Source organism: Snodgrassella sp. (assembly GCF_024103505.1).
In the GTDB taxonomy this organism is placed as follows: domain Bacteria; phylum Pseudomonadota; class Gammaproteobacteria; order Burkholderiales; family Neisseriaceae; genus Snodgrassella; species Snodgrassella communis.
This window is the reverse complement of sequence record NZ_JAGGIJ010000001.1, coordinates 410,897-526,239: the sequence shown is the minus strand read 5'-3', so window position 1 is coordinate 526,239 and position 115,343 is coordinate 410,897. Positions and strand designations below refer to the sequence as shown.

The following is a 115,343-nucleotide window of genomic DNA, read 5'->3' as shown; positions in this document are numbered from 1 at the left end:
AACAGTTGTTACAGTTGATGATTCATTCTTTATACAGTAATAAAGAGATTTTTTTGCGTGAGCTGATTTCCAATGCAGCAGATGCCTGCGATAAGTTACGCTTTGAGTCATTGAATGATGCTTCTTTGCTTGGGGATGATACGGAATTCAGAATTACTGTTACTGCGGATGCGGAGGCTAAAACGGTTACGGTATCGGATAATGGTATTGGTATGAATGAAGCAGATGTAATTGAACATCTGGGTACGATTGCCAAATCTGGTACGAAAGCATTTCTGGAAAAGCTGACTGGTGATGATAAGAAAGATGCCAATCTGATTGGTCAGTTTGGTGTGGGTTTTTATTCTGCATTCATTGTGGCAGATAGGGTAACTGTTGAAAGCCGCAAGGCTGGTGTGGCTGAAAATGAGGCGGTACGCTGGGTGAGTGCCGGTGATGGTGAGTTTACTGTTGAGCCCATCAGTAAGACTACGCGTGGTACAGATGTGATTCTGCATCTGAAAGAAGACGAAAAGGATTTGTTGTCTGACTGGACGTTACGCCGGATTGTGACGACATACAGTGATCATATTTCTGTGCCGATTTATATGAAAAAGGCACCGGAATATGATGAAGAAGGTAATGTAAAATCTTCAGATGAGCTGGAGGTGGTTAATCAGGCTCAGGCATTATGGCAACGACCGAAAAATGAGATTACTGCTGAGCAGTATCAGACTTTTTATCGTCATGTAGCGCATGATTATGATGATGCTCTGGCGTGGACGCATTTTCGTGTTGAAGGCCGGCATGAATATACGGGCTTGCTGTATGTGCCTAAACATGCGCCGTTTGATTTGTATGAACGTGAACAGAAACATGGGGTGCAGTTATATGTAAAACGTGTGTTCATTATGGACGATGCGAAAAAGCTGATGCCTTCCTACCTGCGTTTTATCCGTGGTGTAATTGACAGCAGTGATTTACCGCTGAATGTATCACGTGAAATTTTGCAGGAAAGCCGTGATCTGGATGCTATTCGTGCTGGTAGTGTGAAAAAGGTATTGTCTTTACTGGAAGATTTGAAGAAAAACCAGCCGGAGAAATACACTGAATTCTGGCAGGTATTTGGCAATACGCTGAAAGAGGGTATTGCTGAGGATTATAATAATAAAGATAAAATTGCTGGCTTATGCCGTTTTGCCTCTACGCATAATGATAGCAGCGAGCAGAATGTGACGCTGGCTGATTATATTGGTCGTATGAAAGAAGGGCAGGAAAAAATTTATTATATTACTGCCGATAGTTATGCTGCTGCCAAGAATAGCCCGCATCTGGAAATTTTCTTGAAAAAAGGTGTTGAGGTATTGCTGCTGACTGACCGTGTGGATGAATGGGTGGTAAACAGTCTGCCGGAATTTGATGGTAAGGCTTTGGTGAGTGTGGCCAAGGGTTCGCTTGATTTGGGTAATCTGGCTGATGAGGAAGAAAAAGCAGCACAGGCTAAAACTGAAGAAGACAATAAAGACTTGGTTGAGTTGATTAAGACTGCTCTGGGCGATAAAGTAGATGCTGTGCGTGCAACGGCTCGTCTGACTGAAAGCCCGGCCTGTCTGGTGGTTGGTGAGCATGATATGAGCCAGCATCTGGCGCGTATGCTGGAAGCTTCTGGCGCGGCCGGCCAGATTCCGCACACTAAGCCAACGCTGGAAATTAATCCGGAACATCCGCTGATTAAGAAAATTGCAGGGGAACAGGATGAAACCCAGCGCACTGAGCTGGCTGAACTGGTATATGATCAGGCGCTGCTGGCTGAAGGTGGCAAACTGGAAAATCCGGCTGCATTTGTGAAGCGCATGAATCATTTATTACTGACGTTAAACCAGTAAAGCTGTTTGTATGGTTTATAAAGGCTGTCTCGTCTGAGGCAGCTTTTTTATTGCTGTTTGAATAGTTGTTTTATTTGATGTGGTTTATGGCAATGTGGCATAAGGTAGATAGATTCAATTATTTATTTTGCTGTAATGATAATTTCTTTCCGATATGCTTTGTTTGACAAGAAAAAAATCAATACATTCAAAAATATAATTAGCAGTATGAGATTACATACTATTTTTATCGCTCAGATAGGTTAGTTCAACACGGGTTTATGGTTTCAGAAGCTGTTTTATAAAATAAAATGTAAAGAAATTTTTGATTAAATTATTTTAATATATTTATATTAATAAAATAGGTTAAAATAATAAATTGCGTTAAAAATTCGGATTCGATTTCTAAAATTATTATTTTTTGTTAAATATAATATTGGGATTTCTTTTTTAAGTTTTATATTAGAAGGTCATTTATGGATAACAGTACGGAAGAAAAATTTGATTTTGCCAATTGGGGGCTTAGTAAGACATGGCAGTTCAGATTCGAGTTTTTTGAAGAGAATGGTTTGCCAAAATTAAAACCAACTGCTCAATACAAAGAAAATTTTAAAAAATTACCGTTTTGGTCGCGCGTGAAGATAGGTGGGAATTTCTGGTCATTCTTTTTTGGTCCCTTATATTTCTTATGTCTAGGTATGTGGCGTAAAGCAATATCATTAACAATTTTGTTAGTTTTAACTGATCTGATTTTTTCAATATTCAATTTTTCTGATAGAGGAATAGGAATCATTAATGCACTTATTTGTGCACAGTTGGCTAATCCAGCCTATTATTTACATAGAGTAAAAAAATCCAAATCCTTTAATATATTTGAGGGATTATATTAATAGCTTGAGCAAGATATTACTGATAACGGCTATCTATCGTGTTCTTGGGAATGCGTTATTTAGCCGTTTTATTTATTGTCTATTTTGAAAAATATGATCGTTGCTGACGATATTTATGGAGAAATCAGGGGTTTATCCTAGCAGTTTTGTGCTGGCAGAATATGTAGTATAGGTGTAATTAGTTAATTAGATTATATAAGTTGTATAAAATAAATTATAGTATATCTTTTATGTTGTTGATTGAATTTATGGTTTAATTTCAGACAGTATTGCCCACTTCTAAATAAGCTGTATTTTATATTTGTTACCGTTTAATTCTGAATTAAATAGCAGCTTCATGGCTGTTACTATTGAAGCTGCTATTGTGGTGCGATTAAGCATGGGTTTATTTATTTGCCTGTGCTTTTTTATGATATGCCTGAATAATATACATCAGAATTAAAAACGCCAGAAAAGGAATGCCAAATAACAGGGTGGCATGGAATATTGGTGTAAACCAGGTGGTAATCATGATACTGATGATGGCAATCAGGCCGGCCAGAGTGATAAAGGGAAATCCTGGAACCCGGAATTTAAGGGTTTGTTGCTGCTGCCGCATGCGGATGCGAAAACACAGATGTGTCAGAAACACTGCGCCCCAGCTAAACAGGGCGCCGAACATGGACAGGGCGATCATGATGGGAAAGGCGGTTTCTGGGTTAAACACATAAACCAGCGCAGCCACGGCAATGCCGGCAGAAGACAAAGCTAGTGCATTGAGCGGTACGCCATTGTTTTTTACTTTGCCGAGTATTTGTGGTGCTTCGTTGGCACGTGACAGGCTGAACATCATGCGGGTAGCAATGTAAAGCATGCTGTTCATGGCTGAAAGTGCAGCCACGATGACAATAAAGTTAAGTATGCTGTCGGCAAAGGGGATGCCTACATTTTGCATTACGGTTACGAACGGGCTGGTACTGTTTTCTTCAATTAGTTCCTGCCAAGGTACCAGCATGACAATCAGGCTGAGGGCTAGCAGGTAGAATATCAGTAGTCGTGCCAGTGTGCCCTTGAATGCTGTTTTTACTGCCTGTTCGGGATTGGTGGCTTCGCCTGCGGCTATGGCAATCATTTCGATACCCAGATAACTGAATATGGAAATAATGACGCCGGTCCAGATACCAGAAAATCCATGCGGGGCAAAACCGCCGTTGAAAAGATTATGCTCAATCCTGCTGATACTGCCCTGTGACAGTAATACGCTGACAGCCAGCACGATGAATACCATAATGGCGAAAATCTTGATGGTGGAAAACCAGTATTCTACGGAACCGAATGCTTTGACACTATAAGCATTAACGCCAATCAGGCTACCGGAAAACAGAATAATCCATATCCATGAGTTTACTTGCGGAAACCAGAATTTCATGTATTCGGCAATGGCGGTGACTTCGGTACCTACAGCCAGTACGATACATGCCCAGTAGCTGTAACGTACCAGAAAGCCGGCCATTGGGTGCAGATAGAATTCTGCGTAGGCGCCAAAAGAACCAGAAGTAGGGTGTTGTACGGTCATTTCTGCCAGACAGCCCATCAACGCCAGTGCAATCAGCCCACCTAAGGCATAGCTGATTATGACGGCTGGGCCGGCAAAACCAATGGCAAATTTACTGCCCAGAAACAGTCCTGTACCAATTGCACCGCCAATGGCAATCATACTCATCTGGCTGGCAGACAGTTTTTTGTGTAACCCCGTTTCCCGCGACTGTATTCGCTCGAAATTACCCATCGTTTTTCCTTATGATGAGAAGCACAAGCCGAGCAGAATACTTATTCTCGGCTTGTTACCGTTTGAGTTAAAATGCAAATCAGGTTACTTGTCCGCGCGTATGAAACTGCGGTTGTGCCCATTCCTGATTGAGCAAAACCTGTTTCAGGTGCTGTACAGCATGCCAGATATCGACGTGGCTCAGGTATAGCGGGGTTACACCAAGACGGATAACTTCGGGTTCGCGGTAGTCACCTATCACGCCGCGGGCAATCAGTGCCTGCACTACGGCATAACCATGCGGATGGCGCAGGCTGACGTGGCTGCCACGCTGTGCATGTTCACGTGGGGTAATTAAGGTGAGGTCAAAGCCGGCACATTCCTGTTCAGTTAGCGCAATCAGTAAGTCGGTTAGTTGCAGGGATTTGCGTCGCAGGGCGTGCATATCGGTCTGTAAAAAGATATCTACACCGCTTTCGATCAGGCTCATGGAGACAATCGGCTGGGTGCCGCATAAATAGCGGCGTATATTGTCGGCAGGTGTGTAGTTTACGGCCATATCGAAAGGTTGTGCATGTCCCCACCAGCCGGAAAGAGGTTGACTGAATGCAGTCTGGTAGCGTTCATGTACCCATAACATGGCTGGTGCACCGGGGCCACCATTGAGGTATTTATAGGTACAGCCAATGGCAAAATCGCTGTTACTGCTATTTAAGTCAATGGGTACGGCACCAATTGAGTGACACAAGTCCCAGATGAGCAATGCGCCATAGGCGTGTACCAGTTCGTTGGTTGCCGCCATATCGTGCAGGTAGCCGGTGCGGTAGTTGACATGCGAAAGTACTACCACGGCGGTATGCTGGTTGATACTGGTAGCCAGATCAGCGGGTGAGTCGATTAAATGAAGCTGATAACCCTGATTAATCAGCGCCATAAAACCTTCAATCATGTAAATATCGGTAGGGAAAGAATCGCGTTCGGCAATAATAATTTTACGGGTATTATCATTATTCTGCTGAATATGTACCGCGGCAGCCAGCACTTTAAACAGGTTGAGGCTGGTGGTATCGGTAACCACTGTTTCGTTTTCCTGTGCTCCAATCAGCCGGCCGATTTTGTTGCCCAGCCGTACCGGTAAATCCCACCAGCCAGCTTTGTTCCAGCTGTTAATCAGGTCTGTGCCCCATTGCTGATTAATTACAGTCTGTGCGCGTTCGACTGCCTGTCTGGGTTTGGCACCCAGAGAGTTGCCATCCAGATAAATAACACCTTGCGGCAGTTCAAACTGGTTTTTTAGTGAAGCCAGGGTGTCGGCTGCATCCCATTGCTGACATTGTTCTAGTGTAATCATGTTACGCAGGTTAAATTTGGAAAATTAATAGTGTACAGAATAGTTGCGTGACATGGAGAATAAATTTTAAATTAATTTATCCGAATATTTACTTTAAACTAAATTTGTGAAGTCAGATGGGTAAGGTGTTAATGCTGTTATGATTGAAAGTGGTTGTTGGTTTTAGCCTGCTTTGCTCGTGTTTCGGCCAAATTTGAATGTCTGTGCCAGTATGCCCATAATCAGAATAATAGCTGCCAGCATGCTGGTGTAAATTACTTCATGTTTATAAGTTCCGTCAATAATCATGATGATGATGGAGGCGATAATCAGCCCGATAACTATATAGGTCAGCCAAGGAAAGCACCACATTTTGAATGTCAGTATCTGTCCCTGTCTTTCCAGTTTCTTGCGCATAAATAACTGTGAAAAGCTGATGGCCAGATAAACATACAAAGCAATGGTGCCGGTAGCTGTTAGCAGTACGTCGTAAATGTTCATTCTGGCACTGGCAGTTAGGTAAACAGCAAATAGGGTAAAGATACAGGAAATGAATACGCTGATTTGCGGGCTGCCATTATTCGAGGTATAGGCCATTATCCAGTGTGCATCGCCACGTTTGGCCAGTGAATACAATATACGTGAACAGGTATATAGGGCTGAGTTAAAGCAGCTTAATACTGATGTGAGTACGACAAAATTGACTATATGGCGTGCCTGTGGAATACCCAATGAGGTTAATACGACGCTATATGTGCCCCATGTAGGGTCGTTCAGGCGTGGGTCATTGTAAGGAATCAGGCAGACGGTGATAAAAATTGAACCGACATAAAACAGGATAATGCGCCAGACTACAGATTTGGTGGCTTTGCGGATTTCTGTTGCCGGATGGCTGGATTCTGCTGCGGCAACCGTTACGATTTCGACACCGATATAGGCGAACATTACGCCCAGTAAGGCGATGACGACCGAAGCTATTCCGTTGGGCATGAAGCCCTGATTGCTTAAGTGCGACCAGCCTTTGGCATCTGTCTGTCCCCAAGGCCATAAATGCATAATGGCCAGACTACCCACAATCAGAAACAGGACAATAGCTACCACTTTGATTAATGCAAACCAGAATTCAAATTCACCATAATTTTTGACATCCATCAGGTTGATAATGGCTAATGCTATTGTTACTGCCAGCATATAGCCCCAGATTGGGATCATCGGAAACCAGTTATTAAGAATTTGACCGGCTACATATGCTTCCCAGCCCATAAGTAGTGCCCAGAAATACCAGTATAACCAGCCGATGCTGAAACCTGCCCAGCGGCCGATAGCAATATCGGCATAGGTTGAGAAAGAACCGCTGTCCGGATGGGCGATGGCCATTTCACCAAGCATACGCATAATCAGCATGACCAGTATGCCGCCTGCGCCGTAAGCAAGAATAGCTGCCGGTCCGGCATGGTAGATTACTGGTCCGGAACCGATAAATAATGCACCACCAATGACGCCGGCAATGGATATCATGGCTAAATGGCGTGTTTTAAGTCCGTTTTTGAGTGCGGATGATGTACTCAATGTGTTCTCCTATTGTGGTAGTGAATGTCAGACTGGCAAACTGGTATGAACAGTAGGCAGTCCGCCACAAACTGTCCTGATTTATTGTAAGGCTTCAGGATTTTTTACCATTACAGGAACGAAGATAGCAGCACCCTGTGGTGATGCTGCTATCGTTTTAGAAGTTACTGGTTGATACCGGCCAACAGTACGTATTTGATTTCAAGATAATCTTCAATGCCATATTTGGAGCCTTCGCGTCCAAGGCCGGATTGTTTGACACCACCAAACGGGGCTGCTTCATTCGAAAGCAGGCCAGTATTAATGGCTACCATGCCATAGTCTAGATTTTCGCTGACACGCACAATCCTGCCGATGTCACGGCTATAGAAATAACTGGCCAGTCCGAATTCTGTATCATTTGCCCAGTTAATGACTTCTTCTTCTGTTTCAAAGCGGAATACTGGTGCCAGCGGGCCGAAAGTTTCTTCGCGGGCAACCTTCATCTGCTGAGTAACGTTTTTCAGCAAAGTAGGCTGAAAAAACAGTTCACCATGATGGTCTGCCGTTCCACCGGTAACGATTTCGGCTCCTTTACCAACGGCATCAGTGATATGTTCCTTAACCTTGCTGACTGCACTGGCATCAATCAGGGGGCCAACGGTTACACCCTGTTCCAGTCCATTGCCGATTTTCAGTTTGGCAATAGCCTGTGCCAGTTTGGTGACAAACTGGTCATATACTGCGCTTTGAACGTATAGGCGGTTGGCGCAGACACAGGTCTGGCCGGCATTGCGGAATTTGGAAATCATTGCTCCTTCAACGGCAGCATCGATATCAGCATCATTAAAGACAATAAACGGTGCGTTACCACCCAGCTCCATGGAAACTTTTTTTACCGTGCCGGCACATTGGGCTATCAGTTTTCGGCCTACTTCGGTGGAACCGGTGAAGCTGAATTTTTTAACCCGATCGTCTTCGGTTAATACCTTGCCGATTTCACTTGAGCTGCCGGTAACCACATTGACTACGCCGGCTGGTATACCGGCACGTTGTGCCAGCTCTGCGATGGCCAGTGCAGACAAAGGTGTTTGTGAGGCAGGACGAATAACGAAAGTACAGCCGGCAGCCAGAGCCGGTGCAATTTTGCGCGTAATCATGGCGTTCGGGAAATTCCACGGGGTAATTGCTGCACATACACCGATTGGCTGTTTGAGCACCATAATCCGCTTGTCATTAGCAGGAGCAGGGATGGTATCGCCGTAAATACGTTTGGCTTCTTCTGCATACCATTCCAGATAGGACGCACCATAGGCAATTTCACCTTTGGCCTCAGCCAGTGGCTTGCCCTGTTCTGAAGTCAGTATCATGCCCAGATCTTCCTGATGCTGCATCATCAGTTCAAACCAGCGGCGCAATAGATTACTTCGCTCCTTCGCTGATTTGGACTGCCATGGCTTCAGGGCAGCATGAGCTGCGGCTACGGCACGTTCTGCTTCTGCTTTACCCATTCGGGGCACATCGGCCAGATTGTCTCCGTTAGCCGGATTAATCACTGAAAGAACTGCGCCGTTGTCGGCGTTTACCCATTGACCATTTATATAGCACTGGGTCTTTAGTAGTGCAGGATCATGCAATTGCATAGATTTTCCCAAAGTAACTGAAACACACACAATAGGCTGCCAGTAAACCAGTCTGTACTGGAAGCCTGTAGATACCGGATATTATTGAGCCAGACGCAGGGCTGTTTCAAGTATAGCCAGTACTTCATCAAACACGTTGTCTTCGATGGTTAGCGGATACAGGTAGCCGGTTACATTGTAGTACTGGCCGCAGATGGAATCATCAAACCATTTTCCAGTTTGACACTGGCAGAAGATGTCTGTTTGATTCATCAACTCTTTCCACAAATGTAGGCAGGAGTAGGCAGGCATATTACGCATACCATCGGTATGATGCGCGTTGTAATAATATAATTAACTGGCGCAGATGAACCAGTCAATAGGGGTAATTGCATTATTCCGGCAAGTTACGGGATTAAATCTATACTGTCAATCCAACTAAATATTTTCTTGGCGTGGATATAAAAAATAGCACATTAATAGAATTAAATAATTTATAGACTGTAAATATTGAAATTATATTAAAAACGGCTACTGATAATTCATTCGATAGCTTAATTCATATAATTCATATACGTACATTTATATGTGCAGCTTGAGCTAAGGGTTATTTAAATCTTGATACTTGTATTGGCTTAACTTTATGAAAGTAATGGGTATCGCCGGTATTCAGGCTAAACCGCCCTGATTTAGCCTGAATACATACCAGATCAACATAGGCCGATACAAAAATGCTATGTGAGTGCAGCAACTTTTGACAGTTGTTCAGGAGCGCACCTTGATACGGGGAGATTTACCAATAAGCAGACAGAAAACAAAGGAAACCGAAATCATCGCCAGCGCAATCTCATATATTACATGATGGCCAAAATTGGCGGTAATTGCTCCCTGTAGCATACCCGCGAGAATAACGCTGCAAGACATGCAGTTATTAAACAGTGTAGAGGCAACACCAGGGCGTCCTGGCAGCAAATCCTGAAAGTAAATCAGGCCGATACTGGCCACGATACCGATAAAAAGACCATTGAACAATTGCAGGGCAATCAGCATCCTTTCGTTCTGGGTATAGATGATACCGATATAAAATATAATGCCGCAAATAACAGCAAAGCAAATCAGATTCTTGTTGCCAAACCGTGGCACAAGCATACTGGCTATCAGCATAGCCGGAATTTCAATCGCGGCAGCAATACCCATTAAATGGCCGGGCAAGGAGGGGGAACCGGGCAGAATACTGTCGATGTACAACGGCATATCAATTAAATACATCATATTGGCTGTACCCATGCTGATTGAGGCGATAAAAAGCAAAAGTACATTGCGGTTACTGAAAATTTTTTCTTTCTGCTCATGTTGTTTGCTGACAGGTGCAGGGCGTCTGATGGCTGGAAAAAACAGAAAAACAATCAGCAAGGCTACAAAAAACATTGCCGCAGCACTCAGATACATGACAGTAAAACCGTAATTTACTGCCAGTGCAAAGGATAATGGGGGGCCGATTACCCATGCCAGCGATAATTGAGCCCGTAAGATGCCATTGAATACCACAACATTGCGGCCAGTCTGGTCGGTATATTCACGTGCAGAGGCAAAAATCTGTGGCATGGCTGCCGAAGTGAGTGCAGAAAAAAAGATACCAACAGTAACCAGAATCAGATACTGGCGAGAGAAGGCAAATGTTATGCAGTTACCGATACCCATCAGGCAGCAAAATAAAATAATATTGCGCCGAATACCTTTATTATCTGAATACTGTGCCAGTAGAAAACTCACTACTATTCCGGCGATGGCATTTATTGAGTAAAACAAGCCTACCTGATATGGATTGACTTTAACATCTTCAGCCAGATAGCGACTGAGGGTAGGTGCCTGCAAAGCTCCGGCAATACCAATAATAAATGCAGCAACCAGAAAAGAGCCTAGAATAATATAAGTCTTTTGTTTAATAGCAATATTCTCTTCCACGTTTAATTTTCTATTCTGAAAATAAAGATTTATATTACATCTCATACAGACGAATGTCTAAAATTCTACCTGAGCGGGTGGCTGTATCAACACAATCAATATTAAATATTGTTAATCTGTTAACTAAGCTGCTATGCAATGTTAAATTTTTTTATTATCTGTCTGTTACGCATGTACCATTAGCCTGTAACTGAATGATAGTAAAATCAGTTGGCGGGTATAAATAGTGGCTTGGCCGTTTGAATAAACCATTTAAATCTTTATTGCGTACTATCTATGCCAATGGCTGATAATTAAGTATATAAAGTGAATAGATGTGCAGGATTAAACATTTTTAAATTGCCGAATAATCCCGCTCTGACAAAAGGTTCAAACTAATTGCTGCTGATGCAGTAAATTTTCAATCTGTTCTTTTTTCCAGTGATTGCTTGCGGCCAGCGTGAGAATAGCCAGCGCTGTTTCCAGATTGCATCTGCCACCATTAATGATACCGGCAGTGCGTAGCTCATGTCCTTGTGCATAAACCGCGGAGGCGCAACCCTGTAAAACTTGACTGATATTTAACACAGGTATGGATTGCTGGCTGATTTGTCTGATTGCAGCCAGAAAGCTGACATCAGTGGGCGTATTACCATTGCCATAACTTTGCAGAACCACACCATCGGGCGGGTTGTGGGTTAGGCTGGCGGTAATCATGTCAAGATTGGCACCCGGAGTAAGGATAAAACAGTGAATTCTGGCATACGGGCTGATGCAATAGCGTATTGGTGCAGCTGGGGAAGAGTTGGTAGGCAGATTAGTGTTGAACCAGCCGGTTGTGGCCGACCATTGTGCCAGTGTGCCAAATTGCGGGTTTGCAAATGCTTCTGCCTGCTCCGTACTGATTTTACTGCTGCCAATGGCTGGCCAGAGCTGGCCGTTGAAAGCAATCGCGGTCTGAGTAAAATCAGACAGGCTGAAAGCAGCCAGTGCAGTGTGCAGATTCAGTGGTGCATCACTATTAGCCGCAGCCAGCGGCAGCATGGCGCCGGTAAAGATGACAGGAATACCGAGGTGTGGCCGTGCCAGTGCAATGATATTGGCGCTGTAAGCCATGGTATCGGTGCCATGCAAGATAAGCAGACCATCATAATCAGCAGCCTTGCTGTCAATCCAGTTAAGCCACGTCTGCCAGTTGCTTAGGGTAATGGCTGAAGAATCGATTAATGGTTCGCTGATAAACCAGTCACATTGAAGCTGATGACTGTATTGCTGAAAGATAGGAGTGGCCAGACTGGCAAGGTTGGTTGCAGGCGCCAGACCGGCAGGAGTTTGCTGCATACCTATGGTGCCGCCGGTGTAGTAAACAGCCACATGTTTCGGAGTTGTCATGTATATATCGCGTTTCTGACAGTGGAAGTAGCAGATGCTAGCATAGCATGAACGGGTTTTGTTTAACCCAGCTTGCGCGTACAATAGCAGTTTTCTGTGTCCGAATGGTAATCATGATACGTACTCGTTTTGCTCCCAGTCCTACCGGTTTTCTGCATATTGGCGGTGTGCGCACAGCCTTGTTTTCATGGGCATTTGCACGTAAACAGCAGGGTAAATTTGTGCTACGGATTGAAGATACGGATCTGGAGCGCTCTACTGCGGAATCGGTACAGGCTATTCTGGATGGTATGCACTGGGTTGGTTTGGATTATGACGAAGGACCGTTTTACCAAACGCAACGCTTTGAACGCTATGCAAAAGTGCTAGATGAATTGTTGGCATCCGGCCATGCCTACTATGATTACACTAGTCGCGAAGAACTGGAAGCCATGCGAAAAGAAGCCGAAGCACGCGGTGAACATTTCTGGTACGACCGTCGCTGGCGCCCGGATGAAGGTAAAACGCTACCACCTGTACCGGAAGGGGTGCAGCCGGTGGTACGTTTTAAAATGCCGTTGACTGGTGAAACTGCATGGGATGATTTAGTTAAAGGGCATATTGCTATTGCTAATCAGGATCTGGATGATCTGATTATTGCGCGTGCCGATGGTACGCCTACCTATAATTTCTGTGTCGTAGTAGATGATTATGATATGGGTATCACACAGGTAATCCGCGGTGATGATCATGTTAATAATACGCCGAAACAGATTAATATTCTGCGTGCCATGGGCGCTACGCTGCCACAATATGCTCATTTGCCGATGATATTGAATGAAAAAGGCGCAAAAATGAGTAAGCGCCGTGATGCAGTGAGTGTGGTTGATTATGACAAACAGGGTATTTTACCAGAAGCACTGTTGAATTATCTGGCTCGGCTCGGTTGGGGGCATGGTGATGATGAATTCTTTACCATGGCACAATTTATTGAGTGGTTTGACTTAAAGGATGTCAGTCCCTCAGCCAGCCGTTTTGACCATGAGAAGTTGTTGTGGCTGAATGCACAGCATATTAAAGCCAGTGATAATACCCGTCTGGCTGCGCTGGTACACCCGCGTTTAGTACAGTCTGGCATCGAAGTTAATGAGCAGCCAGCTTTGGCCGATGTGGTGGCATTAGTTAAGGAACGCGCTCAGGATTTAAATCAGCTGGCCGAAGAATGCCGATATTTCTATGTGAAAGCCACTCCGAGTGAGAAAGAAGTAGCCAAACACTGGGATGCTGATGCGCCTGCACGTATGCAACGTTTTGCCACTGAGCTAGAACAACTGTCACAATGGGATGCAGAGAGTATTCATGCACTGTTTGCGCCATTCTGTGAAGCAGAAAATATTAAAATGGGTAAATTAGGTATGCCTTTACGACTGGCCGTATGTGGTACAGGTAAAACTCCTTCAATTGATCAAGTGCTGGCGTTACTGGGGCGTGAAGAAGTATTGCGCCGATTGCGCCAAGATTGAGTCTAATTTGCATTTGCACAGGCTGCTGGTATTGTGATTATTTGTCTGCGGACAAATATTGCAGTACCGGCAGCCTGTGTTATTTATTTTGTTGCTGCTCTGCCGGCCGTCTTTCAGGAAAAAATACTTCCTTTTAATGATTATTGTGTGTTTATGCTGGCATATGGCTAGTATGCTAAAAGATTAATTGATACCGGCAAGTTGTGGCTACGCTGTAGCTGTGGCACAATCTGCGCCGGTTTTGGATGAATATAAATGAATATAAAGGCAAATTTATCCCAACGTATTGTTGTTGGTATGTCCGGTGGTGTGGATTCATCGGTCACTGCTTGGCTGCTCAGACAGGGTGGTTATGATGTGCGCGGTGTTTTCATGCAAAACTGGGAAGACGATAACGATGACGAATATTGCTCCATCAAGCAGGATTCACTTGATGCGGTAGCTGTGGCCGACTTGATTGGCATGGATATCGATATTGTTAATTTTGCTGGTCAGTATAAAGACAATGTTTTTGCGTATTTTCTGCAGGAATATCAGGCTGGGCGCACACCTAATCCGGATGTACTGTGTAATGCTGAAATTAAATTCAAGTGTTTTCTGGAACATGCACTGGCCGGTGGCGCGGATTTGATTGCTACCGGACATTATGCGCGCAAGGATGTGCGTGATGGTGTGCATTATCTGCTCAAAGGGCTGGATCAGAATAAAGACCAGAGCTATTTTCTGTATCGTCTGCAACCCTATCAGTTGCAGCGTGCTTTGTTTCCACTGGGCGAACTGGAAAAATCTCAGGTACGTCTGCTGGCTGAACAGGCACAATTGCCGACAGCAAAGAAAAAAGACAGCACTGGTATCTGCTTCATTGGTGAGCGACCTTTCAGACAGTTTTTACAGCGTTATCTGCCTACCAATCCGGGCGCAATGGTAACGCCGGAAGGTAAAGTGGTAGGTGAACATGAAGGCCTGATGTATTACACCCTAGGACAGCGTAAAGGTTTGGGCATTGGTGGTGATGGCGAACCGTGGTTCGTAGCCGGTAAAAATCTGCCACGTAATGAGCTTGTGGTGGTACAGGGGCATGATCATCCACTGTTATTTAGCCACAGCCTGATTATGCATGATTTGAGTTTCACTACTTTGCAGCGACCGGCTGAGGGGCGATATGGAGTCAAGACTCGTTACCGGATGCCAGACGCACAGGCTACTTTGCGCTATCTGGATGATGATTGTGCTGAGCTGGTGTTTGATCAACCGCAGTGGGCAGTAACGCCCGGACAATCTGCGGTACTGTATGCTGGCGAGGTATGTCTGGGTGGTGGTATTATCAATGATACTGATAGCCACAGTATTTATAATAATTAGTTTAATTTCAACAGACTGTCTGGATACAGGCAGTCATCTTACAGGCAATAATGCTGAAGTTCTGATTTGATGTTTTCTTTAAAGTTGGTTTTGACTGAAATTTCCTTACTTCCTTTTAAATCAGACGTATTGTTGCAGAAGGATAAAAGATAATGGAAAAAATCTGGTTAAATAGTTATCAGGAAGGGGTGCGGGCAGAGGTGGATGTGCGTGCTTATTCGTCGATTATTGACGTGCTGCACTCCAGTGTAAAGAAGTTTGGTCCGCAGCCAAGTTTTTCCAATATGGGTACAACGCTTACTTATACGCAAACTGCTACTTATGTGAATCAGTTTACTTCTTATTTGCAGAATATACTCAAGCTGCAAAAAGGTGAACGGGTAGCAATTATGATGCCGAATGTGTTGCAATATCCGATTACCGTATTTGGTGTATTGCAGGCGGGTGGTGTTGTGGTGAATGTCAACCCGCTGTATACACCGCGTGAGTTGGCCCATCAACTGATTGATTCAGGTGCTACTGCCATTATCGTGCTGGAAAATTTTGCCCATACAGTGGCTGAAGTATTGGCACAAACAGCAGTTAAACAGGTAATTGTGGCCAGTATGGGTGAGATGCTTGGCTGGCTAAAGGGCAGTGTGGTGAATTTCATGCTGCGCAAAGTTAAAAAAATGGTGAAGCCTTTTCATCTTCCTCAGTCGATTACTTTTGCTCAGGCATTGGCGCTGGGGAAAAAGCAGCGTTTTACCCCAGTACCATTGGAACTGGAAGATTTGGCATTATTGCAGTATACCGGCGGTACAACTGGTGTTTCCAAGGGGGCAATGCTGACACATGGCAATATTGTGGCCAATATGCAGCAGGCATCGGAATGGATTAAAGCCAATCTGACACCGGGCGAGGAAGTGGTGGTAACGCCATTGCCGCTGTATCATATTTTTTCACTCACTGTGAATATTATGATTTTTGCCAATACTGGCTCCAAGAATATTCTGATTACCAATCCGCGTGATATCAATGCTTTGGTTAAAGTATTGAAAAAGAATCGGGTAACAGTAATGAGTGGTGTCAATACATTGTTTAATGCATTGATTCATAATGAGGAATTTAAAACAATTGACTTTGCATCATGGAAATTGGTTCTGGGCGGCGGGATGGCTACTCAGAAAGTAGTGGCGCAGGAGTGGAAAGCCATTACTGGTGTACCAATTATCGATGCCTATGGTCTGACTGAAGCCAGCCCGGGCGTGTGTGCTAATCCCTTAAATAATCCTGAATATACAGGTACGGCAGGTTTGCCAGTATCGAATACGGATATTGAAATCCGTGATGATAACGGTAAGGTGCTGGGTATTGGTGAAGTGGGTGAGTTATGGGTGCAGGGGCCGCAGGTGATGAAAGGCTACTGGAACCGGCCGGAGGAAACCGCTAAAGTACTGGATAGCCGTGGCTTTGTGGCTACGGGTGATATGGCTGAAATTGATGCCAAAGGCTATGTGCGTCTGGTTGACCGCAAGAAAGACATGATATTGGTATCAGGTTTCAATGTCTATCCGAATGAGGTGGAAGAAATAGTAGCCGCTATGCCCGAAGTATTGGAAGTAGCCTGTATTGGTATACCCAATGAGAAAAGTGGTGAGGCGATTAAATTATTTGTGGTTAAACGCGATCCCAATCTGACACGTGAACAGATTATTGCTTATTGTCGCCAGAATCTGACTGGTTATAAAGTGCCAAAAGATATTGAATTCTGCCCTGAATTGCCTAAATCTGCGGTAGGCAAGATTCTGCGTAAGGATTTACGCACCAACAAATAATTTTTCAGATACAGAAAAACGGTTACTGCCATTATGCAGTAACCGTTTTTGTTCTATCCGTGTGTATTATTTGCGGACAGGATAATAATATTTAGTTATGACTAAATACTGCTCGAATCTGATTTGTATTTTTCAGTAATGAAATAGGTAGTATATAAATATATTATAAAAAATAATTATATTTATAAGTATATAACTCAACCATTATTATGGTGTACAGGATTTTTGGTTAAATAATTTATTGTCAATATTTAAAATAGGAATGAATCCTGCGCAGATAAACTATGCAATTATCCCACTAAAAAGCTGTATGAGTTAGTATAGCCTATCCAAGTATTAAAACTAAGTTGGTTAAAGCAGAGAAATATAATCACAAACGAGTGAGTGCAACAATTTTTTGCGGCTTATGTTTAATTGATACAATCACAAACGATTACATTCATCCTTGGGTTATTAGCCCCCAGCGGAATTTAACAAATAACTACCCCTTAATTTTGTAATTTGAATATGTCTTGCCATTCCACAAATCAGGATATGATATTTATATAGAATGCGATGTTAGAAAATTACCGCTTCTTTGAGATACAGAAAATATAGGTGTATTTTCTGTTAATTCGCTTAGCTCTGGTTTTCGGTATGCGAATGGCTGGAAATTATCTTCTGACTTTGAGAAAATTTACGTTATTAAGGTGAAAGAAGCAGGGGAGTGAAACAAGAAATTTTTCTCCCATTTATTAAATTGATTAATTAGCTCGAACCAGTTCATGAAATTTTGAAATAATATTTTTAATCAATGAATTATATGTATATAAAATCTTAAAAAAGAGAAAATGAAACATTCTAAGAGTTTAAAATAAGTGAACTCTTTTTTTAATATCTTTTTTAGTCTCCTTTCCTCCTTTCTAGTCTCATCTTCTCTTTTTAAGAAAATGGTTATAGGATTATTTTAATTAGTTTGTTTGTGTACCAACTTAACTATTTAACCACTAAACAGCGTTTATAATTACGCGTAATAGGTACAATATTGGGAATTATTATTGGCGTACAATTAATCTTTTCACTCCCAAGTATAGAAGAATAGTTGCTCTTAATTGTGATTACAGGGTGATTATTTTTTTATTTAAGAATTGGCAATACGTTTATGTGATTGCATTTATTATGCTAACAGTATTTTTAATTTTAGTTTGTATGGTGAAAGTAGCTTTTTCACTTTGAAGACTTGGTCATTTATTACTGTTAATCGCGGAATCTAATCAATAATTGTTATTATGGTACATTCGCTAATATATTAAAAAAGAGAGTGTTATATACCCAAAATATAGATTGAGCCATATTTTTGTATATTGCCATCAATCCATGTTATAAAGTCACTAATCATCTGTGACAACGGTAATTTATATTGGGAAAAATTTTTTGTCATTTCTTGTAAATCATCATCATCAAAAATAAATTTAAAATCAAATAAATCATGTTTAAGCTCGTTTAGCTTTTGGGAGTGATCAACCTTATATTTGAGTTTAATTAACTCTGATTTTATAGAGAACCACTGTGCTTTATTCACTTCAGTTGTTCCCCAATGGCCATAGTTTTGATACTTGGATACATTGTTGTATATAATACCTTCAATAAAGCAAAATGCGCTTTCTGCCAGATATTTTGATGTTTCACTCCAAGCATTATCTTTGGTTGCTGGTATAGCGAACTCAAAAGTTAACCCAGGCAAGCCTTTTTCTAGTGACTGCAAAGTAAAATTAATCATAAATATACCATTATTACCAATAAATTTAAGGCACTATCAAATATCAATATAATATTTTTAGCGTACTATTGAGTTAACTCATCTTTAGTATAATTATATTGATTAAAACTAATTTGTTTTTCTGGTTTTAATATTTTTTAGTTCACCTAATTTGTAAAAAATTTATTTAACACTATTTTTTCTATCTTCTCGGCAGTTATCTAATGCTTTTGTGTTTTATTCGCTGTATTAACTCGATATTGTTGTTTTGCAATAATGCGGCGATAGAACCGCAGGCAGGTAATGATGTAATATTTAATCTGCGTGGGTAATAAACATATATCATACTAACTGCACCAGGGTAATTCTGTTCAGCATGGGCTGTTATTCAGAAGATGGCTATAAGAAGTTATGGCAATCAGGCAGGCTGGCTGGATAAATTCATGGCCAGAACGCTTTGTTTCTGGTTTTCACGAAAATCAGCTAGTTTTTGTGCCAGCTCGGGATTATCATTGGCTAGTAGTGAGATGGCAAACAGGGCAGCATTGGCTGCACCGGCTTCACCAATAGCGAATGTGGCTACAGGTACTCCTTTAGGCATTTGTACAATAGACAATAATGAATCTTCACCACGCAGATATTTGCTCGGAACAGGTACACCCAGTACTGGAACAGTGGTTTTGGCAGCAACCATGCCTGGCAGGTGAGCTGCGCCTCCGGCGCCGGCAATAATTGCTTTCAGGCCGCGTGCACGTGCATTTTCGGCATATTCAAACATTAAATCCGGAGTACGATGGGCGGAAACAACACGTATTTCATATGGAATGCTGAATTGTTGCAGAAATTGTTCAGCTTGCTGCATTACTGGATAATCGCTGTTACTACCCATAATGATGCCGATTAGTGGCGTGCTCATGTTATACCTTTACTGATAAACGGGTTATTTTTTTAACTGATGTCTGGCTTTGTTGGCTGCACTACTATTGGGATAACTGCTGATAATGCGCTGATAAGTGGTACGGGCAATATCCTGCTGTTGTAAATGTGCCTGACATTGTGCCACCAGATACAAGGCATTTGGGCTTTGGCTAGACTGCGGGAACAGGTTGACGAAACGTTTGCCAATATTGATAGCTGATTCGCAGTTGTTTAATCGGGCATGGTTTTGCAGGAGTAACCACATACGCTCCCGTGCCAGTGTATTGCCATTGCCACCACTATCAGCATTTTTAAGTAGCCGGATACTTTGTGCATAAAGTCCTGCATTATATAAACGGCGTGCTTCGCTGATATTGTCGCTGGTGGCTGGTGTTTTGGCTGAATTAACATTACTGCTGGGCGTACGTACATTCATATAGCGCGACAAGGTGGCCTGTTGCTGGCGAACATCGTTAATCTGATTTTGCAACCCGTTAATCTGAGTTTGTAGACTGGTCAGTTGTGCCTGAATCTGGCTGAGCTGGTTAGCAGTCTGGGTAATTTCTGGCGCTGGATCGTCTGAGGTAGGGGTAATGGTTGTGCCGGAGGTAGCAGGCATAGTGCTGCTACATGCGCTGATGGTTAAAATAGTGATCAGTACCAGACAGAAATGACGATAGTTTGAAAGTGGCATGTGGCGTTTTGCTCCTCTGGGTGATTATGATCATTTTTTCTGAATAAGTGTCAGACCATCACCCAGCGGTATGGTTAATGGACAGATGCGCTGATCGTGAATTAGCCCAGCGTTAAACTGACGCATGATGTGAACACTTTCAGATTCACTGCCAGTGGCTGTCTGAGCAACACGGCCATGCAGCAATACATTATCTATGGCGATAATGCCACCAGGGCGAACCAATTGCAGGCAACGTTCAAAATAATAGGGAGTAGGTGTTTTGTCTGCATCTATCAGGGCGATGTCGTAATGATTGGTCTGATTAGTGGCGATTAGTTTATCCAGTGTGATTAGCGCCGGTTGCAGGTGTAACTGTATTTTGTGGCTGACTTTAGCCAGTTGCCAATAGCGGCGAGCAATATCGGTATAGGTAACGTTAATGTCACAGGCTGTAATGTGTCCGTCATCAGGCAGCGCCAGCGCCATGGCGGTACTGCTGTAACCGGTAAAAACGCCGATTTCGAGATAATGACGCGCCTGAATCAGCTTGGCCAGCCACACCAGTAATTTTATCTGCTCCTGTGCCATGCTCATGGCACCCTTGCGGTGTTGTGCGGTTTCTGCACGCAGCTGTGCCAGCAAGGGTTCTTCTACAGGATTAATTCCGGCCAGATATTGCGCTAATGCGGGCGTACTCAGACAGGTGTGTTGACTCATAACTGTCCAGCCAGCGATTATTCTGTCAGATAGGTATAGCCTTTTTTCGGCAGTTTGGCAGCAGCAAAATTTGCTTCATCTTCTGGGTTGAGCTGGACATCCCATAACATGCCGCGATGTTTTAGCTGAGTTTGGGCTTCTTCGGGGTGTTTTGCCATAAATTCATTCAGGAATCGGGTAGTGTCAGACTGATAATTGTACATTTTGGTTTGTTCTTGCATATGTTATTCAGAAACGAGTGTAATATTATATACAAATTAGCGCCTACTGGTGTAGATACTGGCCTTATTGCACCAGTTTTGGCAGCGGGGAATGATAAGATATGAGCAGATTGGGTTATACTATGCCGTTTTATTGGTCGTGTTTGCTGCGGCACGCGAGTATTTTTTCATAAATTATTGTATTATTTATGCTAACAAATTGGTTACATAGGGTTTTGCCGCGAAAGAGTATTCGTGGTGGCAGAAAACGGGAAATACCCTTGGCTCAACACAATATTCAGGCAGATGAGCTTAGTTTTGCTGCGGAAAAAGTTATTACGCGCTTGCAGAAAGAAGGATATCAGGCCTATGTGGTGGGCGGTGCTGTGCGTGATTTGTTGCTAGGTGTGACACCTAAAGATTTTGATGTGGCGACTAATGCCACGCCTGAGCAGGTACGCAAGCTGTTCAGGCGCAGCCGCATTATTGGCCGGCGTTTTCCGATTGTACATGTTATGGTTGGTCCGGAAACGATAGAGGTAACAACTTTCCGGGGTGGTGTGGTCAATAGCCACAATGAGCTCGGCCGGATTATGAAAGATGCCAGTTTCGGTACCCTTGAGCAGGATGCAATGCGTCGCGATTTTACTGCTAATGCACTGTACTATGATCCCCAGCGTCAGGTTATTCTGGATTTTCATCATGGAATAGAAGATGTCCGTAACCGTCGTCTGGTAATGATTGGTAATTCACTGGAGCGCTATCAGGAAGATCCGGTACGGATGTTGCGTGCAGCACGACTATCAGGCAAACTTGGTTTTTCTGTCGATAAGCATACATCTAAGCCGATTGCCGAATGTGCGCAATTACTACAACGCGAACCACCAGCCCGGCTATTTGATGAAGTACTGAAGATTCTGTTTAGTGGCAATGCTCAGGCATGTCTGCGTCAAATGGCTGTTCTTGGGTTGAAAAATACTCACCCATTACTTGATGCACTGATGCCGGGTGGTGAAAGTGATGATAATATTGTCGCATTGGCTCTGCATAATACGGATGAACGTCTGCGGGCAGATAAATCAGTTTCGATGGGCTTTGTACTGGCTGCTGTGTTATGGCCTCATATCAGAGATGCATGGCAGCGCGAACAGGCCGCTGGCATGCGTACCAATGCGGCTATGAATGCGGCCATCGCTTCGGAACGACAATATGTGGATAAACGCTGGGGTGTGCCGCAGCGGTATAGTGTTACTATGCGTGAAATCTGGTCTTTACAGCCTCAGTTTGAAAATATGCGCGGGGCACGGCCTTACCGTTTACTTGGTCAGCCACGTTTTCGCGCTGCTTTTGATTTTATGTGTCTGCGTGCAACACTAGGCGAATTGCCGCAGGAAACCGTTCAATGGTGGCAGACTTTTCAGCATGGTTCAGATGCAGAGCGGGAACAGTTAATCTGTGCGGCCATGCAGATGGAAAAAACTTCAACAAGACAAAAACGATATCGTAACAGACGAAATAAGCAATCCAAGCAGGAGGAATTATGAATACAATGACAGCGGTTATTGCTTTAGGGGCAAATCTAAAAAATCCGCGCCAGCAGGTTGAGGCAGCCATGGCGGCTTTAAATCAGCTTGCAGGTGTTCGCGTTAAGGCAATTTCACCACTTTATAAGACTAAGCCGGTAGGGCTGACTGACCAGCCTGATTTTGTCAATGCAGTGGTATTGGTTCATACCACGCTGAGTGCTCCTGAATTGTTAAGCGCTTTGTTAAAGCTGGAAGAGCAGTTGGGTCGGGTACGCAATGTTCCCAATGGTCCGCGAGTTATTGATTTGGATCTGATTGATTACCATCATCAGATTTTTAATGATACTGATTTGGTTCTGCCTCATCCGCGTGCACATGAGCGTGCCTTTGTGATGACTCCGCTGGCTGCCATTGCTCCATATTATGTGATTGGTACACATGGCAGTGCTTCAACTCTGGCTGCGAAATTATTGAAAGCACAGCCGGATGCGGTGACGATTATTACTGATGGTCAGGACTAGGCAGGGAAAATATGGATTATCGCTACATTGTCGTAGAAGGCTCTATAGGCAGTGGTAAATCAGCTTTAAGCCGTCGTCTGGCGCAGTATTTTGATGCCTTACTACTGTCGGAAATACCGGAAAGCAATCCGTTTCTGGAAAAATTTTATCTCAATGCCACTAATCATGGTTTGGCCACCGAGATGCATTTTCTGATACGTCGTTGCGAAGCAATCAATGTAATTTATGCTGAAGATGAGCGCCGTTCACGGATAATTGCTGATTTTCTGCTGGAAAAAGACCAGATATACGTGCCGGTTATTTTGCGCGAAGATGAGCAGACTCTGTACTGGCAAGTCAAGCAGAAAGTGATGCCGAAATTTCCGGTACCCGATTTGGTGATTTATCTGGAAGCAGATGATGATTTGCTGGACAGGCGTCTGCATCAACGGGGTGATGGGTTAATAAATCTGTTTCCTGCGGGCTATCTACAACAGATTCATGCAGAATATCGCCGTTTCTTTCATTTATACCAGCATGCTCCTCTGTTAATTGCTAATACCAATGAGCTGGATTTTCTTGGTAATGACGATCATTTTGAACTGTTGTTAAATACTATTGCTAATATGCAGGGTAGTCGCAACTATTTGAATCTGAGTGAGTAGTTATATTATGAGGCATCTGATAAAGATGCTGTTAATATCTGCGGCTTGTTGTGAATTTGCAGGATGAGGCTGTTGTGAATTTGCTATTTTAATTGGCTATGCTTTTTTTAATATAAGTAAATAAATATCAATGATTCTATTCTGCTTATTTAGAAATTAGCGGAAATATTTTTCAGCTGATAGCGCTGTTAACTGTACTTTTCTCCCGGAAAGTACAGTTTTTATATGTTGGCTTGCACTATAGTGAGCTTTTAGCTGCAAATTCAGCAGTTAATAATACGGGGGAGGGATTCGGGAGGTCATACAGTGCTGTCGGTATCAGTTGCCAAATCTGATATTTGTGCGCAAATTAAATTAATTGTTAGCAATGATCTCTTGAGCTAAAGGATGGATAGTCGCTAGCAAAATATTTGTTAATCTGCTCTGGTAGATCGAGCGTCTGTGGTATTTTGCAGGTCATTAATACAGGCTGGATGCTATTTGCTTTAACTGATACCGATGTCTTTTGTTGATATTTTGACGATAGACAAATCGGCAGTAGCTGCCAGCAGTATCTTTCCAATGAACATAATTAACGGATTTAGCTGTATGCATACTATTCATACTTTAAGAAAAATGAAAGCGGCTGGCGAAAAAATTGCTATGCTTACCTGTTATGATGCCAGTTTTGCCCGCCTGATGAGTGATGCAGGTGTTGATGTGCTGCTGATTGGTGACTCGCTTGGCATGGCGGTACAAGGGCAAACTTCTACCATTCCGGTTAGTGTAGAGGATATTTGTTACCACACGGCTGCGGTGGCGCGTGGCAATCAGCAGGCGCTAATTGTGGCCGATTTGCCATTTGGTGCCTACCAGCAAAGTAAGGAACAGGCTTTTGCAGCAGCGGTGCGCCTGATGGTGGCTGGTGCACACATGGTTAAACTTGAAGGTGGCGCTTGGATAGCAGAAACCACGCAGTTTTTGCAGCAGCGCGGTATTCCGGTTTGTGCGCATATTGGGCTTACTCCGCAATCTGTGCATACGCTGGGCGGCTATAAGGTACAGGGTCGTGGTGAGGCCGCGGCACAATTGCTGGCAGATGCTCAGGCACATGCTCATGCAGGGGCGGATATGGTGCTGATGGAATGTGTACCAGTACAGCTGGCCGCGCAGGTTACTGCTACAGTAAGCTGTCCTACTATCGGTATTGGTGCTGGTGTGGATTGTGATGGGCAGGTACTGGTAATGCACGATATGCTGGGTATTTATCCGGGTAAAACAGCCAAATTTGTTAAAAACTTTATGCAGGGAAATGACACTATTCAGGCTGCAATCAGCACTTATGTAAATCAAGTAAAGGCAAAAGTGTTTCCGGGTATGGAGCACAGTTTTACTGACTGATTATTTTAGTTAAGATTGTGTTTCTGTTTGAAATAATTATCTGTTTGCCCGTCTTTGTCTTTACAAACGGGCAAATCAGATAGTATGCGGATATTTGCATAAACTTGTTTTTTTTGCAGAAAGTATATATAAGTTAATCCGTTGACTAATAGAAATATTTAGAGAGATACCTATGGCACTGGCCAAGCCTTACCCCCGTGCAATGACTATTGCCGGTTCTGATTCCAGTGGTGGTGCTGGTATTCAGGCGGATTTAAAAACTTTTGCTGCGCTTGGTGCATATGGTACCAGTGTCATTACGGCCATTACTGCGCAAAATACTTTTGGTGTACAGCAGGTGATGGTTGTCCCTCCGAATATGATTGAGGCACAATGTGCCGCGGTGATGTCGGATATTCGGATTGATGCGGTTAAAATCGGTATGCTCGCCGATGTTGAGAGTATTCATACTGTGGCGGAAGTCTTACAGCAGTATCATCTGCCTTTTACTGTATTGGATCCGGTGATGGTGGCCACATCTGGTTCTGCGTTGTCAATAGAAAATACTGTACAGGCGCTGAAACAACGGCTAATGCCACTGGCGGATGTTCTTACCCCCAATCTGTTTGAACTGTCTACATTAACGCATAGGCCGATTGCCACCAGCGATCAGGAAATGCTGGAACAAGGGCAGATATTGTTGGATGAAGGGTGTCAGGCCGTACTGGTAAAGGGAGGACACCGTAATGATTCTGAAGAGGCAACTGACTGGCTGCTGGAAGTAGGCTGCGAACCGGTATGTTTCAAAAGTTTACGGATTAAAACTTCTCATACACATGGTACTGGCTGCACTCTTTCCGCTGCAATAGCTGCTTTACGTCCCAAGCATGAGAATCTGGTTAATGCGGTGGCAGCAGCCAAAAGCTATGTGCATGGTGCGATTGATGCAGGCCAGCACTGGCATCTTGGTCATGGTTATGGTCCGTTAGCCCATTTCTGGCGCATAAAACGTGATTAATGGTTTCATCTATATGTTAAAATTGGCTACTTGACAACTAATCGGGGTAAGGCAGGAATTGTCCTTATTCAGACAGGGGGAGTGCTAATGCAGACATGGCATCAGGCAATTGGTGCAGAGAAACAGCAACCGTATTTTCAGCGTATTCTTGAGGTAGTACGAGCGGAAAGGTTAGCCGGTAAGATAATCTATCCGCCTGCTCAGGATGTGTTCAACGCATTTAAGGCAACTGAATTTGCTCAGGTTAAGGTGGTGATTCTTGGGCAGGATCCTTATCATGGTCCGCAGCAGGCACATGGTTTATCTTTTTCTGTACGGCAGGGTATTGCCATTCCACCTTCATTAGTGAATATCTATAAAGAGCTGGCGGATGATATCCCCGGTTTTCAGATTCCACAGCATGGCTATTTGCAGTATTGGGCAGAACAGGGTGTATTGTTACTCAATACTGTTTTAACTGTACGTGCGGGACAGGCTCATTCACATGCTGAGCTAGGCTGGGAAACTTTTACCGACCAAGTAATTGCAGTACTGAATGCTCAACGTGAGCATATTGTATTTATGCTGTGGGGCAGTCATGCTCAGAAAAAGGGTGCCATGATTGATCGGCACAAGCATCTGGTGTTATCGGCGCCACATCCATCGCCTTTATCGGCTTATCGGGGCTTTTTTGGCTGCAAACACTTTTCCAAAGCCAATGCATACTTGCAAGAGCACGGTATGAGCCCGATTGACTGGCAGCTATAAAGCATGCTGTTTACCGGCCAGCATATGGCAGCTACGCTTTTCAGGTAAATAACCTTGTTCTGCCTTGCTGGAAAGCATCATTAAAACCATGTTAAATCTAAACCCGCAACAACACGAAGCGATTCATTATCTTGCCGGGCCGCTATTAGTGCTGGCTGGTGCGGGTAGTGGCAAAACGCGCGTCATAACTGAAAAAATTGCCTACCTGATTACTCAGGCAAATTATCCGCCACAGCAGATTGCAGCCATCACTTTCACCAATAAAGCAGCACGGGAAATGCAGGAACGGGTGGGGCATTTACTGCGCAAACCGCAAACTCGAGGTTTGACTATATGTACCTTTCATTCACTGGGTATGCGCTTTCTGCGCGAAGAGGCAGCTGCGGCCGGATATAAGAAACAGTTTTCCATTCTGGATAGTGCCGACGCCGGCAAAATTATCAGCGAGTTACTGGGCAGTAGTGGCCGGGAAATGGTATTCAAAGCGCAACACCAGATTTCACTGTGGAAAAACAGTCTGCTCACACCTGAAGCAGTTATTCGACAGGCAGAAGACCCTTGGACGCATCAGATCGGGCAGTTATACGCTTCCTATCAGGATACTCTAACCAGTTATCAGGCTGTGGATTTTGATGATTTAATTCGTATACCGGTTGAGCTGTTACAAACAGACGCAGATATTCGCTATAAATGGCAATTACGTTTGCGTTATTTACTGGTCGATGAATGTCAGGATACCAATACCTGCCAGTATGCCTTAATGCGACTGCTTACCGGTGCAGAGGGTAAGTTCACGGCAGTAGGTGATGATGATCAGAGTATCTATGCGTGGCGTGGTGCCAATATGGAAAACCTGCGGCTGTTACAGCAGGATTATCCGGATTTGAAAATTATTAAGCTGGAGCAGAACTACCGTTCTACAGCACGCATATTGCGTGTTGCCAATCAGGTTATTGCACATAATCCCAAGCTGTTTGCTAAAACCTTGTGGAGTGAATATGGTCTTGGCGACATGATTGATGTGATTGCCTGTAAAAATGAAACCCATGAAGCTGATTTGGTAGTCAGCCGGATTGCCCATCAGAAGCTGGTTGGTGGCGATGCGGTGCATTACCGGGATTTTGCCATTCTGTACCGTGGTAATCATCAGGCAAGGGTATTTGAAGAGGCCTTGCGCAGCCGGCGCATCCCATACCGGCTTTCCGGCGGACAGAGTTTTTTTGATAAGGCCGAAATCAAGGATGTGCTTGCCTATGTGCGTTTGCTGGCCAATCCCGATGATGATCCGGCATTTTTACGCGCGGTGACAACACCGCGGCGAGGGGTGGGCGAGACCACGCTGGCCAAACTGAATAATTATGCCAAGGTGGCACAGTGCAGTCTGTTTGAAGCGGCACGCAGTATGGAGGCAATGGTAGAACTGTCGCCAAAAAGCCGCGAACCTTTACTGCAGTTTATGGCCATGCTGTCTGATTATCAGGCACGAGCCAGCACAGAATCTGCCGGTAGTCTGCTGCATAATCTGCTGGCTGATATCGCTTATGAAGCGCATCTGCTCAATACCGAAGAAGGGCGCGCAGGAGAAATCAAGTGGTGCAATGTTCGGGATTTACTTGGCTGGATAGGCAAAAAAGGTGAAGAAGACGGCAAAAATATCCTTGAAATAGCCCAGACGATTGCTCTGATGACATTGCTGGAGGGCAAAGAAGATGAAGATGCGGATATGGTAAGCATGTCAACACTGCATGCTTCTAAAGGACTGGAATACCCTCATGTATTTCTGGTGGGTTGTGAAGAAGGTGTTTTTCCTCATGCCGATAGTGTAGAAGAAGGCAATATTGATGAGGAACGCCGACTGATGTATGTGGGTATTACCCGGGCACGGCAAACCCTCACACTGACCCATTGCCATAAACGCAAACGTGCCGGCTCATGGGAGTTTCATGAACCCAGCCGTTTTATTGATGAGATGCCGGCTGAAGACATTCGTTTACTTGGACGCAAGGGCAGTGAACCTATTGTCAGCCAGTCAGAAGGAAAAAGTATTCTGGCCAGTATGATGGCACGGCTGGATAGTCTGCAATCCTGACGGTGCTTAGCTTACTGCTGTGGCATGTGGTGTTGTCAATTCCATGTTAAACTAGTCACTGTTTGCTGCCTGTGCAGTTTATTATGGAAAAATGTTATGAAAATCGCCAAAAACTCTGTTGTGATGCTGGATTATGAAATGTTTAATGCTGATAACCAGCTGATAGACAAAACTGAAGAACCGATTAGCTATTTGCATGGCGGTTATGACGGTATTTTTCCACTGGTGGAAGAGCAATTACATGACAAAGAAGTAGGCGATGTAGTCGATGTTACACTGGCACCGGATGATGCATTTGGTGAACAGGAAGAAGACCTGATTCGCATTGAACCGCTGGATGTTTTTCCGGTTGAAGTGGAAGTGGGCATGATGTTTGAAGCTGATGACCCGGAAACTGGTGAGGTAATGGTATACCGCATTACTGATGTGGCCGATGGTAAAGCAGTGGTGGACGGTAATCATCCATTGGCTGGCCAGCGTATTCGCTTTATCGCCACAGTGAAAGATATTCGTCCGGCTACTGCTGAAGAGCTGGAACATGGTCATGCACATGGTGCGCACGACCATCATCACTGATTACTGATATAGCCGTTTTGTGGCTATAACGCAGACATAAAGGGAATATTTGCTCAGAGCTGAATATTCCCTTTATTGTTATCTGTTAACTGGCACTGGCTGTGTTGTGCAGACAGACAGAAAATGATTGTATTTTGGCTGCCAGTTCACAGTACCAGAGACAGACGGTATGATATAACCATGCATTAATTTTCTTATTGATGGCATCATGACTCCCGCACAAATTCTCGCCACTGCCCGCCCATATTCACTGTTTCTAAGTCGTTTACTGGATAATCATCTGCTTGATACAGACAGACTTTATTCATGGCTGCAACGACCTCTAAAGTCAGAAGATTTTTACAGTTTTGCCGATTGGGCGCAATTACAGGTCAGTGAACATGAAGCCGAACTGGCACGGCAGTTACGTCTGCTGCGTCGTTATGTGATGGCACATATCATGGCGCGTGATTTGGCGCGCGTGAGTGATTTGGCTGAGGTCACCACCACCATTACCCATCTGGCTGATTTTGCCATCAATGTCGCCGAACAGTATGCACATGCATACTATGCAGACCTGTATGGCGAACCAATTGGCTACCATAGTGCTACGCCTCAGCGCCTCAGTGTCGTGGGTATGGGCAAAATGGGTGGTTATGAGCTGAATGTTTCTTCTGATATTGATTTGATTTTCGTTTTTCCCGAAGCCGGCGACACCAATGGCAAACGGCAAAAGAGTAATCAGGAGTTTTTTACCAAAATTGGTCAGAAAATCATCGCTCTGTTAAATGATATTACTGGCGATGGGCAGGTTTTCCGCGTTGATATGCGTTTGCGTCCAGATGGTGATGCCGGCGCACTGGTGATTAATGAAACGGCACTGGAACAGTATCTGATCCAGCACGGGCGGGAATGGGAGCGCTATGCATGGACAAAAGCGCGCCTGATTACGGGTCACCCGAATAATATAGCGGCACTGGTACGACCGTTTGTGTACCGTAAATATCTGGATTTTAATGCCTACGATGCCATGCGCAGCCTGCATCAGCAGATTCAGCGAGAAGTTACCCGTAAGGGCATGGCCGATAACATCAAACTTGGCGCTGGTGGCATCCGTGAAGTGGAATTTGTCGCACAGATTTTCCAGTTGATACGTGGCGGACAAGTACGCAGTCTGCAACTGAAAGGTACACAGGAAACGCTTCATACACTGCTACAGCAGGGTATGCTGCAACGGGATAATGTAGACACATTGTTGCAGGCATACCATTTTCTGCGTGATACCGAGCACCGGTTGCAATACTGGGATGACCAGCAAACTCAGATGCTGCCCACTGGTGCTGAACAACAGCAAATGCTGGCACAGAGTATGGATTATGCCAATTATGCTGATTATCTGGCTGCACTGAATCTGCATAGAGAGGCCGTAAACCAGATTTTTAATGCCATATTTATTGATCCAGACGATAAAGCCAAGCCGCAAAATCCGGATATGGTACGCGTATGGCAGGATGAAGGTGACTGCGAAGAAAAAACAGCTCTGCTGGCAACGTATGGATTTGATGCTAAAAATGTATTGCCACGTCTGCGACAGTTACATCATGGTAGCCAGTACCGACAGCTGTCACCCGCAGCGCAACAGCGTTTTGATGAAATGATACCAGCCGTGCTTAGTGTGGCAGCCAAATATCCCCAGCCCGACACCACTTTAACCCGCTTACTGGATTTTCTCGAAGCCATAGGACGGCGCAGCTCCTATCTGGCTTTTATGCATGAGCGCCCGGAAGCACTGGAAAAGCTGGCCGGGCTGATGAGCCAGAGTAGCTGGGTGGCTACCTATTTACAACAGCATCCGGTATTGCTGGATGAACTGCTCAGCAATGAATTAATGCGTATAGATACCGACTGGGCAGCACATGCACAGGAGCTGGTACGTTTACTTGATGACTGTCATGGGGATGTTGAAACACAAATGGATGTGCTGCGCCGGTTTCAGCATGCGTGGACTTTCCGTCTGGCCGTGCAGGATTTGGCCGGTTTGTGGACTGTGGAAGCATTATCTGACCAGCTTTCTGCTCTGGCCGATTTAATCATTCAAACCGCATTGGCAAGAGTGTGGGCGCAATTGCCGCGCCGGCACACCGATACTCCTCATTTTGCCGTGATTGGCTATGGTAAACTGGGTGGCAAAGAACTGGGCTATACTTCTGATCTGGATCTGGTTTATATTTTTGCCGATGACCATCCGGATGCTATCGATATCTATACCCGTCTGGCACGTCGGTTGACTAGCTGGCTTACCGTCCCCACTGGTGCCGGTATGCTCTACGATATTGATTTACGCCTGCGCCCGAACGGCGATTCAGGTTTTACTGTTACCCATATACAGGCATTTGAACGCTATCAACGTGAAAATGCATGGATATGGGAGCATCAGGCCTTAACCCGTGCACGTTTTATCGGTGGAGACAGCAGTGTGGGTACACGCTTTGATGCTGTGCGGAATGAAATTTTGTGCCGCCAGCGTAATATAGATGAGTTACGTGCCGAAATCATTGCCATGCGTGAAAAAATGTTTCCTACTCATCCTCCCGTAAACAGCAATGTGAAATATGCTCGCGGCGGTGTCGTGGATGTTGAGTTCATCGTGCAGTATCTGATACTGGCCTACGCACATCAGTATCCGCAATTATTACAGAATTACGGCAATATCGCTCTGCTCAGTATTGCAGCCGAACTAGGGCTGGTAGACAGCAGGCTGGCCGAAAGCAGTCGCATTGCTTACCGCTATTATCGTCAGCAGCAACATAATACCCGCCTGCGCGATGCTGTCACGCCCCCTGTAGACGCTACTTTACTGGCACATTATCAGGTAGTGAAGCAGCTATGGACGCAAGTGTTTGCAGCCGCGCCGGCCGAATGATTGCGTCCAGAAATCTGCTCAAACTATACCAGCAGAAATAAAATCCTTATTCCTCAGCACAATTACTCCATTGTACTGCTTGAAATAAACAAAGTAGACAGCGTACAATCAAAGACCACACTACCTTTTCAAACTGGTCTATCGTAGTGAACCAACTGATATTTGACTTTGATGATCGCAGCTATCCCGGATTTGATAAATTTCTTGGCCATACCAATGCAGAACTGATTTATGTGCTACAACAGCAGGCCGACCCGTTTATCTTTGTCTGGGGCGAGGCCGGCAGCGGTAAAAGCCACTTACTCAAAGCATGGGTGGCACAGGCACAATCGCGCGGGCTGAAAGCTGAATATGTTGATGCCGCCAGAGAGGGGCTTGGCTACTGGTTGTTTGACCTTGACTGCGTGGCCGTAGACCAGATTGAATTGCTCAGTGCCACCGAGCAGCAGCTACTGTTTTCTCTCTTCAACCATTTTCGTAACAGCCGCCACGGTAATTTACTTCTGAGCTCAGCTATTCCGCCTCAGCAGCTTATGATTCGTGAAGATTTACGTACGCGCATGGCCTTTTGTCTGGTGTACGAAATCAAGCCATTAAGCGATGAAGAAAAATTCAATGCACTGGTAGGCATGGCACATGCACGGCAGATACCTGTAGATGCCGAAGTTATCCGCTACCTGCTTGCTCACTGGCGACGCGATCTGGATAGCCTGCTGCTGATGCTCAATACCCTAAATGATTATTCACTGGCGCAGGGAAGGCGCATCACCCTCACATTATTGCGCCAGCTACTCAAACAACAGGAGCATGCATGAATCTGGCTATTTTTGACCTTGACCATACTCTGATTAACTGTGATTCGGATAATGAATGGCCGAAATATCTGCTGCAAAAAGGGTTGGTAGACAAAGCCTTTGTTGATATGAAAAACCATAAATTCTATCAGGATTACCTCAATGGCTGTCTGGATATAGATGAATTTCTACAATTTCAGCTCGCTCCTCTGGCACGTTTCAGCCGGGATGAGCTGGATGAGATGCATGCTGAATACATGCGTGATTTTATTGTGCCGCATATTTCTACTATGGCAAAATTGCTGATACGGGGACATCGTGAAGCCGGCGATGAAATGTTACTGTTATCTGCCACCAATGAATTTATTATCGCTCCGATTGCGAAAACATTTGGTATTCAGAATATTATCGGTGTACAGTTGGAAACGGATGCGGCAGGTAATTATACTGGCCGCTATATCGGTACGCCTAGTTTTAAAGAGGGCAAAGTTACCCGTCTGCATCAATGGCTGGCACAGCGCGGGCAGCAACTAAGCGATTTTGCTAAAGTTTATTTCTATAGTGATTCACACAACGATCTGCCTCTGCTGGAAGTGGTAACTGATCCGGTAGCCGTTAATCCTGATGAGAAACTGGCGCAATATGCGCATCTCCACGGCTGGCCGATACTCAATTTCATGTAAAGGATACAGCATGAGCGCAACAGAAAAAATGCAGATTGTCGATTATAGCGACCGCTATCATGCAGCTTTTCGGGATTTAAATGCAGCATGGATAGCCAAATACTTTGAAATGGAAGACAGCGATTATCAGCTACTGGATAATCCCAGACAGGCCATCATTGAAAAGGGTGGTTACATACGGGTTGCACTGGATAATGGAAAGCCCGTAGGTGTATGTGCGCTGGTAAAACTGGATGGTAACCCCTACGATTTTGAACTGGCCAAACTGGCTGTAGCACCAGAAGCTCAAGGCAAACACATTGGTACACAATTAATAGAGGATATGATAGCTAAAGCGCGAGAATTGGGAGCAAAAAAGCTGTATATAGAAAGCCATACCAGCCTGAAACCGGCCATTCATCTGTATCAGAAAGCTGGCTTTAAAGAAATCACTGGCCATTCCCCCACATTTAGCAGAGTGAATATCCAGATGGAGCTTATTCTGTAAAATTCGGAATATAACGGCGTATACAGTTGCGTATCATGCCTGTATGTGGCAAAAAAAGCCAGTGTATCTGTCAGCGAATACGCTGGCTGCTTTTTAGACTCAAAGCATTATTATTTTATGTTTTTTGCATGATGTGGGTTGATAGCATGTGCCTGTTGCCTGATTTCGGCTATACAGTAGCGCCATATTCCTGTCAGTGTATTTAAACTGCCAGAGAAATTCAGCATTTCTAGCATACTTATCGTAGCCATGCTACCCAGATTTTCACGTTCTATTAATAGCTTGCCCAGTATTTGCATTAGTTCCTGCAAAATATAATCTTCTTTTTCACAGCAGTATAGCAGCAGTGTACGCTCTTCTTGACTAATCAGCCTGGCTTTCTCTGCTACCGATAAATTTGGATTGCAAATAATGCCTACAGCCTGAGCATTGAGCAGAAGAGTGGCGGCACCATTTGCCAGTTGTGGTGATATTTAGTTATAGCATATTTCCTATTTCAGTATTGTTATTGAAAATAGCTATGCTAATTCATAATACATGGTAAGAGAGGCTTTATAACACAATTCTTTTAATAATAAATTACTTTGATTATTGCGATATCAGAAGATTGAAACTAAACATTCAGTTGTATATAACATAGCAATCATAGTGTTGGCATTTTAAATAAACTGTTTTAAAGTATTAACAATTGATGTTTTATGCAAACAATAAAGATATATGATTACTTTAGCTCAAGGCACTGTATTAAATAATAAGCAGATGTGCGAATTATTTCTCTGCTCTCCACAAGGTGGGATGCGTAAATCAAATAAAACAAACACATTAGTGCTCATTACTAATCATCTCGACTCTGTATATAATGATGTATGGGAAAATGATATTTTACATTACACTGGTATGGGGCAATCAGGTAACCAGTCTTTGGAATTTGCTCAAAACAAAACTTTAGCTAATATTGAGAAGAATGGTGTGCAAGTACACTATTTTGAAGTATTAAAAGAACATGAATATACATATATAGGTGAAATGCTCAAAGCAGGGGAGCCTTATATTGCTCAACAATTAGATGTGAGAAACCAATGGCGCCAAGTTTATATTTTTCCACTGCGATTGAAGCAAGGTGGCTTACCGGTTGAAATGATAAACCATCATGAAAATGATAGATTATCTGCATTAAAGCGCTTATCAGATAAAAGGCTAGTAGCTAAGATTCAACAACAAACGCTAGAATTTAAACAGGCTAATAAAATAACAGTGAGAACACCGCGCTATCGGCGCAGTATGGAGTTAGTAGAATATGTAAGGCGCCAAGCTCAAGGTTATTGTGACTTATGTGAACAGCCTGCACCCTTTGCTAATAAAGACCATCAACCTTATTTGGAATGTCATCATGTAATATGGCTATCGCAAAACGGCGCAGATTCGTTAGATAATATAGTAGCCTTATGTCCTAATTGCCATCGAAAGATGCATATTGTGCAAGATGAAAATGATATTAAGAAATTAATCGAAATTGCCCGCAATCGTCAGCGCTTATTAAGCACAAATTTCTAATTAGGGAAAAAATTTATTTATAGAATAAACAAGTAATATCTATCAACTAAATTATCAAAAAATATTTCAGGAAAAAACATTTATATATATTAATTTAACTTTCCCAATGTGTTGTTGACTAACATTAAGTGTTCAGCTTCTTATGGATGAATGTTGATAAATAATTAATTATTCAGCTTATTTCTTGCCGTTTAATTTAGTAAACGACAATACATAATTTTTATGTTTTACTCCTCTGCTTCTTTTACTCTGATAATGTCAGTTTTTTCAAAGCCAGCTCTATATTAAATATACAATCAACTAAATCACTTTTATGCGTACATGCAACAATTAATATAGGAGGTTTCACAACGCCAGATATCAATCTGACTTTAGTTGCTCCAGCAGTGATTTTAAGTTCGCCATATAATGGCTTTCCAATAATAGTATTGGGCAAACGATCACGACTAAAAGCAATCTTTTGTGCACATGCTGCTAAAAGAAATAATATGAATAAGAACATTATTTTTTATAATTGTTATAACATCCTCGTAAATACCAAATTATTTATATTGGCGGTTGTATATATAAATCTGTAATTTCTATTAATTGTTTGTGAATTAAGTCTGAGTTGGCTAATTTTCTGTTGTATTAAATTCTGTTATAGCACCAGTATGGCACGAAAATCGTTGATATTGGTGCGGGTGGGCGTGGTTAGCAGTAGCTGTTCTGTCGTGGCAAAGAAGTCGTAAGCACGGTGTTGCTGGAGCATGGTGGCGGCGCATAATCCGTTTTGTTGTGCTTTGAGCAGGCTGTCTGGGGTAAGCCATGCGCCGGCGTTGTCTTCACTGCCATCAATGCCGTCGGTATCAGCTGCAAGAGCGTAGATGTTATCAGCACCATTTAAGGCAATAGCCAGTGCCAGCAGAAATTCGCTGTTACGGCCGCCGCGTCCCTGTTGCTGATTCAAGGTAACGGTGGTTTCACCGCCACTAAGAATTAGCAGTGGCTTGCCGGTCTGGCGCTGATGACGCTGAAACAGGGCAATTCCGGCCATGACCTGAGCAACTTCCCGTGCTTCACCACCAATACGGTCGCCCAGATAAAGTACATCGATGTTTTGATTTTGTGCCCAATTTTGCGCGGCGCTGAAGGCCTGATGCGGGGTAATGATGATATGTGCGCTGCTATTGGGGAGTTTTTTAGGTGTTTCTGCTGCGGCTGTGTGCAGATAGGTGGCGACACTGGCGGGCAGGTTGAGCTGATACTGGTTTACGATACTTTCTATGTCGGCCAGTGTGGTTGGATCAGCTACTGCGGCGCCGGAACCGATGGTGCTGATATCGTCGCCGACTACATCGGATATGGCCAGTGTGGTGATGTGTGCTGGCGCAGCTGCTTCTGCCAGCCGGCCGCCCTTAATGCGCGACAGATGTTTGCGCAGGGTATTCATAGCTTCTATGGGAACACCGTGGCTGAGCAGCTGACGGTTGATGTTTTGTTTGTCGGCCAGTGTGATGCCCGCTACCGGCAGGGTGGTTAGGGCTGATGCTCCGCCTGATACCAGATAATATACCTGATCATCTGCATTTAACCCGCTTACAGCATTGAGTAAGGCCTGAGCGGCTGCCTGTCCGGCAGAATCCGGCAGGGGATGGCTGGCTTCCAGTACTTGGATTTGCTTTGTTGGGACACTATGGCCGTAACGGGTAACAACCACGCCGGATAGGGGTGGATAATCCTGTGGCCAGATTCTTTCCCATTCGGCAGCCATGGCTGCTGCTGCTTTGCCTGCGCCCACGACAATTACCCGGCCATGTGGTTTTTGTGCTGGCAGCCATGCGTTCATTTTATTAATCGGGCTGGCTTCTTGGATGGTGTAGTGAAACAGTTGCTGTAAAAAGCTGATGGCGTTGGCGTGGTTAAGCATGTGGTTTTCTCCTTTGACTATTTAACTGAGTTTTAGCCGGTTCGGTCGGTTGCAAATTTCATGGCCAGAAAGTCGATAAAGCTGCGTACTTTGGCACTGAGAAATTCACGGTTCATATAGGCGGCATACAGAGTAGGGCTTTCCCGATGGGCAATATGACTGATAGTCTGTAAGCGCTGTTGTTCGATATCTTCTTTTATCATCCACTCAGGCAGGTAGGCCAGTCCCATATGGTTGAGTGCCATCTGGTGTAATAGCAGGGCGCTGTTGCTGGTACAAGCAGGGATAAGAGGTAAGTCAAGATGGACATACTGTGGTAACAGGCCATAGTGCTGTTTCAAATCGGCCAAGGTATGCGGTATACCGTGCTGGTGCAGATATTGCGGGCTGGCTACCCATAAAAAATTAATTTTGGTAATGGGTTTGACAATCAGGTTTGGTTCAGGATTATTGGTAACACGCAAAGCCAGATCGATTCCTTCGGCCACTAAATCCGTACGCTGGCTGTCGAGATAGACGGACAGGGTCACATTTGGATATTGTTGCCGGTATTCAGCAATCAGTTCGCCGAAATGGCGTGAGGCACACCAGTTGGGAGCGGTAATTTTAAGCAAACCCTGTGGCTTAACTGTACCAGCCTGTGCCATGTGTTTGGCTTCGGAAAGTGTATCAAGCGCTTCTACACAACGATGATAGTATTCTTGTCCAGCTTCGGTAAGGCTGATGCGGCGGCTGGAGCGGTTGAGCAGTTTCGCCTGTATGCTTTTTTCCAGATGATGCAGGTGCTTGCTGGCCATTGCTGTGGAAATATCCATTAATTCAGCTGCTCTGGTAAAGCTGCCTAATTCTACTATATTACGGAAAACCCACATACTTTGTAAGGTGTCCATTCAGTTTCTTTACAGGAAATAATTATTCTATAAAAATGATATCGTTTCTCAGTGGTAAATTCAATACACTTGCGTTCGTTTTCTTTTTTATGGACAAAGAGAAGGAATTATCATGATTCATACGCAAAAAATTCATACTGAGGGTGCTGGCTATGCTTTAGGTTTATTACGGCTGGTTACGGCATTTTTGTATATCCAGCATGCCACGGCGAAATTCTGGCAATGGCCGCTATCGATGACTGACGGACATGGCGCAGTGCCGTTATTCTCGATGATGGGCGCGGCAGGTGTGTTGGAGTTAATGGGTGGTGTTTTATTGCTACTTGGTCTGTTTGTGCGGCCTACAGCTTTTATTTTATGCGGACAGATGGCGGTAGCATACCTGTTTATTCATATGCCGTCTGCCGGTATGCATACTTTGCTTATGCCACAATTGAATAAGGGTGAGATGGCGGTATTGTACTGCTTTATTTTCCTGTATCTGTCTGTGGCAGGTGGTGGTCGTTTGGCGGTGGATAACTGGCGAAAATAATTTTTTGATTAGTGTCAGTAATTGATTTTCTGCTGTATATAGGAGCAGGTATGTCGCTGACATTCCTGCTGGAACTGGGCTTTGGGACGGCAATATCAGCCAGATATGCGCAATGCTGATGAAGTTGTGCCAGCTTGGAAAACTGTCTGGTATTAATGATGGGTAATTACGCTGTGTTTACCAGTATTGTGATTTGATATTGATAAAATTAAAATAATTTTAAATTTATGCTGATTCTATTATCTATTGTACATGAGAATGCTTTGGTTGGATGTAATTCTTTAGGTTATATTGATGTTTTTTAGATAATAAATTAATTTTGGTTTTAATCTTAGATTAAAAAGTTGATAGGGATAAAAAACGAATGCATATGCGATTAGATTATTTTTGTGTATTTAGTGCTCTTTGTTATCCGCTATTTTGGTGAAAATTAATATGGATGATGTTGGTTTGTTGTCAATTATTGGTGCTGTTTTTGGTATCGATTGTGTTGATGATTATAAGTTTTATTATTTTTATCAATAAATGTGGCTGTAAATCTGTAACATTGTTGATATCTGTATTGATTGTTATAACAATTAAAATATGTCTGATGCTGGGTAAAATAATAAAATCAGATATGCAATATATGCAAAAAAGATTCTAAAGTTTTTAATTTATTCAGATGTTATAGGGAGTTAGGCGACCAATATGGATACTGATTATTTATTTATCTTTATTCAATGAATCAGCCCCAAGCAGATTAAACTAGATATAAAGTTTTCAGAGTGCTTGTGACCATGTTAGAAAATATTCTGGTTTTACACTCTGAAAACTCTGATGTGTGAAGTGAATTAATCAAAGCGGCGGGTATAACGGATCTCACCACCTGCTGATTCTGTTCCTATATGTACGATGCTTTGCAGGGCACGGCTCAATTGGTAGGTAATGCTGACTGTCTGCGTGGCACTTTCAATTCCGTACAGATAGCTGATATACAGGTTGTTGGTCAGATGTTTGCCGATGGTAATGGCCTGTTCTGCCGGGTTCATTTCACCGGTTTGGTTGTTGCGGGTTTGCTGGCTGGTAAAACCGATTTCGTCAAGCAGTCCAAGTTTGTCGTTCAGGCCTCCGGCCAGCCAGGCGCTGGCTGCGGCCGCAATGGCTGCTTCGTCGCCGGCACTGCCACTGCTGGGGCGATTCAGTATCAGCCATGACAGTTTGTCTTTTTCGCTCATGGCTTCGTTGGCTATGAGATTGATGCGCGGGCTGTCGAGACGTCCCAGTGCTTCAACGCCGGCACCTACTTGTGAATAGCGGCGTTTGGCGCGGATTTTCAGGTTGGGATTATCCATCGGCCCCACAAAGGAGATGGTGCTGCCGTGCTGAATCACCAGATACTGTCCGTAAGCTTTATACTGGCCGCGAACTACGTTTACGGTGCCGACAATCTGGATGGTGCCGCCGGGGTTGGCGGTGGCAGTTAGCTGGCCGCCAAGCAGGACGTCGATACCTTCGCCGCTGAAACGGAAAGCGTCATTCAAGTCTAAATCAAGGTTGAGACGGATTGGGGTAGCACGCTGTTGTTTGGTTGTTTTTTCGCGACCGAGTACGACAACGTCGTCGTCAAGTTGGGGCATACCGGATTTTTGCATACCAAAGAGACCGTTATCTACTTTGAGTTTGCCACTTAAAACGATGCCATGAGCAATGGTATAGAGTAGTTGGGTATCTCCGCTGAGGGTAAGGCGGCGGTTTATCTGATCAAAGATATTGTAGTGGTCAAGGTGGGCGGTAACGTTGATATCAGGTGTGAGTTTGGTCATATCAACAACGCCGTTGAGTTTGATGGTGCCATCGCGGCGAGCAAAGTTGAGACTATCTATCAGCCAGCGCCGTCCCTGAAAATGGCTTCTGAGGGTGCCATTCTCAAGGATGGTGCCGTTGGCCTGATCGCGGTAATAAAGATCGTTACCGGTGAGGCTGCCATTGAGCAATGGTTCATTCAGATGCCCGCTGATGGTGGCATCAGCATGCATACTACCTTTGAGCTGCATGCCGATGGGCAGCAGGTTGCGGGTGGAGCTGAGATCGGGGCTGTCAATTTTGATGTGCCCGCTGATGGGTGCGCTGCTGATTTTGCCATTGCTGTTTGGGGTAATAATCAGTACGGCATCGGTAGTGCCATAGCGAGTAAGGCCGTTCAGGTGGTTATTGATACGGCCATTCTGGAACTGGGTATCCAGCCGTGCGTTTTGTAAGCCAAGTTTTTGCTGGTGTTGGGGCAGGGTGATGTCGCCACCTTGCTGAAAGAGTTTCAAATAGCCCTGCATATTACGGCTATAGCTGAAATTCCAGTCGCCTCCAATGACCAGATTCTGTTCAACGGGCAATTCGATGATGTTGTGCAGTTCACGCAAAGCCAGATTGCTAGCAGATCCTCGGGTAGTCAGACCTTTGTCTTTATCCCAGTTGAGGTTGTTCAGGTTGAGGCTACCACCCAGTGCTGCCCAGCGTGCATTCTGCATGCTGATACGTTCGGTTCCGGCTTCAAGCTGGATGGGACTCAGCAGTTTCAGGTTGAGGGCACCGCTGATATCCAGTGCGTTAACCCGTCCACGCCATTGGTGGTTTTTATCCAGACCACCGTAAGAGTTGATGTTCAGTTGATAGGGTTTACCCTCAAGAGACAGGCTGCTGTTGCCCTGTAACTGGTGCTGGTTGCCACGACCGTTGATTTTGATATTGGTATTATTGATGACGGTGGGTTTGCTGCCATCGCTACTGGCAATGTTGATATGGTCGGCAGTCATATTAACCAGCAAAGGCTGATTGATGTCTGGGGAAGCGATGATTTTAAAATCTAGCTGATTGATGTTAAGTAGCTGGCCGATTTGTAGATTGCGCGCAGCACCACTTAGATTGGCTGTGATTTTTTTCGGTTCGCCGGCGATAAAGCCTTTGGTGTTAAGCAGGCCTTTCATGCCAAATCCGAATAGCCCCAGATTAGGTGCGTTAATGTCGAGATTAAGTTTATCGTTGGCTTTGCCGAAGCTGCCACGGGTGATAATCCGGTTCTGGCCGGCGTTGAGGTTGATGTTGGCCTGTTCCAGATGTTGGTTGCGATAACTGATGGTAGCTTTGCCTGAAAGTGCTGCACCGGAGAGTATGCTGTTATGCCATAGCATGTCTGCCTGAATCATGGGTTGTTGTGCCAGCTGGCCGTTGATGTTGATGTGGCCGTTAATGCTGCCAGTAGGAAAGCTGGTATTGATTTTGGCAGGATTAAAGTTGTTGCTGTTGATGCTAAGTTGTAATGCTTTGTTCTGATACAGTGCCAGACTGCCTTTGGCATTGAAGCTGCCACCACCGTTTGCTGTTAGATTTAGCTTGTCAAGCATCAGGGTTTGCTGATGCTTTTGTTCATCGGTAATAATCTGAATGGAGCCGTTGCTATTGCCTTTTTCGCTGGCCAGCTGCCATTGAGTGGTCAGACCATTAAAATTGCCGGAAACGCGTATATGCCCATTGAGTGAACCGGGCAGTGGTGTGGTTAGAACATCGTTGGCGTAGATGCGTAACAGTTCGCTGTCGATGTCGAGTTGTTTGGTTGTGCTGTCTACGCTGCCACGGGTAATGATTTGTCCCTGTTGCAGCAGACGCGTAGTCAAGGCTGGTAATATCAGTTTGCCATTATCGTCGATACTAATGTCACCATCGATGCTGCGAATGGGTAAACCAGTAGTTTTAGGGTCATTATAAGCACGGGGTTGTTCGTTACCGAATTTGATGTGGCCGGCTAGCTGTTTTTTGTTGGTATTAACTGGCGCCAGATCAAGATTGAGATTGAGGTCGGCAAAGGGCAGGCTCTTACTGAATGCAGCCGGATTAATGTGACGGCTTTGCAGGTTGAGGCTGACAATTTTGTGGTTTAGTTGCAAAGAATAAGGCTTGAGGACAGCATGGGTGCGAAAGTGGATATCGCCACCATCCAGACGAGCAAGGAGATCGGGTTGTTGCAGGCTGCCTTTGAAAAGAGCAGCGCTTTCAACTGCGGTTTTATCTAGGGTGCCATTACCATTAAGTTGTCCGCTCAGGGCAAACGGTGTCTGAGTAGCAATGGCTACTGAACCCTGAATATTTTGCCACGGGGTATTCAGTTCATTGAGGACAAGCTGGTGTTTATGATGATCATAGAGATAGCTGGCCTGACTGGCGAGTATTATGGGTGATTGATTTTTACCTAGGGTAAGGCCGTCAAGCTGTAGTTTATCAATATTAATCTGTAACGGCAGGCTGATGCTGCTGGGCAGGGTAGAAACAGGTTTGTGATTGGGTTGGGGGGCGCTGTGATTGATATAGTTAATTTTACCTATGTCCAATAGCTGTACATGGAAGCGTCGTTGCCATAGTTCGCGGTGATTCCAGTTGAGCTGAATTTTAGTGATGGATAAGTCAAAATCGCGGTGGCTGACGCGAATGTCGGTACCGGAAAAACCACGCCAGATGGTGCCCGTCAGCTTTTCTGTACTGATATGCACGCCAAACCATTTAGGTATGCTATGGACACTGAAACGCAGACCGGATTCGGTACCAGCCAGCCAGCATAATATGGCGATGATTATGATGAGTAAACCAAGCAGCGAATACAGGCTGGTTTTCAGCCAGTGTTTCCAGCGTGGCTTGCGTGGTGGTATTGGTGCAATAGTAGTGGCTGATGATTCGCCAGAATTAAGTGTGGTTTCAGTCATTAGAATTTGGTTCCTAAGCTGATAGACCAGCGCCATTTTTTATCATGATGGCCATAGGCAATGTCAAATGCAAATGGAGCGACAGGGCTGAACCAGCGTACACCAAGACCGCTGCCGTGACGCCACTGCATGTCACTGAAATTTTTTGAAACAGAACCGGCATCATGAAACAGTGCCAGTGCAAAATCTTTATATACGGGGATCTGGTATTCAGCACTGGCCACAGCCAATGTTCGATTGGGTAAAACCGAGTTATGTGAACTGTTGATACCGATGCTGTCCATTTCATAGCCGCGTACGCTGTTGGCACCACCGGCACGAAACATCAGGATGGAGGGCACATTGACTGTATCGCCGGTATGTACATAGCCAATTTGACTGCGTAATACCCAAGTACCGTATTTTTTGTTTTCCGGCGTGAAATAGTAGCCCCCACTGGCTGTCACCCGCTGCATGGATGCCGAAGCCAGCAGTTTGCCGATAGTGGTACCAATTTTTCCTTCCAGATAATAGCCATTTGCCGGACGTAGCTGGGTTTGAATATTCTGTCGTTTCCACGAGGCGGTAAGCATAGTAGCGTAGCTGTGTCCAAGCTCGGCGCCGTCTTCAATTTTGCTGCTTTCGGTGACGTATTCAATACCAATACGAGAGTCTATTCCGTTACGGTCGCGTACTTTCCAAATACCGCTGGACAAGGCGCGGCTTTGAAGATGTTGCACGGTAGAATAGGTATAGTTGAGATTGCTGGTCCAGTAGTGGCCACGATTGTTACGCGGCTGGCTCAGGCCGATGCCGAAAGTGGTCTCGTAGCGGTCGGTATCGAGCAGGGTAGAACCTACATAACCCTTATGAAAAATATTATAGTGATCATAGCCACCACGGAAACCAGGGCCGTTTTTGGTATCGTAGCGTAAACCAAAGGTAAGTTTCTGGCGCTTCATTTCGCTTACTTTTACTAACACCGGTACATGATCGTTTTCCATATGGTCAAAATCTGCGCTGACCACAGCGTTACCATAATGGCTATCCTGTTCCAGTGCCTGCTGATAGTCAAGCAATTTGTCCAAATCATAGGGTGAACCCGGGCTGAAGCTGGCCATGCCGGTAACAATGGAAGCAGGATAACGTTCAGTACCGCTAACCTGAATATCACCAAAATAAATCGGCTGTTTGCTGTCTACTGTTAGCGACAATTCGGCCTGATTTCTTTGCGGGTCGATGGTAGCACGGCTGGCACTGATGGTTGCCAGCGGGTACTTTTTACGTACTATGGCAGTCAGTACGGATGATTTACTTGCTGACCAGTTGCTCTGAGTAAATGGGTCGCCTACAGGCAGTACCCAGTTGTCAATGGCATTTTTGTAGTAATTGGTCAAATCGTCATCAGCTGTAACGTTACCGGTAAGGGAAACATCCACATTTTCGATATGACTGCGCGGGCCAGTAGTGATATGGATAATATAACCATTAGGCTGTTTTTCTACATTAACTATGGCATTGAAATAACCCTCAGTTTCAAGCATGGTTTGTGTCTGTCCGGGCGCTTCTTCGGCCAGAAAACTAAGCTGCTCGTCATCCAGATCTTCGATTAGCTGCTGTGTAATCAGCGGTAGATGGTTATTAATTAGTTTTTGCAGGGTTGAGTTGTCTACATCAATGGTGATGGGAACTCGTGGTGTTTTTGGTGGCTGCGGTTTATTCTCTTCACGAGATTCGTCGCCATGCAGCAATCTGTGCAGCAATCCGGTTTTTGGTGGAGGAATATCGTCATCTGCATCATCACCATCTGCTGGCAGACTGGCTGCCCATACCAAAGAGGTTAGGGAAGACAGTAACATGCTCAATAGCAGCCAGTGCAGGCGTTTCTGCGTGAAGTATACCAAGATTGACCCTGTATAGTTGTAAGGATGTTGCTTTTAAAAGGATAAAACGTATGTTTAGGTAGGTGTTACAAAAGTATTTTATTATTGTAGCGCGAAAATAGTTGCTAAACCTATACCTGAAACAGGGCTATTTACACAGTAGAGTAAAATATTTCTGCAAATTTGTATTAAAAAGTTTGATACGTTAAAGATTGAGGCTGTCAGGCTGGTTTGGACGCTGAGCTAGCAATTTTGTAGAATAGTGGTTTTATGGTGGTCTGGGCACTGATGTCCATGAGCCGAAAATTACTGAGGATTGATTGTGACCAAGATTATTCGTGTCGGCAATATTGAAGTAGCCAATCATTTGCCACTGGTGTTGTTTGGTGGCCTGAACGTACTGGAAAATCTGGATTTGACTTTGCGTACCTGCGCGCATTACGTTGATGTAACACGAAAACTGGGTATCCCGCTGGTGTTTAAGGCATCATTTGATAAGGCCAACCGTTCTTCAATTCACTCGTATCGTGGCGTGGGGCTGGAAGAGGGCATGAAGATTTTCGCTGCGGTAAAGCAGGAATTTGGTGTGCCGGTGATTACTGATGTCCATGAACCTTTTCAGGCCGCACCAGTGGCTGAAGTGGTTGATGTATTGCAGCTACCTGCATTTTTAGCCCGCCAGACTGATCTGGTAGTGGCACTGGCACAAACCGGTAAAGTGGTTAATATCAAGAAACCGCAATTTTTAAGCCCGCATCAGATGAAAAATATTGTTGAAAAGTTCTATGAAGCTGGTAATAAACAACTTATTCTGTGCGAACGCGGTAGTAACTTCGGTTACGACAATCTGGTGGTTGATATGCTGGGCTTTGGGGTAATGAAAAAAGTTTGTGCCGATTTGCCGATTATTTTCGACGTAACCCATGCGTTGCAGCAACGTCAGGCAGATGCTGCCGCTTCAGGCGGACGTCGCAGTCAGGTACTGGATTTGGCTCTGGCCGGTATGTCCACCCGACTGGCCGGTTTGTTTCTTGAGGCACATCCAGATCCAGATAAAGCTCGCTGTGATGGCCCCAGTGCGTTGCCATTAGCGATGCTCGAACCATTTCTGGCACAGGTTAAAGCAGTGGATGATTTAGTAAAAACCATGCCGGTACTGGATATTAACTAAAATATCTTTTTAATAAAAAAGCAGAGTTTGCAAACTCTGCTTTTTTTATTTGTCTGGTGGAGAACTGGCCAAATGGTTACTGCTCAACTGAACCGGAATTCTGATACAGAGTAAAAAGAGGTACATTCTCATCACGGATTTTTTTGCCACCGGGTAAATCCGTAAATTCGATAATAGCAGCGGCTTCCACGACTTCTGCACCTAGCTTGCGAATCAGTTTTACGCCTGCGGTCATGGTACCGCCCGTAGCTACCAAGTCATCGACCAGCAGGACACGGGTGCCGTGTTTTACAGCATCAGTATGCATTTCAATGGTAGCGTGCCCGTACTCCAGCTGATAACTTTCCGCAATGGTTGTAAAAGGCAGCTTACCTTTTTTACGGATAGGCACAAAACCAACATTCAGCTGATACGCTAGAGCAGCACCGATAATAAAACCACGTGCGTCTAGCCCGGCTACAACATCGATTTTCTGCCCCATATAACGGTAGACCATTAAATCCACCAGCAGGCGAAAGTACTGCGGGCTTTGTAATACCGGCGTAATGTCGTGAAATAAAATTCCTTCCTGTGGCCAGTTGGGAATTTTGCGAATTTTTGCAGCCATCGCGTCAATACCTATGACTTCTGGGTGAGTCTGCATTATAAATCCTTTAAAAATAAAGACTATATGCGAAAGTTATAAACGCAGGACGAGCGAAGTTATTTGCATATAGTGTATGCGAAAGGTGCGCATAATAGCACCTTTCCTGCTTTTCTACAGCCCATTATGAGGCAGAAAATGGTGGCTTTTGGTACAATTGCCATCATAATTTACACAAATCAACAGGTTGATAGCATGGTTAGCATGCCTGATCAAGTTCTTGTCACCAATCCCGCCTCACCATATGTCTGGTTAGACCAATATATAGCAGGCTTACCACCAGCCATAGCGACCATGTTGCGACAGGCACAGGTTTTAATGGATAGTAGCTATCCACAGGATGCGGTTACATTATGTGGCGAAAACCTCTATACGAATCTGATGATTGCCGCCAAAACAGTGGCGGATATGGATTTAATGGCGGATGCAGTAGCCGCCACCATGCTGTGCTGTCTGCCCAATTATGTGTCTGATTGGGAAGCCATTGTAAAAGAACAGTGTGGTGAAAGTGTAATGCAGCTGGTAGCTGGATTATATCAGGTACAGAAACTGACATACTTTGTCAGCATCAGCCCGCTGGCAACTCAGGAGGAACGTCAGCAGCAGGCTGAGGTAATGCGCCAGATGCTGCTGGCAATGGTTTCAGATATCAGGGTCGTATTGATTAAGCTGGCAAGGCGTACGCAGACCATGAATTATCTGAGCAAGGTCAACGATAAAGCATTGATAAAAGCAGTTGTCAAAGAAACCATGAGTGTGTTTGCACCTCTGGCCAATCGTCTGGGAGTATGGCAGCTGAAATGGCAACTTGAAGATTTAAGCTTTCGCTACCAGAATCCGGATGAATATAAAAGAATAGCACTCCTGTTAGATGAAAAACGCACAGAGCGACTGGATTATATCGAACATTTTGTCGAGACCATCAGGCAGCAGCTGAGCCGGCTGAATATGCACTTTGAAGTTGCGGGGCGGCCAAAGCATATTTATTCCATTTATCGCAAAATGGTAAAAAAGAAACTGAATTTTGATGGCCTGTACGATATCCGGGCTGTACGCATTCTCGTGGATACTGTAGCAGACTGTTATACCACACTGGGGATTGTGCACAGTTTGTGGCAGCCTATTCCGGGCGAATTTGATGATTATATTGCCCATCCCAAACCCAATGATTACCAAAGTCTGCATACAGTAGTGGTGGGGCCGGAAGATAAAGGAGTGGAAATTCAGATTCGTACCTTTGATATGCACCGGTATGCTGAATTCGGTGTGGCAGCTCATTGGCGCTATAAAGAGGGCGGCAAGGGCAATGAAGCCTACGAGCATAAAATCGCTTGGTTACGCCAGTTACTCGACTGGCGCGAAAATATTGCCGAAAACGGCAGTGACAGTGAAGATTTATCACGTGCTTTCCAGACAGAACTTTTTAACGATACCATTTACGTCCTGTCCCCGCATGGCAAAGTATTTTCCTTACCAGCTGGAGCCACGCCGATTGATTTTGCCTATGCTTTACACACCGATATCGGTAATCGCTGTCGTGGTGCCAAAGTAGATGGGCAGATTGTGCCTCTGTCCACGCCACTGGAAAATGGCCAGCGTGTAGAAATCATAACTGCACGCGAGGGTAAACCTTCAGTTAACTGGTTGCATGATGGCTGGGTGAAAAGCAATAAAGCCATCAGTAAAATTCGCGCTTATATACGTCAGCAGAACGGAGAATCGATACGCGAATCCGGTCGTACCGCATTGGAAAAACAACTGGTGAAGATGCAGGTACGGCCGAATATACATAAACTGGCTGAAGCGCTTGGTTTCAGTAATGTAGACGACTTGTATCTGGCCATGGGGCATGGAGAGATTTCCGGTCGCATGATTCAGAAAGCGGTCGATAACTTACTGGAAAAACCGGAAATACCGGTAACAGAAAATCATTTAGTCAAACGCAGTAAAATTACAAATAACTTTGGCGGTGTGCTGGTAGATGGTGAAGCAGGCTTACTCACTACACTGGCCAAATGCTGTAAACCAGCGTTTGGAGATAATATTACCGGATTTGTAACGCGTGGACGGGGTATTTCCATCCACCGCAGTAACTGTTCCTCTTTTCAGTATCTGGCGCATATTTCACCGGACAAAGTATTGCCAGCTTCTTGGGCCGATGAATCCGCCAATCAGGTTTTTGCTATTGATATCGAAATCCGTGCTCAGGATCGTAGTGGTCTGTTACGCGATATTTCTGAAGCACTGGCGCGTAATCGTCTTAACGTTACCGCCGTGCAAACCTTATCGCGAGACCTTGAAGCGCAACTGCGTTTTACTGTTGAAGTACATCAGGTAAATGACTTACCGCGCGTACTTAGTCAGCTAAGTGATGTAAAAGGTGTATTGGCTGTGACGCGATTATAGGATATGTTTTTTTATGTCAGGTAAAGTATCAATTTGTCTGAGAGAAAAACCATAAAAAAGCCACGCACGCAAAACAATACGTTCGTGGCAGCATACCTGAGTGTGCACTGAAACACGTTTACCTGTTTACTCAGTGTTTATGTGGCTGGAAAATATTTGTCCGCCAGAGCCTACAGACTAGCTATGGTTTTACAATCCAGAGTGCCAGCATAATTTTTTTGGATAAAAGTGGCGCTGAAAAGCACGGATTAAATTTGAGCTAGTACATAGACACTGGCTACAACTATACTGTGCAAATTGTAAAACCGGTTAATAGCACTTGCTGATATTTACTATAACCACTAAGTATATTATACGCTGATAAAATCACCCCGGTCTTTGCATGACTATAACGCAGACTAGTTAATTAAAAAGCGAAGTGATTTATAATATATGTATATAACATGAAAAAGAAAATAGCGTAATTCTGACAGATACTATATTGCTGATGCAAAATTATCAGTTTTACTAATAACAAATTTATTTTTTGTTACTTAGCTATCATCTGATTTTCACTCATTATAAATAAGTAGCTATCCCTATGCGTTGTTCAATAAGCGGTATTATTGTTAGTGGAGCGCAGGAAAAGGCATTTTATGGTTTTGGCAACAAAAAGAATAAATAAGCTTATACAGCAACAAAGCAAAAAGAAGAGTATCCATATATAAATAGCTGTAAGCATTGATTCTGGATTGAAACCAATATCGAATGAAACTAATAAATATCCACATCCATAAAAAAATGAGAAGAATACAAGTAAAAATAATGTTAATTGAATAAGTAATGCTTTGAAAGAAGGTGAATTATTATCGTTTGAGCGTGAAAAAATGGATTTAATGGTTTTATAGTTGACGATAGTTAAATATACAAAAAAGTTAATTAGCCCGCATATGCCCAAAAAAGCACACGAACCAGCCTGTTCACAGTTATCAAAGTAATACCAGCCAACGGTACCAAGTATAAATACAGCATAACTTACCAGTAAAATCACTAATTCTTTAATTAGTTTTCTAGTGCGTAAGTAATTTGCAATTTTTTCAAACATTTATTATTCTCTGTAAAATTAAGTATAGCGTATTATATTTATGTATGTATCTTAATGTAAAGCCGCATAGATTTTTTCAGCCAGAGCCAGACTAATGCCTTCAGTCTGGCTTAAATCATGCACGCTGGCGGCAACTACACCGCGTAAACCGCCAAAACGGGTCAATAATGCCTGCCGGCGTTTGCTGCCAATGCCCGGTATATCGTTTAGGGACGAAGTCACTCTGGCTTTGGCTCGTTTCTGGCGATGGCCGGTAATCGCAAAGCGGTGTGATTCATCGCGTACGGTTTGCAGTAGATGTAAAGCCGGATTATGTGGTTCTATCCGGATATTGCGCTGTTGATGTGGAATAATTAGCTCTTCCAAACCGGCTTTACGTTCCGGACCTTTGGCAATGCCCACTATTGGAATATGAATGCCCAGCTCCTGCCATACATCCAGTGCCATATGTACTTGTCCTTTACCGCCATCAATCAGTACCAAATCCGGCCATGTGCCAATACTTTCATCATTATCAGCCAGACGGCCATAGCGGCGGGTTAATACTTCACGCATAGCAGCATAATCATCGCCAGCTTTGGCTGTTGTAATATTGTAGCGGCGGTATTTGGCTGGCTGCATAGCCTCGTCTTCATATACCACGCACGAAGCAATGGTGGCTTCGCCCTGAGTATGGCTGATATCGAAACACTCAATGCGGTTCAGACTTTCAGCATCCATATCCAGCAATTGTGCCAGTGCTTCAATACGGTGTTGCTGACTATGCTGTTGCAGTCGGTGTTGTTCAATGGCCAGTTGTGCGTTGCGTTCTGCCATCTGCAACCAGATTCGCCGTTCCCCAACGGTATTATGCACAAACTGTATTTGTCTGCTGTTTTCTGCATTCAGCGCATCGCACAGGCTTTTAGGCAGCTGGAAGTTGCTGATAATAATATCTGGTTTGCTTTTACCCAGATAATGCTGGGCAACAAAAGCTTCTCCATAATGATTAAGTTTTTCAGTAACGCGATAGCGCGTATCCGGAAAAAAGTTCTTATCTCCAACGTGGCGGCCGCCACGAATACTTACCCAGTGAATACACACAATATCGTTTTCTTCTGTTAGAGCAAGAATATCGATATCGCTGTGGCGCGCATATTTGCTGTCAATAAATTGCTGCGATTGCATCAGTCCCAGAGCCTGTATCTGGTCGCGAATCTGTGCAGCGGTTTCAAAATTCAGTTGTTCAGCTGCTTGCTGCATCTTGGCATGTAATGAGGCCGTTAATTCGCTGGTTTTGCCCTGTAAAAAGCTTACTGCAGCTTTGACATCACTCTGATAATCTTCAACACTGATATGGCCGACACAGGGTCCGGAACAGCGTTTAATCTGGTACAGTAGACAAGCGCGGTCGCGGTGTTCAAATACACTGTCTTCACAGGTGCGCAGCCTGAATACTTTCTGGAGCGTCTGAATACTGTTGCGTACTGCATAGCCATTGGGATAAGGACCGAAATACTGATTGGGTTTTTTCAAGGTACCGCGATAATAGGCCATCTGCGCAAAGCGGTGGCCGCTGAGCATTAAATAGGGATAGCTTTTATCGTCTCGAAACAGGATATTGTATTTCGGTGACAGAGCCTTGATAAAATTGTTTTCCAGTATCAGTGCTTCTGTTTCTGAATGTGTTGCCGTGATTTCAATTCGTGCCACCTGCTTGACCATCAGCTGAATTCTGGGTGATAAATCTGTTTTTTGAAAATAACTGCTGACCCGGCGTTTCAGATTCACTGCTTTGCCAACATATAATACTTTGTCATTGGCATCCAGCATGCGATATACCCCTGGCACTAAAGGCAGATTTTTGAGAAACAGGGTTAAATTAAATTTGTTCTTGTCTGTAGGGCTAGATGGTGTGGCAACAGTATCGTTCATGATGGATGGTTGATCAGGTTAACAATTTTGCAGCCATAAAAAAAGTCCATAAGCTGCATACACAACTTATGGATGATGAGTGAAATAGTCAAGAGTAAAAAATTAATTACAATTAATGCGTACGTCTTCTTCATAACGTTGAATCAGGGCATCGCGATTATTGGTACGCAGACTGTCAGCCATTTTGCGGTTCATCTGTGCTGTTTTACAGGCGGCCTCACGGGTTTTCTTGTTTTGTGCCTCAATTTTTTTATTTTGCTCATCTCTCAGCTTATTCTGTTCTTCAATTTTGCGGTTAAGCTGTGCTTGTTGTTCGGCTAGGGAGTCAGAGCTGGCCTCAGCATTAGGCTTAGGTTTAGCCAGTGGAGTAGAGCTGTGGGTACGTACGTTGAAGCGCTGGGTTTTGGCTGGCGTGAGTTGAGTAGGTACATCTGAATATTCATTCACACCTTTGTGGTCACGCCAGGTGTATACCCCCGCCGCAGTTGCCATGATTGTGCTACCCGCCAGTGCTGCTGTCAGTGAAATTTTCAGTATTTTGTGACGCATATTTACTTTCCTTCGCGTTTGAAAATATATGTTTTGGCTATTATACGATAAAAAAAACGTCTGATTGTTAATTGGCAAGATTGTGTAAAGGTATATTTTGCCAGTGTGTCGTAATTTTGTTAAAATTGATCGCCAATTCTTCCATCTAATTCTCCTCATCCTTTAAAAAAAGAAGTCCTAAAATGCGTATAGTCGAAAAAGCTTACACTTTTGACGACGTGCTACTTGTACCTGCTCACTCTGAAGTACTACCGCGCGACGTTATTCTGAAAACCCCGCTTACCCGTCATATTCATCTAAATTTACCGCTGGTTTCAGCTGCGATGGATACAGTTACTGAAGCCAGACTGGCGATATCGATGGCACAGGAGGGTGGTATTGGTATTATTCACAAAAATATGAATATCGAACAGCAGGCACGTGCTGTTGCAAAAGTTAAACGGTATGAGAGTGGAGTAGTTAAGGATCCGGTAACCATTACTCCGGATACACTGATTGGTGATTTGATTGGACCGGGGCGTAAATATAAAGTATCCAGTCTGCCGGTGTTGGAAAATGGCAAGGTAGTTGGTCTGGTTACCAATCGCGATTTACGCTTTGAACGTAATCTGCAACAAAAAGTAGCCAGTATCATGACACCGCGAGAACGTCTGGTAACCGTTAATGAATCAACCAGCATCAATGATGCCCGTGAGTTGATGCATACGCATAAAATCGAACGGGTACTGGTGGTGAATGCTGAGTGGGAATTAAAAGGTTTGATTACCGTCAAGGATATTTTGAAAAATACCGCATTCCCGAATGCCAATAAAGACAGCGAAGGTCGTTTGCGCGTTGGTGCCGCCGTAGGTGTGGGACAGGATACTGATGAGCGCGTGGCAGCACTGGTACAGGCCGGTGTGGATGTATTGGTAGTGGATACCGCGCATGGACACAGTCAGGGCGTGATGGAGCGTGTTCGCTGGGTAAAACAGCATTACCCTGATGTGGACGTAATTGGTGGCAATATTGCCACAGCCGCAGCTGCTCGTGATCTGGTGGCTGCGGGAGCTGATGCTGTTAAAGTGGGTATTGGCCCAGGTTCTATCTGTACTACACGCATTATAGCAGGAGTGGGTGTACCGCAATTAACAGCGATTCATAATGTTGCTACTGAGCTCGCAGGTACTGGCGTGCCACTTATTGCTGATGGTGGTATCCGCTTTTCCGGTGATTTGGCCAAAGCATTAGCAGCAGGTGCTTCAGCAGTGATGCTGGGAGGTATGTTCGCCGGTACGGAAGAAGCACCTGGTGAAATTGAGCTGTATCAGGGGCGATCCTATAAGTCCTATCGCGGTATGGGGTCAATGGGTGCCATGAGTCAGGGCTCATCCGACCGCTATTTTCAGGATAATGTAGCCAGTGCCGATAAATATGTACCTGAAGGGATTGAGGGGCGTGTACCTTACAAAGGACCGATTAACCAGATTATTCATCAGCTGGTAGGCGGATTGCGTTCCAGCATGGGTTATCTTGGCTGCAAAACCATTCAGGATATGCACAGTAAGGCTGAATTTGTGGAAATTACTTCTGCGGGAATGAGTGAATCGCATGTACACGATGTGCAGATTACCAAAGAAGCACCCAATTACCACGTTCGCTAAATATTGTTGCAGATTCTGATATTAATATAAAAGGGCAGTCTGGGGGCTGCCCGGTAAAGAAAAAAATTCTTTTTGTTATTCAAATCTGTATTGCCAAAACAGAAAGGATTAGCTAAAATATATTGCTTTCATGGTAGCGTCAGATATCCCTATCCCTGCCATCATCAAGCACGTAGCTCACGCCATTTTGCGTGAAGTGGCGTGTTTTTTTTTGCCTGCAATTGGTAACAGGAAGCACAATTATTTACCGATAAAAACAGACTGTCGCCACGGCAATAGTCTACTTAAGTCCATAGGAATCAATCATGACTACAAACGCAATTTTAGTGTTGGCTGACGGTTCCGTATTTCATGGTGTCAGCATTGGTGCGACTGGGCAGGCAGTTGGAGAAGTAGTGTTCAACACCAGCATGACTGGCTATCAGGAAATTCTTACCGACCCATCTTATACACAGCAGATGGTTACTCTCACTTACCCGCATATAGGCAATACAGGCGTAAATAGTGAAGATACTGAGAGTAGTCAAGTTTATGCTGCTGGTTTGATAATTCGGGATTTGCCTTTATTACATAGTAATTTCCGCGCCAATGAAAGTCTGGCTCAATATTTGCAGCGCCATAAAACCGTGGCAATTGCCGATATTGACACACGCCGTCTTACCCGTCTGCTACGTGATAAAGGTGCACAGGCTGGCTGTATTCTGACAGGCGATAATGCCAGTGCAGAGCAGGCACTGACATTGGCACAAGCCTTTGGCAGTATGGCTGGTAAGGATTTGGCGCGAGAAGTAAGCTGTACAGAAAAGTATGAGTTTGCACAAGGTGAATGGAAGCTGGGGCAGGGCTATGTTCAACCACCAGCAGCTCAATACCATGTTGTTGCCTATGATTTCGGGGTAAAAACCAATATCCTGCGTATGCTTAGTGAGCGTGGCTGTCGTTTGACTGTTGTTCCAGCTGCTACGCCGGCGGCAGAAGTATTGGCAATGAATCCGGACGGCGTATTCTTGTCCAATGGTCCCGGCGACCCGCAACCTTGTTATTATGCTATTGCGGCTGTACAGGAAATTCTGGCACATAAACTGCCATTGTTTGGTATCTGTCTGGGGCATCAACTACTCGGTCTGGCCTTAGGAGCACAAACTCGCAAAATGCCTTTTGGTCATCATGGTGCCAATCATCCGGTACAAGATCTCGAAACTGGTCGAGTAGTGATTACCAGCCAGAATCATGGTTTTGAAGTAGATGCAGACACCTTGCCACAAAATGTGTGCATTACCCATAAATCACTGTTTGACGGCTCATTACAAGGCATCAGCATGACTACACAGCCGGCCTTTTCATTTCAAGGGCATCCTGAAGCCAATCCTGGGCCACACGATGTGTCCTATCTGTTTGACCGTTTTATCGAACATATGCGGGTTGCGCGTCAGGAATAATAGTCATTTTTTACCAACCAACCTCTAGAGAATAACAAAAATGTACAGGATTTCTTATGTTTGGTATTACTGATCTGGGAACATATATTATCGGTGCCATCGCCATCGTTTTATTGCCCGGACCCAATTCCATGTACTGTTTGGCCATAGCCGGCAAATATGGTGCTAGAGCGGCTTATTGTGCTGTGGCGGGTATAGTTCTGGGTGACAGCGTATTGATGCTACTTTCATCTTCTGGTGCAACATCAATTATAAAAACCATTCCTGTATTATTTTTATTGCTGAAATTGGTGGGAGGATTATATCTGTTTTATCTGGGCTGGCAGCTACTGCGTTCAGCGGCCAGACAATGGAGCAGAAGGCATCAGCAGGCAGCAGAAGCTTTCAGGCAATCGTTGAGTGAACCGAATAGTGCAGATAAACCACTTTCAGCGCATTATTTATTTCAGCGTGCGTTACTGTTAAGCCTGTTAAATCCAAAAGCCATACTGTTTTTCCTAGCTTTTTTTGTACAATTTGTTGATCCGCATTATCCACAGCCAGCATTCAGCTTCCTATTGCTGGCTATTATTTTGCAAATTTGCAGTTTAACCTATCTGAGTGTACTGATATTCAGTGGTATATCGCTGGTAAAGTGGTTTCGTCATTATCAGCGACTGGCTGCTGGTGCGGTAGCCACAGTCGGGTTAATGTTCATAGCGTTTGCAATGAAATTATGGACGGCAAGTATTGACTAAGTATTTCAATCACCGGTCAAAAACTTCTGCCGAGCCACTAAATTAAACAGATAACAATTAATAGAGGTTTCAATATGCCCAAGCGCACAGACTTAAAATCCATTCTTATTATTGGTGCCGGCCCCATCGTGATTGGTCAGGCGTGTGAGTTTGACTATTCCGGTGCTCAGGCATGCAAAGCATTACGTGAGGAAGGCTACAAAGTCATTCTAGTTAATTCCAATCCGGCTACCATCATGACTGATCCTGATATGGCCGACGTTACCTACATTGAGCCGATTATGTGGCAAACGGTAGCGAAAATCATTGAAAAAGAACGCCCTGATGCGATTTTACCAACCATGGGTGGGCAGACAGCACTCAACTGTGCTTTGGATCTAGCGCATAACGGTATCCTGAAAAAATATCAAGTAGAGCTGATTGGTGCATCACAAGACGCCATAGATAAAGCAGAAGATCGTGGCCGCTTTAAAGAAGCCATGAATAGAATCGGACTGCACACCCCAAAATCATTTATCTGTCACAGTATGGATCAGGCCTTGGAAGCACAGGCGCAGGTGGGCTTTCCGGCACTGATCCGCCCATCTTTTACCATGGGTGGCAGTGGTGGCGGGATTGCCTATAATAAAGATGAATTCATTACTATCTGTGAACGTGGCTTTGACGCCTCGCCCACACATGAACTACTTATCGAGCAATCCGTACTGGGCTGGAAAGAATATGAAATGGAAGTGGTGCGAGACCGTGCCGACAACTGTATCATCATCTGCTCCATTGAAAACTTCGATCCCTGTGGCGTGCATACCGGTGATTCCATTACCGTAGCACCCGCACAAACACTCACCGATAAAGAGTACCAGCTGATGCGCAATGCTTCATTGGCTGTATTGCGTGAAATTGGTGTCGATACCGGTGGTTCCAATGTTCAGTTTGCCATTAATCCGCAAAACGGCGAAATGATCGTCATTGAAATGAATCCGCGTGTCAGCCGTTCTTCTGCTCTGGCTTCTAAAGCCACCGGTTTCCCGATAGCCAAAATTGCCGCCAAACTGGCAGTAGGCTATACCCTGAATGAATTGCAGAACGACATTACCGGCGGCCGGACACCGGCTTCATTCGAACCATCAATTGACTATGTCGTTACCAAAGTACCACGTTTTGCCTTTGAAAAGTTTCCCACAGCCAATGATCGTCTGACCACACAGATGAAATCCGTTGGTGAAGTCATGGCTATCGGGCGAACATTTCAGGAATCCATCCATAAAGCCTTGCGCGGTCTGGAAATAGGCTTAAGTGGTTTTGATAGCCGCAGCGGTGACCGCGCAGTTATTCAACGCGAACTGGCCAACCCGGGGCCTGAACGCATTCTGTATGTAGCCGATGCCTTCCGTGCCGGATTCTCACTTACCGAAATTCAGCAGATTTGCGCAATTGACCCGTGGTTTCTGGCACAGATTGCCGATTTAGTGACAGAAGAACAGCAGCTGGTCGGTTGCAACCTGAATGAAATAGACTACAGCTGTATGCGTAGACTGAAACGCAAGGGTTTTGCAGATAAACGGCTGGCGCAACTACTGTGCACTGATGAAGCCAGCGTGCGCCAGCATCGCCATACCCTTAAGCTGCATCCGGTATACAAACGCGTAGATACCTGTGCGGCTGAATTTGCTACCGATACTGCCTATCTTTACTCCACTTACGAAGAAGAGTGCGAGGCAGAACCAAGCCAGCGCAGAAAAATCATGATTCTTGGCGGGGGGCCGAACCGTATCGGGCAGGGTATTGAGTTTGATTATTGCTGCGTACATGCTGCTCTAGCATTACGAGAATCCGGTTTTGAAACCATTATGGTTAACTGTAATCCAGAAACCGTATCCACAGACTATGATACTTCCGACCGGCTTTATTTCGAATCGCTTACATTGGAAGATGTACTTGAAATCTGTCATACCGAACAACCAGATGGTCTGATTGTACACTATGGTGGACAGACTCCTTTAAAACTGGCGAATGAACTGGTCGCCAATGGAATAAATATTATTGGAACATCTGCGGATGCCATCGATGCCGCAGAAGACCGCGAACGCTTTCAGCAGATTCTGCATACATTAGGCCTGCGCCAGCCGGAAAACCGCACAGCACGCACCGAGGCTGAAGCACTGCAACTGGCTGAAGAAGTTGGCTACCCGCTTGTGGTACGCCCATCTTACGTATTGGGTGGTCGCGCCATGCAGGTAGTGCATTCTGCTGCCGAATTACAAACCTATATGCGTGAAGCCGTGCAGGTATCCAACGACAGTCCAGTATTGCTGGATTACTTCCTCAGCCACGCCATTGAAATAGACGTAGACTGCGTTTGTGATGGTCAGCAGGTGGTGATTGGCGGCATCATGCAGCATGTAGAACAGGCCGGCGTACATAGTGGTGATTCAGCCTGCTCCATTCCGCCATATTCACTTAGTACCGCTGTTCAGAACGAAATCCGCCGCCAGACAGTGGCTATGGCCAGAGAATTGCAGGTTATCGGTCTGATGAATGTACAGTTTGCCGTACAGGATGACATAGTCTATGTACTTGAAGTCAATCCACGCGCTTCACGTACTGTGCCATTTGTTTCCAAGGCTACCAGCGTACCACTGGCTAAAATCGGCGCACGGGTAATGGCGGGTATATCACTGCAACAGCAGGGTTATAGCCACGAAGTGATTCCTGAATTTTTTGCTGTCAAAGAGGCCGTTTTCCCGTTTATCAAATTTCCCGGCGTAGATACCATACTCGGGCCAGAAATGCGTTCTACCGGCGAAGTAATGGGCGTAGGTGAAACATTTGCCGAAGCTTATTTAAAAGCACAGCTTGGCGCGGGAGAGCGCATTCCGGCGATTGGCAAAGTTTTTCTGGCCGTACGTGATGAAGATAAACCGCATGTAGTTCAAGTTGCCGCCAATTTCCAGTCACATGGTTATGGCCTGTGTTCCACACGCGGTACAGCAGCATATCTGGCACAGCACGGCATTAACGTGCAAGTAGTCAATAAAGTTACCGAAGGTCGCCCGCATATCGTAGACGCAATCAAAAATGGCGAAATTGCCTTAGTAGTGAACACCGTGAGCAGCGATGTGCAGTCAATAAAAGACAGCCACTCCATCCGCCGCAGTGCCTTGAATATGCGTATTCCATTATATACGACTATCGCCGGTGGTTTAGCTATGAGCGAAAGTGTAGGGCAGTTGTCTCATACTGAGGTATACAGCATTCAAAGTCTGCATCAACGTATTGAACGAATAACAGTTCAAGACTAAATTGCCTTTATATTGTAAGGCTACTAGCAGCGTTAATCGCAGTTAGTAGCCTTTTACCAATTAAAAAACGACATGCACAATCAACCATATTCAAGATTATTTACACTAAAATAATGCTATTTTCATGGTTGGTTTTGTCGATATCAGTAGGTATAGAGCTTTTTTCATTACCGCTGTTAGTGCAATAATATTATTCGTCACACTAGCCCAAAGCCTTTAAATGGCAATTTGACAGGCAGATTTAGTAAATTTATGATTTATTAGATAGCTCCCACATATCTTACTAAACTGATATTCACTACTGATATCCGAATAAATATACTTAATAGTAGCAGGTTAAAACATCGTTCCGCAGAATCCATGCTGAGCAAAATTGACATTGAGCCGAATCAATATCAGCTTATCGTTCCCACGAAAAAATCATCAATTCTGCCAAATAACCATTCTCTGCCCATTGCTTTGTCTTACCTTCAAGCAAACAAGCAAAGGCAGATGTTTTGTACTACATATAACATTTTGCCTGAATAGTTTTTTGTTATGGTGCTTTATTTGCTTACTGTCTTTATTTATCTACAATGGACTTTTCAACTTCAACCGAATGTTTAAGTCCTTAGCTAATGGTTTCATCGCGTACAGTATAAATGGCGGACTGGCTGAGTATAAAAGGGTTAGCCAATACAGTGGCACGTTTTGCTTTATCGTGAATCGATAAATCTCTTGTCAATCACTGAGCTTCAAATTAGTTTTTATGTATATTCAAAACATTATTGCCTCAAATTACCGTCAGCAATGCGCCAATTCCAGCATAACAATCATAACCTGCTTATTTTTTAAGCAGTGAAAAATATATCATAAAAATCAGAACTATATTGTAGTTATCCCCAAATTTTACCTAAAGTTTTGCGCTGGATTTTGTGTACAGGTGGATAAGTCAGCAATAATTGCTTATATTATTTTGATATGAAAAATAAATGAGCTTGCCAGCCTTAGTTGTGCCTGCCACAATAGCTATTCAATTTTCTCAAAATAAATTTACATTGTATGAAATGTCCCTTTTGCCAGCATCATAATACACAAGTGATTGATACGCGTCTGAGCGAAGGTAATAACAGTATTCGTCGTCGCCGTCGCTGTATGGGTTGTGACAGCCGTTTTAGTACACTGGAAGTAGTGGAAATGCGAATGCCACTAATAATCAAGCGTACAGGAGAAAAGGTATTGTTTGATCCGGCCAAGCTGTATACCAGCATTAGCAGGGCATTGCATAAACGGCCTATGGATCGGGAAAGTATTGAAAATGCGGTAGCCGAGATTGAGACCCGCCTGTACCACATGGGGGTCAAAGAAGTACCCAGTCAAATGATTGGGGACATGGTTCTCAATTTACTGGCTAAACTGGATGAAGTTGCTTATGTGCGTTTTGCCTCAGTGTATAAAAGTTTTCATGATGTCTCAGAATTTACCCAACTGATTGCATCATTACAAAGGCCAGATTAAAGCTATTTATATTGTTAAGTTATTTGGGAACAGTACGCTGCATTAGTCGCTAATTCTTGTTATACTTTGTAACTATTATGCCTTGTCATCGAAAGCTTGAATACATCATGTTGAAATCTCGTTTATGGTCGTTTGTAATACTCGCTTTGTTAGGTTTATCTGCATGTACACAAAAGGAAACTTCTGTGACGATGGATGCTAGTGATACTCAGACTGCAAGTGGCACAGCGTCCGCAGTGGCTACATCTACCCAGACGCTAACCAGTAAGGATGATCAGCTGAGTATTGTGGTAGATGGAGATTTTACGGATGTAATGGGTAGCGCATCAGAATGGGTAGATCAGGCTCAGATTAATAACCTCACTTTATTGCAGCATGATAACGGCAGTAATATTACTCTTGCAGTTAATAATTTAGGTGCGATAAAAATTAAGGCAGATGAGTATTTCAAAAATTTGGCTGATAGCCTGAAAAACAACAAAGATATCAGCAATGTCAAAGTAGGCATTGCAACCGAAAACCGCATGAACTATCGTTTCAGTCATCAGCAAAACGGCACTTTATTACATGAAAGCTGTGTTGCTCTGGTTGGTAGTAATAATCTTTATTCAGTTTGTGCCAGCAGTGATAGTGCCGGCGATGATGCACTTGGGGCTACATTGAAAACCATTAATGTACAGAACAGTTAAAATGAGCTTTTCTGAGCTTGATAAAAAATTCATGCAAACCGCTCTTGAGCTAGCTTGGCAAGGGCGGTTTTCTACCAGCCCAAATCCGCGGGTAGGCTGTGTGATTACGCGTGGCGAGCAAATTGTCGGTGAAGGATTTCATGTACAGGCAGGGCAAGCACATGCCGAAATACATGCATTACAGCAGGCTGGGCAGCTGGCACAGGATGCTACCGCATATGTCACTTTAGAACCTTGCAGCCATACCGGGCGGACAGGCCCGTGTGCACAGGCTCTGATTGATGCTCATATCAAGCGCGTAGTTGTAGGCATGAGAGATCCCAATCCCTTAGTAAAAGGTAATGGATTAAATATATTGCGACAAGCAGGTATACAGGTTGACTGTGGTTTGTATACACAGCAGGCACGTGAACTGAATCCGGGCTTCTTATCCAGAGTAGAAAGACACAGACCTTATATCAGGTTGAAAATCGCTGCCAGTCTCGACAGCAAAACAGCATTGAGTAATGGTGAAAGCCAGTGGATAACCGGTGAGGCTGCGCGTAATGATGTGCAGACATTACGGGCTGAAAGCTGTGCCGTATTAACCGGTATCAATACCATACAGGCAGATAATCCACGGTTGAATGTACGGCGGTTTTCCGCATTGCGGCAACCACTGCGTATCATCCTGGATAGCAAGCTGCGCATCACCCCAGCTTATCAAGTGATTCAGGATGTGAATAGTCCTACTTTAATTATTACCACAGTTAGCGACAAAGTTAAAAAAACTGTTTTCGATCCTTACCCGCATGTTTCCATTCTAACTGTGCCGGCCAATCAGCATGGCCAGATTGATTTGCAAAAATTATGGCCGGTTTTGGCTCAACGCGATATTGGACTGATACTGGTTGAAGCAGGTTCCATCCTGAATTCTGCGTTACTTGCTGCCAATGCCGTAGATGAAATAGTTTATTATCAGGCGCCAAAAATTCTTGGTGCAGCAGCACGCAATGCCATTGAGTTAGCAGAAAATCCACAGGCATTATCAGATTCTGAATGGCAGACAGTAGCTGTAGAGGTTTTAGGTCAGGATTGTCGCTGGTCATTACGTCATCAACAAAGCACAGTCTGGTTAACAGGAATGTTGGAATAACGTTTGTAACAGAGCTATTTATTCAAACAACCTCAATTTTATATACAAAACAGTGCTGAAAATAAACTATCCTTGTGTAACAATAAGCTTATTGTTTGAGCACTGTATTTATGTAACATCATAAATGTTAGTATCATTGTGATTATTCTATTGGTATTTTAAAACAAAGGCTTTACCATGCGTATTTTATTAACGGGTTCAAAAGGTCAGGTAGGTAGTTGCTTAAGAGACAGATTGCCTGAAAATTGGGAATTGATTGCCAGTGACTCGCAGACACTGAATATTACTGATGCACATAATGTGCACAACATGGTAAAAACTTTTGAACCGGATGTAATTATAAACGCAGCAGGTTACACCAAAGTTGATGCCGCAGAAACCGATAAAGCCAAAGCTTTCGCAGTGAATGCAACAGGAACTTTGAATCTGGCTCAAGCGGCTCGGGCAATTGGTGCACGCCTGATTCATCTGTCTACCGAGCAAGTATTTGATGGCCATCATCATATCATTTTGACAGAAAATATGGCTCCTAATCCATTGAATGTATACGGACACAGTAAGCTGGCAGGGGAGTTACTGGCTTTAAACGCGCACGTAGATACCGCTGTTATTCGTACCTCATGGGTATACAGTGAACATGGACACAATTTTGTCAAAATCATGTTACAAAAAGGATTGGAAACATCCACTATTCGCGTAGTCGACGATCAGATAGGCTGCCCCACCTATGCGGGAGATTTGGCTGAAGCCATTATTCGTCTTGCTGCATTAACTAATCCAGCACGCGGAATAATGCATTTTGCCGGTAGCCAGCAAATGAGTTGGGCAGATTTTGCCCAGCGTATTTTTGCTGAGGCTGCTGAAATTGATGAGCGTTACAAACAGGTTAAAGTAGAGCGGATTGCTACTGCTGATTACCAGTCAGCAGCCACACGACCAGAATTTGGTATTCTGGATAGTCGTACCATACAAAATATACTTCCCGAACCCGTAGCCGATACACCTTTAGCGCACATAATTGCTAAACTACTGGCTTAAGACAATGCACAAAAAAAGCGGGTTACAAAGTAACCCGCTTTTTCATACCTGATAGCATTACTTTTGTGTACGCATATCATGATGCTCAATAACAAAACCAGCGTTCCGATAGGTACGAAAACGCTGCCGTGCAGCTGCTATATCATCCAGATCAGTACTCACAAGCTCCAATACCCGTTCTGGTATGTGCGGAGCATCACACCAATAAACATTTGCCAGATTAATCACCACATAATCCTTCAGCATGGTAGGTAAATCTGAACCATAAGCCAGTAACACTAATGGCTCGGTAACAGGCTGCGGTTGCTGAGGTGACCAGATTTCATGCGGAATAAAACTGGTGGCCTGAAACGACCATAGAGCATGATCCAACTGATTTACACGGCTTTCGTCTTCTAACCAGATCAGAACACTTGCCCCACTTTTATATACCTTTTGAGTCAGCCGGCAAGTAAAAGAGACTGGATCAGTAATATGAGTATAAAAAGTAATAGTGGCCATAATGCCTCAAGCTTAGGCTTGCCGGATCAGATATTCAAGCAGCAACGGCACAGGGCGACCTGTAGCACCTTTATTATTGCCTGAATGCCATGCCGTACCAGCAATATCCAGATGAGCCCAAGGATAGGCCTCGGTAAAACAGGATAAAAATGCCGCAGCAGTAATTGTTCCGGCAGGACGTCCGCCTATATTCTGCAAATCTGCAAAATTGGATTTTAGCTGCTCCTTGTACTCATCAAATAAAGGCAATTGCCATGCTTTATCATTAATATTGGCTGCTGCCTGCAATATCTGATCAATGACTGACTGATTATTGCCCAGTACAGCTTGCGCAACATGACCCAGCGCAATAATACAGGCTCCAGTTAACGTGGCCACATCAATTACCGCCTTGGGCTGGAAGCGTTCAGCATAGGTAAGAGCATCGCATAAAATTAGCCTGCCTTCTGCATCGGTATTCAGAACCTCAATATTTAAGCCATTCATAGCTTTAACAATATCTCCCGGTTTGACTGCATGACCAGAAGGCATATTCTCACAGGTAGGAACGATAGCAACCAGATTCAGCGGTAGCTTAAGCTTGGCAGCTGCTGCAAAAGTACCAATAACAGCAGCAGCACCACACATATCAAATTTCATTTCATCCATCGCAGCACCCGGCTTAAGGGAGATGCCGCCAGAATCAAAAGTAATACCTTTGCCTACAAGAACCACCGGCTTATCTTCAGCATTAGAAGCACCACGATATTGCAGTTCAACAAGATAAGCACCAGCAGAACTGCCTTGTGCAACAGCCAGCAAAGCATTCATACCCATTTCCTGAATATCGGCTGTAGACATAATTCGTGCGCTTGCACCCACATCAGCGGCAATCTGAGCTGCAGAAGAAGCCAGATAATCCGGGGTGCACAGATTACCGGGTGCATTGCTCAGATCTTTGCAGATATTCATACCATAAACTATGGCCTCGCCTTTGTTCAGGGATGCATTCACAGCATGAACAGTGTAGTAATTAATCTGTTCAAGTAGTGTAGGTTTAGGATCACTTTTAAACGTATCAAAACAATAACCAGCTTCACCTACTGCAATCGTAAATGCCAGTACCCATTGCTGTGCCAATACTTCAGGCAATAAACTCAAATCCACATTCACCCGAGTTTGTTCTTTGGCCCAGCTGGCTGCCGTTGCTGCCAATTTCTGTATACTGGCATAGTCTTCTTTTTCAATACACACTACAGCCATAGCCTGTACCTGATCCTGCTCAACTGTATTAGCAGCAATAAAATCTTTTTGTTGCTGTTGTAACTGAGACAGTAAAGTACCTGCTACAGAATTGTCGTGTTTACTGTTTGCAGTACAGACAAAAAGTAAAGAACTGTTTCTTTGCGGCTGCAATTGTTCGGCTTTTATGCTAAATTCCATCTTTTCCTCTCCCATTATAAGGGCGTTGTATATATTCTGGACTAATCATGCGTTAAGCTGATCCGGATGCCCCTATTGTAACGCAGGCTGTCACCAAAATACGGATAGTCGCATATGTGTTTATTATTTTATGATTTATCAACGCCAATTTATTAAAGAATTATCATGGGCTGCCGTGGGCATTTTCATGATTTTGCTGGTAGTGCTAGTGGCCACGCAAGCAATCAATCTGCTGGGCAGGGCAGCCAGCGGTCGCGTAGCTATTGATGCAGTAACCGCATTAGTTGGGTTCTGGACAATTGGTCTGACGCCTGTGTTATTGATTTTAACTGCCTATATTAGCATTATTACCGTACTTACCCGATACTGGCGTGATAGCGAAATGGTTATCTGGCTGTCCAGTGGCTTATCACTAAGAAACTGGATATTCCCCTTAATGAAATTCGCACTTCCATTTGCTATTCTGGTGGCCGTGGTATCCATGTTAGTTCAGCCGTGGGCAGAGTTGCGTAGCCGTGAATTTGCAGAACTGCTGAAACAGAAACAGGAAATGTCATTGCTGGAACCGGGTGTATTTCGAGAAATAGGCAAAAGCCATCCACGGGTTTATTTTATCGAATCATTTGACCCTGATAGTGGCCATGCCAGCAACCTGTTTGTACGAGAAAAAGAAAAAAATGGTAAAGACAGTACGATTTTCGCCAAACGTGGCGAGTTCAAACAGGACGGAGAAAAGCGTATTCTGACTCTGGAAGATGGATTTCGCTATTACGGAAAGCCCGGACAGGCAGACTATCAACGAGCTTCATTTCACAAAATGACTTTAGTCATCAGCGTTAATACAATGATAGTCGACCCAAAACAAAATCGGCATACCATTCCTACCGCTGCACTGTTTGCCAGCGATGACGCTATTTACAAAGCAGAGTTGATGTGGCGTTTATCATTACCAATAAGCGTAATTATACTGGCTTTGCTGGCGTTACCACTATCTTATTATAATCCACGCACTGGCCATACCTATAATATTCTGATTGCGATAGCCGTGTTTTTAATTTACCAGAATGGACTGACCTTTTTACGGGATATGGTTGAAAATAGTCGTATTCCACTTTGGCTTGGTATATTGCCGATGCATCTGATGATGTTTATGGTGTTTTTATTTCTATTGCGTTGGCGCGATCTTCCATCGGCTTCTTTTAAAGCAGCATTTACATCATTATTGAGAGGTCGTTCCTGATGCGTTTGCTTAATCGTTATGTAATTAGCCAACTGTCGATTTGCACTTTGTATGCATTACTGGTACTGATAAGCCTATACAGCTTCTTTGACATCATGGGCGAAATCAGCCATGTGGGTGACGGGCGTTACACAGCAAGTAAAATGCTGTATTACGTCTTATTGCTGATTCCTACTCATGCCTATGAGCTTATGCCACTGGCTGTATTGGTAGGTGCGTTAGTATGCCTAAACCAGATGGCCAGCCACAGTGAATTTACCGTAATCAGAACATCTGGTATTCGCCTGTCAAGTATCATTAGCATGATGTTACAGTTTGGCTTACTGTTTGCCATTATTGCTGCGTTACTAGGTGAATATGTCGTACCTAAAATTGGCCCTTATGCAGAACAGTATCAATTGCATGCCCGTCAGAATAGCATTAGTGCCGGAGATAGCGGTATATGGTTAAAGCAGGGGCAGGATATCGTGAATGTAGCTGAAATGTTACCCGACGGCAGCTTAAAAAACATCAGCATATATCGCCATGATGAACAGTTCCGCTTAATGGAAACTTTACATGCTTCCAGTGCCAATGTTGATACACATACTCAGCAAGGTAAGAAATCAAAATGGCATCTACATCAGGTAGAGCAGACACTTCTTCAGGAGCATCAGATGACAGTAACGCATCTGGAAAATCTGGATTGGCGCATGTCCATCAATCATCAGCTTCTGAATATATTATTGGTAGCGCCAGAACAAATGTCCATTATGGCACTATCGACTTATACTAAGCATTTGAAAAATAATCACCAGCAAACGACCCGTTACGAGCTGGCGTGGTGGCGTAAAATTGCCTATCCCTTGGCCTGTATCGTTATGGCACTGGTAGCCTTGGCTTTTACACCGCAGCAAAACCGGCATGGCAATATGGGCTTGAAACTTTTTTATGGAATTTGTTTAGGACTACTATTCCATTTTTCAGGACGCTTGTTTGGATTTACCAGCCAGCTATATAAGATACCAACACCGATTGCCGCATTTCTGCCTACAATATTATTTTTATGTCTGGCTATATACCTGATTAGACGGCAAGAAAAGCGATGATATACAGTTAGTTGAAATCAATATTTTCTAAATTAATCAGACACGATTACAATAGTCACTCATGTGCAAAATAGTTTAATGACTACAACTTCTCAATAGAATATCAATAAACGATAGCTAGTAAGAAGCTCTGTTTCAAAAAATTTGCATCACATATAGACCTGTTGCGTAGATTTAAAAACAAATTGATATCACCACTGGAGCGGACTCAGAATCAGCTAATCAGATTTATATCCACCATATTGTGCAAATAGCGAAAATGGATAACAGCGTTGGCGAATTTGAAATTTTTGTTTTATTTATAAATGAAAATAAAAATTACTGCCAACATTAAAACAATCCGTCAATTACACCGCACTATTAATAATCAGAATTTTTGGTACCCGACACACAATTCAATCATAGATAATTTAAAATTCAGTTAAACAAATTATATTCTATCAAATATTATTTATTCTTATACCATAAGAATAAATAAAGCAAATTAAAAATTGTATACGCATATAATAAAGTAAATATAATTTAAATCAGCAGCTAAGCATTTCTTACGACATAACTATGCCAAAGCATATATTTGATTAACTTTCAAAAAAATACTTATGATATATATTAAGTATTTTAGATTAAATCTATTTAAATCATTAATATATAATCTATATCTATGAATTAAATAAACTACTTTAGAGCTTACCAACACATAAACACAAAATCACGCATATATCATTATATTAGCAATACGTACAAAATAACTGATACAGCCGGTATAAATATAAATCATTAATAGAGTAACTTATGCAATTTTTTCTGTTCACCAGACTGAGTTAAAGTACCGGCACTTTGCAGTAGCTGGATATAAGAAGTGATATAGCCATATTGAGCTTCAGCTAACTTCTGTTCTGCATCCGCTTTAGCCTGTATTGCTTGTAATTCGTCCAGATTACTGCGTATACCTACTTTACGGCCTAACTGCGTAGCCTGTAATTTTACCGTATTGGCCTTCAATAACTGCCGCTGTGCCTGAATCTGATACAGATTGCCTAATGTAGTTTGATATGCCTGATCAATATTCAGTTCAATTTTACGTTCAGTAGCCGTTAATAAGAATTTATTTTGTTGTTCTCTGGCTGCTGCTTCTTTAATCTTACTGTGAATCAGCCCACCACTAAATATAGGTGCTGAAAGCTGAATGGTTATGATACCGCCTTTACTGCGAGTACCATGATCCATACCATAAAACTGTTGAATCTGATGATTATCCTGATAGCCGCCATTAAGCGTTAATTTGGGCCAGTTTTCAGCTTTAGCAGCAATATAAGCCTGTTTGGCATTGTCCAATGCCAACTTTTGCTGTTGCCACTCAGGATTATTGTTCTGTGCCAGAGTTATCCAGTCTGATTTACTTGATTTACCCAGTAAATCGCCAAAGTCAGTATTTTTCAAATGCTTAATTTTCTTCGGATCCAGTCCCGTAATATTAGCCAGATTATTTTGTGCTACCAGCAGATCAGTCATCGCACTGACTTTTTTTGCTCGGGCAGCTTCATAGCCTGCTTGCGCTTCATTAGTATCGACAATCGTAGCTGCTCCCTTTTTAAATAAGGCCAATGATTGCCTGATTTGCATTGCATAGGCTTCTTTTTCTTTTTCAATAGAAACCAGCTTATCTTCAACCAGTAATACCTGAAAATAAGCCTTGGCTACTTTAAACAGTAGATCTTCCTTTACATTTTCCAGCTGCCAGTCAGCAATATCAGCCGTAATTTTACCTTGCTGGTATTGTGCCCATTTAGTTTTATCAAACAACGCCTGACTTGCCTGAACATTCCAGCCATGCGTCTGAGTAGTACTAGACAAAGAAGAGGGCTGTTTCTGATAAATATAACTAGTATTTACCTGTGGCAATAAAGCAGCTCGTGTTTGTACCAATTGCTGTTTTTGAGCATCCCGTTCACTTTGGGCTGCTGCATATTCTGCTGAATAGCTTAATGCAGCCTGCCAGGCATCAAACAAATCGAAAGCCAGTGCCCTTGCAGAGACAATAACGCAACCAATAAAAATACAAACGGTTTGCCAAGTACCAATACGAATATATTTTTGCATCAACGTTCTCGCATACTTTCATCAACTTTAGTTTGTAGCGGGCTTAATAAATAAGTGATAACGCGACGCTTACCAGTTTTAATCTCAGCAGTTACATTCATACCCGCTGTTAAATTTACCTTTTTGCCATCTATCATAAGATAATTTTTGTCCATAGCAATGGTTGCGGCAAAGACCAGTCCCAGTTTTTCATCTTCAATCGCATCAAAGCTGACATGCTTTACCTTACCAGTTAAATATCCATAACGCGTATAAGGGAAAGACTCAATTTTAATAACTGCATCTTGGCCAGTCCTAATAAAACCAATATCTTTATTGGGTACCAATGCCTCAATTTCCATCTGATCCTGATCAGGTACAATTACCATAATCTGTTGAGCAGCAGTCACAACTCCACCTACAGTATGCGTGGCAAGCTGTTGTACCGTACCATCAACGGGCGACTTTAAAGTCATTAACTGCTTGCGCTGCAATGCTTTGTCTGTGGCTTCAGTAAGTTGCTGGATCTGTTCATTTGCCTGTCGCAGCTGATCAAGCGTATCGCGCTTAAGCGTATTAGTTTGTAAGTGACGGTTCTGCTCAGCTTCACGTATACTTTCTTGAATCTGCTTAAGCTGGCTGCGCTGGCTGGCTAAATCATTTTTATTTTGAATATACTTGCTTTGCTGTTCGTAATAAGCATGTTTAGAAACAAAGTTCTGTGCCAGCAAATCCTTATAATCTGCTGTACGGCTCCGTTCAATCGCAGTAGTTTGCTCAAGTTTGTTTACCTGAGCTTGAATACCTTGAAGCTGAGCCTGATGTTCTCGCAACACGGTTTGTAATTGGGCATCCTGAGTAAACCATGTCTGAAACTGATGTAGTGCCAGCGATTGCGCCTCTATAATCTGTTCAGGATTAAGATGCCATTGTGTGGCTAATTTTCGATCTAGCTGAGGAGCCTGACGCGTATCAACTGCACGGATAACTGCTTCCAAACGCAGCTTATTTAAGCGTGCAGCCTGCAAGGATTTATCTGACTGCGCATAGTCACTATCCGAACCGATGCCACTTAACTGAACCAGTACCTGACCATTTTTTACATGATCGCCATTTTTGACCGCAATTTTATCTACAACCGAAGTTTCCAGTGGCTGAATTATCTTACTGCGTCCCCCAAGAGTGGTTTTACCCATAGCCACAGCAACAATATCCAGCTTGCCTAATAGTGCCCATACAAGTGCAATAACAGCAAACAATATAATCAGGCGTGCAGTCCATTTGGGTGCGACGGAAAGAGGCGTTTCCGTTAATTCCAGATGTGCCGGTAAAAATGCACGCTCATCATCGTCGCGCTTAGGCGGATCAAGCTGAAAACGGACAGACCAAACATTTTTCCACACCGTCGTATAACGACGTACAAAATCTTTGAAAGCTTGAAAGCGAATACCCATAATCTATTTTCTTATTTTAATTTCAATATTAGCTATTCTGAAGCTGATATAGATAACGATAGTAACCATCAGGCTTAGCGAGCAATTCCTGATGAGTTCCTTCTTCAACTATCATGCCTTTGTCCATCGCAATAATGCGATCGGCCATACGAACAGTAGATAGGCGATGAGCAATAATCAAAACCGTACGGCCTCTGCAAATAGCCTGCATATTTTGCATAATGGCTCGTTCCGATTCATAATCCAGTGCACTAGTTGCTTCATCCAGAATCAGAATTCGCGGATTTCCTACCAAAGCCCGGGCAATAGCGATGCGCTGTCTTTGTCCACCAGAGAGACCTGCACCCTGTTCACCAACTACAGTGTCATAGCCTTCAGGCAACTCCATAATAAAATCATGAGCACCTGCCATTTTAGCCGCATACATAATTTTTTCCAGAGGCATCCCCGGATCAGCAAGAGCAATATTGGCGCGAATACTCTGATTCAAGAGCACATTTTCCTGAAGAACCACACCAACCTGACGGCGTAGCCATGCCGGATCGGCCAGTGCCAGATCATTGCCATCTACCAGCACTCGTCCACGTTCAGGGGTATATAAGCGTTGTACCAGCTTAGTTAAAGTTGATTTACCAGAACCGGAACGTCCCACAATACCCAGAATTTCACCAGACCTAATCCGCAAATTTAAATCACGCAGAATTTCTGCACCATCCGGACGATAGCGAAAAGAAATTTTTTCAAATTCAATCTGGCCTTTAATATTTGGCAAAGCCATGCGTGAAGTAGGATTTTCTGTCGGGGTATTTAAAATATCGCCAAGACGGGAAACAGAAATACCCACCTGCTGAAAATCCTGCCACAGCTGTGCTAGGCGGATCACAGGAGCTGCAACCTGACCTGCAAGCATATTAAACGCAATTAATTGGCCTACTGTCAGCTCACCTTTAATCACCAGATGGGCACCTAGCCATAAAGTAACAACCGTCACCAATTTCTGAATCAACTGCACGCCCTGCTGACCAATAGTAGCAAGGCGGGTAACGCGGAAACCTGAGCTAACATAAGCAGCCAGCTGCTGATCCCAGCGTCTGGTCATCTGAGGCTCAACCGCCATAGCCTTAATTGTACCAATAGCTGTTACCGATTCAACCAGAAATGACTGATTATCAGCATTTCTGGCAAATTTGTCATTTAGTCTCGAACGCAAAACCGGACTAATAGTTGCAGACCAGATAGCATAACAAGGCAGAGATACGAGAACTACTAACGTAAGCCAGCCACTATAAAACCACATTACCAGCAGAAAGATAAAAGAAAAGCAGAGATCCAGTACCGAAGTTAATGCCTGTCCTGTTAAAAAGTTACGGATTTGTTCCAGCTCACGTACTCGCGCAACCGTATCGCCTACTCGCCGGTGTTCAAAATAGGCCAGAGGTAGGCTTAACAGATGACGGAATAATCGTGCGCCCAATTCGACATCGATACGTGACGTAGTATGAGCAAAAATATAAGTGCGTAATCCACCTAAAACCACATCAAAGATAGTAATTACCAGCAAAGCAATAGTAATAACATCAAGAGTGGAAAAACCGCGGTGTACCAGAACTTTATCCATCACTACCTGAAAAAACATAGGCGTGACTAGTGCAAAAAGCTGAATAAAGACAGATACAATCAATACTTCCACAAAAATACGCCGGTATTTGATTACCGCAGGAATAAACCAAGTAAAATCGAACTTAGCCAGTTGCCCAAGTATAGATGCTCTTGACGCAACCAGAATCAACTGACCAGAGTAACGCTGTGCAAACTCTTCTTTATTCAGAATAACCGGCTTTCCTGCTTCGACATCCTGAATCAGATAACGATCCTCATCTATTCTGGCTAAAATAAAATGCTGACCATCGTCCCGCCATACCAATGCCGGTAAAGCAAGTAGATGCAGACGCTTAATATCGTGCTTAACTAGTTTGGCTTTTAAGCCCAGATCTTTAGCTGCAAGTAACCATTGTTCAATTTTTAAATCATTCTGTTCTGCATACCTATGCATAATGTCCGCAGGATTAACGGCTATGCCATGAAAATGGGCTAAAAGAACCAGAGCAGAAACAGCAATACTGGGTTTTTCAAATTCAGCGGGTATAGAAAGTTCTGGTGGTAATGACATAGATTTCAGTATTAATGTTTAAATATCTACGTATAAGTTAACACAAATAAAGAAAAAAATACATAGTAAAATTACTTTCAAGTATAAATTATTTATAAGCTGTATGTGAATAAGAGTTTTATAATAATTTTTGTAAATTAAAATTGATTTATTTTTTTTAAATATGTTAAATTATTATAGATTATTGTTTCCGCAGGAGGGATAAACAAAAAATTTAATAACCCAATATATAATTTGGATATAAACTAAAATATATATTTTAATATTATATTAAATTTATAACTTTACATTTAATATTGAAATTAGTGAGTTATATTTGTTTATTTATCTTATGCATTTCACGGTTAAATAATTAAGCTCGAAATTGATACTCAGTAAGTATACTTGTAATAAATTCCAATAAAACTCAAACTGGAGGTAAGTTCAAAGAAACTCAGTTAATGTAGTGTTCTTAATGTTTAGATATTAATTTATAACAGACAAATAAACTGTTATTCCGACTTAACATTTAAAAAAGAGGTCATACTTTGAATAAATCTAAAGAAACAGATGTCTATTTAAATATTGTATCAGCTGGGCAAAACGATAATATTAATCTTATGGAGGGTAGTATGAACAATGATAATTTGAGTGGCACAAATCAGGACGATATTTTAATTGGTAGAGAAGGGAATGACAGACTTTACGGTGGAGAAGGAGATGATACCTATGTATTTGCCAAAGGTCATGGTAAGGATTATGTAAGTGATAGTGGCGGCAAATCAGATACGATCCAATTTCTGGATGTGAATTTTAATGAGGTTAAATTTCGCAAGAATGGTAATACTTTAATTATTTATGGTTACAACGAAGGAGATTCAATTGAAGTAGGAGATTTTTTCTATGGTAACGACAAATATGTTATAGAAAATTTCGTATTTAAGGATAGAACAGTTACTCTGGAGCAATTACGCACAGAGGGTATGGAGCTATACGGTACTGCAGGAAATGACAGTATTAGTATTTCAGTAGGTAAAGCCATTATGCATGGAGGAGACGGTAATGACACCCTTAGTGCGAGCGCCTGGAGTAATGCCAATGACGTACTGGATGGCGGTGCCGGTAATGATACCCTTTATGCATATGGTGGAGATGACATATTAATTGGAGGCACAGGAGATGACAAACTTTATGGTGGAGAAGGAAATGATACCTATGTATTTGCCAAAGGTCATGGTAAGGATTATGTAAGTGATAGTGGCGGCAAATCAGATACGATCCAATTTCTGGATGTGAATTTTAATGAGGTTAAATTTCGCAAGAATGGTAATACTTTAATTATTTATGGTTACAACGAAGGAGATTCAATTGAAGTAGGAGATTTTTTCTATGGTAACGACAAATATGTTATAGAAAATTTCGTATTTAAGGATAGAACAGTTACTCTGGAGCAATTACGCACAGAGGGTATGGAGCTATACGGTACTGCAGGAAATGACAGTATTAGTATTTCAGTAGGTAAAGCCATTATGCATGGAGGAGACGGTAATGACACCCTTAGTGCGAGCGCCTGGAGTAATGCCAATGACGTACTGGATGGCGGTGCCGGTAATGATACCCTTTATGCATATGGTGGAGATGACATATTAATTGGAGGCACAGGAGATGACAAACTTTATGGTGGAGAAGGAAATGATACCTATGTATTTGCCAAAGGTCATGGTAAGGATTATGTAAGTGATAGTGGCGGCAAATCAGATACGATCCAATTTCTGGATGTGAATTTTAATGAGGTTAAATTTCGCAAGAATGGTAATACTTTAATTATTTATGGTTACAACGAAGGAGATTCAATTGAAGTAGGAGATTTTTTCTATGGTAGCGACAAATATGTTATAGAAAATTTCATATTTAAGGATAGAACGGTAACTCTGGAGCAATTACGCACAGAGGGTATGGAGCTATACGGTACCGCAGGAAATGACAGTATTAGTATCTCAGTAGGGAAAGCCATTATGCATGGAGGAGACGGTAATGACGCCCTTAGTGCGAGCGCCTGGAGTAATGCCAATGACGTACTGGATGGCGGTGCCGGTAATGATACCCTTTATGCATATGGTGGAGATGACATATTAATTGGAGGCACAGGAGATGACAAACTTTATGGTGGAGAAGGAAATGATACCTATGTATTTGCCAAAGGTCATGGTAAGGATTATGTAAGTGATAGTGGCGGCAAATCAGATACGATCCAATTTCTGGATGTGAATTTTAATGAGGTTAAATTTCGCAAGAATGGTAATACTTTAATTATTTATGGCTACAACGAAGGAGACTCAATTGAAGTAAGAGATTTTTTCTATGGTGGTGATGGACATGCTATAGAAAATTTCGTATTCAAGGATAAAATGGTAACTCTGGAGCAATTACGCACAGAGGGTATGGAGCTATACGGTACCGCAGGAAATGACAGTATTAGTATCTCAGTAGGGAAAGCCATTATGCATGGAGGAGACGGTAATGACGCCCTTAGTGCGAGCGCCTGGAGTAATGCCAATGACGTACTGGATGGCGGTGCCGGTAATGATACCCTTTATGCATATGGTGGAGATGACATATTAATTGGAGGCACAGGAGATGACAAACTTTATGGTGGAGAAGGAAATGATACCTATGTATTTGCCAAAGGTCATGGTAAGGATTATGTAAGTGATAGTGGCGGCAAATCAGATACGATCCAATTTCTGGATGTGAATTTTAATGAGGTTAAATTTCGCAAGAATGGTAATACTTTAATTATTTATGGCTACAACGAAGGAGACTCAATTGAAGTAAGAGATTTTTTCTATGGTGGTGACGGATATGCTATAGAAAATTTCGTATTCAAGGATAAAACAGTCACTCTGGAGCAATTACGCAAAGACGGAATGGTATTGTATGGTACAGATGGTAATGACAACATTACACTTTCTTCAGGTAAAGCAATTATTTACGCAGGTGCTGGTGATGATGGTTTGAGAGGAGGAGATAGAGATGATATTTTAGATGGTGGTGAAGGAGATGATCATTTATATGGACAAGGAGGAAATGACATATTAATTGGCGGTGCTGGTGATGACAGCATTTGGTCAGAAGATGGTGACGATATAATAATTGGTGGCTCTGGTAATGATTACCTTTCTGGTCGTGGTGGGAATGATATCTATATTTTTTCTAAAGGACATGGTCAGGATATGGTATGGGATGGCAATGTTTCATTGCATAGTGAGAATGGCAAAGAAGATACAATTATATTTACAGATGTAAATTTTTATGAAGTTACATACCGTAAAGAGGGAAATACATTATTTCTTATGGGCTACAATGAAGGAGATGTTGTAGAAATCAGAGATTGCCTCTATGAAGACGGTACTAATTGGGCTGCGATTGAAAAATTTGTTTTCAAAGACAGAGTGGTAACACTTTCTCAAATAAAAGCGGCATTTGAAAATAATGATAATCAAAATGGTGATTATCATATTTATTTATCAAATAGTATAAATCAAAATAATCAACATGGTTATCCTTTGGTAACCAGTCAGGTTCAGCAGCTTGTGAATGCAATGGCTAGTTTAAACACAAATGCGATTGATGGTATGCAAATATGTGAATTATTGAATCAAAATGGCTTGTTAAATAATTTTGCAACTTGTTTTGAAAAATAATTTCAATTCAATAGATAAGCGCTGAGTTAAAACCTGTGATTTATAATAATCACAGGTTTTTTAAATTTCTACTTATTTTTTAACACTTTATATTTACTACATAATTGATGGAAAAAATATATTATATATTTAAATGTTTAATATTAAATTAATTACCCATTGTTCAATATTTTATAAGAAATAATTAGAGCGTGAATACAAGAAAAGACTGAAAAGGTAGATGAAATTTAGTCAGATATTTATAGAATCAGAAAACAGCACCGTCTGCTTCTGAATTAGTTGATGATAAGTGGATACGATATGCAAATGCTGAGGGAGACGCCTTGATAATCGATGCACAGGAATATATGACGCATAGTGGTGGCTGGTTTTAAATTCTAAATAGTTTTTATAAGTAATAGTTATTTTGTTGTGTTAAAGAAGTAAAGTTTGTTACTATTCAGGCAGATGAAAATTGATGAGTGCATGGAGAATATAAAGGTATGTTTTGGCTACTTATTGGAATTATCATAATCACTTTTTTCTTACCCTTACTTAGCGTTTGGATTGTGGTTAAAGTAACGGATTTAGCAAAAGCGCATCCAAAACCGGCAAAATATACATTAATAACCATGTTCATTATATTGATGGTAGCAGGTGGTTTAAAAATACGAGATATATATTATGAAAAATCGCCGTATTACTTTTGGAATGAATTAATGCGGAAAAATCCTAAACCATTTAATGTATCACAAGAAGAGTTTGAGGCTAAGAACAGAGCTGGGTATTGCTGGCGGGACAGAAAATATTATAGCAAGGAAGAGCTATGGCATAAGGCGATGAAAAGTTTAACTGGTCGAATGATATATGAAAATAAATTTTATTGGGATAATAAGATAGTTAATGATAATGGCGAATTTTTGCCTACAGAAGATGAATGTGTAAGGCAGAAGGGTTGTAGAGTCTTTAAAATTCCGATGAATCCAGATAAAGAAAAATTTCTTAAAAATAATATTGAAAAGGAAAATGATTTTTGGAAAGGCATTGATATATTAATTAAACATAATGAAGCGCAAAGCTTTATACTTGCGTCGGATCAAAATTATATTAATGACGATTTTAAGTTAAAAAACTATATTTTGATACATAAAAAAGGTAATCCATCTTATCTTTCTGTCTATGATAGTAATAATTGCTGTACTGTTTTAAATAAATCAGAATGGTCATTGATAAAAAAAAACTATATTTTAAAATACATTGGAATTGATACAGTAGTATTTATGCAAGAATCTAAAATTCCCATTGATATTGACATTAACTCTTGGGGTGTAGGTAATTTTTATTTGAGTGTTACATATTCTAAATCAATAAGTGTGCCAGAATTTGTAGCTAAAGATAAAAGTGAAACATTTAAGGATACCAGAAAAGTTTATTTGTTAAATAATTGTGGCGATGTTTTATATAGACCAAATTATTGGTGGCGCAGGTAATTTACTATAAATTATAGATCACTACTTTAACTATTTATTGTGTTAATATAAGTTTTTTTATGTTTAATCCGTAGGTCTAAATATTAAATAAAAGGAGCAATAACATGGCTTATGAAGTGAATGCAGGTAAAGATTTAGTGAGTATAGATGAGATTCTCGCCAGATATTTGTGGAATCAGAAAACAGCACCGTCACCATCTGAACTAGCTGATGATAAGTGGATACGAGATGCGAATGCTGTGGGAGACGCCTTGATTATCAATGCGCAGGAATATATGACGCATGGGGGGGCGGTTTGTGTCAGCAGCTGATTTTCAGTTTTAAATAGTTTTTAAGTAATAGTTTTTATTGTACATTAAAGAAATAAAGTTTGTCACTAAGTGCATGGAGAATATAAAGTTATGTTTTGGCTATTTGTTGGAATTATCACACTTACTTTTGTCTTACCCTTACTTAGCGCTTGGATTGTGGCTAAAGTAATGGATTTAGCAAAAGCGCACCCAAAACCGGCAAAATATACCTTAATAACCATGTTCATAATATTGATGGTAGCAGGTGGTTTAAAAATACGAGATATATATTATGAAAAATCGCCGTATTACTTTTGGAATGAATTAATGCGGAAAAATCCTAAACCATTTAATGTATCACAAGAAGAGTTTGAGGCTAAGAACAGGGCAGGGTATTGCTGGCGGGATAAAAAATATTATAGCAAAGAAGAGCTGTGGCATAAGGCGATGAAAAGTTTAACTGGTAGAATGATATATGAAAATAAATTTTATTGGGATAATAAAGTAGCTAATATCGATGGCGAATTTTTGCCTACAGAAGATGAATGTGTAAGGCAGAAGGGTTGTAGAGTCTTTAAAATTCCGATGAATCCAGATAAAGAAAAATTTCTTAAAAATAATATTGAAAAGGAAAATGATTTTTGGAAAGGCATTGATATATTAATTAAACATAATGAAGCGCAAAGCTTTATACTTGCGTCGGATCAAAATTATATTAATGACGATTTTAAGTTAAAAAACTATATTTTGATACATAAAAAAGGTAATCCATCTTATCTTTCTGTCTATGATAGTAATAATTGCTGTACTGTTTTAAATAAATCAGAATGGTCATTGATAAAAAAAAACTATATTTTAAAATACATTGGAATTGATACAGTAGTATTTATGCAAGAATCTAAAATTCCCATTGATATTGACATTAACTCTTGGGGTGTAGGTAATTTTTATTTGAGTGTTACATATTCTAAATCAATAAGTGTGCCAGAATTTGTAGCTAAAGATAAAAGTGAAACATTTAAGGATACCAGAAAAGTTTATTTGTTAAATAATTGTGGCGATGTTTTATATAGACCAAATTATTGGTGGCGCAGGTAATTTACAATAAATTATAGATTACTACTTTAACTATTTATTGTGTTAATATAAGTTTTAATTTGTTTAATATATGGGTTTAAATATTAAAAAAGGAGCAATAACATGGCTTATGACGTGAATGCAGGTAAAGACTTAGTGAGTGTAGATGAGATTCTCGCCAGATATTTATGGAACCAGAAAACAGCACCATCACCATCAGAATTAGTTGATGATAAGTGGATACGAAATGCAGGTGCTGAGGGAGATGCATTGATGATCGATGCACAGGAATATATGACGCATGGTGGTGGACGATTTGTGTCAGCAGTTGATTTTCAGTTTTAAATAGTTTTATAAGTAATAGTTTTTATAGTACATTAAAGAAATAAAGTTTGTCACTAAGTGCATGGAGAATATAAAGTTATGTTTTGGCTACTTGTTGGAATTATCACACTTACTTTTGTTTTACCCTTACTTAGTGTTTGGATTGTGGTTAAAGTAACGGCTTTAGCAAAAGCGCATCCAAAACCGGCGAAATATACATTAATAACTATGTTCATTATATTGATGGTAGCAGGTGGTTTAAAAATACGAGATATATATTATGAAAAATCGCCGTATTACTTTTGGAATGAATTAATGCGGAAAAATCCTAAACCATTTAATGTATCACAAGAAGAGTTTGAGGCTAAGAACAGGGCAGGGTATTGCTGGCGGGATAAAAAATATTATAGCAAAGAAGAGCTGTGGCATAAGGCGATGAAAAGTTTAACTGGTAGAATGTTATATGAAAATAAATTATATTGGGATAATGAGGTAATTGATGCAGGAGGAAATCCAAGACCAACAGCAGCTGATTGCATCCGTTATCGGGGGTGTAGAGTATTGAAAATTCCTATGAGTTTGATTAATCAAGAAATTAGTAAAGATAATATTGAGACAAAAAATAGTTTTTGGAAAAAAATTGATGGACTAATTAATAATAAAAAAGTTCAGAGTTATAAATTTGCCTCGGATGAAAATTATATTAATGATGATTTCGAATTAAATAATTTTGTTTTAATTCATCAATTAGATGATCGTATTCCTACTAACACTACTTTATATAGTAGTAATTGTTGTTCAGTTTTAAGTAAAGCAGAATTGTCATTGATAAAAAATAAATATAAATTAAAATATGCAGAAAGTGATATGGGAACATTTTTAGAAGAGTCGAGAATCCCGATTGACATAGATATCAACTCTTGGGGAGTAGGAAATTTCTATTTAGGTGTTACAAGCTATTATTATTTTGATATTGTAAACTTTGAAGAGAGAGATGAATCTGGATTACCTGAAGATATATTTATTTTAAATAACTGTGGCGATATTTTGTATAAGCCATATTATGATTAAGTAAAAATTTGTTTAAATAGTAAACAATAGATATTATATGTAATTATATTTAAAGTATTATTGTTGTGTCTAGATATTTGATTTCTATATTGAGTAAAAGGAGCGTTAACATGGCATATGAAATGAATGCAGGAAAAGATTTAGTAAGTGTGGATGAGATTTTAGCCAGATATTTATGGAACCAGAAAACAGCACCGTCGCCTTCAGAATTAGTTGATGATAAATGGATACGAAATGCAAATGCTGAGGGAAATGCCTTGATTATAAATGCGCAGGAATATATGACGCATGGCAGTGGACGATTTATATCAGCAGCAGATTTTGGTATGTTTAAAAAATTTTTCAACTCTGAAAGAAGTTTATCAGAAGGTAATCATGATTTCTTATCAATGTGGAAAATGATTTATAATGAAACAATTGATTTATGTACACGTGAAGGAGTTGATAAATATAATAAAATTAAAAATGAGGTATTTAAAACAGCTATTAGTCAATATACTACTGGTATTGGATCTAGTGATTATATAACTCGTGCCTTTATTTTCGGTTCAACAAGTTTTACTATTGATTTTGATTCAATAAGATTTGTGGTTAAAGCGGATGGCACAAGAGAAATACAAGGATTAAAAATAATTCCATGTAAAGATAATTTTGATTTTGATTCTAGTAACGGGGTTGCCAATTACTTTAACAAAGATTTTAAAAAAATGATCGATCCATTTGGAATTGGTAGAACGGTACCGATTCAATTTACAGGAGATGTATCTGCCGTTACTGTGACAGATAAAGATTTTGCTCAATTGAAGGAAGCTAAAATGGAGCGAGACACTGTCGATGCTAGTTTTATTGGACAAACACCAGGGGCAATGAACTTTTATTTAAACGAAATTAAGAGACAAATCAAAATATCTCCATCTATTAATTATACAGACTCCCACGGCAGAAAAGTGATTTATGATGGGAAAGATATATTTAATAAAGGTTCTTTAGAGGCCGAATCAGCTGGTCTATTGGAGATATTTGCCGACGATCCAGATTCGGCATTGATTGGTGGTGGTGGTGAGGATATTTTAAAGGGTGGTAGTGGTAATGATTTGTTAATGGGGTCAAGTTCTTGCTCCATTGAAAAAGATATCCTTATTGGTGGCGATGGCTATGATACTTATATCGCTGACAAAATGGATGTGATTGAAGATTCAGATGGCAAGGGCGCGATATTTAATGTTGATGGAAGTATTTCTGTTGCTAATAAAAATATATTAACCGGAGGTTTTCATTACAAAGATGATCCTGAGAATACTTATTATGGTGGTGGGAATAAATATTACTGGGCTGGTGGAGATTTAATAGTTAATGATGGGTTGAGGGTTAAAAATTTTAAAAATGGCGATTTGAATATTCGACTGAGGGAAAAAAATGATACTCGGCCGGATATTAAGGAGGCGGAGGATATCAGATCGCCTATAGTTATTGATATGAATGGCGACGGGGTGAAAACCAGTGCGAAAGGGCAGCATGTTTATTTTGATCATGATGGCAATGGCTTTGCTGAAAATACTGGCTGGGTAGATAGTCATGATGCGCTTTTGGTTTTAGACCGTAATCAGAACGGCCAGATTGATGACGGACGGGAATTATTTGGCAGCAATACGCTATTGGCTTCGGGTAAGAAAGCAAAAAATGGCTTTGAAGCTTTGGCAGAATTTGATGAGAATCATGATGGGGTAATTGATGCTGCTGATTCTGTGTGGTCGAAATTGCAGCTATGGCAGGATAAGAATCAGAATGGTGTGGTTGATGAGGGGGAGTTGTCGGCATTAAGCGCAAGCCAGATTAAGGCAATCGGGGTTAATTATAAAACTGAGAAGGCTAAGGATGCGCAAGGCAATGAGCATAGGGAAACAACAAAGGTTACGTGGGCTGACGGGCATCAGACAGATGCGACAGATGTGTGGTTTGATACGGAACAGGGGGATGCGTTTAATACTGAAGGTATCGAGATAGATAAGGATATAGCGAAATTACCGTATGTGCAGGGTTTTGGTAATGTGCTGGATCTGCATTCTGCGATGCAGAAGGATGCGGTATTGAAAGATATGGTTAAGGATTATCTGGCTGCTGATGCGAAAACACGCGCTTCGATGTTGGATGAGCTGATATATCGCTGGACAGGCTCAAATCAGGTTCATCCGGCAAGCAGGGGAAGTTACATTGATGCTCGGCAACTGGTGGCATTAGAAAAATTAACTGGTTCAGATTATTTGGGCACGTGGTGCTGGGGAGATCGCGATCGTAATCCGCATAAAAAAGCGGCACCGAAATTAATTGCTGAGTATACCGACTTTGCGGAATATGTTGATGCCTGTTTGTTGGCTGAAGGGGTGTATAAGGAGCTGTTTGCTCCGATTATTCTGGCGCAGTGGGATGCTGAACAGCAAAAAGTCGGATATGACTACTCTAAGCTAAATCAAGAGATAGCAAGGTTAGTGAGCAATAATCAGTTGGATGAAGCGAGAGAACTGGTAAAAATTGATCTGAATCTGGGTAAATATAATAGCGCGATGAGGGAACGGCGGCTGGTCAATAAGTTAGCTGTAATTGGTAATAATGGATTGATAGCACAACTTTATGGTGAGATTGATAATATTTTTATTAGTTCAGGTGGAAATGACTGCTTTAATGGAAATGAGGGGCAGAAAGATCGTTATCTATTTCGCGCAGGGCATGGGCAGGATGTGATAAAGGATTTTGGATATGAATATAGAGAAAATCAGTACAATGATTTATGCTTTGAAGGAGCGAAGCTGGCAGACGCGCAGTTTATACGTTCGGGCAGTGATTTAATTATAAAAGCGTATGATACGAATGACTCTGTAACCTTATTGGATTATTTTAATCATACCTATAGCTGCGCATTTAACTTTGTGTTTGATGATGAAACAATTACTTATGAAGATATAAAGAGTCAATACGTCTTTATTCAAAATGGAAATGATGGAAATAATACAATTACTGGCTGGCAGGGTAAAGATATTTTAAATGGAGGAGCAGGCAATGATACGCTGAACGGGGAAGATGGCGATGATATTCTGAATGGCGGAGCAGGCAATGATAGGCTGAACGGAGGATATGGCAATGATATTCTGAATGGCGAAGCAGGCAATGATACGCTAAACGGAGGGAATGGTTATGATATTCTGATAGGAGGTACAGGCAATGATATTCTGAGAGGAGGAGACTGGCATAAGGATCGTTATGAATTTGAGGCCGGGCATGGTCAGGATGTGGTGCGGGATGATGGCTCACTTTCAAAAGAGCAGCAACATACCCGTAATGATTTAGTATTTAAAGGGGCGAAGCTGGCTGACGCAGAGTTTATCTGTTCCGGAATGGATCTGATTATTAAAGCGTATGGTTCAATGGACTCTGTAACTTTGCCGAATTATTTTAATGCTAATTATCAAGATGGCAGAGCATTTAATTTTATATTTGATGATCAAAGTGTTACTTATGAAGATCTTTATGCATACCCACTATTGGGTGAAAATGGCAATGATATTCTGAATGGTGGAGATAGAAACGATATTATAGATGGCGGAAGCGGTAACGACATTCTGACAGGAGGAGCTGGGAATGACATTTTATGGGGCCGCGATGGCGATGATATTCTGAATGGAGGAGATGGCGACGACATCCTGAATGGCGGACGTGATTACGATATTCTGAATGGTGGTGCGGGCAACGATATCCTCAGTGGAGGAGACTGGCATAAAGACCGTTATGAATTTGAGGCTGGGCATGGTCAGGATGTTATTTATGATCTTGGCTACAGTTCACAAGATGATCAGAGCAATCGTAATGATTTGGTATTTAAAGGTGCTAAGCTCGCCGATGCAGAATTTACTCGTTCTGGGAAAGATTTGGTTATTCGAGCGTATGGTTCAGCAGACTCGGTAACGCTATCGGATTATCTCAATGATGATAATGGTTATAGTAGGGCATTTAATTTTATATTTGATGATCAAAGCATCACTTATGAAGACATTAAATATAATTATGGTGTTACTCAGAGTGGTGATGAACAAGATAATGTACTTACCGGCTGGGAAGGAAAAGATATCCTGAACGGTGGAACAGGTGATGATACGCTGAATGGGGAAGGTGGAAATGATATTTTAAATGGTGGTGCTGGTGATGATATTCTGAATGGCGGAGGTGGTTTCGATATTCTGATTGGTGGTGCTGGAAATGATGTGCTGAAAGGTGGTGAATGGGATAAGGATCGCTATGAATTTGAGGCAGGCCATGGTAATGATGTTATTGATGATTTTGGCTATACTTCGGAAAATCATAAAAAATATATTAATGAATTGGTGTTTAAAGGAGCGAGGCTGGCTGATGCAAGTTTTATCCGATCTGGGAATAATCTGGTTATTCATGCATATGGGACAGAAGATTCAGTAACTCTGCTGAATTATTTTGATGATAGTGAATATTATAAGAGAGCAGCGTTTAATTATATATTTGATGATCAAACTCTCACCTATGAAGATGTCTATAATAATTATACTTTTGCTTATAACGGGGATGAAAAAGATAATGATATTGGTGGCTTTGATGGAAAAGACATTCTGAGTGGCGGAGCGGGCAATGACAGGCTATATGGGCAAGGTGGAGATGATATTCTGATTGGCGGAGCAGGTGATGATATTTTATACGGAGGCGGTGGATATGATATTTTGATAGGTGGCACCGGTAACGATATTCTGTGTGGAGGCAGATATCATAAAGATCGTTATGAATTTGAGGCAGGACATGGCCACGATAAGATTGAGGATGGTGCTTTAGTTTATAGCCAAAGTAATGAGGTGGTATTTAAAGGAGCCAGACTGGCTGATGCAAAATTCATCCGATCAGGGAAAGATCTGATTATTCAAGCGTACGGCTTGGCAGATTCAGTAACTATATTGGGTTATTTTAAGGATCGTGGTGCTTTTAAGTTTATATTTGATGATAGATGTATTAATTATTATGATCTCATAATGGAAGATTTTAAGATTATTCAGTATGGTAATGAGAATGATAATGTTATGTCTGGCTGGGAAGGAGATGATATTATCATTGGTGGCGCTGGTAATGATACGTTATCAGGAGGGGGTGGCCATAACGTTCTGGATGGAGGCGATGGCGATGATATTCTCATTGCAGGGCAACGTGGCGATATTCTGATCGGGGGAGCGGGAAACGATATATTAAATGGAGGCAGATGGCGAGACCGTTATGAATTTGAAGCGGGGCATGGTCAGGATGTGGTGAATGATTTAGGTTATGATGATCAAAATTATGAATATCACCGTAATGATCTGGTGTTTAAAGGTGCTAAGCTAGCCGAAGCAGAATTCCTCCGATCCGGGGATAATCTGGTGATCCGGGCATATAAATCAGAAGATTCGGTAACTTTGCCAGATTATTTCAATGAAAATTGTAATAGCAGAGAGTTTAACTTTGTATTTGATGATAAGCGCATTACTTATGAAGATATCAGAAATGATTATGGGTTTATTCAGAGTGGAAATGAAAGCGATGATGTTATTGCCGGCTGGTGTGGAAAAGATATTCTGAATGGTGGCGAAGGTAATGATACTTTAAATGGAGAAAAGGGTAATGATATTCTGAATGGGGATGCCGGAGAGGATATTCTGGATGGAGGAGATGGTGATGATGTTTTAAATGGTGGAGCTGGGGATGATATTTTAAATGGTGGAAGTGGCTATGATGTTTTAAATGGTGGCACAGGCAATGATATTCTGAATGGAGGCGACTGGCATAAGGATCGTTATGAATTTGAGGCAGGACATGGCGAGGATGTGGTTAATGATCTGGGCTATGATTCAATTCCCTATGAGCATGATCGTAATGAATTGGTATTTAAGGGTGCTTATTTAGCCGATGCTGAATTTGTTCGCTTAGGAAATGATCTGATTATTAAGGCCTATGGTGCAACAGATTCGGTAACTGTGCCAGATTATTTTAATTCTGGAAATATATCCAGTAGGGCATTTAATTTGGTTTTTGAAGATCAAACTGTTGCTTATAAGGAAATTAGCTCTGGCTATATTTTTGTCCATAACGGAGATGATGGTAATAATGCTATCAATGGCTGGCTTGGTAAGGATGTTATAAATGGCGGAGCCGGTAATGATGTGTTATGGGGTGGAAATGGTGATGATGTTCTGAATGGCGGGGAGGGCAACGATATTCTGTATGGTCAATATGATAATGATATTCTGAATGGCGGAGCCGGCAATGATACGCTATGGGGTGGTGCCGGAAATGATGTTCTGAATGGCGGTACGGGAGATGATGTTCTTAACGGGGAAGATGGTTACGATATTCTGAATGGTGAAGCCGGAAATGATGTTTTGAAAGGTGGCGATTGGCATAAGGATCGTTATGAGTTTGCGGCTGGGCATGGTGAGGATGTGGTGAATGATTTGGGCTATGATTCTAAGTCTTATCAGAACCAGCGTAATGATCTGGTATTTAAAGGAGCTAAACTTGCTGATGCTCAATTTACCCGCTCGGGACGGGATTTGGTAATTCGGGCGTATGGTTTTGCAGATTCAGTAAGGTTGCCGGATTATTTCAATGATGGGAACCGTTTTAGTAAAGCGTTTAATTTTATATTTGATGATCAGTGCATTACTTATGAAGATGTTAGGAATAATTACTCCTTTGTTCAGAACGGAGATGAGAAGGATAACGCTATATGGGGCTGGGATGGCAATGACATTCTGAATGGTGGTGCAGGAAATGATACTCTATGGGGTGGGTCTGGTAATGATGTGCTCAATGGTGGTAAAGGTAATGATATTCTGCATGGGCAAGCTGATGATGATGTTCTGAATGGCGGTGACGGTAACGATACTTTATGGGGTGGATTTGGTAATGATGTTCTGAATGGCGGTGCCGGCAATGATGTTTTAAACGGTGAAGCTGGTTATGATGTTCTGAATGGTGGTGCCGGCAATGATATTCTGAAAGGTGGTGACTGGCACAAGGATCGTTATGAGTTTGAGGCTGGTCATGGTGAGGATGTGGTGAACGATTTAGGCTATGACTCTGTTGTTTATCAGGATCAGCGCAATGATTTGGTATTTAAGGGAGCGAGATTAGCTGATGCTGAGTTTATCCGTTCGGGGCAGGATCTGGTTATCCGCGCGTATGGTTCAGCAGATTCGGTGAAGCTGCCGAATTATTTCAATTATGGTAATGTGACGAGCCGAGCATTTAATTTTATATTTGATGATCAGTGCATTAGTTGTGATGATTTGAGAAATGGCATGTCTTTTAATCTGGCTGGTGCTGGGTATCAAGAGGACGTTGTTAATCTGAATAGGGGGGCTGATGTTCTGAACTATGGAGGTGTATATGGTTTCTATGCTGGTTTTGAACAGGACAGCTGTTTGAATAATGAGGATGTTACTGCTGCTCAGGTTCAGAATCTGTTGTCGGCAATGGCTGGGTTTGATGCTGTTGTTGATGATAAGTTAGGCTTGCCAGAACAGTTGCCTCCATTTACTCAACCGGCAAATGTCGGTGCGTATTGGGGTAGTTGATGTTTTTTAAGGTTTCTATGTAGAAATTTGTTTTGGTTAAGTTGTATTTTCGTTAAAAAAATCCTTAAACTTGGTTGTTTAAGGATTTTTTTGTTCCGTTTTTTATATTAGAACTGAGCAGCCCTGTGCCGGATCACTGCTGCGCGCCGCTATGGCATCTTCTACGGTCATGCCTAATGCTTTGGCAACACCAGCGCCATAATCCGGATGGCAGGCATTGCTATTGCGGATATGGCGGTATTTGATGAAATCCGGTGCATCGCCCATTGCCCGTGCTGTGTTTTCATATAAAACTTGCTTTTGTGCATCACTCATGAGGTTGAAAAGGGCGCGTGGCTGGCTGAAGTAGTCATTGTCGTCTTCATGGAAATTCCAGAAGTCGGCATCTCCGTGAATTTTGAGAGGTGGTTCTCTGAATTCGGGCTGTTCCTGCCACTGATGAAAGCTATTGGGTTCGTAATGGGGCAGGCTGCCGTAGTTGTCGTCTACGCGGGTGGTGCCATCGCGATGGTTGCTGAATACTGGGCAGCGCGCTTTGTTTACTGGTATCTGATGATGGTTAACGCCGACGCGATAGCGGGCTGCGTCTGCATAGTTATATAAACGTGCCTGTAATACTTTGTCTGGTGATACGCTGATGCCGGGGACGAGGTTGCTTGGGGCAAAGGCAGCCTGTTCTACATCGAGATAGTAGTTGTCTGGGTTGCGGTTTAGTTCGAATTCTCCGACTTCGATTAGGGGGTAATCGCCATGTGGCCAGACTTTTGTAAGGTCAAATGGATGGTAGGGGACTTTTTCTGCATCAGCTTCGGGCATGATCTGGATATACATGGTCCATTTGGGGAAATCGCCGCTTTCTATGGCGTTGTAAAGGTCGCGCTGATGGCTGTCGCGGTCTTGTCCCATGATGTTGGCCGCTTCTTCGTCAGTCAGGTTTTTGATGCCCTGTTGGGTGCGGAAATGGAATTTTACCCAAAAGCGTTCTTTGTTGGCGTTGATAAAGCTGAAAGTATGGGAACCGAATCCATGCATGTGACGATAGCTGGCGGGGATGCCGCGATCAGACATGGTGATGGTTACTTGATGGAATGCTTCGGGGAGTAGTGTCCAGTAGTCCCAGTTGTAGGTAGGACTACGCAGGTTGGTGCGGGGATCACGTTTAACGGCTTTGTTTAGGTCTGGAAATTTACGTGGGTCGCGCAGGAAAAATACTGGTGTGTTGTTGCCAACTAAATCCCAGTTGCCTTGTTCGGTGTAAAAACGCATGGCAAAGCCGCGAATATCTCGCTCTGCATCGCCACCACCGCGCTCGGCTGCCACTTCGGAAAAGCGGACAAACATTTCGGTTTTTTTGCCAATCTGGCTAAACAGTTTGGCACAGGTGTATTGGGTAATGTCGTGGGTTACGGTGAATGTGCCAAATGCACCTGAGCCTTTGGCATGCATACGGCGTTCAGGTATGACTTCGCGCACGAAATTAGCCAATCTTTCGTTAAGCCATAAATCTTGAGCTAGTAGGGGACCACGTGGGCCGGCGGTCAGGCTGTTCTGGTTATCCGATACGGGAGCACCCTGATTGGTGGTGAGATGGGTAACGGGACATTTTTTTATGTCATCGGTCATGGTAAAGCTCCTTGTTAATTTGTTATTAAAAAAGGCCTTTACTGCTTTTGGCTGTCTGAATGATTATAGACTTGATAAAAAAATTTTAATGTTAATAAGTTGTTATTTTACATTTTCTTGAAAATAGCAATTATGTTTAAAGTTTGTGAAATTTTTTATATTTGAATGTTTGTTTTGGCAGGCAAAAAAAATAACCAGCCTGTTGCGGCTGGCTGGGAGAATTTGGTTTGGATTGTTGGGTGACAGTAGTCTGAGGTTTGGGACTGGTCTGATTAGACTGAGAAAGATGAACCACAGCCACAGGTTGTGGTGGCATTAGGGTTGCGGATAACGAATTGCGAACCGTGCAGGCTTTCTGAATAGTCAATTTCTGCACCCACCAGATACTGGTAACTCATGGGATCAATCAGGAAGGTTAAGCCATCTTTTTGAATCTCAAAATCATCATCGTTAACGATTTCATCAAAGGTGAAGCCATACTGAAAACCTGAGCAACCACCTCCTGTTACAAATACTCGTAGTTTTAGGTCAGGGTTGTTTTCTTCTGCAATGAGGTCTTTAACTTTGGTGCAGCAGCTTTCGGTAAAGGTAATTGGTGTTTCTATAGCGGTATCTGACATGGCTTGATCCTTTTCAAGAAATATGGGCAGGCTGAATTGTCCACCTTGCCGGTAGTTTATGGCAAGAGGGGCGTGAGTTTCAGCCCGCTGGTTTCTTCCAGTCCGAACATGATATTCATGTTTTGTACGGCTTGTCCGGCAGCGCCTTTAACCAGATTGTCAATCACAGACAGGATAATCCATGTGTTGTTTTGGGGAGCTGGCTGTACGTTGATGCGACAGAGGTTAGCTCCGCGAACTGAGCGGGTTTCTGGGGTGCTACCGGCAGGCAGTACGTCTATAAACGGGCTGTTACGATAATAGTCAGCAATCAGTTGATAAGGATTGTGACCATCTTTGGTTTGTACATACATGGTGGCATGCATACCGCGAATCAAGGGGGTAAGGTGGGGAACGAATATGAGATTGTTGCCTATCTGAGGTTGTAAGAGGTTTAGTGTTTGTCTGATTTCGGGTAAGTGTCGATGGCCACTAATACCATAGGCTTTGAAGTTGTCACTGCATTCGGCAAACAGGTTGCCGGTATTGGCTTTGCGGCCGGCACCGGATACGCCGGATTTGCAATCGGCGATTAATAGCTGATTATCTGCTAGGCAGTGATGTTGTAATAAGGGTAGTAAAGGTAAGCTGATGCAGGTGGGATAACAGCCGGGATTGGCTATAAGCTGAGCCTGAGCGATTGCGGTACGGTTGAGTTCGCTCAGGCCATATACGGCTTTTGCAATCCATTCAGGGCTGGTATGGGTAAACGGATACCATTGCTGCCAGAGGGCTACGTCTTTGATGCGGTAGTCTGCTGACAGGTCAATGATTTTTATACCCTGAGCCAGCAGAGGTGGTGCTTCTTGCATGGCTATGCCGTTTGGTGTGGCAAAGAATACGACATCACACTGATTCAGGCTGGCTTGTTCTGGGTGCTGGAAAATGAGATGGTTGTAGATACCACGCAAGCTGGGAAAGTAGTCGCTTAATGCTGTTTTTGCGGCACTACGACTTGTCACTGCGATTACTTCTGCATCTGGATGCTGTGCCAGTAAGCGTAATAATTCTACTCCGGTGTAACCTGTGGCACCGACAATGCCGATTTTGATACTCATTTGTTTTCTTTCATGGTTTTTATGGCTATTTTGGCTGGTTAAATGACTACTTGGGCACCCAGTTCGACTACTCGATTAGCTGGAATATGATAGTAGTTGCTGGCGGTGGCGCTGTTTTTATATAACCATTTGAAGATTCGGGCGCGTAAGCGACCCATTTTGCCATGGCTGCTTTGGGCTGCAACAACGATGCTGTCATGGGAAAGGAAGAATGATGTTTCCATTGTATCCAGTGTGATGCCCTGTTCAGCCATTAAGCCCAGTATATGACTGATGTCGGCTGTTTCTTGAAAGCCGTAGTTGGCAATAACGCGGGTAAAGCGCGCGCCTATCTGTTTCATGGCGATGCGTTCGTTATCGGCAATATGAGGAACTTCTTTGGTTTTGATGCTAAGTAAGACGTTGTAGTTATGCAATACTTTGTTATGCTTGAGGTTATGTAGTAGTGCCCGTGGGGTGCTGAATGGATCAGATACCATGAATACGGCATTGCCAGAGACAATCTGTGGCGGGTAGTCGTGCAGATTTTCGATGAAATCATCAAGTGGGAAGTCTTTGTTTTGTTGCGCTTCGTGCAGTTGTTGCTGGCCACGGCGCCATGTTGAAAACAATGTGACTACAATCATGGCTACCAGTACTGGGAACCAGCCTCCGTGAATCAGTTTGAGCAGGTTGCTGCCGAAGAAAACCAGATCGAAGCATAAGAATATTGAGGTGAGTAGGAGTGCCAGTGGAATTGGCCAGCGCCAGTTTTTAATCATTACGATGCAAAACAGGCATGAGGTGATGACCATGGTGCCGGTTACGGCAATCCCATAGGCTGAAGCCAGATGTTCGGAGTCGTGAAAGGCTAAGACTACTAAGGCTACTGCTATGAGTAGCAGCCAGTTAACCAGTGGCAGGTAAATCTGGCCAACTTCTTCGTTATTGGTATGGATGATGTTCATGCGCGGTGCAAAGCCAAGCTGAATTGCCTGACGTGTAAGGGAGAAAGCACCTGCAATTACGGCCTGACTGGCAATGATGGTTGCAAAGGTAGCCAGTATGATGAGGGGAATCAGCAGCCAGTGCGGGGCACTCAGGAAAAACGGGTTGTTGATTGCTGCCGGATTGTGCAGAATAAGTGCACCTTGTCCCAGATAGTTGATGATGAGGCTGGGTAAAACTATTTTTACCCAAGCTGTCTGGATAGGCTGGCGCCCAAAATGTCCCATATCTGCATATAAGGCTTCGGCTCCTGTTACGGCCAATACGACACAGCCCAGTCCGATAAAGCCATCCCAGCCGTGGTTAACGGCAAATTTAATACCGTAGTAAGGATTGAAAGCCAGTATGATGGTGGGGGACTGCACTATCTGATACAGGCCTATCAGTGCTATGGCACTGAACCATAGCAGCATGATGGGGCCAAATAGTGTGCCAATTTTATGTGTCCCTTTTTTCTGAATCAGAAATAGTGCAAACAGGATCACTAGTGCTATGGGCATGACATACTGGCGAAAGCTTTCGTTGATCACGGTTAAGCCTTCTGCGGCAGACAGTACGGATACTGCCGGTGTAATCATGGCGTCACCGTAGAATAGTGCGGTACCGGTAAGTCCCATCATCATGATAATCCATGCAGGTTTGCCTTTAAGGTGTCGCATTGCCTGCTGCATTAATACTACAACTCCACCTTCGCCGTTGTTATCTGCCCGCAAGATAAACAGAACATATTTAAGGGTAACAATCAGTAACAATGACCACAGAATCAGTGAGACAAAACCTAATACATTTGTTTCTGTGGGGGCTATTGTTGAAGCGCGAAAGCTTTCTTTTAAGGCGTATAGTGGACTTGTGCCAATGTCGCCGTAAACAATACCTAATGCAGCAAGTGTCATTGCAGTATTGGCAGAAAACTGTATACGCATTTATGTACCTCGTTATAGGGTTATCAGGATGTGAGTTTAGTCTTAACGTTAAGTTTAGCCAATCCCTTAAATGTGGGTTTTTATAGATTTTTTTGTTTATTAGTCATGGCTGGTTGTGTCTAGTGCAGGCTATTTGGGCTTGTGTGCTGAGGATGAGGTGGTCTTTTCATTTTTCGGGTGGTTAAAACAAGGACGGGTTTATCTTTGTTGCAAAATATGTTGTTTGGTATTTTATGGATTAACAAATGGTTATGGCTCGGTTTGGTGTAATGGTTATCTATGGGCGCTAATGCAATTGGTTGATAAGTTTATGCTAATCTGGATGAATGTTTGATATAGATAATGGCAGGAGGTTTCTTTTTTTTCAACAATGGGTTAAAATAAAGAAATTTTTCGAATTATTGAGAAATGGCCCTGAGGCCATTTTTTTGTTTTTACGGAGCACAGATGGATATTCAGGGCATTTTGGAAAAAACTTTGCCGGGTCTGGGCTATGAGCTGGTGAATTATGAGCTAACTGCACAGGGGGATTTGCGTGTCTTTATTGATAAGGCAGAAAGCGGTATCTCTCTGGATGATTGTGTTGCAGTCAGTAATCACTTGAGCCGAGTATTAATGGTGGAAGATGTTGATTATCAGCGTCTGGAAATTTCTAGCCCCGGCTTGGATCGACCATTGACCAAACCGGCTGATTTTAGGCGCTTTGCGGGACAACTGGCTAAGATTAAAACGCGTTTGCCTATTGATGGGCAGAAAAATTTTACCGGCCGGATTAATGGTATTGATGAGAATGATTTGATCAGTATCACGCTGGAAGAGGCTAATGAGGTACGCCGAGCCAAGCGTGCTGCTGTGGCGGCTGGTAAAACTGTTTTAATTGAATGGCAAAATGTTGATAAAGCACGTTTGAAGCCAGAATTTGATTTTTAAATTGAATTTTCATATTGTTGTAAGCACGGGCTTGCAAGGAGAATTAAATGAGTCGTGAAATTTTGCTACTGGCTGAGGCTTTGGCGAGTGAGAAAAACGTAGATACAGAGGTGGTATTTAGCGCACTGGAGTTTGCTCTGGCCAGTGCGGCCAAGAAAAAAACTGAGCGTGAAAATATGGATGTACGGGTAATTATCGACCGTAATACGGGTGATTACAGTAGTTTTCGCCGTTGGCTGATTGTGGCCGATGAGGACTATACCTACCCTGATATTCAGAAGACCATTGAAGAGATTCAGGAAGAAATTCCGGGAACAACATTGCAGGTTGGTGAGTATCATGAAGAACCAATTGAGAATGTGGAATTTGGCCGGATTGGTGCGCAAACAGCCAAGCAGGTTATTTTGCAACGTATTCGTGACGCCGAGCGTGAGCAGATTTTAAATGAATTTTTGCAACGCAAGGATAGTCTGGTGCTGGGTACGGTTAAACGTGTTGAGCGGCATGGCGCAATTGTGGAAATTGGTCGTCTGGAAGCTTTGCTGCCACGCGATCAGATGATTCCGCGGGAAAATTTCCGTAATGGTGACCGGGTACGGGCTTTGTTTTTGCGAGTAGACCAGATTGGTAACCGTAGTCAGGTAATTTTGACCCGTATTTCGCGTGAATTTCTGCTGAAATTGTTTGAAATGGAAGTGCCGGAAATTGAAGACGGCCTGCTGGAAATTAAGGAAGTAACCCGTGATCCGGGTTTGCGCGCTAAAGTCGCGGTGAAGTCGAATGATGCTCGCATTGACCCGCAGGGTACCTGTATCGGTGTACGTGGATCACGTGTAAATGCGGTAACGGAAGAGCTGGCGGGCGAACGGATTGATGTGGTGCTGTGGTCGCCGGAAACTGCTCAGTTTGTGATCAATGCACTCAGTCCGGCTGAGGTAACGCGTATTCTGATTGATGAAGACAATCATTCGGTTGATGTGATTGTGGCAGAGGATCAGTTGGCGCTGGCTATCGGGCGTGGTGGACAGAATGTCCGTCTGGCAGCAGAACTGACAGGCTGGCAGCTGAATATTATGACTGTGGAAGAAGCACAGGAGCGCCACGAAGCAGAAGATAAAGCGGTGCGTGAGCTCTTTATAAATAATCTCGGTGTGGATGAAAGTGTGGCCGAGGTACTGGTACAGGAAGGGTTTACCAGTTTGGAAGAAGTGGCTTATGTGCCTGTTCAGGAAATGCTGGAAATTGAGGGTTTTGACGAAAATACGGTGGAAGAGTTGCGCAACCGTGCCCGTGATGCCATTTTGACCTTAGCCATTGCTTCTGAGGAACAGCTGGAACGGATGGACGAAGAGCTGAAAAATTTGGACGGGGTGGATCAGGAAATGCTGCATGATTTGGCCAATGAGGGGATTAAAACCCGAGATGATCTGGCTGAGTTGTCAGTAGATGAGCTGATTGAGATTACTGGCATTGATGAGGAAACCGCCAAGAAAGTGGTGATGGCTGCACGCGCCCACTGGTTTGACGAAGTATGAGGGTACGCGAATGAGTAATCAAATAACTGTAGAACAATTTGCCTTGGAGCTGCATTTATCAACTGCAAGGTTGCTGGAGCAGTTGGCCGAAGCAGGAGTACATAAACAGGCTGCATCAGATAAGCTGACTGCTGCGGACAAAAAACAGTTGCTGGTTTATTTAAAGCAGTCTAATGGTAGTCAGTCTGCCGGTACCATCACGCTGAATCGTAAAAAACCAGCTGAGAAAAGCACTGTTGGCGGTGTTGAAGTTGAAACCCGGCGTCGCCGGCGAATTGCCGTACCGTCTGAAGAACTGGAAGCCAAGCCGGCAGAAGAAAAGCACGCACCGGTGCAACCAGAACCAGAGTCAGTAAAGGCAGATACTGAGGCTGAGGAGCAGGCGAAAAAAATAGCAGCGGAGCAGGCTGAAGCACGACGCAGAGAAGAATCTGCTGCTGCCGCAGCTGCTGAAGCTGCACGATTAAAGGCAGCAGCTGCAGCTAGTAAAACCGAACAGAAAACTAAAGTGGAGTCTGTGCAGACAGAAGTGGTAAAACAGCAAGTGAAACAGCAACAAACTGAAAAACAGCAACAGACTGAAAAGCAGCAACAGGCTGAAAAGTCACAACAGACTGAAGCAGCTGCGCAAACTGTAGAAGTACCGGCTGATAAAAAAACAGCTGACAAAAATGAGCAGCATAAATCCAGACGCAACCGTAACCGCAATGCAAAGAAGATTGATTTGGCTGCATTGGTGGCTGAGGCGTCTAAACCTATTATCAGTCCTGAAGAGCAGGCTCAGCGCGATGAAGAAGCACGACGTGCAGAAGCTATGCGCGCACATCAAGAAATGCTGATGAAACAGAAGCTGGAGCGTCAGGCACGTCAGGCACGACGTGAAGCAGCCAAGCAACAGGCTAAGGAAGAAAGTAAAGCAGCCAGTGAGCAGAAACCTGCCGAAGTGCGTTCGGCCAAGCCGAGCGAGAAAAAACCGGTAACCAGTACTAGTACACCTAAGGCAGCTGAAACCGGAGCTGAATCAGCCGGACGGCGTAAGAAAGATGAACAGCGTCGTCAGCGTGAAGATGAAATGCCGAAAGGAAAATCTGCCCGTGGTGGTAAAAATCGCCGTTCAGCCGATGTGGGTAATGCAGAAGATAGCCGCAGACGTGGTGGTAAGAAAGGTGGCAAGAAGCAGCTCAAGCTGGAACCGAATCAGCATGCTTTCCAAGCGCCTACTGAGCCTGTAGTACATGAAGTTCTGGTACCGGAGACAATTACTGCTGCTGAACTGGCACACAAAATGGCAGTTAAGGCCGCGGAAGTTATCAAAACTCTGATGAAAATGGGTATGATGGTGACCATTAACCAGTCACTCGATCAGGAAACCGCGCTGATTGTTGTGGAGGAGATGGGACATATTGGTAAAGCGGCAGCGGCTGATGATCCTGAAGCATTTTTGGATGAAGACACCGCGGTTGTTACTGAAGCGGAAACCTTGCCACGCCCGCCAGTGGTGACAGTCATGGGGCATGTGGATCATGGTAAAACTTCTCTGCTGGATTACATTCGCCGAGCCCGTGTTGTTCAAGGTGAGGCAGGTGGCATTACTCAGCATATTGGTGCCTACCATGTTGAGACCCAGCGCGGTGTAATTACTTTCTTGGATACGCCGGGACACGAAGCATTTACTGCTATGCGTGCACGTGGTGCTCAGGCTACTGATATCGTTATTCTGGTGGTTGCTGCTGATGATGGGGTAATGCCTCAGACGATTGAAGCAATTGCTCATGCCAAAGCAGCCAAGGTGCCACTGGTGGTTGCAGTCAATAAGATTGATAAAGAAGGTGCCAATCCGGAACGCATTCGTCAGGAATTAACTGCACATGAGGTAGTACCGGATTCATGGGGTGGTGATGTGCAGTTTATTGATGTTTCCGCCAAACAGGGTACTAATATTGATGCCTTGCTGGAAGCAGTACTACTGGAAGCCGATGTGCTGGAGCTGAAAGCATCTGTTGATACGGCTGCTAAAGGTATTGTGGTGGAATCACGTCTGGATAAGGGGCGTGGTGCGGTGGCTACTTTACTGGTACAAAGTGGTACTTTGCGCAAAGGTGATATAGTACTCGCTGGTACGACTTTTGGTCGTGTACGCGCTATGGTAGATGAAAATGGTAAAACCATTACTGCCGCAGGCCCGTCTATTCCGGTAGAGATTCTTGGTCTGTCTGATGTGCCTAATGCTGGTGAAGATTTTATTGTACTGGCAGATGAGAAAAAAGCCCGTGAGATTGCTCTTTTCCGTCAGGGTAAATATCGTGATGTGCGGCTGGCGAAACAGCAGGCAGCCAAACTGGAAAACATGTTTAATAACATGGGTGAAAATCAGGCACAAAGTTTGCCGATTATTATTAAGGCTGATGTTCAGGGTTCCTATGAAGCGTTGGCTGGCAGTTTGCGAAAACTGTCTACTGATGAAGTTCGTGTGGATGTGCTGCACAGCGGTGTTGGTGGCGTGAGCGAGTCTGATGTTAATCTGGCAATTGCATCTGGTGCTGTTGTTATTGGCTTTAATGTTCGTGCTGATGCAACTGCGCGTAAGCTGGCTGAGCATGAGGGAATTGAAATCCGTTATTACAATATTATCTATGATGCTATTGATGATGTGAAGGCGGCTTTAAGTGGCATGCTGGCACCGGAACAGAAAGAAAATGTGATTGGTACGGTGGAAATTCGTCAGGTAATTACGGTATCCAAGGTTGGTAATATTGCTGGTTGTATGGTTACGGATGGATTGATTAAACGTGATTCGCATGTTCGGTTAATCCGTAATAATGTGGTTATCCATACTGGTGAGCTCTCTTCATTAAAACGCTTTAAAGATGATGTTAAGGAAGTACGTCAGGGCTTTGAATGTGGCTTGATGCTGAAAAATTTCAATGAAATTATGGAAGGTGATCAGCTGGAAGCTTTTGAAGTGGTTGAAGTTGCCCGTAAGCTTTAAGGTTATTTGAAGTGTTACAAGGCAGTCTGGATATTTTTTCGGGCTGCCTGAATTATTGGCCTGATCACAGAAAGGAATGATTATGCGTAAACCTCAACGTGGTTATGCACGTCAGGATCGTGTCAAAGAGCAGATTATGCGAGAACTGGCTGAGCTGGTGCGTGTTGGCCTGAAAGATCCGCGAGCTGGCTTTATTACGATTAATGAAGTTGAAGTTACTCGAGATTACAGCCATGCGACAATTTATTATACTGTTTTGGATGACAGTACTCGTGCTGTTACTGAAGAGGCACTGGAACATGCCAGAGGGTATTTGCGTAGTGAGCTGGCACGGCGAATAAGTTTATTCCGCACACCTGAACTGACATTTATCTATGATGATTCTCTTGAACGGGGTATGAGTATTTCGCACCTGATTGATAAGGTAGCAAAAGAAAAACCAGTTGACGATTGATGTTGCAATAAAAAGAGATTGACTATGATTGGCCAATCTCTTTTTTGTTATATTTATGATTCGGCTAAATTATAATTCTATGTTAGCGGCCATAGTGAACTGTAATAGAAGCTTTGGCAATGACATGACTATTGACTACAAATCCTGTGCAGCTGGTGGTGACATCATCAGGTAGTTCGATTTTATCGGTGTTTAAAGCATAAACGGTAAAAATATACCGGTGTGGCGGGGTGCCTTCAGGCGGATAAAAACCGGAATAACCTAAGGTTCCACTGTCATTGCGTAGCTGACGTGTACCGGCAGGCATATTCTGCCCATTTTCAGCACCAGCATTGCGTTTCAGTTCAGTTAAATCTTTGGGCAGGTTAATAGCCATCCAGTGCCACCAGCCGGCGCCACCAGTTGGTGCATCAGGGTCATGGCATTGTATGGCAAAACTTTTGGTCTCTGCCGGTGCATTTGTCCACGCCAAAGCCGGAGACTGATTATCATGGTCACTTTGATAGGAGGAATCAACGGTATCGCCATTTTTAAACTCTGGGCTGGTTAAAATAAATTTATCTGTCATTGTTCCCTCAAAATCAATTAATGTTATTGATAACGGTTTAATTCTGCAATATGAAATGTATTAAGTCAATGTTATTGTATTGACGTTTATGAAAACCGAAAACGCCAATACGCTATTCTGGTAGGCTGGTTCGTTATCTGAGGAAAAGGTTGCTGGCGCACACCCGCAGCCTTTGCTACAGTTTGTCCGGCAGATATCTAACTCATACGTGTGATGTTGATGCTCATTAAAGCATCTCATAACAAGGATACTCAAAGCTAGCGTTACTTGAACTCACAGCCTCTATTGACTGGTCAAGATCTTTTATATATAGAAATAGCCATATATTTAGCCTTTTAATTATTTTGTTATGTGTATTTAACATAGGACTGCTCTATAAGTTAGTGGTGCAAAAATATTTATTTATGTTAATAAATAATAAGAGAGTTATGAAAGTTATTGGATTTTTAGTTGAGCAGTTATTTCTGATAATTTGAAATATTTATGCATAGGGCTTTATTGGGATTAGGTGAGAGTGAAGATTATTATTTAAGACGAGATAAAAGCTGATAGTCTGGTTGCAATGGGTTTGAATGGGGGAGGAGTAAATGCACGTCAGCCTGATGTTGTTTTTACAAGCTCAGTGTCTGGTAACTGTGTGAACGAGTGTTTAATCTGATTACTATGCTTATTAGATTGTAATCATCTAATTTATGAGTTCCAGATGGTAAGAAGAATATCGGTTATTCATAGAGGCAATATGACTGATATTATTAATTTTATTGAGAGTAAAATTGATTTGCTAAAGAGGAGTAACCAAGAATTGGTTTTTAAAATTAGAAACTTTAAGAAAGGTTGCTATTTATATGTCTCAAGATAAAATTGAAGGAAAAGTAAATAGAATCATACCACTTACGGGTATCAATACAGGATACTCTGAATATGGATTAATTAATGGTTGTGAATCAAGATAGTAAGGCTTTATCGATAGAATACGGTTATGAAAATAATAAAATCAGTTTATCCTCAGGAGATATTTTAGTAAGAATGAAAAAATTAAGCTATCTGTATAGATTTTAGCTGGCAGGTATGCGTTTCGGGGGGAAGCATATGACACTTTGCTGATAAGGCTGATTTGTCAAATATACACCCTCTACTAAAGTCTATGTAAAATGTCTGGTATGTTTATGTAGAGGTGATTTTATGAGTCAGTTGTGACATTAAGATATAGTAATAGTCAGCTTGATAGTGCAATATTTTGATTGGTGGTTGTTACTCGTTTTTTATCAGTTTGCTGATAGCAGGGTGCGGTCTGGCTACGTTGAGAATATTATTAATTGTTTGATGGTTGTGTGGGATTATGGTTACTACAGAGTTACTACCTTGGATGTGTATTTCTGGTTTTATGCTGGATGAGACGCTATGGGATGATATGCAATCGAGTCTGGCTATGCCACAATCTGTGCAATGTGTTGCGCTGACAAATGGAGACAGTATTGCAGCGATGGCAGATGATATTGCGGCCAAAGCACCGGAACGTTTTGTGGCGATCGGGTTCTCGCTTGGCGGGTATGTTGCGCGGGCTCTGGCTGCCAAGTATCCGCAGCGTGTGGCTGCTTTGGTATTAATTGCTACTTCATTACGTGAGGATACGCCTGAGCAACGTGCAGCCAAGCTGAATGCTTTACACATGCAGAAACATCTGCATTTTCGTGGTTTGGGGCACAAGGCGATTATGCAAACTTTGCGTCCGGATAATCAAAATAATCAGGTACTGATAACCCGAATCCGACGCATGGGGGAACGTTTGGGGTTTGATGTATTAAGCAGACAGTCACTATTAAACCGGGCAACACCCGATGGGCAGAGAATTTCCTGTCCAACCCTGATTATTGCGGCAGCACAGGATCAGATGCGTTCTTTGGATGAGGTGCGGGAATTGCAGGAGTTTATTCCACAGGCCAGTATGAAGATAATTGAGGATAGTGGGCACATGCTGCCATTAGAACAACCACAATTACTGGCAGAAACTATTTCTTGCTGGGTACAGCAGTTGTAATTTATCTGAATTATTCAGTAATTAATCGCATTATCCTGAAATAGCTTACTTCAGTGCTCGGTTTATGTCTGATATATTGATGATGGTGTTTAATCAGTTATGGTTGCCGATTACGCCTGAGTTTTGTATGCCTTGCTCCAGCCATTTTTGTGCTGTGTGTCTGTCATTAAAGTATTTGGGTCTTTGTAAAGTTAACAGATTTGCGAAGCGTGCACCAAGCCGAATCCAGATATCGTTTACGACAATGGCGGTGCGGCCAAAATCATGCGCGTGCTGACGTAAAAATCTGAGGTGTTCTAAAGCCATGTCAATAGTGAAGTCTTTCATTTGGCTCAGATCCAGCAGCAGATTGGGCAATTGTACCTGTTCAATGGCTTTTAATAATGCTTCTTCCAGCTGGCGAAAATCAGCCAGTGTAAATTCATCGTGCAGAATCACACTTAAACCGTAGTTCTGTTGTTGGATAGAAATCATATAGTTGCCTTTAATAACGGGTGCGCTATTGCTATATTTGTTTGATTAAATTAAGCAATATCATACTAATGGACAAATATATTAGCTATGATTCTTTTGAATATGCTCTGATATGAAGCTGAAAACGCTAATGGTTGTGGTACGGATACAACTATATTATAGATAGTTGAATATTATTAGTTTGTTAGAGTTATATATCAGGGATAAATAGTAAAGAAGTTTGTTAGATATAAAACCAACAGCTTTCAGTATTGAAAGCTGTTGGTTTTAGGAAGTGTTACTGTTGATTATCTGTTAGGAGTGGTATCAGAATTAGCTGTTATGATTGCAGAGGTGCCTGAGGGAACAAAACGGTAAAATACTTCGCCATTCTGTATATATCCTAATTTAGCGCGAGCCATTTCGTTAATTGCATCTTTCCCTTTGGCAAGATCTTTGACTTCAGCAATCAGTGCACGATTGCGCTGTATCAGGTTTTCATTACTTGCGTTTTGAGCAATGACGCTGCGCTCCAATTTCAACATGTCATGCCAGCTGCCATGCCCCATCCACAAGCTGTATTGTAAACCTGCTAATGCAAATAACAGTACCCAGGTTACCCACTTCATTTCATTTGCCTATTCGTAAAACCGGTAACCAGATTATCTGAGCTGATAGAGGGCTTTTTTACCCGGATAGCAGGCAGCTGTACCCAGCTCTTCCTCAATACGTAGTAATTGGTTGTATTTGGCAATGCGGTCAGAACGTGAAAGTGAACCGGTTTTGATTTGCATACAGTTAGTACCAACGGCCAGATCTGCTATGGTGCTGTCTTCGGTTTCACCAGAACGATGACTCATTACGCAGGTATAACCTGAACGTTTGGCCAGATCAACGGCTTTAAGTGTTTCGGATAAGGTACCAATCTGGTTTACTTTAACCAGTAGTGAGTTGGCCAGCCCCTGTGTAATGCCTTTGTTGAGAATGGCAGGATTGGTTACAAACAGGTCGTCACCCACCAGCTGGACTTTTTTGCCCAGACGTTCGGTTAGTAATTTCCAACCATCCCAGTCGTGTTCGCTCATGCCATCTTCAATGGATACGATCGGATATTTGTTGACTAGTTCAGCTAAGTAGTCAGCAAATTCGGCACTGGTTAGGTTTAATCCTTCTGCGGTTAATGCGTAATGTCCATCTTTATAGAATTCGCTGGATGCGCAGTCCAGTGCTAATACGATGTCTTTACCGGGAACATAACCAGCTTTCTCTACGGCAGACAGAATCAGCTTGATTGCTTCTTCATGGCTGGATAAATCCGGTGCAAAGCCACCTTCATCACCAACGCTGGTTGACATGCCTTTGTCATTACATAATTTTTTCAAGTGATGGAAGACTTCTGCACCGCAACGCAGAGCCTGACGGAAAGAATCGGCGCCTACGGGCATAATCATGAATTCTTGAATGTCAAGGCTGTTATTGGCATGTGCGCCACCATTAATAACATTCATCATGGGTACCGGCATAGACATGGGGCCGACACCACCAATGTAACGGTATAGAGGTAATCCTGCATCTTCGGCTGCCGCACGTGCAACGGCCAATGATACTGCCAGTGTGGCATTGGCACCAAGGCGACCTTTGTTATCGGTACCGTCCAAGTCAATCATGATCTGGTCGATATAGCTTTGTTCGCTGGCATCAATGCCGATAAGTGCCTGCGCAATTTCGTTATTAATGTTTTCTACCGCCTGCAATACGCCTTTACCCAGATACCGCTGTTTATCGTTATCGCGTAGCTCCAGTGCTTCTTTTTCGCCGGTTGAAGCGCCTGAGGGTACGGCAGCTCTGCCCATTACGCCAGATTCAAGTAGAACATCACATTCAACGGTAGGGTTACCACGTGAATCAAGTATTTCACGCGCAAAGATGTCAATGATTGCACTCATGCAAGTCTCCAGTTTTTTTTAGGTTTTGTATTGTTGTGCGGTAAATGGTACAAACAATAAGCCTGCCAGACAGCAGTTTGGCCAGCCAGTTAAACATTGTATTATACCGAAGGGGGAGTATGTGAACAGGGTAATTTACACTTGGTTTTGACTGGAGGCTGGGAAAGAGCAATATATGTTGTGCTGATGGATTGAAGCGGTAAATAGTGTGGCTGTGTGAAATGGATTTAATGAGCTCTGTACGTATCTGATGTATGCTTTTAAGGGCAAGAAAATATCTTTTTCTGTTAGTGTGTTAGAAATTAATAATCTGTTTTATGCTGTTTTGGTGTAAATTTTGTTTGACAGCGGGGCATCAGTTAAGTATAGTTCGCAACTTCTCTTTGGAGAGTTGGCCGAGTGGTCGAAGGCGCTCCCCTGCTAAGGGAGTATACGGGCAAAACCTGTATCAAGGGTTCGAATCCCTTACTCTCCGCCATATTCAAAAAATCCCTGAATTCAGTTCAGGGATTTTTTATTTGTTAGTTCTCACGGCTGAAATAACCGTATATCTACTGGTGAATCTGATTAGTTTAGCGGTTTGTCTATATATTTCATAATTGTTGCAGTTTTAGGCTTTTCTGTTTTTTCATTTGTTATCCTGCTTTGTGTTTTGTCAATAAATTTAATGCTTTTTTTGTATATTCATGTTAAATTAAATAATGATTACTATTTTCATTTGAGTGTGCTTTAAATAATCTATTTGATTCTTTGCTAGGACAACAATTATCAGGAGTCTATTTTGTATGTGCAAACCGGTTCATTATTCTTTTTCGCTGGTGTTACTTTCCACGTTAATATCTCCTTTATATGCCGCAGAAGCTAAATTGGAAGATGTGGTAGTAACTGCTTCTGGTTTTAAACAGAAAGCCAAAAAGGCAGCTGCCTCAATTACTGTGATTAATGCCAAGGAGCTGGAAACAAAAGAGTATCATGATGTGACTGATGCTTTGCAGGATGTGCCCGGGGTAGTAGTGACGGGTGGTGGTAGTTCAAAAGATATCAGTATCCGAGGTATGTCTAGTGCGTACACAATGCTGTTGATTGATGGTAAACGGGTGAACTCGCGCGGTGTTCGCCCTAATTCCGATGGTCCTGGTATTGAACAGGGCTGGATGCCACCAATTTCTGCGATACAACGTATTGAGGTGATTCGTGGTCCGGCTTCGGCTTTGTATGGTTCTGATGCTATGGGCGGGGTAATTAATATTATTACTAAGAAAACGGCAGCAGACTGGACTGCTTCAATTAAGGCGGATGCAACTATACAGCAGCACAGTAATAGTGGAAATACGTTGCAAAGCAGTGTTTATGTCTCTGGCCCTTTAATTGAAGACCGGTTGGGTATCCGTGTGAGTGGAGGATATTCTCACCGTGATGAAGACAAGTTTGTCGGTGGGTATAAGGAACAGCGTATGCGTAATGGCGATTTTATGCTGTCTTGGACTCCGGATGATAACAATACTGTTGATTTGGAGGTAAGTCGCAGTTTGCAAAACCGCAATGGTAAGGTGGGCAAAACTATTGATACTGCACCACGCAGGGGAAAGAAACCAACTGATGACTACACTTTGTATGATCGCAATCAGTACAGTGTGACCCATCGTGGCTATTATGAGAATATTGATACGCAGTCATATTTACAGCGAGAGGAAAATAATAATCCTTCTCGTGACATGCATGAGAAAAATACGATTTTCAATACTCAGACTCAGTTTCGCTTGAATAAGCATACGCTGAGTGTCGGCGGGCGGTGGCAGCGAGAAGAGCTAAATGATTCGGGTAATCAGCTTACGATTAATGGTCGGCGGTTGAGCCATCTGGAACGAGATTCTTGGGCTATTTTTGGGCAGGATGAATGGCGTATTGTGCCAACTTTTGCGCTGACTGGTGCGATGCGACTGGACCATGATGAAAATTATGGTTCTGAATTAACGCCAAAATTATATGGTGTATGGACTCCGAATAAACAATGGACAATTAAGGGGGGATATTCACGTGGTTATAAAGCGCCCGCTTTACGGGCAGCTTCAGATGGATGGGGACAGGTTACTGGTGGTGGTTACTCAAATGGTATTATTGTGGGTAATTCAAATCTGAAGCCGGAAAAATCGGATAATTTTGAAATTGGCTTAAACTGGGATAATAATCGTAATTTATCTGCTGGGCTAACTACCTATTATACGAAATTTAAGAATAAGATAACGGAAGTACGCACTTGTCAGGGTAAAGCAGGTTCGAATGCCTGCTCGTGGCGTAATGAGTATTTTGATTTTATCAGCCAGCGTGAAAATGTGGATAAGGCGGTATTACGTGGTGTAGAAGCAACGTTTGGCTGGAAAATAACGCCGAAAGTTGATTGGTCTGCTAACTATACTTATACGCATAGTGAACAGAAAAGTGGCCAGTTTAGTGGTAAGCCGCTAAATGAGATGCCGAAAAATATGTTTAATACGACGCTGAGCTGGAATGCCAATGAGAAGTTTTCCAGCTGGGCAAGATGGAATTTCCGTAGCAGAACTTCAGATTATCTGTCACGGACATCAATGGCGATTGGTAAGCCGTCGTATGGTTTTGTAGATACGGGGCTGGTATTCAAACCGAAGAAAGATGTGATTATCAGTGGTGGTATTTATAATATTTTTGATAAGCGGGTTGATCAGAAGGATTATGGCCGTACTCTGGATGGTCGCCGTTATAATATTAGTGCACAGGTTAACTTCTAGGCTACAAGGCTATTGTTCATATCAGGGGGAAATATCCCCCTGTTTTTATTTTTATAATATAGATGAATTGAAATTGGCCAGATTTCAGTTACTGATAGGTGAATAAAAGCAAATGATCAGTGTGGATTTAAAAGCTGTTGTTTGCGTACTACCCATTTAAAGCAGCTTTGTGCATGGGGCCGTTTATCGGCTTTTTGTGTTTAAGCTGAAAGTGGGCTTATGGCCAGAATGTTTGCAATAATATCGATTGTTTGAGGTTCAGTTTTATACCGGAATAATTTTAAATGCATTTTCGCTGGTTATGGTGGCAATATCCTGCCAGTGACAATTTCGCAATTTCGCTATGATTTCTGCAATCTGGCGTAAGTTATCCGGGCTATTATTCTGTTGTGGTAGCGGTGACATGTATGGGGCATCAGTTTCAATAACCATGTGCTGTAAAGGTATTTTTTCGGCAATAAGGCGAATTTTTTTTGCCTGTGGGCGTAATAACAGGGAACCGACACTGATCAGAAAGCCATGCCTGATCCATGCCTGAGCTTCTTCTAGGCTGCCAGAAAAGGCATGGGCAATACCACCATAGATAAAACGGCAGCGTCTGATGCTGTGTAAACAGGCGTCGGTGGCATGAACATGATGAATGATGACTGGTCGTTGTGTTGCTTTTGCTAGCTGTAACTGTGCCTCAAAACAGCTAATTTGTAGGTTTTTATCAGTAGGGCTATGTGCACGTATAAAGTCCAGACCGATTTCACCGATTAGCGCTTGCGGGTTATGGTGTAACAGTTGTTCGAGCTGGCTGAGTGCTGAATTGTTATAATCGGCCACAAACCAAGGATGAATACCGATGGCAGCGTATAGCTGGGGATATGATTGTGCTAGCTGTAGGGTTATTGACCAATCATCAGAGCCGGTTGCCGGTACAAGAAAGTGGTTGATGTTTTTTTTGTCAGCCTGATGTAATACTTGTGTCAGATTGTCAACAAGTGGGCTGTGGTTGAGATGGCAATGGCTGTCAAAAAGCATAGTATTAAAAAACACGAGCTAAAAGCTCGTGTGGATAGTTAACTGGCATTAGTTTTGCACTAGTTCTTCGTCACTGTTGTGACTGTTTTCTGAATCGGTTGTTGCATTATTTACTGGTGCCGGTTTGTTTGTCTGCATGGAGGGATGCTGTTGGGCGATAGCCTGTTCTTCTGGTGATACTTCACCCTTGAAGCGATTATTCAAATCAAAGCGTTTGCCTCCACGTGCCAATGATTTAATATACCGTGGCCGGCGGCAATGATTGGCCAGAACACGGGCAATCAGGGTAGGATCATACTGTGGCAGTGCTGTGATTAAATCCTGATCAATACCGATTGCCAAAGGTTTGAAATGTTTAAATACATCGTATTTACGATAGATATGTTCGGCAATCATATAGGTTTGTTTTTTTTTGCTCATGGTTTGTACAGCAGATTTCAGTGCTGCACCCAAAGCGGTTTCTTGACTCATAAAGTTACTTCCTTGTGGTTTATGGCCCGTTTAAATAAATTAAAAAATAAACTAATAAACTGATTTCCAGCGATAAATTTGCAGTTATGGCTATAAAATAATATCTATGTATTGGGGGCAATGGAGTGATGCTGAGCAATTTCTGGTGTTTCGACACGAATATCAGCATTCTGGGCACGCTGGCGCAGTGCATGATCCATCAATACCAGTGCGAGCATGGCTTCGGCTATCGGTGCTGCACGCAGACCAACGCAAGGGTCGTGGCGACCATGAGTAGCCAGTATAACCGGTTTGCCGTGAATGTCTATGGAGTGACGTGGTGTGGCGATGCTGCTGGTTGGTTTAATGGCCAGATTAATGTGTATATCCTGCCCACTACTGATACCGCCTAATATGCCGCCTGCATTGTTGGATAAGAAGCCGTCCGGTGTCAATTCGTCGCTATGCTCACTGCCTTTCTGGCAGATACTATCAAATCCGGCACCAATTTCAATACCTTTAACTGCATTGATACTCATCATGGCATGAGCTATATCGGCATCAAGCCGATCAAATACAGGCTCGCCTAATCCAACAGGAACATGGCGGGCAGTGATATGCAGTTTGGCACCGATGGAATCACATGCTTTGCGTATGCTATCCATGTATTGTTCCAGTTCTTCAATCTGGCTGTGGTTAGCGACAAAGAATGGGTTATCGTTTATGTAGGCAAAGCTTTCAAAAGCTATGCTTTTTTCGCCAATCTGGGTGACATGGGCAATGATTTCGGTATTGAAATGCTCACGTAACCATTTTTTGGCAATGGCACCTGCTGCTACACGTGCAGCTGTTTCACGTGCGGAGCTGCGACCACCACCACGATAATCCCGTATACCGTATTTGTGCCAGTAAGTATAGTCGGCATGTCCCGGGCGGAAGCTCTGGGCAATATCGCTATAATCTTTGCTGCGCTGATCGGTATTTCTGATTAATAGCCCGATTGGTGTTCCGGTGGTTTTGCCTTCAAATACGCCAGAAAGTATCTCAACACAATCCGCTTCGCGACGTTGGGTAACGTGGCGGCTAGTACCAGGCTTGCGTCTATCCAGTTCTGGCTGAATATCGGCTTCACTAAGAGGCAATCCGGGTGGACATCCGTCTATGACGCAACCTAATGCCACCCCGTGGCTTTCGCCAAAGGTGGTAACGGTAAAGATTTGTCCGAAAGTGTTGCCAGCCATAGGTTTTACTCTTACGTTTTGAGAGACAAATTTAATTTTGTTGTTGAGTTTAGCATGGTTTATACGGTTTAGGCATAATTTGTCTGATGGCTGATTTGTTTTTGTGGCCGATGCATTGATATGGCTGAAAATTTACCTTTCTGCCAGTGTTTTTTACCTGTTACTAATGTTTTTATTATTAATGATATTTAGATGGTCGTTGATTTTTATGCCCTTGTTTTGTTTGGATGAATGTTAATATCATCAGAGTAGGGGGGGCTGAAATAAATTTTATTTATTAATAGGTAGTATATCTGTGATTATATCAGTTTGGACGTGGCTTTTTTGCTGCTGGCTGGCTGTGTGGCTCAGTGCCTGTAATCACTGGCGGTTCAGATGGCAGTGGTTTGGTTTTAATCGGGAAATTTATTGTAGTTCCCAGCCCAAAGGTGTGGTTACCACCGCCTATGCCTACGGCTACATTGGAGGGCATTCCTACGCTACAGGCACAAAGCAGGATTAAAGTAAGCAGAGAAACAGATATGAATTTCATGGTTTTTTTCAGAAAATGTGTTTTTTTTATTATAAAGCTTTTTGGCTGTCTGGCGAATAGGGTTGGTTTGCATGTTGGCAATGTATTTCTGGTAGCTGCAAATGCTAACTGGTGATCAGTTGTTTGAATTTTTGTGCGTTATCTTTGTGTGTGAAAAATACTGTCTTTTGTGATGTTTCAGTATTTTGATTTTATGAATAGATTTTTATGATGGTCGCTGGGTTAATTGTGCGGGCTGTATGCTTAGCTGAGTTATGAAGCTTTGTGAAGGCTGCTTAGTAGTTGATGTTACTGTGTTGTTTAAATATTAAAATAATCCACCATCAGCCAGCAGATGTTATATACGAACATGGTCTATTAATTTGACGAGATGTTCTGATGGGGTAGTTTGTTATTAATGATTGTGCTTTAGGTTTGCTAACTGCACAAATCATTGTTTGGCGCATTCATCTGCTAGTGGCGTTTCATCAGCAATTTAAAATGAATGGCTAATTAATTTTCCTTTAAAATCCAAGCTGAAGGGTGCGCATTAAAACCGATATGACGATAATAATCTACTGCCTGCGGTGCAGCCAGTAAGGTGATTGAACATGCTTTGTCAGTATTGTTTTTCACTTCTTTAATTAATTGTTTACCGATGCCTTGCCGTTGATAATCTTCATCCACCGCGAGATCTGCCAAATAAGTAATATAAACAAAATCTGTTAAGCAACGCGCCATACCAATCAGTTTATTATCATGCCAAGCGGTTATCAGTAAATTGGCATTATCTAACATTGCTTGAAAGCGTATGGTATCCATAAGTGGACGACGCTCGCCTAACGAACAGTGACGATAAAGTGTAATGGCTTGTTCGAGTGTTGGTTTGACATCAGAACAATAAATAATGAGACTCATATTAATCCTCCATCATAATATGAATGTTCTACTTGAATTAACTCTAGCTTATTATTGATAAGATTATAATATTTTCTTTTGTACCTTTCTTTATTTTCGCTTGCATCAGGATCGGCCAATATTTGAGAAATAATAATTAAGCTAATATTTATATGGTATTTTATTGAAAATCTATTTTTCTATTTTCATCTGCTATTAAAGAGGTATTTTGGTAAAGCAATAACTTTGTTAGGGCGTAAATTTTTGATTGCTCCACAAATGGCACCACCACATCTATGAATTTTAATTAAATAATGAGAAACATGTTTTGCAGTTTTAATTTTTGCTATGGTTTCGGCTAGAAAGCCTTTAAATTTAAATTAGTATCGGCTATGTTTTGCATGGTGCAAACATCGCTGGCTGAAAATAATAAATATTAAATGATAAGTTTAAATATTTTTATTTTACTTTAGATGGCCATTTAAGACTTTAATTTAAGAGAGTATGCAATTGGCAATTAATTATGTATATCTTGGCCAGTTAATCATTTATTTTAACTAGCCAAGATAGGTATTTGCTGGCGTGTGCAGATTAAATTTTAATTATGTGGCGCAATGCTTTGGGCTACGCTGCTCAGTCCCTGAGCCAAGGCTTTAACCATATTGCTGTAGCCATTACCATGCTGAGCAATGCGGACGTTAAAATTCTGTCCTGTTTCATTAGTACCCAGCCAGCTACTATAGCCATTGATGTAGATATAACCATCGTAGCTGCCCTGAAAGGATTGGATATACACAGTTAGTGTGGCAGTTTTAGGTTTGCTCTCAGGAGTGAACAGATAATGAGTGCTCTGTTTGTTCAGTTCATTAGCTAATGCCAGACTGATTTCATTACTCAAATCGTCAGCCCAAAAATGCTGCTGGGCAAAATGCAGAGTGGTTGGGCTGTCCTGATAAACCAGATTCCCTTGATTGAGACGTTCAGCCAGTACAACTTTAAGCTGGACTGGTGTTCTCAGGCCGGCGGCAGGCAACTGATAATTACTGCCGGGTAACTGGTAATAGGTAACCGAATTGCCGGCACAGGCACTGAGTGCCAAACTAGTGACACAGACAAGTAGTAGCGGGATTTTCATTATCTGGCTCCTTGTGGCTCGGGATCATGCCCGCGGCGATTGAAAATGAGGGCATTAGGTTGCTGTTTCAGGGTTTTCAATGTCGGCTGTGCCTCTTTCAGCGTATTATCAATGCTTTTTAAGGTTTGCTGAATATCGCCATATAAAGGAGAAGTGCTGGATACGCCTTGCAGGGTGGTACGCAATTCTTTAAGGGTGGCACTCAGCTCAGCCGGTAGCTGCTGGGTTTTGTTTTGTGCCAGTAGCCGGTCTGCACTGGCCAGTGTGGTTTTCAGTTGTGCCAGTGTGCTGTCTAACTGCTGTATGGAGTGCTCAATCGGCAGGTTGTTCAGTTTGGCTAATAATGCAGACAGC

The 115,343-nt window shown here is 42.9% G+C and carries 86 protein-coding genes and 1 tRNA gene (2 of these 87 running past the window's edge); 45 read left to right on the top strand and 42 right to left on the bottom strand.

The genetic code is table 11. The features are described 5' to 3' along the window. On the top strand, positions 1 to 1,865 hold the 3' portion of the coding sequence (gene htpG / locus J6578_RS02300; RefSeq protein WP_093090954.1) for a molecular chaperone HtpG. 34 nt of this gene lie to the left of the window's left edge; the window shows 1,865 of its 1,899 coding nt (coding positions 35–1,899); its start codon lies off the left edge, out of view; the stop codon is at positions 1,863 to 1,865. 455 nt (positions 1,866 to 2,320) lie between these two features. After that, on the top strand, positions 2,321 to 2,734 hold the full coding sequence (locus J6578_RS02295) for a DUF2628 domain-containing protein (protein ID WP_287953803.1): 414 nt from the start codon (positions 2,321 to 2,323) through the stop codon (positions 2,732 to 2,734). Between the two features lie 385 nt (positions 2,735 to 3,119). Here J6578_RS02295 and J6578_RS02290 read toward each other — a convergent pair whose 3' ends face one another. The 7 genes from J6578_RS02290 to J6578_RS02260 all read right to left on the bottom strand — a co-directional run bounded on the left by J6578_RS02290 (position 3,120) and on the right by J6578_RS02260 (position 12,317). Next, positions 3,120 to 4,502: an amino acid permease gene (locus J6578_RS02290; RefSeq protein ID WP_100149753.1), complete on the bottom strand. Its 1,383-nt coding sequence runs from the start codon at positions 4,500 to 4,502 to the stop codon at positions 3,120 to 3,122. A gap of 79 nt (positions 4,503 to 4,581) precedes the next feature. After that, positions 4,582 to 5,832, bottom strand: coding sequence for a kynureninase (gene kynU / locus J6578_RS02285; RefSeq protein WP_287953802.1), 1,251 nt, complete (start codon positions 5,830 to 5,832; stop codon positions 4,582 to 4,584). 162 nt (positions 5,833 to 5,994) lie between these two features. Continuing rightward, entirely contained in the window at positions 5,995 to 7,380 is a 1,386-nt protein-coding gene (locus J6578_RS02280) for an amino acid permease (protein WP_287953801.1), read from the bottom strand. A 164-nt stretch (positions 7,381 to 7,544) separates the two neighbouring features. Beyond that, positions 7,545 to 9,002 (bottom strand): NAD-dependent succinate-semialdehyde dehydrogenase, encoded by a 1,458-nt coding sequence (locus tag J6578_RS02275; protein ID WP_093090946.1) that lies wholly within the window; start codon positions 9,000 to 9,002, stop codon positions 7,545 to 7,547. Between the two features lie 81 nt (positions 9,003 to 9,083). Then, positions 9,084 to 9,254, bottom strand: a complete 171-nt coding sequence (locus J6578_RS02270; protein ID WP_287953800.1) for a hypothetical protein — start codon at positions 9,252 to 9,254, stop codon at positions 9,084 to 9,086. A gap of 492 nt (positions 9,255 to 9,746) precedes the next feature. Further along, positions 9,747 to 10,946, bottom strand: coding sequence for a sugar efflux transporter (locus J6578_RS02265; protein WP_239362622.1), 1,200 nt, complete (start codon positions 10,944 to 10,946; stop codon positions 9,747 to 9,749). Positions 10,947 to 11,315: 369 nt separating this feature from the next. Then, on the bottom strand, positions 11,316 to 12,317 hold the full coding sequence (locus J6578_RS02260) for an asparaginase (RefSeq protein WP_287953799.1): 1,002 nt from the start codon (positions 12,315 to 12,317) through the stop codon (positions 11,316 to 11,318). Between the two features lie 110 nt (positions 12,318 to 12,427). Between J6578_RS02260 and gltX the strand changes: the two genes are divergently transcribed. The 3 genes from gltX to J6578_RS02245 all read left to right on the top strand — a co-directional run bounded on the left by gltX (position 12,428) and on the right by J6578_RS02245 (position 16,998). After that, positions 12,428 to 13,819 (top strand): glutamate--tRNA ligase, encoded by a 1,392-nt coding sequence (gltX, locus tag J6578_RS02255; RefSeq protein WP_287953860.1) that lies wholly within the window; start codon positions 12,428 to 12,430, stop codon positions 13,817 to 13,819. A gap of 255 nt (positions 13,820 to 14,074) precedes the next feature. Beyond that, positions 14,075 to 15,181: a tRNA 2-thiouridine(34) synthase MnmA gene (mnmA, locus tag J6578_RS02250; protein ID WP_100149749.1), complete on the top strand. Its 1,107-nt coding sequence runs from the start codon at positions 14,075 to 14,077 to the stop codon at positions 15,179 to 15,181. 152 nt (positions 15,182 to 15,333) lie between these two features. Further along, complete coding sequence (locus J6578_RS02245; RefSeq protein ID WP_287953798.1) at positions 15,334 to 16,998, top strand: AMP-binding protein; 1,665 nt, start codon at positions 15,334 to 15,336, stop codon at positions 16,996 to 16,998. A 1,303-nt stretch (positions 16,999 to 18,301) separates the two neighbouring features. Here the strand turns inward: J6578_RS02245 and J6578_RS02240 are convergent. From J6578_RS02240 to J6578_RS02220, 5 genes are all read right to left on the bottom strand, one after another. After that, positions 18,302 to 18,757 carry a hypothetical protein gene (locus J6578_RS02240; protein ID WP_239324847.1) on the bottom strand — a complete coding sequence of 152 codons (456 nt, stop codon included), beginning with the start codon at positions 18,755 to 18,757 and terminating at the stop codon, positions 18,302 to 18,304. A 397-nt stretch (positions 18,758 to 19,154) separates the two neighbouring features. After that, a complete protein-coding gene (gene purE / locus J6578_RS02235) occupies positions 19,155 to 19,652 on the bottom strand; it encodes a 5-(carboxyamino)imidazole ribonucleotide mutase (protein WP_287953797.1) in 498 nt (165 codons plus the stop codon). A gap of 24 nt (positions 19,653 to 19,676) precedes the next feature. Further along, the gene (locus tag J6578_RS02230; RefSeq protein ID WP_287953796.1) at positions 19,677 to 20,348 is read right to left on the bottom strand and encodes a tetratricopeptide repeat protein; all 672 of its coding nucleotides are present in this window, start codon (positions 20,346 to 20,348) and stop codon (positions 19,677 to 19,679) included. Positions 20,349 to 20,378: 30 nt separating this feature from the next. Continuing rightward, on the bottom strand, positions 20,379 to 21,047 hold the full coding sequence (locus tag J6578_RS02225) for an O-methyltransferase (RefSeq protein ID WP_100120868.1): 669 nt from the start codon (positions 21,045 to 21,047) through the stop codon (positions 20,379 to 20,381). 17 nt (positions 21,048 to 21,064) lie between these two features. Beyond that, the gene (locus J6578_RS02220) at positions 21,065 to 21,250 is read right to left on the bottom strand and encodes a DUF3460 family protein (protein WP_093091308.1); all 186 of its coding nucleotides are present in this window, start codon (positions 21,248 to 21,250) and stop codon (positions 21,065 to 21,067) included. Between the two features lie 206 nt (positions 21,251 to 21,456). On the opposite strand from J6578_RS02220, the gene pcnB reads away from it, so the two are divergent. From pcnB to J6578_RS02160, 12 genes are all read left to right on the top strand, one after another. After that, positions 21,457 to 22,791, top strand: a complete 1,335-nt coding sequence (gene pcnB, locus J6578_RS02215) for a polynucleotide adenylyltransferase PcnB (RefSeq protein WP_287953795.1) — start codon at positions 21,457 to 21,459, stop codon at positions 22,789 to 22,791. Beyond that, entirely contained in the window at positions 22,788 to 23,294 is a 507-nt protein-coding gene (gene folK, locus J6578_RS02210; RefSeq protein ID WP_287953794.1) for a 2-amino-4-hydroxy-6-hydroxymethyldihydropteridine diphosphokinase, read from the top strand. Before pcnB ends, folK begins: the two co-directional genes overlap by 4 nt. A gap of 11 nt (positions 23,295 to 23,305) precedes the next feature. After that, positions 23,306 to 23,938, top strand: coding sequence for a deoxynucleoside kinase (locus tag J6578_RS02205; RefSeq protein ID WP_239362537.1), 633 nt, complete (start codon positions 23,306 to 23,308; stop codon positions 23,936 to 23,938). Between the two features lie 588 nt (positions 23,939 to 24,526). Continuing rightward, positions 24,527 to 25,318 (top strand): 3-methyl-2-oxobutanoate hydroxymethyltransferase, encoded by a 792-nt coding sequence (gene panB / locus J6578_RS02200; protein ID WP_287953793.1) that lies wholly within the window; start codon positions 24,527 to 24,529, stop codon positions 25,316 to 25,318. A gap of 172 nt (positions 25,319 to 25,490) precedes the next feature. Continuing rightward, the gene (thiD, locus tag J6578_RS02195; RefSeq protein WP_093090925.1) at positions 25,491 to 26,315 is read left to right on the top strand and encodes a bifunctional hydroxymethylpyrimidine kinase/phosphomethylpyrimidine kinase; all 825 of its coding nucleotides are present in this window, start codon (positions 25,491 to 25,493) and stop codon (positions 26,313 to 26,315) included. 87 nt (positions 26,316 to 26,402) lie between these two features. Further along, a complete protein-coding gene (ung, locus tag J6578_RS02190) occupies positions 26,403 to 27,062 on the top strand; it encodes a uracil-DNA glycosylase (RefSeq protein WP_093090923.1) in 660 nt (219 codons plus the stop codon). 88 nt (positions 27,063 to 27,150) lie between these two features. After that, positions 27,151 to 29,151, top strand: a complete 2,001-nt coding sequence (gene rep, locus J6578_RS02185; protein ID WP_287953792.1) for a DNA helicase Rep — start codon at positions 27,151 to 27,153, stop codon at positions 29,149 to 29,151. Between the two features lie 96 nt (positions 29,152 to 29,247). After that, positions 29,248 to 29,727, top strand: a complete 480-nt coding sequence (locus J6578_RS02180; protein WP_037490558.1) for an FKBP-type peptidyl-prolyl cis-trans isomerase — start codon at positions 29,248 to 29,250, stop codon at positions 29,725 to 29,727. Positions 29,728 to 29,935: 208 nt separating this feature from the next. Beyond that, positions 29,936 to 32,629, top strand: coding sequence for a bifunctional [glutamate--ammonia ligase]-adenylyl-L-tyrosine phosphorylase/[glutamate--ammonia-ligase] adenylyltransferase (gene glnE / locus J6578_RS02175; protein WP_287953791.1), 2,694 nt, complete (start codon positions 29,936 to 29,938; stop codon positions 32,627 to 32,629). Positions 32,630 to 32,775: 146 nt separating this feature from the next. Continuing rightward, complete coding sequence (hda, locus tag J6578_RS02170; protein ID WP_287953790.1) at positions 32,776 to 33,444, top strand: DnaA regulatory inactivator Hda; 669 nt, start codon at positions 32,776 to 32,778, stop codon at positions 33,442 to 33,444. Beyond that, a complete protein-coding gene (locus J6578_RS02165) occupies positions 33,441 to 34,106 on the top strand; it encodes a histidinol-phosphatase (protein ID WP_093090915.1) in 666 nt (221 codons plus the stop codon). The genes hda and J6578_RS02165 overlap by 4 nt, the downstream gene beginning before the upstream one ends. A 10-nt stretch (positions 34,107 to 34,116) precedes the next feature. Next, positions 34,117 to 34,593, top strand: a complete 477-nt coding sequence (locus J6578_RS02160) for a GNAT family N-acetyltransferase (protein WP_239362511.1) — start codon at positions 34,117 to 34,119, stop codon at positions 34,591 to 34,593. 110 nt (positions 34,594 to 34,703) lie between these two features. Here J6578_RS02160 and J6578_RS02155 read toward each other — a convergent pair whose 3' ends face one another. Continuing rightward, positions 34,704 to 34,904 carry a hypothetical protein gene (locus tag J6578_RS02155; protein ID WP_287953789.1) on the bottom strand — a complete coding sequence of 67 codons (201 nt, stop codon included), beginning with the start codon at positions 34,902 to 34,904 and terminating at the stop codon, positions 34,704 to 34,706. Positions 34,905 to 35,310: 406 nt separating this feature from the next. Here J6578_RS02155 and J6578_RS02150 point away from each other — a divergent pair, with 406 nt between their 5' ends. After that, complete coding sequence (locus J6578_RS02150) at positions 35,311 to 36,147, top strand: HNH endonuclease (RefSeq protein WP_287953788.1); 837 nt, start codon at positions 35,311 to 35,313, stop codon at positions 36,145 to 36,147. A gap of 244 nt (positions 36,148 to 36,391) precedes the next feature. Here J6578_RS02150 and J6578_RS02145 read toward each other — a convergent pair whose 3' ends face one another. The 3 genes from J6578_RS02145 to J6578_RS02135 form a co-directional block, all read right to left on the bottom strand. After that, the gene (locus J6578_RS02145; protein WP_287953787.1) at positions 36,392 to 36,649 is read right to left on the bottom strand and encodes a hypothetical protein; all 258 of its coding nucleotides are present in this window, start codon (positions 36,647 to 36,649) and stop codon (positions 36,392 to 36,394) included. Positions 36,650 to 36,787: 138 nt separating this feature from the next. Next, the gene (locus tag J6578_RS02140; RefSeq protein WP_239362506.1) at positions 36,788 to 38,056 is read right to left on the bottom strand and encodes a glycerate kinase type-2 family protein; all 1,269 of its coding nucleotides are present in this window, start codon (positions 38,054 to 38,056) and stop codon (positions 36,788 to 36,790) included. A gap of 32 nt (positions 38,057 to 38,088) precedes the next feature. Beyond that, positions 38,089 to 38,946, bottom strand: coding sequence for a LysR family transcriptional regulator (locus J6578_RS02135; protein WP_287953786.1), 858 nt, complete (start codon positions 38,944 to 38,946; stop codon positions 38,089 to 38,091). Between the two features lie 112 nt (positions 38,947 to 39,058). Between J6578_RS02135 and J6578_RS02130 the strand changes: the two genes are divergently transcribed. Next, complete coding sequence (locus J6578_RS02130; RefSeq protein ID WP_287953785.1) at positions 39,059 to 39,478, top strand: DoxX family protein; 420 nt, start codon at positions 39,059 to 39,061, stop codon at positions 39,476 to 39,478. A gap of 833 nt (positions 39,479 to 40,311) precedes the next feature. Here J6578_RS02130 and J6578_RS02125 read toward each other — a convergent pair. Beyond that, positions 40,312 to 44,208, bottom strand: coding sequence for a translocation/assembly module TamB domain-containing protein (locus tag J6578_RS02125; protein ID WP_287950235.1), 3,897 nt, complete (start codon positions 44,206 to 44,208; stop codon positions 40,312 to 40,314). After that, positions 44,208 to 46,046: an autotransporter assembly complex protein TamA gene (locus J6578_RS02120; RefSeq protein WP_093091304.1), complete on the bottom strand. Its 1,839-nt coding sequence runs from the start codon at positions 46,044 to 46,046 to the stop codon at positions 44,208 to 44,210. Before J6578_RS02120 ends, J6578_RS02125 begins: the two co-directional genes overlap by 1 nt. Positions 46,047 to 46,401: 355 nt before the next feature. Between J6578_RS02120 and kdsA the strand changes: the two genes are divergently transcribed. Next, a complete protein-coding gene (kdsA, locus tag J6578_RS02115) occupies positions 46,402 to 47,241 on the top strand; it encodes a 3-deoxy-8-phosphooctulonate synthase (protein WP_239363545.1) in 840 nt (279 codons plus the stop codon). 76 nt (positions 47,242 to 47,317) lie between these two features. On the opposite strand, the gene J6578_RS02110 is transcribed toward kdsA, so the two are convergent. Beyond that, positions 47,318 to 47,884 (bottom strand): adenine phosphoribosyltransferase, encoded by a 567-nt coding sequence (locus tag J6578_RS02110; RefSeq protein ID WP_037406508.1) that lies wholly within the window; start codon positions 47,882 to 47,884, stop codon positions 47,318 to 47,320. A 204-nt stretch (positions 47,885 to 48,088) separates the two neighbouring features. On the opposite strand from J6578_RS02110, the gene J6578_RS02105 reads away from it, so the two are divergent. Further along, a complete protein-coding gene (locus J6578_RS02105; RefSeq protein WP_287953784.1) occupies positions 48,089 to 50,290 on the top strand; it encodes a RelA/SpoT family protein in 2,202 nt (733 codons plus the stop codon). A gap of 589 nt (positions 50,291 to 50,879) precedes the next feature. Here J6578_RS02105 and J6578_RS02100 read toward each other — a convergent pair. From J6578_RS02100 to J6578_RS02090, 3 genes are all read right to left on the bottom strand, one after another. After that, a complete protein-coding gene (locus J6578_RS02100; RefSeq protein ID WP_239427850.1) occupies positions 50,880 to 51,374 on the bottom strand; it encodes a hypothetical protein in 495 nt (164 codons plus the stop codon). 51 nt (positions 51,375 to 51,425) lie between these two features. Beyond that, on the bottom strand, positions 51,426 to 53,288 hold the full coding sequence (gene uvrC / locus J6578_RS02095; RefSeq protein WP_100149724.1) for an excinuclease ABC subunit UvrC: 1,863 nt from the start codon (positions 53,286 to 53,288) through the stop codon (positions 51,426 to 51,428). Between the two features lie 102 nt (positions 53,289 to 53,390). Further along, complete coding sequence (locus J6578_RS02090; RefSeq protein WP_093090897.1) at positions 53,391 to 53,837, bottom strand: DUF4124 domain-containing protein; 447 nt, start codon at positions 53,835 to 53,837, stop codon at positions 53,391 to 53,393. A 182-nt stretch (positions 53,838 to 54,019) separates the two neighbouring features. Here J6578_RS02090 and guaB point away from each other — a divergent pair, with 182 nt between their 5' ends. From guaB to rfbD, 8 genes are all read left to right on the top strand, one after another. Further along, complete coding sequence (gene guaB, locus J6578_RS02085; protein WP_100149723.1) at positions 54,020 to 55,480, top strand: IMP dehydrogenase; 1,461 nt, start codon at positions 54,020 to 54,022, stop codon at positions 55,478 to 55,480. A 305-nt stretch (positions 55,481 to 55,785) separates the two neighbouring features. Beyond that, a complete protein-coding gene (carA, locus tag J6578_RS02080; RefSeq protein ID WP_287953783.1) occupies positions 55,786 to 56,919 on the top strand; it encodes a glutamine-hydrolyzing carbamoyl-phosphate synthase small subunit in 1,134 nt (377 codons plus the stop codon). Between the two features lie 56 nt (positions 56,920 to 56,975). Beyond that, a complete protein-coding gene (gene leuE / locus J6578_RS02075) occupies positions 56,976 to 57,656 on the top strand; it encodes a leucine efflux protein LeuE (protein ID WP_093090891.1) in 681 nt (226 codons plus the stop codon). A 74-nt stretch (positions 57,657 to 57,730) separates the two neighbouring features. Beyond that, positions 57,731 to 60,955: a carbamoyl-phosphate synthase large subunit gene (carB, locus tag J6578_RS02070; protein WP_287953782.1), complete on the top strand. Its 3,225-nt coding sequence runs from the start codon at positions 57,731 to 57,733 to the stop codon at positions 60,953 to 60,955. Between the two features lie 1,041 nt (positions 60,956 to 61,996). After that, complete coding sequence (gene nrdR, locus J6578_RS02065) at positions 61,997 to 62,452, top strand: transcriptional regulator NrdR (protein ID WP_093090887.1); 456 nt, start codon at positions 61,997 to 61,999, stop codon at positions 62,450 to 62,452. A 107-nt stretch (positions 62,453 to 62,559) separates the two neighbouring features. Continuing rightward, positions 62,560 to 63,141, top strand: a complete 582-nt coding sequence (locus tag J6578_RS02060) for a cytochrome C (RefSeq protein ID WP_141683398.1) — start codon at positions 62,560 to 62,562, stop codon at positions 63,139 to 63,141. A gap of 1 nt (position 63,142) precedes the next feature. Then, on the top strand, positions 63,143 to 64,276 hold the full coding sequence (ribD, locus tag J6578_RS02055; RefSeq protein WP_287953781.1) for a bifunctional diaminohydroxyphosphoribosylaminopyrimidine deaminase/5-amino-6-(5-phosphoribosylamino)uracil reductase RibD: 1,134 nt from the start codon (positions 63,143 to 63,145) through the stop codon (positions 64,274 to 64,276). A gap of 177 nt (positions 64,277 to 64,453) precedes the next feature. Beyond that, the gene (gene rfbD, locus J6578_RS02050) at positions 64,454 to 65,314 is read left to right on the top strand and encodes a dTDP-4-dehydrorhamnose reductase (protein WP_287950274.1); all 861 of its coding nucleotides are present in this window, start codon (positions 64,454 to 64,456) and stop codon (positions 65,312 to 65,314) included. A 57-nt stretch (positions 65,315 to 65,371) separates the two neighbouring features. On the opposite strand, the gene J6578_RS02045 is transcribed toward rfbD, so the two are convergent. Both J6578_RS02045 and J6578_RS02040 read right to left on the bottom strand, forming a co-directional pair. Beyond that, positions 65,372 to 65,815 (bottom strand): DNA polymerase III subunit chi, encoded by a 444-nt coding sequence (locus tag J6578_RS02045; protein WP_287953780.1) that lies wholly within the window; start codon positions 65,813 to 65,815, stop codon positions 65,372 to 65,374. 12 nt (positions 65,816 to 65,827) lie between these two features. After that, positions 65,828 to 67,237 carry a leucyl aminopeptidase gene (locus J6578_RS02040; protein ID WP_093090877.1) on the bottom strand — a complete coding sequence of 470 codons (1,410 nt, stop codon included), beginning with the start codon at positions 67,235 to 67,237 and terminating at the stop codon, positions 65,828 to 65,830. Between the two features lie 130 nt (positions 67,238 to 67,367). On the opposite strand from J6578_RS02040, the gene lptF reads away from it, so the two are divergent. Both lptF and lptG read left to right on the top strand, forming a co-directional pair. Further along, a complete protein-coding gene (lptF, locus tag J6578_RS02035) occupies positions 67,368 to 68,477 on the top strand; it encodes an LPS export ABC transporter permease LptF (protein ID WP_239362363.1) in 1,110 nt (369 codons plus the stop codon). Further along, complete coding sequence (gene lptG, locus J6578_RS02030; RefSeq protein WP_239362352.1) at positions 68,477 to 69,565, top strand: LPS export ABC transporter permease LptG; 1,089 nt, start codon at positions 68,477 to 68,479, stop codon at positions 69,563 to 69,565. The genes lptF and lptG overlap by 1 nt, the downstream gene beginning before the upstream one ends. A 777-nt stretch (positions 69,566 to 70,342) precedes the next feature. Here lptG and J6578_RS02025 read toward each other — a convergent pair. From J6578_RS02025 to J6578_RS02015, 3 genes are read right to left on the bottom strand one after another with little or no spacing between them, the layout of a single operon-like run. After that, entirely contained in the window at positions 70,343 to 71,665 is a 1,323-nt protein-coding gene (locus tag J6578_RS02025; RefSeq protein WP_287953779.1) for a TolC family protein, read from the bottom strand. Then, entirely contained in the window at positions 71,665 to 73,092 is a 1,428-nt protein-coding gene (locus J6578_RS02020; RefSeq protein ID WP_287953859.1) for an HlyD family type I secretion periplasmic adaptor subunit, read from the bottom strand. The genes J6578_RS02025 and J6578_RS02020 overlap by 1 nt, the downstream gene beginning before the upstream one ends. Before the next feature lie 34 nt (positions 73,093 to 73,126). After that, on the bottom strand, positions 73,127 to 75,268 hold the full coding sequence (locus J6578_RS02015; RefSeq protein WP_239362343.1) for a type I secretion system permease/ATPase: 2,142 nt from the start codon (positions 75,266 to 75,268) through the stop codon (positions 73,127 to 73,129). A gap of 527 nt (positions 75,269 to 75,795) precedes the next feature. On the opposite strand from J6578_RS02015, the gene J6578_RS02010 reads away from it, so the two are divergent. The 7 genes from J6578_RS02010 (at position 75,796) to J6578_RS01980 (ending at position 90,801) form a co-directional block, all read left to right on the top strand. Continuing rightward, the gene (locus tag J6578_RS02010; RefSeq protein ID WP_287953778.1) at positions 75,796 to 78,951 is read left to right on the top strand and encodes a calcium-binding protein; all 3,156 of its coding nucleotides are present in this window, start codon (positions 75,796 to 75,798) and stop codon (positions 78,949 to 78,951) included. Between the two features lie 482 nt (positions 78,952 to 79,433). Next, entirely contained in the window at positions 79,434 to 80,420 is a 987-nt protein-coding gene (locus J6578_RS02005; RefSeq protein ID WP_287953777.1) for a hypothetical protein, read from the top strand. 104 nt (positions 80,421 to 80,524) lie between these two features. Further along, complete coding sequence (locus J6578_RS02000; protein WP_100150950.1) at positions 80,525 to 80,731, top strand: hypothetical protein; 207 nt, start codon at positions 80,525 to 80,527, stop codon at positions 80,729 to 80,731. A gap of 90 nt (positions 80,732 to 80,821) precedes the next feature. Continuing rightward, positions 80,822 to 81,808: a hypothetical protein gene (locus tag J6578_RS01995; protein WP_287953776.1), complete on the top strand. Its 987-nt coding sequence runs from the start codon at positions 80,822 to 80,824 to the stop codon at positions 81,806 to 81,808. Between the two features lie 102 nt (positions 81,809 to 81,910). Beyond that, on the top strand, positions 81,911 to 82,132 hold the full coding sequence (locus J6578_RS01990) for a hypothetical protein (RefSeq protein ID WP_287953775.1): 222 nt from the start codon (positions 81,911 to 81,913) through the stop codon (positions 82,130 to 82,132). Positions 82,133 to 82,210: 78 nt separating this feature from the next. Then, complete coding sequence (locus J6578_RS01985; RefSeq protein ID WP_287953774.1) at positions 82,211 to 83,182, top strand: hypothetical protein; 972 nt, start codon at positions 82,211 to 82,213, stop codon at positions 83,180 to 83,182. A 110-nt stretch (positions 83,183 to 83,292) separates the two neighbouring features. Further along, positions 83,293 to 90,801, top strand: coding sequence for a calcium-binding protein (locus J6578_RS01980; protein ID WP_287953773.1), 7,509 nt, complete (start codon positions 83,293 to 83,295; stop codon positions 90,799 to 90,801). A gap of 102 nt (positions 90,802 to 90,903) precedes the next feature. On the opposite strand, the gene J6578_RS01975 is transcribed toward J6578_RS01980, so the two are convergent. The 4 genes from J6578_RS01975 to J6578_RS01960 all read right to left on the bottom strand — a co-directional run bounded on the left by J6578_RS01975 (position 90,904) and on the right by J6578_RS01960 (position 96,051). Then, positions 90,904 to 92,424: a catalase gene (locus tag J6578_RS01975; protein WP_287953772.1), complete on the bottom strand. Its 1,521-nt coding sequence runs from the start codon at positions 92,422 to 92,424 to the stop codon at positions 90,904 to 90,906. Between the two features lie 272 nt (positions 92,425 to 92,696). Beyond that, positions 92,697 to 93,044: an iron-sulfur cluster insertion protein ErpA gene (erpA, locus tag J6578_RS01970; protein ID WP_037406564.1), complete on the bottom strand. Its 348-nt coding sequence runs from the start codon at positions 93,042 to 93,044 to the stop codon at positions 92,697 to 92,699. A 56-nt stretch (positions 93,045 to 93,100) separates the two neighbouring features. After that, positions 93,101 to 94,141, bottom strand: coding sequence for an N-acetyl-gamma-glutamyl-phosphate reductase (gene argC / locus J6578_RS01965; RefSeq protein ID WP_287953771.1), 1,041 nt, complete (start codon positions 94,139 to 94,141; stop codon positions 93,101 to 93,103). A 38-nt stretch (positions 94,142 to 94,179) separates the two neighbouring features. Beyond that, positions 94,180 to 96,051, bottom strand: coding sequence for a potassium transporter Kup (locus J6578_RS01960; RefSeq protein WP_287953770.1), 1,872 nt, complete (start codon positions 96,049 to 96,051; stop codon positions 94,180 to 94,182). A gap of 447 nt (positions 96,052 to 96,498) precedes the next feature. On the opposite strand from J6578_RS01960, the gene rimP reads away from it, so the two are divergent. The 4 genes from rimP to rbfA all read left to right on the top strand — a co-directional run bounded on the left by rimP (position 96,499) and on the right by rbfA (position 101,959). Further along, positions 96,499 to 96,981, top strand: a complete 483-nt coding sequence (rimP, locus tag J6578_RS01955; protein WP_093090865.1) for a ribosome maturation factor RimP — start codon at positions 96,499 to 96,501, stop codon at positions 96,979 to 96,981. A 47-nt stretch (positions 96,982 to 97,028) separates the two neighbouring features. After that, positions 97,029 to 98,516, top strand: coding sequence for a transcription termination factor NusA (gene nusA / locus J6578_RS01950; RefSeq protein WP_093090863.1), 1,488 nt, complete (start codon positions 97,029 to 97,031; stop codon positions 98,514 to 98,516). Between the two features lie 10 nt (positions 98,517 to 98,526). Next, positions 98,527 to 101,505, top strand: a complete 2,979-nt coding sequence (gene infB / locus J6578_RS01945; protein WP_287953769.1) for a translation initiation factor IF-2 — start codon at positions 98,527 to 98,529, stop codon at positions 101,503 to 101,505. 82 nt (positions 101,506 to 101,587) lie between these two features. Then, positions 101,588 to 101,959 (top strand): 30S ribosome-binding factor RbfA, encoded by a 372-nt coding sequence (rbfA, locus tag J6578_RS01940; protein WP_037406574.1) that lies wholly within the window; start codon positions 101,588 to 101,590, stop codon positions 101,957 to 101,959. An 82-nt stretch (positions 101,960 to 102,041) separates the two neighbouring features. Here the strand turns inward: rbfA and J6578_RS01935 are convergent, their stop codons facing one another. Beyond that, on the bottom strand, positions 102,042 to 102,527 hold the full coding sequence (locus J6578_RS01935) for a YbhB/YbcL family Raf kinase inhibitor-like protein (protein ID WP_239362248.1): 486 nt from the start codon (positions 102,525 to 102,527) through the stop codon (positions 102,042 to 102,044). A 1,339-nt stretch (positions 102,528 to 103,866) separates the two neighbouring features. Here J6578_RS01935 and J6578_RS01930 point away from each other — a divergent pair. Next, positions 103,867 to 104,565, top strand: coding sequence for an alpha/beta fold hydrolase (locus J6578_RS01930; RefSeq protein ID WP_093093425.1), 699 nt, complete (start codon positions 103,867 to 103,869; stop codon positions 104,563 to 104,565). Between the two features lie 93 nt (positions 104,566 to 104,658). Here the strand turns inward: J6578_RS01930 and J6578_RS01925 are convergent, their stop codons facing one another. From J6578_RS01925 to eno, 3 genes are all read right to left on the bottom strand, one after another. Next, complete coding sequence (locus tag J6578_RS01925) at positions 104,659 to 105,039, bottom strand: SpoIIAA family protein (protein ID WP_093093427.1); 381 nt, start codon at positions 105,037 to 105,039, stop codon at positions 104,659 to 104,661. 287 nt (positions 105,040 to 105,326) lie between these two features. Next, positions 105,327 to 105,647, bottom strand: coding sequence for a cell division protein FtsB (ftsB, locus tag J6578_RS01920; protein WP_239362223.1), 321 nt, complete (start codon positions 105,645 to 105,647; stop codon positions 105,327 to 105,329). A 33-nt stretch (positions 105,648 to 105,680) separates the two neighbouring features. Beyond that, positions 105,681 to 106,964: a phosphopyruvate hydratase gene (gene eno / locus J6578_RS01915; RefSeq protein ID WP_093093432.1), complete on the bottom strand. Its 1,284-nt coding sequence runs from the start codon at positions 106,962 to 106,964 to the stop codon at positions 105,681 to 105,683. A gap of 385 nt (positions 106,965 to 107,349) precedes the next feature. Here eno and J6578_RS01910 point away from each other — a divergent pair. Both J6578_RS01910 and J6578_RS01905 read left to right on the top strand, forming a co-directional pair. Further along, positions 107,350 to 107,442, top strand: a tRNA-Ser gene (locus J6578_RS01910). Positions 107,443 to 107,749: 307 nt separating this feature from the next. Further along, the gene (locus tag J6578_RS01905) at positions 107,750 to 109,729 is read left to right on the top strand and encodes a ligand-gated channel protein (RefSeq protein ID WP_093093434.1); all 1,980 of its coding nucleotides are present in this window, start codon (positions 107,750 to 107,752) and stop codon (positions 109,727 to 109,729) included. Between the two features lie 264 nt (positions 109,730 to 109,993). On the opposite strand, the gene J6578_RS01900 is transcribed toward J6578_RS01905, so the two are convergent. The 7 genes from J6578_RS01900 to pqiB form a co-directional block, all read right to left on the bottom strand. Beyond that, positions 109,994 to 110,770 carry a TatD family hydrolase gene (locus J6578_RS01900; RefSeq protein ID WP_287953768.1) on the bottom strand — a complete coding sequence of 259 codons (777 nt, stop codon included), beginning with the start codon at positions 110,768 to 110,770 and terminating at the stop codon, positions 109,994 to 109,996. Positions 110,771 to 110,803: 33 nt separating this feature from the next. Beyond that, a complete protein-coding gene (locus tag J6578_RS01895; protein ID WP_093093438.1) occupies positions 110,804 to 111,226 on the bottom strand; it encodes a ProQ/FINO family protein in 423 nt (140 codons plus the stop codon). Between the two features lie 104 nt (positions 111,227 to 111,330). Then, the gene (gene aroC / locus J6578_RS01890; RefSeq protein WP_239362207.1) at positions 111,331 to 112,446 is read right to left on the bottom strand and encodes a chorismate synthase; all 1,116 of its coding nucleotides are present in this window, start codon (positions 112,444 to 112,446) and stop codon (positions 111,331 to 111,333) included. 304 nt (positions 112,447 to 112,750) lie between these two features. Then, a complete protein-coding gene (locus J6578_RS01885; RefSeq protein WP_141683450.1) occupies positions 112,751 to 112,978 on the bottom strand; it encodes a hypothetical protein in 228 nt (75 codons plus the stop codon). Between the two features lie 492 nt (positions 112,979 to 113,470). Next, positions 113,471 to 113,875: a GNAT family N-acetyltransferase gene (locus J6578_RS01880; RefSeq protein WP_287953767.1), complete on the bottom strand. Its 405-nt coding sequence runs from the start codon at positions 113,873 to 113,875 to the stop codon at positions 113,471 to 113,473. A gap of 577 nt (positions 113,876 to 114,452) precedes the next feature. Beyond that, a complete protein-coding gene (locus J6578_RS01875) occupies positions 114,453 to 114,989 on the bottom strand; it encodes a PqiC family protein (protein ID WP_093093445.1) in 537 nt (178 codons plus the stop codon). Continuing rightward, positions 114,989 to 115,343, bottom strand: partial view of an intermembrane transport protein PqiB gene (gene pqiB / locus J6578_RS01870; RefSeq protein ID WP_287953766.1) — the 3' end only. It continues 1,283 nt past the right edge of the window; the window shows 355 of its 1,638 coding nt (coding positions 1,284–1,638); the start codon falls outside the window, past its right edge; its stop codon occupies positions 114,989 to 114,991. The genes J6578_RS01875 and pqiB overlap by 1 nt, the downstream gene beginning before the upstream one ends.

Bases quoted from the DNA above. Each gene is read 5' to 3' on its own strand.
- J6578_RS01960 (WP_287953770.1), bottom strand. From the start codon at position 96,051: ATGCGTATACAGTTTTCTGCCAATACTGCAATGACACTTGCTGCATTA.
- argC (WP_287953771.1), bottom strand. From the start codon at position 94,141: ATGAGTATCAAAATCGGCATTGTCGGTGCCACAGGTTACACCGGAGTA.
- J6578_RS02005 (WP_287953777.1), top strand. From the start codon at position 79,434: ATGTTTTGGCTACTTATTGGAATTATCATAATCACTTTTTTCTTACCC.
- J6578_RS02160 (WP_239362511.1), top strand. From the start codon at position 34,117: ATGAGCGCAACAGAAAAAATGCAGATTGTCGATTATAGCGACCGCTAT.
- carA (WP_287953783.1), top strand. From the start codon at position 55,786: ATGACTACAAACGCAATTTTAGTGTTGGCTGACGGTTCCGTATTTCAT.
- J6578_RS02260 (WP_287953799.1), bottom strand. From the start codon at position 12,317: ATGACAACTCCGAAACATGTGGCTGTTTACTACACCGGCGGCACCATA.
- guaB (WP_100149723.1), top strand. From the start codon at position 54,020: ATGCGTATAGTCGAAAAAGCTTACACTTTTGACGACGTGCTACTTGTA.
- aroC (WP_239362207.1), bottom strand. From the start codon at position 112,446: ATGGCTGGCAACACTTTCGGACAAATCTTTACCGTTACCACCTTTGGC.
- erpA (WP_037406564.1), bottom strand. From the start codon at position 93,044: ATGTCAGATACCGCTATAGAAACACCAATTACCTTTACCGAAAGCTGC.
- J6578_RS01925 (WP_093093427.1), bottom strand. From the start codon at position 105,039: ATGATTTCTATCCAACAACAGAACTACGGTTTAAGTGTGATTCTGCAC.
- J6578_RS02290 (WP_100149753.1), bottom strand. From the start codon at position 4,502: ATGGGTAATTTCGAGCGAATACAGTCGCGGGAAACGGGGTTACACAAA.
- kynU (WP_287953802.1), bottom strand. From the start codon at position 5,832: ATGATTACACTAGAACAATGTCAGCAATGGGATGCAGCCGACACCCTG.
- J6578_RS02110 (WP_037406508.1), bottom strand. From the start codon at position 47,884: ATGCAGACTCACCCAGAAGTCATAGGTATTGACGCGATGGCTGCAAAA.
- J6578_RS02240 (WP_239324847.1), bottom strand. From the start codon at position 18,757: ATGATTAATTTTACTTTGCAGTCACTAGAAAAAGGCTTGCCTGGGTTA.
- J6578_RS02230 (WP_287953796.1), bottom strand. From the start codon at position 20,348: ATGCCACTTTCAAACTATCGTCATTTCTGTCTGGTACTGATCACTATT.
- J6578_RS02205 (WP_239362537.1), top strand. From the start codon at position 23,306: ATGGATTATCGCTACATTGTCGTAGAAGGCTCTATAGGCAGTGGTAAA.
- J6578_RS02275 (WP_093090946.1), bottom strand. From the start codon at position 9,002: ATGCAATTGCATGATCCTGCACTACTAAAGACCCAGTGCTATATAAAT.
- J6578_RS02295 (WP_287953803.1), top strand. From the start codon at position 2,321: ATGGATAACAGTACGGAAGAAAAATTTGATTTTGCCAATTGGGGGCTT.
- eno (WP_093093432.1), bottom strand. From the start codon at position 106,964: ATGAGTGCAATCATTGACATCTTTGCGCGTGAAATACTTGATTCACGT.
- ftsB (WP_239362223.1), bottom strand. From the start codon at position 105,647: ATGAAGTGGGTAACCTGGGTACTGTTATTTGCATTAGCAGGTTTACAA.
- thiD (WP_093090925.1), top strand. From the start codon at position 25,491: ATGGCACTGGCCAAGCCTTACCCCCGTGCAATGACTATTGCCGGTTCT.
- J6578_RS02130 (WP_287953785.1), top strand. From the start codon at position 39,059: ATGATTCATACGCAAAAAATTCATACTGAGGGTGCTGGCTATGCTTTA.
- J6578_RS01930 (WP_093093425.1), top strand. From the start codon at position 103,867: ATGGTTACTACAGAGTTACTACCTTGGATGTGTATTTCTGGTTTTATG.
- nrdR (WP_093090887.1), top strand. From the start codon at position 61,997: ATGAAATGTCCCTTTTGCCAGCATCATAATACACAAGTGATTGATACG.
- uvrC (WP_100149724.1), bottom strand. From the start codon at position 53,288: ATGAACGATACTGTTGCCACACCATCTAGCCCTACAGACAAGAACAAA.
- J6578_RS02145 (WP_287953787.1), bottom strand. From the start codon at position 36,649: ATGTTCTTATTCATATTATTTCTTTTAGCAGCATGTGCACAAAAGATT.
- J6578_RS02180 (WP_037490558.1), top strand. From the start codon at position 29,248: ATGAAAATCGCCAAAAACTCTGTTGTGATGCTGGATTATGAAATGTTT.
- J6578_RS01895 (WP_093093438.1), bottom strand. From the start codon at position 111,226: ATGAGTCAAGAAACCGCTTTGGGTGCAGCACTGAAATCTGCTGTACAA.
- J6578_RS02015 (WP_239362343.1), bottom strand. From the start codon at position 75,268: ATGTCATTACCACCAGAACTTTCTATACCCGCTGAATTTGAAAAACCC.
- J6578_RS02225 (WP_100120868.1), bottom strand. From the start codon at position 21,047: ATGAGTCAACACACCTGTCTGAGTACGCCCGCATTAGCGCAATATCTG.
- rimP (WP_093090865.1), top strand. From the start codon at position 96,499: ATGGATATTCAGGGCATTTTGGAAAAAACTTTGCCGGGTCTGGGCTAT.
- J6578_RS01885 (WP_141683450.1), bottom strand. From the start codon at position 112,978: ATGAAATTCATATCTGTTTCTCTGCTTACTTTAATCCTGCTTTGTGCC.
- J6578_RS02105 (WP_287953784.1), top strand. From the start codon at position 48,089: ATGCCTGATCAAGTTCTTGTCACCAATCCCGCCTCACCATATGTCTGG.
- J6578_RS02125 (WP_287950235.1), bottom strand. From the start codon at position 44,208: ATGACTGAAACCACACTTAATTCTGGCGAATCATCAGCCACTACTATT.
- pcnB (WP_287953795.1), top strand. From the start codon at position 21,457: ATGCTAACAAATTGGTTACATAGGGTTTTGCCGCGAAAGAGTATTCGT.
- folK (WP_287953794.1), top strand. From the start codon at position 22,788: ATGAATACAATGACAGCGGTTATTGCTTTAGGGGCAAATCTAAAAAAT.
- J6578_RS02140 (WP_239362506.1), bottom strand. From the start codon at position 38,056: ATGCTTAACCACGCCAACGCCATCAGCTTTTTACAGCAACTGTTTCAC.
- J6578_RS02165 (WP_093090915.1), top strand. From the start codon at position 33,441: ATGAATCTGGCTATTTTTGACCTTGACCATACTCTGATTAACTGTGAT.
- J6578_RS01995 (WP_287953776.1), top strand. From the start codon at position 80,822: ATGTTTTGGCTATTTGTTGGAATTATCACACTTACTTTTGTCTTACCC.
- lptG (WP_239362352.1), top strand. From the start codon at position 68,477: ATGCGTTTGCTTAATCGTTATGTAATTAGCCAACTGTCGATTTGCACT.
- J6578_RS01935 (WP_239362248.1), bottom strand. From the start codon at position 102,527: ATGACAGATAAATTTATTTTAACCAGCCCAGAGTTTAAAAATGGCGAT.
- J6578_RS01975 (WP_287953772.1), bottom strand. From the start codon at position 92,424: ATGACCGATGACATAAAAAAATGTCCCGTTACCCATCTCACCACCAAT.
- J6578_RS01875 (WP_093093445.1), bottom strand. From the start codon at position 114,989: ATGAAAATCCCGCTACTACTTGTCTGTGTCACTAGTTTGGCACTCAGT.
- J6578_RS02120 (WP_093091304.1), bottom strand. From the start codon at position 46,046: ATGTTACTGTCTTCCCTAACCTCTTTGGTATGGGCAGCCAGTCTGCCA.
- J6578_RS01990 (WP_287953775.1), top strand. From the start codon at position 81,911: ATGGCTTATGACGTGAATGCAGGTAAAGACTTAGTGAGTGTAGATGAG.
- J6578_RS02060 (WP_141683398.1), top strand. From the start codon at position 62,560: ATGTTGAAATCTCGTTTATGGTCGTTTGTAATACTCGCTTTGTTAGGT.
- J6578_RS02090 (WP_093090897.1), bottom strand. From the start codon at position 53,837: ATGCGTCACAAAATACTGAAAATTTCACTGACAGCAGCACTGGCGGGT.
- J6578_RS02040 (WP_093090877.1), bottom strand. From the start codon at position 67,237: ATGGAATTTAGCATAAAAGCCGAACAATTGCAGCCGCAAAGAAACAGT.
- rep (WP_287953792.1), top strand. From the start codon at position 27,151: ATGTTAAATCTAAACCCGCAACAACACGAAGCGATTCATTATCTTGCC.
- panB (WP_287953793.1), top strand. From the start codon at position 24,527: ATGCATACTATTCATACTTTAAGAAAAATGAAAGCGGCTGGCGAAAAA.
- lptF (WP_239362363.1), top strand. From the start codon at position 67,368: ATGATTTATCAACGCCAATTTATTAAAGAATTATCATGGGCTGCCGTG.
- nusA (WP_093090863.1), top strand. From the start codon at position 97,029: ATGAGTCGTGAAATTTTGCTACTGGCTGAGGCTTTGGCGAGTGAGAAA.
- J6578_RS02150 (WP_287953788.1), top strand. From the start codon at position 35,311: ATGATTACTTTAGCTCAAGGCACTGTATTAAATAATAAGCAGATGTGC.
- rfbD (WP_287950274.1), top strand. From the start codon at position 64,454: ATGCGTATTTTATTAACGGGTTCAAAAGGTCAGGTAGGTAGTTGCTTA.
- glnE (WP_287953791.1), top strand. From the start codon at position 29,936: ATGACTCCCGCACAAATTCTCGCCACTGCCCGCCCATATTCACTGTTT.
- purE (WP_287953797.1), bottom strand. From the start codon at position 19,652: ATGAGCACGCCACTAATCGGCATCATTATGGGTAGTAACAGCGATTAT.
- J6578_RS02245 (WP_287953798.1), top strand. From the start codon at position 15,334: ATGGAAAAAATCTGGTTAAATAGTTATCAGGAAGGGGTGCGGGCAGAG.
- leuE (WP_093090891.1), top strand. From the start codon at position 56,976: ATGTTTGGTATTACTGATCTGGGAACATATATTATCGGTGCCATCGCC.
- J6578_RS02220 (WP_093091308.1), bottom strand. From the start codon at position 21,250: ATGTACAATTATCAGTCTGACACTACCCGATTCCTGAATGAATTTATG.
- J6578_RS01880 (WP_287953767.1), bottom strand. From the start codon at position 113,875: ATGAGTCTCATTATTTATTGTTCTGATGTCAAACCAACACTCGAACAA.
- J6578_RS02270 (WP_287953800.1), bottom strand. From the start codon at position 9,254: ATGAATCAAACAGACATCTTCTGCCAGTGTCAAACTGGAAAATGGTTT.
- rbfA (WP_037406574.1), top strand. From the start codon at position 101,588: ATGCGTAAACCTCAACGTGGTTATGCACGTCAGGATCGTGTCAAAGAG.
- J6578_RS01905 (WP_093093434.1), top strand. From the start codon at position 107,750: ATGTGCAAACCGGTTCATTATTCTTTTTCGCTGGTGTTACTTTCCACG.
- mnmA (WP_100149749.1), top strand. From the start codon at position 14,075: ATGAATATAAAGGCAAATTTATCCCAACGTATTGTTGTTGGTATGTCC.
- J6578_RS02135 (WP_287953786.1), bottom strand. From the start codon at position 38,946: ATGGACACCTTACAAAGTATGTGGGTTTTCCGTAATATAGTAGAATTA.
- J6578_RS02045 (WP_287953780.1), bottom strand. From the start codon at position 65,815: ATGGCCACTATTACTTTTTATACTCATATTACTGATCCAGTCTCTTTT.
- ung (WP_093090923.1), top strand. From the start codon at position 26,403: ATGCAGACATGGCATCAGGCAATTGGTGCAGAGAAACAGCAACCGTAT.
- J6578_RS02000 (WP_100150950.1), top strand. From the start codon at position 80,525: ATGGCTTATGAAGTGAATGCAGGTAAAGATTTAGTGAGTATAGATGAG.
- J6578_RS01985 (WP_287953774.1), top strand. From the start codon at position 82,211: ATGTTTTGGCTACTTGTTGGAATTATCACACTTACTTTTGTTTTACCC.
- carB (WP_287953782.1), top strand. From the start codon at position 57,731: ATGCCCAAGCGCACAGACTTAAAATCCATTCTTATTATTGGTGCCGGC.
- infB (WP_287953769.1), top strand. From the start codon at position 98,527: ATGAGTAATCAAATAACTGTAGAACAATTTGCCTTGGAGCTGCATTTA.
- J6578_RS01980 (WP_287953773.1), top strand. From the start codon at position 83,293: ATGGCATATGAAATGAATGCAGGAAAAGATTTAGTAAGTGTGGATGAG.
- J6578_RS02100 (WP_239427850.1), bottom strand. From the start codon at position 51,374: ATGTTTGAAAAAATTGCAAATTACTTACGCACTAGAAAACTAATTAAA.
- J6578_RS02025 (WP_287953779.1), bottom strand. From the start codon at position 71,665: ATGCAAAAATATATTCGTATTGGTACTTGGCAAACCGTTTGTATTTTT.
- ribD (WP_287953781.1), top strand. From the start codon at position 63,143: ATGAGCTTTTCTGAGCTTGATAAAAAATTCATGCAAACCGCTCTTGAG.